Consider the following 114146-nt stretch of genomic DNA (forward strand, 5'->3'; position numbering starts at 1 on the left):
AACAAAGCTGAAAGCCGAGCGGCCGGTTGCGCTCGTCCTTGCCGGTCACCACCGCCTGCGTCGTATAAATATCCTCAAGCGGGATCGGCGGCGGGGGTTTGGTCTCGGCGGCGAAGGCGGTTGCGATGGCCGCCTCGATGGCGAGCGTCAACACGACAAAGAACAAGGGCTTGTTCATGGCCCTGCCTTTCCAGTCTTTGAGCACCCGAACTTTTGCCGTCTTGCGGTCGAAGTCAAATGCAGAGACTGCATACTGTTGCCCATAGCAGCGACGAAGCGGGCAGCAAAAAGCCCGGCATCGCTGCCGGGCTTTTCAATTTGTTTTTGCGCTCAGAGGTCCAGAGGCATTCCGCCTCAATCCTCATTCTTTCAGGCCGCTTCTTCCTCGGCCGCGTCGTCGGTGCCAGCCTCTTCGGCGGGCTTGGGACCGCGGCGCGGACCCTTGGCGAGCGCGCCTTCGATTTCCTTGACCGCTTCGGTCTCGGTCACCTTCTGCACGGCCGCGATTTCGCGCGACAGGCGGTCGAGCGCCGCTTCATAGAGTTGGCGTTCGGAGTAGGACTGCTCCGGCTGGGTGTCCGAGCGGAAGAGATCCCGAACCACCTCGGCGATGGCGACGATGTCGCCCGAGTTGATCTTGGCTTCGTATTCCTGGGCCCGGCGCGACCACATCGTGCGCTTGACGCGAGCGCGGCCCTTGAGGGTCTCGAGCGCCTTCTTCACCAGGGCCGGTTCGGCGAGCTTGCGCATGCCGACGGAGACGATCTTCGCGGTCGGCACGCGAAGGGTCATCTTGTCCTTGATGAAATTGATGACGAACAGTTCCAGCTTGGCACCGGCGATTTCCTGCTCCTCAATCGCCATGATCTGGCCCACGCCGTGGGCCGGATAGACGATGAATTCGCTGGTCTTGAAGCCTTGGCGCTGGGTGGTCTTCTTGTTGGGGGCAGTCGGCATTCCGGGCATTGCTCCTTCACCGGCGGCCTTACGGGCGCCGGCCACTTTGTCTGCGGGGGCCGCAGCGCGGGGCGTGACCCGGGCGGCATGCGATTTCCGCCGGGGTTCGGCGGATTTTTTCGGCTTCCGGCTCATACCGGAGGGCCCTTTCTTGGACTTTTGACGCGATTTACCAGCCACAGCTCACACGTGGATCGCACGCCCTCTATGGAACTTTGGGAAACCCGCGAAAAATAATGCTCCCGGACAGAGGGAGCTAATCCGTGTGCGGTGATTGTTCATATTCATTGGGATTTCGCTATATATAGCACATTTTTGGCCAAAATCAAAGCCTTATGACGTTACAAAACCGCAATAAGGCCGCCCCAGCGGCCGAAATCGCGGTTCGGTTAACGCCACAGGTAACGCGCCGGGGTAAATGTCCCGCGCTTGGGCAAGGTTCCCGATACGGGGATCGCGGCTGAAAAGCCGGCGATCGGCCGGCCGTCAGTCACCTTCGCCGGGCTTCGGCGAAAAGTGCTTCTCGAGCTTGTCGGCCACGCCGTCCCAGTCCTTGGCGTCGGCGGGCGGGTCGCGCTTCACCGTGATATTCGGCCAGGTCTTGGCGTACTCGGCATTGAGCTCCAGGAACTTCTCCAGCCCCGGCTCGGTATCCGGCTTGATCGCGTCGGCCGGGCATTCCGGCTCACAAACGCCGCAGTCGATACACTCGTCCGGATGAATGACGAGCATGTTGTCACCCTCGTAGAAGCAGTCCACGGGACATACTTCGACGCAGTCCATGTACTTACACTTGATGCAATTCTCAGTGACGACGTAGGTCATTCATCGACTCCGGGCGGAGGCTCGCGGGGCTTGCGTATCGCAAGCCTATATAGACTTCAAGCAGCCCCTTGGGAGCGGTATCCGCCGCTGTTTTCCAGCATCCGGTAGGTCGCTGCTGCATCGCGCGCCGCGCCGCGTCGATCGCTAAAGCGGAGCACCTCGACCACCCGCACCGACCGATCCAGCGCCAGCGTGATGACATCCCCGGCCCGCAACAGATGCGCCGGAGCCGTGACGCGCTGGCCATTCACCCGCGCATGGCCGGCATCGACCAGCCGGGCCGCGTCGCTGCGCGTGCGCACCATGCGCGCATGCCAGAGCCATTTGTCGATGCGCTGTTTCTCTGCTCCGCCGCCGGGCCCTTGCGAGGTTTGGCGAAGGTCGCTCATCAGTCCTTGCCCTCGAGCTGCTGCTTCAGCGCAGCGAGCTTGGCGAACGGCGAGTTCGGATCGGGCGCCTTGTCGCGGCCGCCGGAGCCACCCGGGCGCGCGAAATATTTGTCCCGATCGGCGCGCTCAACCTGATCGCGTTCGCGGCGGCGCGGCGGGCGCGACTTGTCGCCGCCGTCTCGCTTGTCAGGCCCTTTGTTATTGCCTTTGCCAAACCCCTGGGACTGCCGCTCCATGCGCTGGCGGCGTTCATTGCGGTCCGGACCCGGACGCGGCTCACGCTCGCGCCGTTGTTCGTTGTAACGCACGCCGCCTGCATCGGCCGGCGCGGTCGCAGCGGCGGCATCAGGCGCGGCTGCGCCTTCAGTCCCGGCAGCGGCCGCCTGCGGCGGACGCTGGCCACGGCGCGGACGCTGGTGCTGACGGCGTTCGCCGCCGCCATGACCACCCGGACGCCAGACTTCGACGGTTTCAGGTTCGGCTTTCGTCTCGGCAGCGGGCGCATCGCCTTCAGGCGCCGTCAAGCCATCACCCGCTACCGGCGGCGCGGCTTCGGCGGCTTCGACAATCGTCGTCGCCTCAACGCCAATTTCCGGCGCAGCGGCTGCAACCGGCTCACTGACCGGCTCCGGTTGCGGCGGCAGCAGTTCGGCCTCCGGCAGCAACGACAATGACGACACTTCGGCCGCAGGGGCGATTTCGGAAACGGTCTCCGCTGCCGCTTCTGCCACCGGTTCGGCGGGAGCTTCGCTCGCCCCTTCCGGCGCGATAGTTACAGCGTCGCTCGCAGCCTCCGCCGGTTTGGCTTCCGGCGGTTTCGGCTTGCGGTCCATGCGGTAGCCGAGCGAGCGCAATATCGAAGCGAAGTCCTCGCCCGACGCACCGGTGAGCGATGTCATCGCGCCGGTAATAACAAAACCGCGGCCATCGAAAGCGCCGTCAGGCTTCGGCGTCATGCCCTCACGCCAGGCCAGCGCGGGGCGGATCAGATCGGCCAGCCGCTCCAGGATATCGACGCGCACGGCGCGCTCGCCGCAGATGCGATAGCCGGAGGTCCGGTACAGGGCCTTCGGCGTGTCCTTGTCGAGCGGAATCGAGGTGCGGCCGGAGGCAGCCAGATGCAACAACTCGGTGACGCCCTTGGCGTCCGGCGCTTCATGCTTCAACGCCCAGAGCTGCGTCGCGAGCGAGCGCGGCGCGGGCTTCAGCAGCAGCGGCAGATAGATGTGGTAGGCGCCGAAGCGCACGCCGTATTTGCGCAAGGTGGCGCGCGAGGGCTGGTCGAGGCCCTTCACCTCCTCCGCAACCTTCTGCCGCTCGAGGACGCCGAGCGCCTCGACAAGCTGGAAGGCAATGCCACGCGCGACGCCGGTGACATCCTCCGCGGCCGAGAGCGAGAACAGCGGCGCGAGCAGCTTTTCGATGTGGTTGCGGATCCAGAGGTCGAGACGGTTCTGCACCAGTTCGCGGGCCGGGCCCGTCAGATGCTCATCGGCGATGATGCGCACGCGCGGGCGCAGCGTATCGTCGCCGGCCACGAGCTTGCCGACCAGTTCGCCGGTCCAGCGCAGTACGCCGTCATTGGCGAGCACGATCTGATCGCTGGATGCTTGCGACAGCTTGGTGGCGCGCGCTTCGATCTCGCCGGCGAGCACTTTCTGCGCAGCGGCATTGAGCGCCTTGGCTTCCGAGCCTGCGGCCGAAGCGTCGGGCGCAAACATGAACCCGTCGAGGCGACCAATGACATGGCCCTCCACGGTGACTTCGCCGGTTTTTCCGATTTGTGTTTCGAGCATCGCGTTCTCTCGCAGCCTCCGCATCAAGACGCTGGTGCGGCGGTCCACGAAGCGTTCCGCCAGACGCTCGTGCAAAGCGTCCGACAACTTGTCTTCGATCGCACGGGTGACACCCTGCCAATGTTCCGGGTCGGCAAGCCAATCCGGGCGATTGGCAACGTAAGTCCAGGTCCTGACATGCGCGATCCGGTTGGAGAGGGTGTCGATGTCGCCATCGGTCCGATCAGCCAGAGCGAGCTGACGGGCGAACCAATCTGTAGGGATGTTACCCTCTCGCATCAAGAAACCATAGAGGGTTACGGCCAATTCGGCGTGGGTCGCCGGCGCGATCTTGCGATAGTCCGGTACCTGACAGACGTCCCAGAGCCGTGCAACCGCCGGCGCACCGCGCGCCAGCGCCTTTACGTCGTCGTCACGACCGGCGTGATCCAGCACCAGAATATCTTCGCCCGTGGGCGCGCGCGTCAGGCCCTGTTCCTGCGGCGGCATCGACAGCGATGCCTGCAGCGCGCCGATCGAGGCGAAATCGAGCGCGGAATTCCGCCATTGCAGCATCCGCACCGGCTCGAAGGTGTGACTTTCCAGCGCATGCACCAGTTCCTGGTCGAACGGATCGCATCGGCCGGTCGTGCCGAAAGTGCCGTCGCGGGTGGCGCGGCCGGCCCGGCCGGCGATCTGGCCAAGTTCGGACGGGTTGAGTTTGCGGAACTGGTAACCGTCGAATTTACGGTCCGAAGCAAATGCGACGTGATCGACGTCGAGATTGAGACCCATGCCGATCGCATCGGTGGCGACCAGATAATCCACATCGCCCGATTGGTACATCGCCACTTGCGCGTTCCGCGTGCGTGGCGAAAGTGCGCCCAGAACGACAGCCGCGCCGCCCCGCTGGCGGCGGATCAGTTCGGCGATGGCGTAAACTTCCGCCGCGGAAAACGCGACGATGGCCGAGCGCGACGGCAGCCGGGTGATCTTTTTCTCCCCCGAATAAGTGAGCATCGACAGCCGTGGCCGCGACACAATGTTGGCGCCGGGCAGCAGCCTTTCCACGATGCCGCGCATGGTCGCCGCGCCGAGAATGAGTGTTTCTTCGCGCGCGCGCATGTTGAGGATGCGGTCGGTGAAGACATGGCCGCGCTCGAAATCGGCCCCGAGCTGGATTTCATCGACGGCAAGGAAGGCGACATCGAGATCGCGCGGCATGGCCTCGACGGTGGAGACCCAGTAGCGCGCCTTCGGCGGCTTGATCTTCTCCTCGCCAGTGATGAGCGCAACGGCGCCCTCACCGGCCCGGGCAACGACTTTGTTGTAAACCTCGCGGGCCAGAAGCCGCAGCGGCAAGCCGATCATGCCCGACGAATGCGCAAGCATCCGCTCGATGGCGAGATGGGTCTTGCCGGTATTGGTAGGGCCGAGAACCGCCGTCACGCCGGCGCCGCGCGCGCGCGGCTGGCGTTGGGCCTGCGGAGAAAAAGAGATCGTCATTACCTATCCAAACACGCCACCCCGATGGCCGGGGATGGCGTCAGGTTCGTCTAGCACATTGCATGCACCAGCAACGCTCGTGGCTGCGCAAAAGCCGCCGTCGTTAAGACTTGGAACAACCCCCGAACGAACCGCGCGCGAATCGCTGAAAACGGTCGAATGCGGGTTCGTTCACGGCAACATCTCGCACGCACAAGCCGGCGTCCTACTAGATAGGGTTCACGATCCATCTCGGCCAGAGCGATAAAACGGATCAAATCTTAACGACGCGAAGTGCCTGTCTCTATTTGCTGCAGATCCAAAGGGGATGCGACAGCGGCGCTGTGCCACTTTGCGACAGCCGAAAAGCCCATATCTTAAAGGCTGGAACGAGTCTGGAACGAAGCAGGGGCGAATCAGTGACTCGCTGCCACTTCGGATTCGTTCACGGCGATATGTGGGAAGAGATTCAGCACACGCCACCAGATGCTGTGGCGAGGAACAGATTCATTGGGCTTTTTGGCCTGGCAATCATTAACGCGCATGCGAGTCGGCATCGAGACCCAGAGTCAAGACGGATTCCGCATGACCGGAACGCGTCTCACGGCGTCGTCTTGGTCTCGGTCTGCGCGGCCTTGGTCGATTTGTCCTTCGGCCGCGCCGAAGCCCGCTCGGTTGGCGGCAGCGCGGTCACCACGAACTCATCGGCTTCCAGCACGGCGCGGCCGACCGGGGTTGGCCCCTCGATCCGGATCGGCACCAAAACCCGGGTGCCGCCAATCGGCGCCAGCCAGATCTCGATATTGCGCTGTTCCTGGAGATATTTGATCGCGGCGCGGGTCGGGATATAGCCGGCCACCGGGGTAAAATAGACGCTGCACACCACCACCGGCCCGGCATAGCCCTTGGCGGCCTTGACCTCACCCATGCGCTTGAAAGCCAGATTGAGATCATAGCGCAGGCGGCCATCGAACACCGGCAGTTTGCGCTGGCAGGCCTCCGCCGACATCAGCTCGCCGCTCGCCGGCATCCGCACCAGGGTCGCCGTCATCGGATCGAGCACGCCGCTCTTGCTGGCGTCGGTCACCGGAACGCGCTCCGGCTCGGTTTCCGCGGGGGGGTTGAGTTTCAGCTCCTTGACCGTGCCGGCATCCACTTTGAGGCGGATTTCATTGCCTTTTTTGTAGGACTGGATGCTGGCCACATAGCTGGCGACAGCCGGCTTGCCGGCCTGCAGGGTGCCCTGGGTCACGGTCTGACCGTGGCCGCCGGTAAAGGCCTTCATCAGGCCGGTCGTCGTGCCGGTCGCCGTCGCGGAATATTCGGTCTCGCCGATCACGATGGTCCAGCCGCCCTCGCCGATCGGCAGGCCGGCCAGCGAGGCCGTATAGCGGGCATCGAGCCGCGCCTGCGCGCCGGCCTGGCCGGACACCAGCACTGCACACAACGCCGCCACAGGCGCCGCCAGCACCATCCATTGCCGTATTTGCCCGACGTCCAGCACCAGATACTTCCTCCTGATCGGGCTATTGGTCGGCGCGCATTGCGACGAATGTTTGGTACGGGTCGTGCCGCCGGGAATTTACGCCAGTCGGCCGCCAAAAGGCCCGGAAAGTGTCGTAAACCGTGGCCAAATCCCCAACTTGACGCCCAAGCCGCACGTCTTTATACGTCCTGCCGTCCAAGCCCACATTGACGGAACGGACCGGCGCGAGCCATCAAGCACGTGCAGGCCGGCGTTTTGCAGGGCGACCACAATTCCGCGGCGCTTTTTTTCAAGCGACGCATCATTTGCGAAGGATGCTGCCATGTCCTGGCGTTGCGATCTGACCGGCAAGAAGCCGCTCGTCGGCCACAAAGTGAGCCACTCGAATATCAAGACCAAGCGGCGCTTCATGCCGAACCTCCAGAGCGTCTCGCTGACCTCGGAGATTCTCGGCCGCACCGTGCGCGCCCGCATCTCGACCAACGCGCTGCGCACCGTCGATCATCGCGGTGGCTTCGACGCCTTCTTGCTCAAGGCCAAGGACGCCGACCTGGCGCCGAAGATGCTCGTGCTCAAGCGCCAGATCGTGAAGAAAAGCGAAGCCGCCGCCAAAGCCAGCTGAGCTGACGCGCTGCGTTCTACTGAAATCCCGTTTTGAAACGCCGCCCCTTTCGGGCGGCGTTTTTGTTTTCGGTTCGCGGCGCCGCTTTCCGAGCGACGCGGAACTTTACGGCTTCGGCTGGCGTTGTGGAAATTCAAGCCATCCAGCCCAGAACCTCATGGCCACAACCGCGGACAGCCTCGCCGAGATTTTCCCGGGCGACAGCGAGATGGCCGGTCTCATGCGCCAGCGGGACTGGAAGAGCACGCCGTTGGGCGACCCGGCCGGCTGGCCCGACGCCCTGAAAATCCCGCTCAAGATGCTGCTGACGTCCCGCTTCGAGATGTGGCTCGGATGGGGGCCCGATCTCTCGTTCTTTTATAACGACGCCTACATCCCGACGCTCGGGCTCAAGCATCCCTCAATGCTGGGCAAGCCGTTCAAGCAGGTGTGGGCGGAGGTCTATGACGACGTCGCCGATCAGGTCGCACGGGTGCGCGACGGCGAAGCGACCTGGAACAAGGCGCTGCTGTTGCTGCTCGAACGCAGCGGCTATCCGGAAGAGACCTATCACAGCTTCTCCTACAGTCCGCTCTATGGCACCGGCGGCGCGGTTGAAGGCCTGCTGTGCGTCGTCAGCGAAGACACCGAACGCGTCATCAGCGAACGGCGCATCGACATGCTGCGACAGCTCGGCATGAGAATGGTCGGTAATATCGATCAGCAGTCGGTGATCGAGGCGGCCTTCTCGGTTCTCAATTTCAATCGCCGCGATTTTCCGTTCGCGCTGCTTTACCTGGAGAACGAAGCGCGCGCCTGGAGCGCGGATGCCGGCCGGCTGATCGATCACCCGTGGCCGCTTGAGCAAGCCGCGTCGTCCGATATACGCAAGCTGCCTTTGTCCGCCGCGATGGACTGGCCAACCGGCGCATGGAAACGGCCGCCGGCGGAGGCGCTCGTCGTCCCCATTCCGGGCGCAGGCGGCCGGCGGGTTTTCGGCTCGCTGGTGCTCGGCCTCAATCCGCATCGCCCCGACGATCCGCACATCATGGACATCGCACGGCTGGTGGCAGGCCAGATCGGCGGCGCGCTGGCCAATATCGACGTGCTGCAATCGGAGCGGCGGCGTGCCGACCGCATCTGGTCTTATTCGCGCGACCTACTGGTGGTCATCGGGGCCGACGGGATTCTCAGATCGGTCAGCCCGGCCTGGACGCGTATTCTCGGCCATGCGGCTGACATCGTCGTCGGCCGCCATTTGCGCGACTTCGTATTTGCGGACGATTTAACCTCAACGACCGAGGCTTTCGAGCGCGCCACCCGTAACGCCGACCTCACGGCCTTTGAGAACCGGCTTGTCGGTTCTGACGGCAAGACGCGCTGGTTCTCCTGGCATACGTCGACCGAGCAAGACCTGGTTTACAGCTATGGCCGTGACATCACCGAGCAGAAGGATAACGCCGCAGCGCTTGCGGCCACGGAAGCAGCCTTGCGACAGGCGCAAAAGATGGAAGCCGTCGGCCAACTGACCGGCGGCATTGCGCACGATTTCAACAACCTGCTGACCGGCATCATCGGCTCGCTCGAGATGATGAAGCGACGCGCAGGCGAAGGCCGCACCGTGGATGCCGACCGCTATGTCACCGCAGCATCGGCGGCGGCGCATCGAGCGGCAGCGCTGACGCAACGGCTGCTCGCTTTCTCCCGGCGGCAACCGCTCGATTCGAAAACCATCGATGTCAACGGCCTCGTCGACGACATGGCCGAGCTCATTCGCCGCTCGATCGGCGAGTCGATCGAACTCGATTTTGAAGTCGGACCCAATCTCTGGTTCGCCAAATGCGACGCCAACCAACTGGAAAGCGCCGTGCTCAATCTGGCCATCAACGCGCGCGATGCGATGCCGCAGGGTGGTCGACTGACGATCAGGACGGCCAACATCCATGTGGATGCCGAAGACGCCGCACGTTCGCGCATTCCTGCGGCCGGCGACTTCGTGATGATCTCGGTTGCCGACACCGGTCACGGCATGACGGCGGATGTCAGAGAAAAGGCGTTCGAGCCGTTCTTCACGACCAAGCCAATGGGCCAGGGTACCGGCCTTGGCCTGTCGATGATCTATGGATTTGTCCGGCAATCCGGCGGATTCATCGATCTCAACAGCGAAGAAGGCAAAGGCACGACCGTTCGCCTTTATCTCCCGAGAAGTGAAGCGGCCCAACGGAAAAACGACCGCGCCGATATCGAGAACCCGGTCAACCGTACCGATCGAAACGGGACCATCCTCGTCGTCGAGGACGAGGCCGCCGTGCGGGCGATCGTGGTCGATGCCTTGCGCGATGCCGGCTACAGAATTCTCGAGGCCGGCGACGGCGCGACCGGCCTGAAATTCCTGCAGGGTTCTGCGCGCATCGATCTGCTGGTGTCGGATGTCGGATTGCCGGGCGGGCTCAACGGCCGGCAACTGGCCGATGCGGCTCGCGTATTACGCCCGAACCTGCGTGTGCTGTTCATGACCGCCTATGCCCACAATGCCAAGGTCGGCGCCGGTTCGCTCGAAGCCGGCATGGAACTGATCGCCAAGCCGTTCGAGATCGATACGCTGATCGATCGCGTCTGCCGGATGATCGACGAAGCGCCCTGACGCGCGGGCAATCGCCGCCGTTACTCGATCAGTGCGAATTGCAGGATGAGATTACGCTGGACCGGCGAAAAATTGTCGTCGGAAACGATCGTGACAATGGTCTCGCCGGCGGTGTTCTTCGTGACGGCAAGGCCTTCCATATTGTCGATCTGATATCCGAGATCGGCCTCGATCAGCACCGGCCCGTCGACCAGCGCGCCATCCTTGATGGCCGCGAGAGACACCCGGCGCATGCGCATCGCCACGCCGCGCAATGGCGAAAAGCGCCGCTCCAGGAGCAAAACATCCCCGGGCGGCAGGATCGTGCAGTCCGTGACATCGAAATCATCGCTGCGGGCAACGGTGAAGCGCAGCACGCCGGCATCGCCATCTTTCGCGGCAGGGTCGAGAACGAAGGCGCGATGATTGCCGGCGGCATCGAGGCTGCGCTCGGTGACCACGACGAGCTTGCCGGCATGCGGTTGGCCGGGCGGCGGCGCGGTCAGACATTCAAGGCTGGCATTTTTGGCGAAGCTGTTGAAGTCGTTCGGCACGCGGATGTCCTCGCCGCGCGCCGCGAAGCCGTGACTATTGTAAGCGAATTGCACGATCCGATCGACACGTTCGATACCGACGTAAACACTATCGCCAAGGCGCGCGATCGATTCCGCATCGTAGGCGCGCCGACCGGCAAGCGGCTTGCCGTCGGCGCCGAGTAGCGGCGCCATTTCGGCATCGGCGAGATTGACGAGGCGGCCATCATTGTAAACAAGACGAGCTTTCAGCCACGAGCCGTTGTCGGTAATCGCGAGCAAGTGGTCATGGTCCGGCATCAGCAAACCGGAAATGCCGCCAAAAGCAGAGAAACTCGACGTCAATTCAAGGCCGCCGCGAAACTCAAGCGCGCCGAAGCGAACGCGCGCCGGATCGCGATTGTCAAATGAAGTGATCGGAAGCGCGCGGACCTCGATCGTCTCCGGCGACGGCGCGAAACGCAAATTCTGCGCCACCGCGAACGTGCCGACGGCGGCGGCGAGTGCGATCAGAACCGCCGAGACGACAACGGTGCGACGGCTAACATATCGCATTTGCGCCGATCCACTCTGCGTTCGTTCCCGCTTGCACGGGGACGAACGGAATTATGCCGATACGTTACGAACTGGAAACTTCAAGCCACCCGCTTGCGCGGGCGGCGGACGCGCGGCTCCGGCGCCGCCGTGTTGCCTTCGGCAAACAGCTCGGCCAGCTTCTCGGTCATCGCGCCGCCGAGCTCTTCCGCATCAACAATGGTGACGGCGCGGCGATAATAGCGCGTGACGTCATGGCCGATGCCGATGGCAATCAGTTCAACCGGCGAGCGGGTCTCGATCTCTTCGATGATCCAGCGCAGATGACGTTCGAGATAATTGCCGGGATTGACTGACAGAGTTGAATCATCGACCGGCGCGCCGTCCGAGATCATCATCAGGATCTTGCGCTGCTCGGGCCGTGCCAAGAGGCGTTTGTGCGCCCAATCGAGCGCCTCGCCGTCGATGTTTTCCTTGAGCAGGCCTTCGCGCATCATCAGGCCGAGATTTTTGCGCGCGCGCCGCCACGGCGCGTCGGCCGATTTGTAAATGATGTGGCGCAGATCGTTGAGACGGCCGGGATTGGCCGGCTTGCCGGCACCGAGCCAATGCTCGCGCGACTGCCCGCCCTTCCAGGCGCGCGTCGTAAAGCCGAGAATCTCGACCTTGACGCCGCAGCGCTCCAAGGTGCGCGCGAGAATGTCGGCACAGGTGGCGGCCACCGTGATCGGACGGCCGCGCATCGAACCCGAATTGTCGAGCAGCAGCGTCACCACGGTGTCGCGGAATTCGGTGTCCTTCTCCCATTTGAAGGACAGCGCATGCATCGGGTCGATGATGACGCGCGTCAGGCGCGCCGGATCGAGGATGCCTTCCTCGAGGTCGAAATCCCAGGAACGGTTCTGCTGCGCCATCAAACGGCGCTGCAGCCGGTTGGCCAGCCGCGCCACGACGCCCTGCAGCGCCGAGAGCTGCTTGTCGAGATAGCCCCGGAGACGATCGAGCTCCTCCGGCTCGCAGAGATCTTCTGCGGCGATGGTTTCGTCGAATTTCATGGTGAAGGCGCGATAGTCCGGCCCGCGCGGCTCGTTCTGGCCGTGCTGGCGCGGCCGTTGCGGCTCGCCCGGCGTTTCGGTGTCGCCGAGTTCGCTGTCGTCGGCCATGTCGGCGGTCGGCGACTCGGCCGCCTCCGCGGCGTCGTCCGGCATGTCCTCGGTCGACATCTGCGTGTCATCCGACGACATGCTCTGCTGGTCGTCGGAATCGGCCGCGTCGCCGTCGTCGCCGGATTCCTGATTCTTCTGCTCTTCCTCGCCTTCGTCGTCGTCTTCCTCGTTGTCGGAGGAACGGTCCTCGCCCATTTCGAGCGCGTCGAGCAGGTCGTGGACGACATCGGAGAACTGACGCTGGTCCTCGATGATGTCTTCGAGACGGTCGAGGTCTTCGCCGGCACGCTCCTCGATCAGCGGCCGCCACAGCTCGACGAGATTTTTGGCCGCGGCGGGCGGCGCAAGGCCGGTGAGGCGCTCGCGCACCATCAGCGCAAGGGCTTCTTCGATCGGCGCATCGGCACGCTGGGACACCTGCTCGAACTTGCCGCGGGTGTAGCGGTCGTCGAGCATGGCGGTGATGTTCTGCGCCACGCCGGTCATGCGCCGGGCGCCGATCGATTCGACGCGGGCCTGCTCGACCGCCTCGAACACGGCGCGCGCCTGCTGGCCTTCGGGCAGGCCGCGGCGATGGATGGCCGCGTCATGACAGGCAAGTTTGAGCGCGATGGAATCGGCATTGCCGCGCACGATCGCGGCCTCGGCGCGCGTCAGCTTGCGCGCCGGCTCGGGCAGTCGCGCCTTGCCACCGAGGAGACCGGGGCGTTCGGCGGCGTAGGTAATTTCCAGGTCCGGCTTGCGCGCGATGGCACGCAGCGCACTCGCCACCGAGCGCTTGAACGGCTCGGTGGGCGATTCCTTGGCGGGCGGTTTGGACTTGATGTTGGAGGCCATGTTCACTTTCGTCATTCCGGGGCGCGCTGAAAGCGCGAACCCGGAATCCAGAAACTTGCTCCTGAGTATCGATCTGGATTCCGGGCTCGCGAGCTTCGCTCGCGCCCCGGAATGACAGATTACGACAACGCCACGTTGACCGAGCTTTCGGGCAACTCGATGCCGAAGCAGCGCTGATAGAACTCGGCAACGATCGGACGCTCGAGTTCGTCGCACTTGTTGAGGAAGGTGAGCCGGAATGCGAAGCCGACGTCCTTGAAGATGTCGGCGTTTTCCGCCCAGGTGATCACCGTGCGCGGGCTCATGACGGTGGATAGATCGCCGTTCATGAAGGCGTTGCGCGTCAGGTCGGCGACGCGCACCATCTTGCTGACGATGTCGCGGCCCTTCTCGTTCTGATAGTGCTTGGCCTTGGCCAGCACGATCTCGACTTCGTTGTCATGCGGCAGATAGTTCAGCGTCGTCACCAGATTCCAGCGGTCCATCTGCGCCTGGTTGATCTGCTGCGTGCCGTGATAGAGGCCCGACGTATCGCCAAGTCCGATGGTGTTCGCGGTGGCGAACAACCTGAACGCCGGATGCGGCTTGATCACGCGGCTCTGGTCGAGCAGCGTCAGGCGGCCGGAGGATTCCAGCACGCGCTGAATGACGAACATCACGTCCGGACGGCCGGCGTCATATTCGTCAAAGCACAGCGCCACGTTGTTCTGGTAGGCCCAGGGAAGAATGCCATCGCGGAATTCGGTGACCTGCTGGCCGTCCTTGAGGACGATGGCATCCTTGCCGATCAGATCGATACGGCTGATGTGGCTGTCGAGGTTGACGCGCACCATCGGCCAGTTCAGTCGCGCCGCGACCTGCTCGATATGGGTCGATTTGCCGGTGCCGTGATAGCCGGTGACGATGACGCGGCGGTTCCTGGAAAAACCGGCGAGAATGGCAAGCGTGGTCGGACGGTCGAAACGGTAGTCCGGGTCGACATCGGGGACGTGGTCGTCCGTCTCGGAATAGGCCGGGACCTCCATGTCGCTGTCGATGCCGAAGAGCTGCCGCACCGAGACCTTCAGGTCGGGCAGCTTGGGGGATTCTTGAACTGCGGTAGCCATTGCTTCTCCGTGGCCCCGGAACGGCGCGGGGCCGCACTATCTCGCCGGGATGAGGCTATTTCGGGATTGTGACGGCTCACGCTACCAGAAAGCCGCCCGGTAGCGAAAGCGCTCCCCGGGCATAGCGCAAATGCCAAATGATTTCAGCTCTTTAGACGGGAAATCCGGACGGGCCTCAGCCCATACCGACCGACTTGAGATATTTGTAGGCCTGAATGATTTCAATCAGGCGATCCTCGGTCGAACGGTCGCCGCCATTGGCGTCGGGATGGTGGCGCTTCACCAGGTCCTTGTAGCGGGCCGACACCTGGGCCGGTGTGGCGCTGACTTCGAGACTCAACGCCTCGAAAGCCTTGCGCTCGGCATTGCGGATGACGCGAGTCTCGACCTTGGCTTTCTGTTCCGCGCGCGCGCCGTCGCCAAACAGGCCAAAGGGATCGCCCTCGCCGCCGAGCGCGCCGAGACCGGGCTTGGCGCGGGTTTTCTTGCCGGTGCCCATTTTCCAGGTCGGACGATGGCCGGTAAGCGCGTCCTTCTGATAGGCGAGCACGGCATCGTCGGCCATGCCGGCGAAGAAATTGTAGTTCTGGTTATAATCGCGGGCGTGCTTGAGGCAGTACTGCCAATAGCCGGACGAGTTCGGTCCTTTCGGCGCCTTGTTGGTCGCCTTTTCCTTGCAACCGGGCCACTGACAAGCAGGACCGTCGTTCTTGAGACGACGATCCTTGTCCGGCTTGACGCGAATGCTGTCAAAAATCGAAGACGGGTTTTTCATGACCGGACGTTATGCGCTTATTCCAACAATGCCCGCAAGTCTTGACAGGGACATGGCACGGTCGATTCGACGGCATTGACCGAGGCCACGCAGTTTCCTAACTGCGTCATATGAACACTGCAGACCTGATTGCGAAAAAGCTGACCGAAGCCCTGGTTCCGGACAGCCTGAAAGTGGTGGATGAATCTCACCAGCACGAAGGCCATGCCGGCCATCGCCCGGGCGGCGAGACGCATTTCAGGGTGTATATCGTGGCTCCGGCCTTCGCCGGCAAGACCCGTGTCGACCGGCACCGCCTGATCAATTCCATCCTTTCGGATGAGTTAAAAGGCGGCGTCCACGCGCTCGCCATTCACGCCCAGGCGCCGGGGGAAGCGCAGTAGAGCGCGCGGCCGCTATTTCTCTTTTGCGCCGGCAGACGCCCTTGGCAGCGGCTGGATGCGCAGCGCCGTGATGCGGTTACGCGCGCGGCGCAGCACCCTGAAGCGGAAGCCGTGGAAGGTGAAGGTCTGCCCGACCTCCGGGATCGCTCGCGCTTCATGGATGACGAGACCGGCGATGGTGGTCGCCTCCTCGTCCGGCAGGTCCCAGCCCATGAAACGATTGAGATCGCGGATCGGCACGGCGCCATCGACATTGACCGAACCGTCAGGCTGACGGCGCACACCGGGTATGGCAACGTCGTGCTCGTCGGTGATGTCGCCGACGATTTCTTCCAGAATATCCTCGAGCGTGACGAGGCCTTCGACCTCGCCATATTCATCGACCACCAGCGCGAACGGCGTCTTGCGCCGGCGGAACGCCTTGAGCTGTTCCGCCACCGGTCGCGTCTCCGGCACGAACCACGGCTGCGTCAGCAGCGCCGGAATATCGACCTTGGCGGCATCGCCTTCGAGGGCATGCAGCGCGCGCAACAGATCCTTCACATGCAGAATACCGATAATGTTCTCCGGATTGCCGCGCCATAGCGGCAGGCGCGTGACCGGCGAAGCGATCACCGTGTTGACGATATCTTCCGGCTTCTGGTCGGCATCCACCGTGATCATGTTGGTGCGATGAACCATGACATCGGACACTTCGAGCTCACCGACGCGAAACACATTCTGGATGTACTCGGCCTGGCCCTCTTCGAGCTTGCCGTACTCGGCCGAGGTGGCCACCAGACCTTCGAGCTCGACGTCGCTGAGGACTTCATGCGGCAAGGCTTCCTTGACGCCAAGCAGGCGCAGGATCCAGGCCGACACCGAATTCAGCATCCAGTTCAACGGATAGAATGCGATGAAGGAAATGTAGAGTGGATAGGCGACCCACAGCGACACCGGCTCCGGCTCGCGGATCGCCAAGGTCTTCGGCACCTGCTCGCCGATGACGATGTGCAGCGATGAGAACAACAGAAAGCCGACGATAAAGGCCGTGAAATGCACGGCTTTGTCGGGCATCCCCAGCGGCTCGAGCACCGGCGTGAGCAGAGCCGCAACGGTCGGCTCGCCGACCCAGCCGAGGCCGAGCGAGGCCATGGTAATGCCGAGCTGACAGCAGGCGAGATAGGCTTCGATATGGCCGAGGATGTGCTTGACCAGCCGCGCGCCGAAAAGGTTTTCAGCGACCATGGCGTCGATGCGGAAGCCGCGGCTCTTCACCAGCGCGAATTCGGCGGCGACATAAAAGGCGTTGGCAGCGAGCAGCAGAAACGCCAGCAGCAGATTGAGGGTCGCGCTCATGAACCGCGCTTCTCGGCGAGGAAGGCCCGAATGGCGGCGGGATCGACGTCATTGGCAACGAAAGCCTGACCGACGCCGCGCACCAGAATGAAGGTGAGCTTGCCGCGCTTCACTTTCTTGTCTTGCGCGATCAGCTCCATGAGCCTGTCAACGTCCGGTACGCCGCCCTGTACGTCGTTTATTTTGGTCGGCAGGCCGGCCTCGGCAAGGTGTGCGCGCACCCGCGACACGCTGTTGCCGCCGAGCAGACCCTGTCGCTCCGAGAATTCAAAGGCCAGCACGCAGCCGAGCGCCACCGCCTCGCCGTGCAGCAGGCGCTGGGAGTAGCCGGCGCCGGCCTCGAAGGCATGACCGAAGGTGTGGCCGAGATTGAGCAGCGCGCGGTCGCCGGTCTCGCGCTCGTCGCGCGCGACGATGGCCGCCTTGGCGCGGCACGACACGGCAATGGCGTGCTCGCGCGCCGCCCCGCCAGCATAAACATCACGCCAGTTGGTCTCCAGCCAGGTGAAGAAGTCGGCATCGCCGAGCAGACCGTATTTGGCGACCTCGGCATAGCCGGCGCGGAACTCGCGCTCCGGCAGCGTGTCGAGCACCGCCGTATCGGCGATGACGAGAATGGGCTGGTGAAACGCGCCGATCAGATTCTTGCCGTGGCGCGAATTGATGCCGGTTTTGCCGCCGACCGATGAGTCGACCATCGCCAGCAGCGAGGTCGGCACCTGCACGAAATCGAGGCCGCGCCGCACGCTGGCCGCCGCAAAGCCCGCAAGATCGCCGATGACGCCGCCGCCCAGCGCAACGACGAGATCGTTACGCTCGATGCGCGCAGCGATGATCGCCTCGCAGACCGTCTCGAAATTCTTGTAGCTCTTGGAGCCCTCACCCGGGGCGACCACGATCGGCGTCGCTTCGATGCCGCTGGCCGTCAGAATGGCGGTGACATTGTCGAGATGCGCGCGCGCCACATTCTCGTCCGTGAGAATGGCAACGCGCGCGCCCGGCCGCAGCGCCTTGATGCGCGCACCGAGCGTCTCGATTGTATCGCGGCCGATGACGATGTCATAGGCGCGCTCGCCGAGCGCGACCGGCACGATGGTTTCCGTTGCAGGCTGACGCTGCGGCGCGATCATTGCGTCGGCTCCGGGAGTTCGAGGTGCTTCGGCAGCGCGGCGATGATGTCGTCGACGATCACGTCATGCGGCTCGTCGCGCGACTGCACGGTTATGTCGGACATGGCATAGATCGGTTCGCGCAGCGGCAACAGCTCCTTGAGGCGGTCGGCCAGCGGGCGGTCGCCGGTGCCGCGCTTCTTGGTGCGCTTGGTGAGAATGTCGAGATCGGCCTTGAGCCAGATCGAAATGCCCTTGATGTGAATGAGATCGCGCGTACGCGGATCCATCACCGCGCCGCCGCCGGTCGCCAGCACCTGCGGACCCTGATCGAGCAGGCGGGCGATGACGCGGGCCTCGCCGGCGCGGAAATAGGGTTCGCCATGAAGAGCGAAGATTTCCGGAATGGTCATGCCGGCCGCCGTTTCGATTTCGGTATCGGCATCGATAAAGTTCAGCCCCAGCCGGGTCGCCAGCCGGCGGCCGACCGAGGATTTGCCGGCCCCCATCATGCCGACCAGCACCAGCGAGCGCACGCCCAGCGCAGCCACGATCGCCGCCCGGAGAGCGGGATCGAGCACGCCTTCGGCGGCTTTCTGGACGGTGGTATTAACCATGATAGGGTTTCCGGACCGGCGTAACGGTTCCATATAACAATTATTGCTCAACTGCGACTGTCTCGGTGGCGGGAGGGCTGCCGGGTTTATGGTTGCCTTGGGCCGGGAACCGTGGTCGTAGGGCGTTAAGACAGAACCTTGATTCGAGCCGGGTAGCGCAATGCCGAGCCTGTTCCGATTCCTTGTCATCGTCGGGATGATCGCCGCCCTGGGCTATGTCGGCGTGTTCGCGCTCGCCAATTTCGTCAAGCTGCAGCCACGCGAAATGGTCGTCACCGTGCCGCAGGACAAGTTCTTCAAGCAGCCGAAGTGAGCCTGGGCCCGAGGGCCAAGGCCGGACATTGACATGGCCAAAGCGCGCCAGACCGACGACACCCTGATCGAGTTGTTTCTCGACATGCAGGCGGCCGAACGCGGCGCCGGCGAGAATACGCTGTCGGCCTATCGCAACGACCTTGCCGATCTGTCGTCTTATTTGCGCGCCTCCGGTTCCTCGGTGGCCAATGCGGACACCGACGCGCTGCGCGGGTTCCTCAAGAGCCTCGACGACCGCGGCTTTGCTGCATCCTCGCTGGCACGGCGGCTGTCGGCAACGCGGCAGCTCTATCGTTTCCTTTATGCCGAAGGAAAACGCGGCGACGATCCGGCCGCGGTGCTGGAAGGTCCCAAGCGCGGCAAGACGCTGCCGAAGGTCCTCTCCATCGCCGACGTCGATACAATGCTAACGCAGGCGCGCGCCAATGCCGAGAATGCCGAGCAACCGAAGCCGGCCCGGCTGCGCGCGGCGCGGCTGTTGTGTCTGCTCGAAGTCGTCTACGCGACCGGCCTGCGCGTTTCCGAACTCGTCGCCCTGCCCGCCTCCGCCGCGCGGCCGCAACAACAGATGCTGGTCGTACGCGGCAAGGGCAACAAGGAGCGACTGGTGCCGCTGAACGCCGCGGCCAAGCGCGCCATGGCGGAGTATCTCGCGCTGCGCAGCGAGGCCGGCAAGGAAGCAAGCTCGAAGTGGCTGTTTCCGTCGTTCGGCGAACAGGGCCACATCACGCGGCAGCATTTCGCGCGCGAGCTGAAAGCGCTGGGCGCGGCCTGCGGCATCTCGCCGGCGCAGCTATCGCCGCATGTGCTGCGTCATGCCTTCGCCAGCCATCTGCTGCACAATGGCGCCGACCTGCGCATCGTGCAGACCCTGCTCGGCCATGCCGACATCTCGACGACGCAGATCTATACGCATGTACTGGAAGAGCGGCTGAAGTCGCTGGTGCGCGACCTGCATCCGCTGGGCGACGACTCCTGACCTTCATCACCCGCTAAAGCGGATAGTGAAGGTCATCGCAGAGATCCGATGTCTGCGCAGGGATTGCTGGCTCGTCCGCTTGCACGGCTTGCTTGTCTCGTGAAGCCGCTTACGCGGCTTGCTTGGCCTTCATGTAGTAATTGGCGTCGCGGCCGAGCACGAGCTTGCGGATCAGCGCACGCATGGCGAGGCTCTTGCGCAGCGGATCGACCACCGCCTTGACCGAGCGGAAGAGCGCCAGCTTCACAGTGTCGAGCGCCGGATTGCGGCCGGGCGCGGCCTGCGGGAAACCGAAACGGCGCAGCAGCGAGTTGACGACGAAGATGTCGTTCTTGCGCATTACCGCCTTGGTCTTCCAGGTCACCGCCATCGAGATCGAATATTGCGACCCGGTGCGCACCCAGTGCGGCCACAGATACGGCACGAACACGCCGTCCCCGGCATTCAGCGAATAGCATTTCGACTTCTGCTCGAAATCGGCGCTGTAAGTGACGTTGCGGTGCTTGGTGAGCGAATGCTCGATGGCATCGTCGCTGACCACCGAACCGTCGCGGTTGTCGCAGATGGTGAAGAATTTTTCGCCATGGATGTGAACAAAGATGTTGTCCTCGGCATCGACATGGAACGGCGTCGTGGCATTCGGCGACGACACGAACATGAAGCCGCGGAGATCCTCGAAGCCGGCCTCTTCAAGATCGGCGTGACCATGCGCGCGGGCGAGCGCATTGAGGCAATCCTCGATCACCGCACGATAGGCCGGATGCTGCTCGACGCGCTTGAGCACCATCCAGGCGCCGGCGGTCTCGATGCTGCGCACCACCTGTTCCGGATCGAGATCGATGAACTTGGTCTGGCTGGCGTCCTGGCCGATGGCGGCATCGCCGGAATTGTACTCGATGGAGTCGGCCGGCAGATGGCGCACCAGATCGATGATGTTCGGCAGCGTGAACAGCGGATTGCCGGCAAGATGGTGACGCAGCGAGAACGGCTGCATCGGGAAGTTGGCGGCGAAGGCGGACTGGTCGACCGGTTCGATGGCGGCGACGGCACTCATCGGGTTCATCCTTTCAGCTTACGAAGACGGTGATAGAGCGAGCGAGCGGCGGCCCGCAGCACGCGGCGCGCATCGATGGCGCCGGCAAGAACCTTGAACGCGAAGGCGTTGCCGCCGACCGGCAGCAGCAAATCGGCGATCGGCTGGCGGTCGCGCCAGATGTGGTCGATCATCGGATGATTGGCGACGGCGGTTGAATCGACGCTGTCGACTGCTTCGTCGACGCACATGGCGCGCGTGATATCGAGCGTGAGCTGCACGCCGGGCGACATCTTGGCGAAGGTCTCGTCATAGGCGATCTTGAAGAAGTAGGCGCGCCGCGCGTTGCGCAGCAGCACACCCGCGGCGACCACCTTGTCGCCGGCCACCAGCGTCACGATCTGCGCGGCGCCGTCGCGCACCATCGCCGGCAAAGCTTCTTTCATGAAAGCGATGTCGCCTTCCTTCGCGGCCAGTGCGGTGCCGGCCGCGCCTTTCCAGCCGGCGGCCTCAAGCACCAGAAATTGCTCCAGCGCGGCCTCGGCTTCCGCGCCGGGCGCCGCTATGCGGAAGGCCACGTCGCCGAGATCGGCCAGACGATTGCGCTGGCGGCGCAACTCCTTGAGCTTCTTCGCGCCGAGCGCGGCAACTGCATCGTCATCGCTTTGCGTGGCGTCGAGACGGGCGCGCTCATGCGCGTTGAAGACGCGCGGTGCGACAACGAATGGTTCGACCGCACGGCGCAGGGCCGCCGCCACCGGGCCGTCCTGCGCCATCGCCGGCAGCAGCACGGCATGGGAGCCGGCCTTGCGCGCGGCCGCGACTAGCGTTCGTGCGGCGACATCCGGCTGGTCGCGATCGAGGAGCGGAGTCGTCAGCGGCGCATAAGCGTACCAGCCGACGAAAACGGGAATGGGCAAGCGCAGGCAATTCCAGGCCGGCGCTACCAGCATCACCCCGATCAGGCGACGCTTGGCCGGACTGTCCCAGGCCAGCAGCGCGCGCATGCCGATCTGGCCTTTGACATGGCGCGCCACAGCGCGTGCCCAGGCCGGATGATAGAAAGCATTGGATTCGATTGCGCGGGCGGCAAGCCCGGCCCATGCGGCTTGCGGCACGGCCAGAACATCGACGACTTCGGAAATGGCTTGCTCGCCGCGCGCCAGATCACCGTACGTGCCGCGCTCACGCGCCACGGCCGCACGCGCACCGGCGATCCAGCCCTGCACATTCTGACGAGTATCGACGACCGACATCACGCTCCCCGCGTCCCTGTGCCGGGACCGTGCGCGGAACGCCGTTAAAGCCGTGGTAAAGCAACCGCAGAAAGTCGGGGATTGGGCGATCTGGGTTAAGGCCCGGTGATCCGGACCCATGGTATTCGCGGCGAAACATTAAGGATTCAGAGGGCATTATCCCTGTCGCTTGACTAACGCCCCACTATGGGTCAGTTGGCCCCGGCGACCGGCCCACCGGTATTCCCGATTTTTAGCAATTGCCCGAGCCTCATGCGTAGTTATCTCGACTTCGAAAAACCGGTGGCCGAACTGGAGGCCAAGGTCGAGGAATTGCGCGCCATGGCGGCCACCGACAACGCCGTCTCGGTGACGGAGGAGATCGGCCGCCTTGAGAGCAAAGCCGCGCAAGCGCTCAAAGAGCTCTATGGCGAGCTGACGCCGTGGCAGAAGACGCAGGTTGCGCGCCACCCGCAGCGGCCGCATTGCCTCGACTATGTCAGAGGCCTCATCACCGACTTTGTGCCGCTCGCCGGCGACCGCAAATTCGGCGATGACGCCGCGATCATTGCCGGCTTCGGCCGCTTCCGCGGCGACAGCATTTGCATTCTCGGCCACGAGAAGGGCAGCGACACCGAAAGTCGCCTCAAGCACAACTTCGGCATGGCGCGTCCCGAAGGCTACCGCAAGGCCGTGCGGCTGATGGAAATGGCCGACCGCTTCGGCATTCCTGTGTTGTCGCTGGTCGATACGGCCGGCGCCTATCCCGGCATCGGCGCGGAAGAGCGCGGCCAGGCCGAAGCGATCGCGCGCTCAACCGATGTGTGTCTCGGTCTTGGCGTGCCGAATGTTGCGGTCATTCTCGGCGAAGGCGGCTCGGGCGGCGCCATCGCGCTGGCCACCGCCAACAAAGTGCTGATGCTCGAGCACGCCATCTACAGTGTCATCTCGCCGGAAGGCGCCGCCTCGATCCTGTGGCGCGATTCCACCAAGGCGCAGGACGCCGCCACCAACATGAAGATCACCGCCCAGGATATGATTCGCTTCGGCGTCATCGATCAGATCATCACCGAGCCGACCGGCGGTGCCCACCGGGACCCGGGCGAGACCATCGCCAGCGCGGGCGACGCCATTGCGGCCGCCTTTGCCGACCTCAAGGGGCTCGGCCGCGACGCTGTTCGCAAGGCCCGCCGCGACAAATTCCTGGCCATCGGCCGCCTGCCGGCCAAAACCGCCGGCTAAAGGGTTAACGGGCCGCCTCACCCCCGCAGCCCGCGGTCGCAGACCCGGTTTGCCCCGTTTTAGGCAAGATTTACCATAGGGTTAGCCGGGAGCGCTGCCGCAGGGGATTGCCTTGCGGATGCCATATCTTATGGATAACGATAGCGTCACAGGGGCTCTTCCTCCCGGGGAGTATCGCGTTTTGAGAGCACGCACCGTCCGCGCCGTGTTGGCGTCCGCTGCAGTTGTGGCGGCGATCGCGCTTGCCGGTTGCAATGCCGATATGGTGCCGAATGGCCGCGCCCAGGCGCCGCTGTCGGAAAAGATGCTGTCCGAAATCACCGCCAAGAACATGGACAAGGAATCGCCGATCCTCGTCCGCATCTTCAAGGAAGAATCCGAACTCGAGGTCTGGAAGCAGACCCGCGACGGCGAATACGCGCTGCTCAAGAGCTATCCGGTTTGCCGCTGGTCAGGCGATCTCGGCCCGAAGAAGAAGGAAGGCGACCGCCAGGCGCCGGAAGGCTTCTATACGATCACGCCGGGTCAGATGAACCCGAACTCCAGCTACTACCTCGCCTTCAACACCGGCTTCCCGAACGCCTATGACCGGTCGCACGGTTACACGGGCTCGGAGTTGATGGTGCATGGCGATTGCTCGTCGCGCGGCTGCTACGCGATGACCGATGAGCAGATCCAGGAAATCTACGCGCTGGCCCGCGAGTCGTTCTTCGGCGGCCAGAAGGCGTTTCAGCTGCAGGCCTTCCCGTTCCGCATGACGGCGCTGAACATGGCCAAGCATCGCAACAGCCCGCACTTTGCGTTCTGGAAGATGCTCAAGGAAGGCTACGACAATTTCGAAGCAAGCAAGCAGGAGCCCAAGGTCGCGGTCTGCGAGAAGAAATACGTCTTCGATCCCGCCGCGACGGACGACAAGCCGCTCAAGTTCAACGCCGCCGGCAAATGCCCGGTCTATCAGCTCGACCAGAACATCGCCGACGCCGTGCTTGATCACCGCCGCAAGGAACAGGTCCAGATGGCGCAGTACATTGCGCAGGGCGTCGCCACGGCAACGCCGCGTCATGGCATTGATGGCGGCATGAACCCCGTGTTCGCCGAGAAGCTGGGCGCGCAGGATGGCTACGACAGCAAGGGCCGCCCGATCCAGGTCGCCGCTGCGCCGGGCTCGCTGCCCCGCGGCGACGATAAGCCGGCCCCTGCGACCATCGTGTCCGTGCCTCGCGCGCCGCAGACCCAGCCTGAACCCGCGCAAGTTCAGCTTGCCAGCGTACCGGTGCCGCAGCCGGCGCCCCTGCCAAAGGCCGGCGAAGCGCCGGTGCAATCCGCCTCGATCGGTGGCCTGATCGGAAATCTGTTTGGCAATTCCGGTACCGCCGATACGTCGGCGCAGGTTCAGGTCCCGCCGCCGGCCCCGAGCAATGCCGCACCTGCGGCCCGCACAACGGCTCGGCCGTTGACCCGCACCGCCAATGTCGCTCCCGTTAGCCCGCCGGCGAAGCCGAAGGCCGTCGCCGCTGCACCGGCAGCCGCCTCGCCGCGTGTGGCTCAGGCAGAGCCCAGCGCTGCAGCGGCCGAACCGGCGCCCCAGCTCCGCACCGCCTTCTCGGCGCAACCGGCAAACAGCGGCGGCGTACTGACCGGCGCTCAGCCGGTCATGCCCGTGGGGTCATTCGATCAGCGCTGGTCCGGCGGCGTTCGCTGATCGATCTCTCGCCTTGTGGACTCCTCGCGCGCCCGGCTTGAACGCCGGGCCCGGGCTGCGAGATTGCTATTCATGGATTGCTTCGTCTACGTCCTCGGGTGTCGCAGCGGCGGCCGCGCGCTGACTTATGTCGGCTGGACGCATGACATCGAACGACGGCTCGCCCAGCACAACACCGGCAAGGGCGCGCGCTCGACCCGCGGCCGCACCTGGCAATTACTGCATTCGGAATGTTTCGCCACCAAGACGGAAGCCATGAGCCGGGAGTGGCATCTCAAGCGCGAACGCGCCTTCCGCAAGGAACTGGCGCAGCGGATCCTTGGCTAATCGCCGCGGCTAGTTGGGACGGCCTTCGTCGGCAGCCGCTGCCATCGCGCGCGTGAGGTCGACGAGATCGCCTTCAACTTCGCTCAGCCGCTCGGTCAGCGTGAGGTAGCGCTGGGTCGAAGCGCCGTCGGCCGCCCACGCGCCGACACGACGCGCCGCCTCGGGCTGCTCGGCCATGTCGGCGATGAGGCCATCGATCGCGGCCTCAAGCTCGTCGCGTTCCTTCACCAGCGTGTTGAAACGGGCGACGCGGTCTTCGGATTTCTTGCTCATCGCTTTGCTATCGCAATCGTGTCGTCATTAGCCGCCTTATCTAGGCGGGAAACGGCCGCAATCCAAGTCACGCCGGAACGATGACCTTGCCGATCGGCCACAAGGCCAGGCCCGCCAGTTTCAGGTGAGCCCAGGCAAAGGGGATTCCGATGATGGTGACAGCAAGCAGAAGCGCCGTCAGCAGATGTCCGAGAGCCAGCCACCAGCCGGCCAGCACGAACCAGATGATGTTGCCAAGAAAGCCGAGGGTCCCGGTGCCGATGTCGTCCCGGCCGAAATATTCATCGCGCGGCACCGCGCGCTGTCCGAACGGCAGCAGCGTGTAGGCGGCGATGGTGAAAGCCGCCCTGGCCCATGGCAGGCCAATGATGGTGATCGCCATAATCACGGCGGCAATCGCCCAGCCGACGGCCATCCAGAAGCCGCCGAACACGATCCAGAGCAGATTGAACAGCAGCGAAAACGGTCCCAAGGCAAGTCTCCCGCGCGGGCATGACGCCAAGTCCATGTAGCGACAGGCGCGCGGGATTTAAAGAGGCCCCGGCCTCACTTCATCAGAAGCTGTGGCAGGAACAGCGACAGGCTGGGAATGCTGGCAAGCAGCAGAAGCCGGACGCAGTCCGCGGCGAGGAACGGGAGCACACCGCGCGCCGCGACCTCGAATTTCAGCTTCTCGGTGACCGAGGCGATGATGAAGAGGTTCATACCGACCGGCGGCGTGATCAGGCCGATTTCGACGACGGACGTCACCAGCACGCCGAACCAGATCGGGTCGTAGCCGAGCTTGATGATCAGCGGAAAGAAGATCGGCAGCGTGATCAGCATCATCGACAGGCTATCGAGGAAGCAGCCGAGGATGATGTAGATCACCAGGATGATCAGGATGACGCCGAAGGGTGGCAGATTGAAGCGGTTGATCAGCTCCAGCAGCAATGTCGGCAGCGTCGAGGTCTCGATGAAGAACTGCAGCACCGAGGTGCCGACAAGGATGAGGAAGATGACGGCTGTGGTCTGCGCCGTTTCGACCAGCGACTCGCGCACCACATCCCACGTCAGCTTGCCCCTTGCGGCGGCGAGCACCATCGCGCCGAAGGCGCCGACCGCAGCCGCTTCCGTCGGCGACGCGATGTTCAGATAGATGCTGCCCATCACAGCGCCAAACAGAAGGGCGACCGGCGCGAGCTGGCCGAAGGCCGCGCGCTTCGCTGCAGCATTGGAGCGCGGGGCGCGGGGTGCCATCGCCGGCCGCAGCGTGACGACGATAAAGACCGCGACGACATAGAGAACCGCGGCCAGGATGCCGGGAATCATGCCGGCGAGGAACATGCGGCCGATCGATTGCTCGGTCATGATCGCGTAGATGACCATGATGATGCTCGGCGGGATCAGGATGCCGAGCGTGCCACCGGCCGCGACGACGCCCGCCGACAGACGGTCGTCATAGCCCAGCGCCCGCATCTCGGGGATCGCCACGCGGGCCATGGTGGCGGCCGTCGCCAGACTCGAACCGCACACCGCGCCGAACAGCGCGCAGGCGCCGACCGTCGCCGACGCCAGACCGCCACGCCAGTGGCCGATCAAGGCGTGCAGCGCCTGATAGAGCGATGCCGACAATCCGGCACGGGCGGCGAAGGCGCCCATCATCACGAACAGCGGAATCACCGATAACGAGTACGGGACCACTGTGACGAAAGGCTGCGAACCGAGCACGAAGCCGAGACTCGTCCAGCCGTTGATGGCGACGCCGCCGACGATACCGACGATGCCCATGGCGATCGCGACAGGAACGCGCAGACCGATGAGGACTAGAAGTGAGAGGACGCCGATGGCGCCAATAATGGGAGGAGACATTACTCGACAGCCTTTGCCGGCAGGCCGTGGCGCCACAGCTGCACCATCAGCACGATATTGGCGAATACGGATAGCGCGATGCCGACAAGGAACGGCGTCCAGTACCAGGACATGGGAATGCCGATGGTCTGGCTGCGGTCATGCGCCTCGTTGAGCGCCTGCTGATAGGAGAACCACAGCACGCCGCACAGAAAGGCGATCGCCAGCATCGCGGCGATGATGCGCAATGCGAGCTGCACCCGATTCGGCGCCCGTTCCACGAACAGATCGATGGCGACATGCTGATCGGACAAGAACGCGTGCGGGATGGCCAGCATGGCGCCGGTCAGCACGCAGAGCTGCATCATGTCGACCATGCCTGCGACCGTGAAGGTCGAGACGCTGCGCAGGAAGATATCGGCCATGGTGAGCAGCACGCCGATGACGAACATGAAGGTCGCGGCAAAGGAGACGAAGCGGAGACCCCGTTCGCTCGCTGATTCGAAAGTCATCTCAGCCCCCGGGCTGTTGAAGATCGGCGCCGGGAAGGTACGGCCCTCCCGGCGCGCAGTCGCATAACTTATTCGTATTTCTTGAGCGTCGTGACCATCGCGTCGTAGATCTCACGCGAATTGGGGACGGTCTTGGCCTGCTCGTCGATGTACTGATCGACCACCGGCTTCATCTTGGCGCGCCATTCGTCGCGCCGCGCATCCGGCATGTCGACGATCTTGTTGCCCGCCTTGCGCGCCGTCTCCATCGCAGCGTCGTCGGTTTCCTTCCACAGCTTGGTCCAGATTTCGACCAGGAAGGGCCGGCTGTCGTCGATCACCTTGCGGATATCCGGCGGCAGCGAATTGTAGCGGTTCTCGTTCATCAGCGTGTACATGGCGACCGCGTCGATGCGGGCGTTGAGATGGTTCTTGAAGATCTCGTAGACCTTGAAGGCGCCGACCGGGCCCCACGGCATGACGTTCCCGTCGATGACGCCGCGTTCCGCGCTTTCATAGATCTGCGTCGGCGGCATGCCGACCGGCGTTGCACCAATGGCGGTCAGCATCGCCGTGACGCTCGGTGTCGGCGCGCGGGTGCGCACGCCCTTGAGCTGATCGAGATCGGTAATCGGCGCGCGCGTATGCACCGCGCTCGGTTCGGTGATGGTCATGTTGAGCATCACGGTGCCTGGATAGTCCGCCTTGAGGTACTTGTCGTAGAGCTCCATCAGCGCCTTGGTGCCGCCGGCGGCGGTCTTGATGGTGAATGGCAGTTCCATCAAGGTCGTGCGCGGATGGCGGCCACGCGGGATCGCCGGAATGCTGACCGCGACATCGACCACGCCGGTGCGGACCTGGTCGAACTGCTTGGTCGCGTCGCCAAGCGCCGAGCCGGCCGAGAAGATGGTGAACTTCACCCGGCCGTTGGTCTTCTCCTCGATCATTTTCGCCCAGGGCTCCATCGCGCGCGTCTGGATGAAATGAGTCGGCGGGAACATCAGAGACATCTTGAGCTCGTACTCGGCGGCAACGGCTGCGTTGCCGGCCACGAGGGCGACGGCCGCCCCGAGCAGTATCGATTTCATTCGCATGCTTACCTCCCTGGCTTTTTTCATTGTCATGGTCATGCACCGCTTGGCGCGGCTTCGGAAAAGTCCACGATTTTGGACTTGTAGTCGCTTCGCGGCAGCGAGCCGAAAGGCACAAGTTCAACGGCTGCCGAGAACACAAGTTTGGCGCGGATGTCGCTTTCGATGCGTTTGGCGAGGCCGTCCGCGCCGCCAACCTTTTCCGCCATTTCGACGACCACCTTGAGCGGCGGGTTCTGCTTGACGCCCTTCACCCCTGGCCGGATCGAGATCACGCCGCTGACATCCGGCTGAAAACGGTGCACGACCTCGCGGACGGCGGACGGAAACACATTGACGCCGCGCACGATGAGCATGTCGTCGGTGCGGCCGATGCAGCGCACGCGCGGCGAGGTGCGGCCGCAGGCGCAAGGCTCGGTCCAGATCACGACATGATCGCGGGTGCGGAAGCGCAGCAGCGGTGCGGCCTGCTGGCGCAGATGCGTCAGCACCAGTTCGCCGCGCGCGCCATTGGTGAGCGGCACCGCGTCGCCGTTATCGGGATCGATCAGTTCGATGTGCACATACCCGCGGCCGCCAAGATGCATGCCGTGCTTGTGCGGGCATTCGCCCCAGAGCGACGGCGAGATATCGCCAATGCCCATGGCTTCGGTCACTTGCGCGCCCCACGCATCTTCGAGCTGGGCCCGCATCGCCGGCTCGCCGCCGCCGGGCTCGCCCGCGACCAGCAGGTTCTTCACGCTGCTGGCCCTGAGGTCGAACTTGCGGTCGCGCGCCCATTCGGCGAGATGCAGCGCGTAAGACGGCGTCAGCGCGATCGCTTCGGCCTTGAGCAGACGCACCGCCATCATCAGCCGCTCGGTGTTGCCGCTGCCGACGGGGATATGACACATGCCGAGCTTGGCGAAGGCATCAAGCGCCGCGCCGGCAACGAAGGGCCCGGCGCCATAGGTCGTGATGATGCGCGTGCCCGGACCAATGCCGGCCGCGGTGTAGCTGCGCGCGGAGGTCGTCACCCAATTGTTCACGTCGCCGGCGGTCAGCGGGATGTAGCTCGGCACGCCGGTGGTGCCGCTGGTCGAATAAATGCGCGCCACCTTGTCCATGGGCACCGCCAGATGGGTGCCGATCGGCTGGTCGTCGGTGCGCGTGGCGCGCAGCTCGTCTTTCTCGGTCGTCGGCAGCTTGGCGATGTCATCGAGACCGCCGACATCGGCCGGCGTTTCGAAGCCGGCCTTGCGCAGCTTTTGCTGATAGAAAGGCGAATTGGCGAACAGATACTTGATCTGCTCGCGATACAGCGCATCGTCCAGGCGGACCTGCTCGGGCCAGGGAAGCGTTTCGACGTTCGGTTCGAGAATCATGCGACTGTTATTTCTTCACGTATTTGATGGCTTCTTCGCCGTGGTGGGCCATGAGGAAGCCGATGGGAGTTTCTTGCTCTTCGGCGAGGTGACCGAGCAGCCCCGCGGTGCGCGCGAGCAGCGGAATGCCTTTGATGATGGCGGGTGGGAAATCGAGATCGAGCAGCACGGCCGCGATCGCCATCGACACGTTCATCGGGAGTGGCCGCTTCCACACTTCGGCAGCGGCGGCCGGGAACAGCCGCGCCAGCGCAATGTGAGCGCCGGCTGCGCCTTCACGGTCGGCGAGTTCGAGAATGCGCTCGGAGCGCGGGTCGACCGGATGATGAACCGGGTGACCGAAGCCCGGCAGCTTGCCGCCGCTGGCCCGCGTTTCCTGGGCGATGGCAAGAACGGCGTCGGCAGGTTTGGCGCCGGCTTTGACGCGCTCTTGCGCCGCCATCAGGACACGCCCGCACAGTTCGGATGTGCCCAGCACAACCGACCCACAGCCGAGAATGCCGGCGGCGACCGCGGCCTGCAGGCAGGCCGGATCGGCGGCATAGGTCATGCGCGAGGCCTGCGCGGTGGGCGTCAGGCCGTGCTCCGCAATCGCGATCAACAGGAGGTCGAGAAAGAACCGCTGCTTTTCCGTGGGCTCGCGGCCCGTGACCAACAGGAAAAAGTACTCGGTGAATGTCAGGCGGCCCATGAGGTCGCGGCACAGGTCCTTGCCGCGCACTTCAATGCTGGAGGCATCGGACGTGCAGATTGAGGTCGTCGCCGGCCCCGCTTTGCCGATCAGCATGGCGCGCGCCCCGAAACAAAATCCGTGACGATCGCGCTTTGCCCCGAAAAGGCGAAGCGATGCGTTGCCGCCGCTGCCATTGCGCCTACTCCCTGCCTGACTATTTTGTAGGACAATACTGCCCGGCAGAGAGTTGTCAACCGGTGCGAAGCACCGTATTGAAGGCGGGTGCTCGATCATCCCGACCCAGACCTGACTGACGACAGCGCCAGCGGCAAAGGCCGCGGCACCACGGTCGAGCGGCTGGTCGAAAATCTGCGCGAAGGCATTCTCTATGGCCGCTATGCCGCCGGTCAGCGGCTGATCGAGGCCGACCTGACGCGTGCGTTCGGCGTCAGCCGCGGCCCGTTGCGCGAAGCATTTCGCCGGCTGTCCGCCGAGGGACTGATCGAAAGCGTGCCAAACCGCGGCGCGGTGGTGCGAAGGCTGACGCTCAAGGAAACCCGCGAGCTGTTCCAGATCCGCACCGCGCTGGAAATGCTGGCGGCGCAACTCGCCGCCGCCAACATTTCATCCCCGGGCGTGCGCGAAAAATTCGAAGCCGCGATCGCGCCGATCTGGAACGACTCGCCGCGCAACATGCCGCTGGCCTATCTCGACGAGAACAAGCTGTTCCATCAAGCCGTTGTCGATGCGAGCGGCAATGAACAACTGGCCTCGGTCGGCCGGCAGATGCAACTGCCGCTAATCATGTTTCAATTGAGCGGCGCTTTGACGGTGGACATTCTGGCGCAATCGAACGCCGAACATCGCGCGGTGGCCAAGGCCATCCTCGCCGGCGACGGCGCCGCGGCGGCCGAACAGATGCGCAAGCATCTGGACCGCGCCAACCGCTTTTCCGAGCAGCTGCCGCCGCAGGTTTTCAGGCAATAAAACAACCGCCGGTCGGCATCACGCGTGCTGAATCATCGCGGCTTTCACAACGGGCGCTGCGGCGAGTGCGAAGGCCGGAACGGCCGACGGGCTCCCATTGCCGTAAATGGCCGTCAACTCTTCCTTGCCGAGACCGGCCACGGGTGCATCGAGCACAACGCAGCCGTTCTTCATCGCCACCACGCGATCGGCGAAGCGGCGGGCCAGGTCGGTCTGGTGCAGGCTGCACAGCACGGCAATGCCCTGCTCATGGGCGATCGAACGCAGCAGCCCGAGGACATTCTCCGCCGCCGCGGGGTCCAGGCTGGCGACCGGCTCGTCGGCCAGAATGATCCGGCTTTGCTGCGCGACGACGCGGGCAATGGCAACGCGCTGCTGCTGGCCACCGGACAGGCTGTCGGCGCGTTGATAGGCCTTGTCGAGAAGACCGACGCGATCGAGCGCCGCCAAGGCCAACTGGCGATCCTCGCGGCTGAAGGCGCGCAGCACGGCGCGTAAAGTGCCGATGCTGCCGAGGCGCCCGGCCAGCACATTGTCGATCGCGGACAGCCGGCCGATCAGGTTGAATTGCTGAAAGATAAGCCCCATGACGCGGCGTTGCCGGCGCAGACGGCGGCCCTCGAGCGTGTCGACGCGCTGGCCATCGACATAGACGCAGCCGGCGTCCGGTCGCACCAGGCGGCTGACGCAGCGGAAGACGGTGGACTTGCCGGAGCCTGACGGCCCGAGCAGCGCAACGAATTCGCCCGGCCCAACCGACAGCGACACGCCGCCCACCGCGCGCATGGTGCCGAAGGATTTGGCAAGATCGTCGATACGAAGCACCTGCGGGGAAACGCTCATTATACCAGCCTCCGCCGCAGCCAGGCGCTAAGCTGGTCGATGATCGTCACCATCACCAGCACGATGGCGGTCAGCGTCAACAACCGCTGGAAGTCGAGAAGGTCGATGGCGGCCTTGATCTCAATGCCAATGCCGCCGGCGCCGACGATGCCGAGGATCGTCGAGGTGCGCACATTCGCTTCCCAGACATAAAGCGACACCGAAGCGAGATTGGGCAGCGCCGAAGGCAAGAGCGCGTAGGTGACGATACTGGTGCGGCCAGCGCCGGTCATGGCCGCCGCTTCGAGCGGCGCGAGCGGCACTGTCTCGATGGCCTCGCTGTAGAGCTTGGCGATGACGCCGATGGAATGGACGATCATGCCGAGCACGCCGGCGAATGGGCCGAGGCCGACGGCCGCGACGAACAGAATGGCGAACACCACCGTGTCGATGCCGCGAAAGGCATTGATCAGCCAGCGCATCGGCACGCCGAACCACGGCCACGGCATGACGTTTCGCGAGATCAGGACGCTGAGCGGAAAAGCGAGGATCGTCGCGACCGTCGTCGCCACGGTCGCAATAGCGACCGTCTCCAACGCGCGCAGCGACATGACGTCGAGTTCATTGAGCTGCGGCGGCCAGCCCCGCGCAGCCCAGGCCGCAAGGCGCGGCAGACCGGATGCGAGTTTGCCGAGATCGACTTCGCTCAACCGGACGCAAAGCACGAAGAAGGCGATCAAGGCGATGGCGAGCACCACGCGGCCGGCGATCTTCGCAGACAGCCACACGATGGGCGGCTCGCGATAACTGCCGTCGTCCAGACGCACCGGGGCTTGTTGCTGCATGAATGCCTCGAAATAGCGAAAGTGCGCCGCGACGCGGCGCACTTTCCTGATCTACGGAAAAGCTCAGACCTGCTTCTTCAGCGCGCCGAGGTCGTAGCCCATCTGCTCGAGCATCTTGTACGGCTCGTCGGTGCCGACAACGTAGCCCGTGTAGGGATAAGGCATCTGTTTGGCGATTTCCTCGCCGGTGATCGAGGCGAAAGCGGCCTGAAGCTGCTTGGCGACATCGGCCGGCATGCCTTTGCGTACGGCGACGACTTCATTCGGCAGCGGCGCCGATTCCCACACCACGGTGTTGGAGTCGGCCTTGATGGTGCCGTTGCGGATCATGATGTTGCGATGGGTGTCCCAGCCGGTCGCGAGATCGACCTGACCGTTGATGGTCGCCATCTGCGCGGCCGCGGCGGACGCGCCTTCGGCATATTTGCTGAAGAAGGTCTTGGGGTCGATGCCCTTGCTCTTGAGGAAATGCGTCGGCACCAGCCAGCCGGAGGTCGAGCCGACATCCAGCATCTGCATCGACAGGCCCTTGGCGTCGTCCGGAAATTTCGCCAGCGTCAGGCCCGGACGGCCGACGATGATCGCCTTGTAGGTCGGCTGACCATTGACCAGCATCGTATTGATGATGCGCGCACCGCCGTTGATCTTGGCGAGCACATAGCCCCACGGACCCATCTGGGCGACGTCGATCTGCTCGTTGGCGAGGGCGGTGGCGATGCCGGCCCAGTCATTGGCCACCTGCAATTCGAGCGTGGCGCCCATCTTGTCGGTGACAGCCTTGTAGACCGGCTCCCAGACGCGGCGGGTGTCCGCCTGCGTCGGCTGTTGCGGCCCGAGGCCGACCTTGATCACGGGCTTCGTTTGAGCGCGCAGCACGGTCGGAGCGGCAAGAACGGCCGCAGTGCCTGCTGCCAGGCGGATAAAGTCACGACGATACATTTGAATTCTCCTCTGCCGACGACGGATGACCCGGTCTCGGTGGTGCAGAGGACGTACAAATACTCAGTAACAAGCGTATGACAATTGAGGAAAACTCAGTCAACGATCCTCAGAGCCGGACTTGAGACGCTTTTCGGAAAGGATGGCGTAGGAGCGCTCGATCGCCGCCAGAGACGGCTCCCAGCGCTCCAGAGCCAGCCTTGCATACAGCGTGTCGATGACAACCAGTTGGGCCACGCGGCTGGCCATCGCTTCCATGCGGTAACGTGTTTCGACCGCGGCCGTGAACAGGGCCACCTCGCAATATTTCAGCAAAGGCGGCTTGCCGAAATTGGTAATGCAGATCGTGCGCGCACCGGCTTCCTGGGCAATGCGCGTCGCGGCCAGGGTCTCGCGTGTACGGCCCGAGTGCGAGATCGTGATCGTGGCGACATGCGACCCGGTAAAGGCAGCGCTCACCGCCTGCGAATGCGGGTCGGTCATGGCGCGCGCATCGAGCCCCAGCCGCAGGAAACGATAGGCCGCGTCCTCGGCAATAGGCGCGGCCGTACCGACGCCATAAAGCTCGATACGGCGGGCATTTTTCAGAATTGTCACGGCCTTGTCGACGACCGCGGGATCGAGCACTTTGACCGTATCGTCAATCGCTGTGCGATGACTGGCGGCAATCTTGGCGATCACGCTGACGCTGTCGTCGGCGCGCACGATATCCTCGTGCAGCAATTCGCGGCTGCTGCCGAGTTCGCGTGCGATCGCGATCTTTAGTTCGGGGAAGCCCTTGGCACCGAGTTGCTGACAAAGCCCGATCACGCTGCCTTCGCTGACTTGTGCTGTTTTTGCCAAGTCGGCAATCGACATCTCGACGACGGCTTCAGGCCGATCGAGAATGACCGTGGCGAGGCGCTTGGCCGCAGGCGGCATGTTCGGCACCGCCGACTTCAAACGCGCAATAGGCGAATTCATGATCGTGTCTCACGTGCCAGGGTCGGGTCATGATGGCCCGAGACCAAATGCTGAGTATTCCTCAATTGTCACGACACAATCACTGAGGTCAATGAGAGCCATCGACTCATCACGGGTTTTATAGGAGCCGCAAAAGAAAACGCCGCGCTGAAAGCGCGGCGTTTTCATCGCAACCGGTTACAGCCGGATTACGCGTACTGACCGTGACAGTGCTTGTACTTCTTGCCGGAGCCGCACGGGCATAACTCGTTGCGGCCGACCTTGCCCCAGGTGGCCGGATTTTTCGGATCGCGGGCCGCGGCTTCAACGACGGCGGTATTTCCCGAAGCCAGAGTCGCGGTCGCTGACAGCGACTGGGACGCCAGCTCGTCTTCGCCGGTCGTCGGATCGACGTGGTGCGCTTCCATATAGGGAAGCTGCGATTCCTCGGCCGACGGCGGCACGATTTCGACGCGCATCAGCTGCGCCGTCACCGCTTCGCGCAAACTCGCCACCATGCCCTCGAACAGCGCAAAGCCTTCCGCCTTGTACTCGTTGAGCGGATCGCGCTGCGCGTAACCACGCAGGCCGACGACCTGACGCAGGTGCTCGAGCATGACGAGGTGCTCGCGCCACAGGTGATCGAGCGACTGCAGCAGGACCGACTTCTCGACGTAACGCATCACGTCGGGGCCCCACTTGGCGACCTTGGCCGCCATCCACTCATCGGCGGCGCGCTTGATGCGTTCCTTGACCTCTTCGTCGGCGATGCCTTCTTCCTTGGCCCAGTCCCTGACCGGCAGATCGAGTGTGAGGACGTGATTCACGGCCTCATGCAGGCCGTCGACGTCCCACTGCTCGGGATAGGCGTTTTCAGGAATGTGCTTGCCGACCAGGTCGTCGATGACCTGATGACGCATGTCGCCAACCGTGTCCTCGACGTGTTCGTCGCGCATGAGATCGAGCCGCTGCTCGAAGATCACCTTGCGCTGGTCGTTCATCACGTCGTCGTACTTCAACAAGTTCTTGCGGATGTCGAAGTTGCGCGCCTCGACCTTCTGCTGCGCCTTCTCCAGCGCCTTGTTGATCCACGGGTGCACAATGGCCTCGTTCTCCTTGAGGCCGAGCTTGGTCAGCATGCCCTCGAGACGATCCGAGCCGAAGATGCGCATCAGGTCGTCTTCGAGCGACAGGAAGAACTTGGAGTGACCCGGGTCGCCCTGACGGCCGGAACGGCCGCGCAGCTGATTGTCGATGCGGCGGCTCTCGTGGCGTTCGGTCCCGAGCACGAACAGTCCGCCGGCGGCCAGCGCCTTGTCCTTGAGCCGGCTCACCTGCTCGCGGATCTGCGCGGCCTGCGGGCTCTTGTCACGCTCGTCGCCATCGAGATCGGCGATTTCCTGGCGGATGCGCATGTCGGCATTGCCGCCGAGCTGAATATCGGTGCCGCGACCGGCCATGTTGGTGGCAATGGTCACCGCGCCCGGCACGCCCGCCTGGCTGACGATGAAGGCTTCCTGCTCGTGATAGCGGGCATTGAGGATGGCGAAGACCTTTTTCTTGGTCGCGCCGTCGTCACCGGAATAGAGCGCGGCAAAGGCATTCGGATCGGAGAAGTCGTGCGCTTCCCAACCGGCCTCGCGCAGCATGTCGGCGAGCTGCTCGGACTTCTCGATCGACGTCGTGCCGACCAGCACCGGCTGGCCGCGTTTCTTGCAGTCTTCGATCAAGGTGATGATGGCGCGGTATTTCTCGACCTGCGAGCGATAGACTTCGTCATGGTCGTCGATGCGCGCCAGCGGCTTGTTGGTCGGCACTTCGAGCACTTCAAGGCCGTAAATGTCCATGAACTCGTCGGCTTCCGTGAGCGCCGTACCGGTCATGCCGGCAAGCTTGTCGTACATTCGGAAGTAGTTCTGGAACGTGATCGAGGCCAGCGTCTGGTTCTCCGGCTGGATCGCGACGTGTTCCTTGGCTTCGAGCGCCTGATGCAGGCCTTCCGAATAACGGCGTCCCGGCATCATGCGGCCGGTGAATTCGTCGATGATGACGACTTCACCGTTGCGGACGATGTAGTCCTTGTCGCGCTGGAACAGCTTGTGGGCGCGCAGCGCCTGATTGACGTGATGCACGACGGAGACGTTCTCGACGTCGTAGAGAGACTCGCCCTTGAGCTCGCCGGCCGTGCGCAGACGCTGCTCGAGCTTTTCCATGCCGGCTTCCGTCAGCGTCACAGTGCGCTGCTTCTCGTCGACTTCGTAATCGGACTTGTCGAGCGCCGGAATGTAGCTGTCGATGGTGTTGTAGAATTCGGAACGGTCGTCGAGCGGGCCGGAGATGATGAGCGGCGTACGGGCTTCGTCAACCAGGATGGAGTCGACTTCGTCGACGATGGCGAAGACGTGGTCGCGCTGCACCATGTCCTCGGGACGATACTTCATGTTGTCGCGCAGATAGTCGAAGCCGAGCTCGTTATTGGTCGCGTAGGTGACGTCGCATTCGTAAGCCGCCTTGCGCTCGGCATCGTCGAGGCCGTGAACGATGATGCCGGTGCTGAGGCCGAGGAAGCCGTAGACCTTGCCCATCCATTCGGCGTCGCGCTTGGCGAGATAGTCGTTCACGGTGACGACGTGGACGCCACGCCCGGCAAGCGCGTTGAGATAGACCGGCGCCGTCGCGACCAGGGTCTTGCCTTCGCCGGTTTTCATCTCGGCGATCTTGCCTTCGTGCAGGATCATGCCGCCGATCAACTGGACGTCGAAATGGCGCTGGCCGAGCACGCGCTTGGCCGCCTCGCGCACGGTGGCAAAGGCGGGCTCCAGAATGTCGTCGAGCGTCTTGCCTTCGGCGAGCTGTTTCTTGAAGTCGGCGGTGCGGGCCTTCAGCGCTTCGTCCGACAACGCGGCGACTTCCGGCTCCAGCGCGTTGATGGCCTTGACCCGCGGCTGATAGCTGCGGATCCGCCTTTCATTGGCTGAGCCGAACAGCTTGCGGGCAACGGCGCCTAACATCGGTGGAGCTCCTGAGTGCTGGCCGGGGCGCTTCTTAACACGCCACTACGACCGGTATTTGGGACCGGTGGGGCCGGATTTCACGTCCGGTACGCCGGGAAACAGGCTCTTTTTCGGGCAAAAACGACGTCAAAATCGGGGTTTGGACGCCACCAGCCAAGGTCAACGGAGAGATAGGAGGGGGTGGAATCAATGTCAATTGGCGGCGAAACACGGGCTTAACGGGGGTCGCCGCAGCCGACAATGATGACGACAAGTTTAGGTTCCGATGCCCGGCCGCGCCATTGCAAAGCCATGGTTGTTGGGTGACAAGGGCGCGTTCGCCCGACAGGGGCGGCCTCTTTTCCAAGGACCCTTGAGATGACCATCCCGACCCTCGCCGGCGTGCCGGCCTTCGCTCCGACTGTGCCGCGCTTTGCCCGCCTGTTCGTTGGTGCGCTGGCCCTGACGCTCGCGACGACCGCGCCGCTCGCCGCTCAGGACAAGGACCCCGTCGTGGCGACAGTCAACGGCACCGCGATCCGTCAGAGCGATCTGGCTGCCGCCGAAGAGGAAGCCGGTCAGTTGCCGCCGATGTCGGAAAACGCCAAGAAGGATTATCTCGTCCAGTTCCTGGCCGACGCCATCCTGATTACCAAGGCCGCCGAGGACAAGAAGCTCGCCGACGACGCGGCCTTCAAGCGCAAGCTGGAATTCGCCCGCCAGAAGCTCCTGATGGAGTCGCTGCTGAGCCAGGTCGCCAAGGACGCCTCCACCGACGCCGCCATGCGCGCGGTTTATGACGACGCCGTCACCAAGATTCCGGCCGAGGAAGAGGTCAAGGCCGCTCACATCCTGATCCGCGCCGCCGCCGGCGACGAGAAGGCCAGCAAGGCCGCCGAAGACAAGATCAAGGCGGTGATCGCGCGCCTCAACAAGGGCGAGGATTTCGCCAAGGTCGCGGGCGAAGTTACCGAGGACCCGTCGGGCAAGGCCAATGGTGGCGATCTCGGCTACTTCACCAAGGAGCAGATGGTGCCGGAATTCGCCACCGTCGCCTTCTCGCTCGACAAGGGCAAGATTTCCGCGCCGGTGAAGACCCAGTTTGGCTGGCATGTCATCAAGGTTGAGGACAAGCGCACCAAGCCGAAGCCGAGCTTCGAGGACGTCAAGCCGCAGGTCGAGCAGTTCGTCGCCCGCAAGGCGCAGGCCGAGTTCGTCACCAAGCTGCGCGCCGACGCCAAGATCGAAAAGAACTACAAGGTCGAGGAGCCGAAGGCGGATGCGCCCGCGGCCCCGGCCGCACCGAAGCAATAACGGCCGTCACCGACCGGTCTGACATCAATGCCCGGCGAAAGCCGGGCATTTTTGTTTATGACGACGCTTTACGCGGCCGCCCATTGCCGATTCTCGCGCGCCGCGATATTGCCCTCAGGCTGTAGCCCGCATGAAACGATGCGCAATGCGGGGGCGGCCAATCCCGGATTTCGCTTCGCGTTATCCGGGCTTCGATGCAACCACCGGATCAAACCATGTCCACCACCGTCTCCCCTCTCGCCCCGACCAACGTTCCCGACATGCCGGCGATCGCCGGTGTGCGCATGGCGACCGCCGAGGCCGGCATCCGCTACAAGAACCGCACCGATGTGCTGCTGGCGCTGTTCGATCCCGGCACCACGGTCGCCGGCGTGTTCACGACCTCGAAGTGCCCGTCGGCGCCGGTGGAATGGTGCCGCGCCAATCTCAAGTCAGGGAAAGCCCGCGCGCTGGTGGTCAATTCCGGCAACGCCAATGCCTTCACCGGCAAGACCGGGCGGCAGGCAACGAAGCTGACGGCCGACACCGCGGCGAAAGTGATCGGCTGCAAGCCGAACGAGATCTTCCTCGCCTCGACCGGCGTGATCGGCGAGCCGCTCGACGCCACCAAATTCGCGCCGGTCATGCAGAGCCTGACCAACAGCGTCTCGGGTGCGTTCTATCATGAGGCCGCCAAGGCCATCATGACCACCGACACCTTTCCGAAAGTTGCCACCGCCACCGCGAAGATCGGCAAGACGAAAGTGACAATTTGCGGAATCGCCAAGGGCGCCGGCATGATCGCGCCGGACATGGCGACGATGCTGTCTTTCGTCTTTACCGATGCGGCGATCTCGGCTCCGGCGCTGCAAGGCTTGCTGAAGGAAGGGGTCAGCTCGACCTTCAACGCCGTCACCATCGACGGCGACACCTCGACCTCCGACACGCTGATGATGTTCGCGACCGGTCAGGCGAAAGACTGCCCGAAGATTTCGCGCGCCGCCGACCCGAAGCTCAAGGCCTTCAAGAAAGCCCTGCATGATGTGCTTGCCGATCTCGCCGAGCAAGTAGCACGCGACGGCGAAGGCGCGCGCAAGCTCGTCGAGATCGTGGTCGAGGGTGCGGTGTCCGACAAGTCGGCGCGCAAGATCGCGATGTCGATCGCCAATTCGCCGCTCGTCAAAACCGCGATCGCCGGCGAAGACGCCAACTGGGGCCGCGTCGTGATGGCCGTCGGCAAGGCCGGTGAGCCGGCCGACCGCGACAAGCTTTCGATCTGGTTTGCCGGCGTACGCGTCGCGCACAAGGGCGCGCGCGATCCGTCTTATGACGAGGCGAAGGTCTCGGCCGAGATGAAGAAGCCGGAGATTTTCCTTAAAGTGGCGCTCGGCATGGGCAAGGGCCGCGACCGCGTGCTGACTTGCGATCTCACCAAGGAATACGTCGCCATCAACGGCGACTACCGCTCTTAACGATTCCGTAATCATGCCGGAAAGCCATCCGGCGCCGGACGGCCCGTTGAGCGGAACTTAACCGCCGTTCCCCTAGCGTCCTGGACAAGAGGCCATGAGCGTCAAAATCGTCCTTGTCGCCGCCTGCGCCCTTATCGATGCCGACGGCCGCGTGCTCATCGCACAACGGCCGCCCGGCAAACCGATGGCGGGACTATGGGAGTTTCCCGGTGGCAAGGTCGAAAGCGGCGAGCGGCCTGAAGTAACGCTGATCCGCGAACTGAAGGAAGAACTGGATATCTCGGTCAAGGAAGACTGTCTCGCGCCGCTGACTTTCGCGAGCCACGCCTATCCGGACTTTCACCTGCTGATGCCGCTCTATGTCTGCCGGCGTTGGGAGGGAACGGTCACGGCACTCGAGGGGCAGAATCTCACCTGGGTGCGACCGAACAAACTGCGCGACTTCGACATGCCGCCGGCGGATGTGCCGCTGATCGCACATTTGATGGCGCTGATTTAGCAACCGACCAAGGGCCGAGAACCGGCCAAAGGGGTTAGTGCGATGCGTACGGCACAAGAGCATAGAACATTGCTCGGCTTCATTCGCGACGAGAACGGCGCCACCGCGATCGAATATTCGCTGATCGCCGCCGGTATCGCCAGCGCCATCGTCGCAGCCGTGAGTGGCCTCGGCACGTCCGTGAACGGCGTCTGGGAAAAAGTCGGCAACGCGTTCAACTAGCCGCGTTGGCCGCGGCGATTACGACTCACCGGGCTTCTCGCCGGCCGGAATTTCCTGCGTTCCCAATGCGTCCGCCAGACGCCGCCGTGCCGAACCCGGTTTCAGCGGCTTCTGCTGACTTTCATGTGGCGTCCAGCCGGACAGCCACACGATCTCGAATGTCGCACGCAAGCGTCCATCGCCGTCGGCAAAGCGTTCCGCATAAATTTCCATCATTCGCCGCAACGTCGCGCGCCTGAGCGGCGCGCGACGCCGCTCCACCAGAATATTGGTTGCGCCCATGGCGCGCAGATCGCGCATCAGCGCGATCGGCGACTCGTAGCGAACGGTGACCCGGTCGGAATCGATCACCGGAAGCGCAAAGCCGGCGCGCTGCATGAGCGAGCCGAGATCGCGGATATCGGCGAAGGGCGCGACGCGCGGCGACAGCCCGCCTTCCACCTCGCTTTCGGCCTGCGCGAATGCGGCGCGCAATTCATTCAGAGTGTCGCCGCCGATCATCGCGGCGAGCAGCAAACCGTCGGGCTTGAGCGCGCGGCGAACCTGGACCAGCGCGCCCGGCAGGTCGTTGACGAATTGCAGCGCCAATCCCGAGACGACAAGATCGAGCGCAGCCGCGTCGAACGGTTTCGCCTGCTCGTCCGTCAGCACCTCCAGATCACCCGCACTGATGATCGAGGCCCGCTCCAGAGACTTGACCTTGCCGCTTTCGGCGAACGCGGCGCGCAGCGCATCGGTCGGTGTATCGAGGTCGGCGGCGCGCTCGAAGCTGCGCAACACCACCGAAAGCCGCTCTGCCAATTCTTCGGCAACGCGGTCGAGCAGGAAGGTCGCCGGACCCAGCGCCATGGCGCGCGCGCGGCGGCGGCTCAACAAATCCCGATCAAATATCGTCGGTCCAGACATCGGTGCTCATGTTGAACGTCCCCTGCCCCGCTTGCAGGGGAGGGACAGGGAGGGGCTATCACACCAATGCCACCACCCCAACCCTCCCCCAAAAGCGGGGGAGGGAGTAGGCTGAGCGCGCGGATCGTCTGTCCCGCGCTCGCTCCTTTGGCGCCGACATGGAAACTGAAACGACTGCAGCCCCGTTGCTCGCCCGTGTCGGCGGTACATTCCGCGGCCTGTTCCGCTTTGCGCTCGACGCCGCCCTGCCCCAGCTCTGCCCGTCCTGCCGCGAGCCGCTGGGCGATGGCGCCGGGCTTTGTGCCTCGTGCTGGTCGAAACTGTCGCCCATCGAGAAGCCCTATTGCGCGCGGCTCGGCATCCCATTCGTCTACGATCCCGGTCCCGGCCTCCTGTCCATGGAGGCGATGGCCAATCCGCCGGCCTACGACCGCGCCCGCGCCGCCGTGCGCTATGACGAGATCGCCCGGGCGCTGGTGCTGGCGTTCAAATTCGGCGACCGCATGGACCTCGCGCCGATGATGGGGCGCTGGATGGCGCGCGCCGGCCACGAACTGCTGCCCGAGGCCGATGCGCTCATTCCGGTGCCCTTGCACTGGCGCCGATTATGGTCCCGCCGTTTCAACCAGGCGGCCGCGTTGTCGAAGGCCATTTCGGAAACCTCCGGGGTGCCGGTGCTGTTCGACACGCTGCGCCGCGTACGGGCAACGCCGCAGCAGATCGGCCTGTCGAAAACACAGCGTGCCGACAACGTTCAGGGGGCATTCCGGGTGCCGTGGGAGCGCAAGGCCACCATCGCCGGCCGCCGCGTCATCCTAATCGACGACGTGTTGACCTCCGGGGCGACCGTCGATACTTGCGCCCGGGCGTTGCTCAAGGCCGGTGCGAAACAGGTGGATGTGCTTGTTTTCGCACGGGTTGTCGCCGCCGGGCGCGTCCCCATATAAAAGGGACAAGAACCTGGACGCGACCGATGCAACCTGTCGACATCTACACCACCGGCTGGTGCCCCTACTGCCATGCGGCCAAGGCGCTGTTGAAGCGCAAAGGCGTTGCCTATAACGAGATCGACGCCTCGGCGCGCGGCGTGCGCGAGGCCATGATCCAGCGCGCCAATGGACGAATGACCGTGCCTCAGATCTTCATCGGCCAGACCCATGTCGGCGGCAGCGACGACCTGCACGCGCTGGAATATGCCGGCAAGCTCGACGCCCTGCTCGCCGGTGAAGGAAGCGCGGCATGACGTCCGCTCCGTCGACATTCAAAGCCGGCCTCATCCAGATGCGCACGGGCATAACGCCCGCGGCCAATATCGAGACCGCAGCGCGGCTCATTGCCGAAGCGAAGGCGGCCGGCGCCGACTACGTGCAGACCCCCGAGATGACGAACGTGATGGACGTCAATCGCGAGCGGCTGTTCCAGAATATCCGCGAGGAAGACAGCGATCCGTCGCTCGCCGCCTTCCGCGAACTGGCGAAGAAACATGGCATCTACGTTCATGTCGGCTCGCTGGCGATCAAGCTGCTGCCGGACCGCGCCGCCAATCGCGGCTTCCTCATCGATCCGCAGGGCGAGATCGTCGCGCGCTACGACAAGATCCACATGTTCGACGTCGATCTGGCCAACGGCGAAAGCTATCGCGAGTCGCACACCTATCGCCCCGGCGATATCGCCATCACCGCCGACCTGCCCTGGGGCCACCTCGGACTGACTATTTGCTACGACCTGCGTTTTCCGGCGCTCTATCGCGCGCTGGCAGAGGCCGGCGCGACGATGCTCGCCATTCCCTCGGCCTTCACCCGGCAGACCGGCGAGGCGCACTGGAATGTGCTGATGCGCGCCCGCGCCATCGAGACCGGCTGCTTCGTGCTGGCGGCGGCGCAGGGCGGCAAACACGAGAACGGCCGCGAGACCTTTGGCCATTCGATCGTTGTCGATCCGTGGGGCCGCGTTCTCGCCGAAGGCGGCACCGAGCCCGGCGTCATCATGGCCGAGATTGAGCCGGCGCTGGTGAGCGACGCGCGTTCGCGCGTGCCGTCGCTCGACCATGGCCGGCGCTTCGAAGTCGCCGAGCCGCTCGCAGAGCCGGCGCACTTGCACTTGGTTCGGGGCAAGGAATGATCAAGTACGCGCTGGCCTGCGATAAGGGCCACACCTTCGAAAGCTGGTTCGCCGACAGCGCCGCCTATGACAAGCAGGCCAAGCGCGGTCTTGTCACGTGCCCGGTTTGCAACTCGGCCAAGGTCGAGAAAGCGATCATGGCGCCGCGCCTGTCCGGCACGCGCAAGCGCGCCAAGACGCACGATATCGAGACACCAGCGCCGGACAAGGCTCCGGTGGCGATGATGTCGCCGATTGAGATGGAGCTGCGCACAAAACTCAAGGAATTGCGCGAGCACATCACGAAGAATGCCGACAATGTCGGCGAGAAATTCCCGGAAGAAGCCCGCAAGATGCATTACGGCGAGACCGAGCACCGCTCGATCTACGGCGTGGCCTCGTTCGACGACGCCAAGGAACTCGCCGAAGAAGGCATCGACGTGCATCCGATCCCGGCGCTGCCGGACGAGCGAAATTAGCACCTCGCCCTTTCCGCAATATGTGGCTCGCACGCTCGGATCAGGGGCGCGGGCAAGGCGCAACCTGGACCGCAATTTATGATTGATTATTTAAATTAAGCAATCCAAGATTGTCATCGCGTCCCGGGGGAATGTTCAACATTGTCCCGGAGTGAAGTCATGACCGACATCCAAAAGGTTTTCGAGAAGCACAAAGAGCACCTGCTATCCCTGCAAGGCTGCACCGCAGTTGCCATTGCTCTCAAAAAGTCCGGCAGTCAGAAATCAAAGACACCGGCCATTGTCGTCTTCGTCGCGCAGAAACGTCGCGATCTCCCGGCCGATCAACGCGTGCCGGCGACCCTCGACGGCATTCCGACCGATGTCGTCGAGCGGAAATTCGGCATTGCGCTGACCGCCACCGACCCGTTTGCCCGCCATCCGCGCCTGTTCAGCGGCATCTCGGTCACGCCGCGCAGCGCGGCGGAGGTCTGGGGAACGATCGGTTGCATCATTCAGACCAACGGCAACGGTGCCAACATCGCGCCAGGCAACTATCTGCTCACGAACCAGCACGTGCTGAAATGGGCAGATCCCACTCATCCTGACTTCGACAATGCCCGCATCATCCAGCCTGGCAACGCCGACTCTCCGGCGCCGATCAATTACGACTGCGGTGACTTTGTCGCCGGCATACGCGATGCCAGTAACGACTGCGCCATTGCAACAATCGACCCGATACGTGGGTGGCGCAATGAAGTGCCCAACCATCCGCGACATCCGGGGCGGCGCGACCTACAGGGCGTTGCGGTCGCGCGGCTGGAGGACGAGGTTTATAAATTCGGCGCATCGACGCTGAACACGCGCGGGCGCATCATTGCGACCCACTTCCATTCCGACAATAGGCTCATCCGCAATGCGCTCTATATCGAGCACGAAGAGCACAAGCCTTGGGTCGCGGAAGGCGATTCGGGATCGGTCGCAATTCTGTACGAACGCGATCTGGTGGTCGGCTTGAACTTCGCCGGAGACGAAAAAACCGCCCTTCCTGATGGCGGCTACCGGGCGGGCTTTGCCTACGACATTCAGGGCCAGATGAACAACTTCGGCAACAATGTCATGCTGGCGCCGAATCCATAACGCCTTCGACGCGGCGTCGCGACGATCAATGTGCCCAGATCAGCAGCGCGACGCCGCCAATGATCATGGCGATACCGATGACTTCGCGCAGAGACGTCTTCTGCTTGAAGGCGAACTTCGAAACGCCCTGCGCGAACAGCACTTCGATCAGTGCCAACGTGCGCACGCTGGCGGCCGCGGCGATCGAGAAGCCGAGGAACCAGAACTGCGAGGCGAAGGCGCCCATGAATCCGGCAAACATCGACGGCCGCCAGGCCCGGAAAATGGCCCGCAACACGGCGGGCTCACGCAACAGCAAATAGCCCGACAGCAGCGCCGCCTGAATGACGAGGCTGACCGCCAGCGTGAATGTCGATGCCAGCACGAACTGGTCGGGAATGTTCAGCGACAAAATGGCGCCGCGAAAGCCGATGGCCGACAGGCCGAACAGGCCGCCGGCGACGATGCCTTTTACCGCAGGCCTCAGGCCATTGGCTTTGGCTGCGCCGGGCTTCATCGCCACGATGACGACGCCGGCCGTGGCGACGACAATGGCCAGCGCCAGCATCGGCGTCAGCCTGTCGCCGAGCAGAACGAGGCCGAACACCGCGGTCTGCACCGGCTCGGTCTTGATGTAGGCGGTCGTGACGACGAATGAGGAATCGCTCATCGCCGCCAGCATCAGCGCCGTCGCCACGATCTGGCCGACAATGCCGATCGCAATCCAGGGCCAGTACTCCAGCGACGGCGTCGGCAGGCCGCTAGCGGTGACGATGCACACGCCGGCGAGAAAGATCAGCGCGAAGGGAAAGCCGAACAGGAAGCGCACATGCGTCGCGCCGACGGTGCCGAGCGTCACGGTCAATTCGCGCTGCATGGCATTGCGCGCGGTTTGCGCCGCCGCGGCGATGATGGTGAAGACGGCCCAGAGCATGCGTATTACCCGCTGTCATCCGCGGGCTTGACCCGCGCCTCCAAAACGAACCGGACTAAGACGCCGCCGGCTCGAACGGGTTGTCTGCAAACTCGGTAACTTTGCCGGCCTCGTTGTCGACCAGAGCCAGAAGGTCGAAGTAACGAATCCGCGCCGCGCCACCGGTGCGCTGGATCACCGACTGCTGCCATTCCGCATTGTGCGCGCGTTTGGCCGCCTCGACCGATGGCCAGATATAGACGCCGGCGGTTGTCTTGCCGGTCTCGTCGATGAGGAAGTGCTTGCGGCGCAGCTCGGCATTGGCCTGCCATTTGGCGAAGACCTTGCGAGCGTCGTCCATCACCTGCTCGCGCCCCCATCCCGCCGGCGTATCGAACTCGACCAGTTCGAGAATCATGCATCCGCTCCTGACGAAACCCGCTTCGTGCCCACCAGCATGTAATTGACGTCCATGTCGGACGACAACTGCCAGCGATCGGCGAGCGGGTTGAAGATCACACCACGCTCGGCAATGACATCGAGACCGGCGCCTTCGATGGCGCGCTCGAACTCGGCCGGCGTGACGAATTTGTCCCACTGGTGCGTGCCGCGCGGCACCCAGCGCAGCACGTATTCGGCGCCGACAATGGCCAGCGCGAAACTCTTGAGCGTGCGGTTGAGCGTCGCCGCGATCATCAGCCCGCCCGGCTTCACCATGCCCGCGCAGGTCGCGACGAATTCCGGCACATCGACGACATGCTCGACCACCTCCATCGCCAGCACCACGTCGAAGCGCTCGCCGGCCTCGGCCAGCACCTCGGCGGTCTCGGCGCGGTAGTCGATCTCGAGCGCCTCATCCTCGGCATGGGCGCGCGCGACCGCGATATTCTCCTCGGCCGGGTCGACACCGACCATCCCGGCGCCAAGACGGGTCAGAGGCTCGGACAGAATGCCGGCGCCACAGCCGATATCGAGAATGCGCAAGCCGGCGAGGCAATCGAGCTTCGATGGATCGCGCCCGAAATGCGCGGCCACTTGGTCGCGGATATAGCCGATCCGCACCGGATTGAGCTTGTGCAGCGGCGCCATCGGGCCGCGCGGGTCCCACCAGCGGGCCGCCAGCCGGCCGAAGCGCTCGACCTCGGCCTCGTCGATCGATGAGCCGCGGCTCTTTGTGTTCACCATCCGGTCCTTCTTTCGCTCGCCGGTAGCCCGGTCGGATGGCCCGGTCGGTTGCAGGCCGCCCACCCCTTCTGTATACGCGCCTTCCGAAACGAAAGGCAGGCACTGCCGCTTGTTAGCCCATTTTGGCGCCTGCCGCGAATGTCGGATTATTAGGTCTCGGGTTCCTGAACGTCATGCCTCGCCTCGTCATGAAATTCGGCGGCACCTCCGTCGCCGATCTCGACCGCATCCGTAACGTCGCCCGCCACGTCAAACGCGAGGTGGACGCCGGCTATGACGTCGCGGTCATCGTCTCGGCGATGTCGGGCGTGACCAATCAGCTGGTCGCCTGGTGCAGGGACGCCGCGCCGCTGCACGACACCCGCGAATACGACGCCGTGGTGGCGACCGGCGAACAGGTCACCGCCGGCCTCCTCGCCATCGTGCTCGAAGGCATGGGCGTCAATGCCCGCTCGTGGCAGGGCTGGCAGTTGCCGATCCTGACCTCGAATGTCCACGGCTCGGCCCGTATCGAAAGCGTCAATGGTGACGAACTGATCAAGCGCTTCGGCGAGATGAAGCAGGTTGCCGTCATCGCCGGCTTCCAGGGCATGCACGAGGGCACCCGGCGCATCACCACGCTCGGCCGCGGCGGCTCGGACACATCGGCCGTGGCGGTTGCCGCCGCAATCGGCGCTGAACGCTGTGACATCTACACCGACGTCGACGGCGTCTACACGACCGACCCGCGCGTCGATCCCAGCGCGCGCCGGCTCGACAAGATCGCGTTCGAGGAAATGCTGGAAATGGCCTCCCTCGGCGCCAAGGTCATGCAGGTGCGCTCGATCGAGCTCGGCATGCTGCATAAGGTGCGCATCTTCGTGCGCTCGAGCTTCGTCAAGCCGGAAGACATCGACCCCAAGGCCAAGTTCGTTGGCACGCTTATCTGCGACGAGAGTGAGATCATGGAACAGCAAACCGTCACCGGCATCGCGTTCTCCAAGGACGAGGCGCAAATCTCGATCCGCCGCGTGCAGGACAAACCCGGCATCGCCGCCGCGATCTTCGGCCCGCTGGCCGACGCCAGCATCAATGTCGACATGATCGTGCAGAACATCTCGCCGGACGGCTCGACCACGGACCTCACCTTCACCGTGCCGTCATCCGACTACGAGCGCGCCCGCGTCACCATCGAGAAGGCCAAGACCCAGATCGGCTATGAGCGCCTCGACGGCGCCACCGACGTCGCCAAGGTCTCGGTCATCGGCATCGGCATGCGCAGCCATGCCGGCGTCGCGGCCTCGGCCTTCAAGGCGCTGGCGCAGGAGAAGATCAACATCCTCGCCATCACCACCTCGGAGATCAAATTCTCCGTCCTGATCAACGCCAGCCAGACCGACCAGGCCGTCCGCACCCTGCACAAGCTGTTCGGGCTGGATAAGGGCTAATTCTTCCCTTCACCCTCCCTTTATCTTCCATGCCCTCCCCTTGCGGGGAGGGTGAAGAAGCGGCTGGGCACTTTCCGGCCCTTTTCCTTGCCCCCCTCCACCCCCAGCGGCTATAGCCCTCCCCATATGTGAACTGAGGGCGGGCCGGGGCCGTCAGGCCGCGATTCGTGCATAATCGAGCCGCAATCGAGGTCCAGACCTCGGTTTCAGGGCTGAAAAGGGCTTCTTCAATGCGTGGCGCGCTGGGCGGCCCACGCGTGCTGTTGCGTCGGCTCCGCGAAGTCATGGCGGAACCGGTCAGCGCGCAGGACCGACTCGACAAAGTGGTGGTTCTGATCGCCGCGAACATGGTGGCGGAGGTGTGCTCCGTCTACGTGTTGCGCGTCGACGGCACGCTTGAGCTGTACGCCACCGAAGGCCTCAAGCGCGAAGCCGTCCACAACACCGTGATGAAGGCCGAGGAAGGCCTGGTCGGTCTGGTCGCCAGCGAAGCCACCAAGATCAACCTGTCCGACGCCCAGAACCACCCGGCCTATTCGTTCCGGCCGGAGACCGGCGAAGAAATCTATCACTCGTTCCTTGGCGTGCCGATCCTGCGCGCCGGCAATACGCTCGGCGTGCTCGTGGTGCAGAACCGCGCGCGGCGGACCTATACCGAGGAAGAGGAAGAGGCGCTGCAGACCACGGCGATGGTGCTCGCCGAAATGATCGCCTCGGGTGAGCTGTCGTCGCTCGCCCGTCCCGGCGCCGAACCGGTCGCCCGCCACGCCATCCATATCGAAGGCTCATCGCTGTCCGACGGCATCGCGCTCGGCCATGTCGTGCTGCACGAGCCGCGCGTCGTCATCACTAACGTGATCGCCGACGACGTGCCGCGCGAACTCAAGCGCCTCGAGGCGGCGCTCGCCACCTTGCGCGCCGACCTCGACCGCATGGTCGAGCACCGCGATGTCGTCGATGGCGGCGAACACCGCGATGTACTCGAAGCCTATCGCATGTTCTCCTACGACCAGGGCTGGGCGCACAAATTGCGCGAGGCGGTCTCGACCGGCCTGACCGCCGAAGCCGCGGTCGAGCGCGTGCAGTCCGATACCCGCGCGCGCATGCTGCGCGCTTCCGATCCCTATTTGCGCGACCGGTTGCATGATCTCGACGATCTCGCCAACCGGCTGATGCGCATTCTGATGGGTCAGGACCATGCGCCGCGGCGCGACCAGTTGCCCGACAACGCCATTCTCGTCGCGCGCTCGATGGGCCCGGCGGCACTGCTCGACTACGACCGAAAGAAAGTGCGCGGCCTCGTGCTCGAGGAAGGCGGCCCTACATCGCATGTGTCGATCGTGGCGCGCGCGCTCGGCATTCCCGCCGTCGGCGACATCGCCAACGCCACTGGCCTCGTCGAACAAGGCGACGCCATCATCGTCGATGGCGCCACCGGCCATGTCCATATGCGGCCGCCGCAGGACATCCAGGCGGCCTACAGCGAGCGCGTCAAGTTGCGCGCGCGGCGTCAGGCGCAATATCGCGCCCTGCGCGACAAACCCTGCGTCACCAAAGACGGCTGCAACATCCAGCTTATGATGAATGCCGGCCTCACCATCGACCTGCCGCATATGGTCGAAACCGGTGCCACCGGCATCGGCCTGTTCCGTACCGAAATGCAGTTCATGGTGGCGCCGACCATGCCACGCGTCTCGGACCAACTGGCGCTCTACCGAACCGTCCTCAACAGCGCCGACAAGCGGCCGGTGACCTTCCGCACGCTCGATATCGGCGGCGACAAGGTGCTGCCCTACATGCGCAATGTCGAGGAGGAGAACCCCGCCCTCGGCTGGCGCGCCATCCGTCTCGGCCTCGACCGTCCCGGCCTGTTGCGCAGCCAGGTGCGCGCGCTGCTGCGCGCCGCCGGCGGCCGCGAACTGCGCGTGATGTTCCCGATGATCGCCACGGTCGAGGAGTTCGACCAGGCCAAGAAGCTCGTCGATCTGGAGCTGACACATCTGCGCCGTCATGGGCACGCTTTGCCGGAGCGCGTTCATATCGGCGCCATGCTGGAAGTACCATCGCTGTTGTTCCAGCTCGATGAACTGCTCGAGCGTGTCGATTTTCTCTCGGTCGGCTCCAATGACCTCATGCAGTTCCTGTACGCCGCCGACCGGGGCAACACCCGCGTTGCATCGCGCTTCGACCCTCTGTCGGCGCCGGTCTTGCGCGCGCTTAAGGACATCGCCGACAAGGCGCAGAAACACGGCAAGCCGGTTGCCTTGTGCGGCGAGATGGCATCGCAGCCTTTGGGCGCCATGGCACTGGCGATTCTTGGCTACCGGACGATGTCGCTGACGCCGTCCGCCGTCGGTCCCGTCAAGGCGCTGCTGCTCGCGCTGGATTGCAAGAAGGGCTCCGAGATGCTGTTGCCCATTCTGGCGCAGCCGGTCGGCAGCGTGCCGATCCGCGCTAGGCTCGAAGAATTTGCCCAAGCTGAAGGCCTGCCGCTTTGATCGCAATTCCTGAACACCGTCTCGACGCCCTATTGCACCGCCATGCCCTGGTGGAGCGCGAACTGGCGACCGACCTAAAGCCTGACGAATACGTCAAACTGTCGCGCGAATTCTCCGACCTGACGCCGGTCATCGACACCATCAAGGACTACCGCGCCATCGTCGGCGAGATTGCCGATCTCGACGCCATGATCGCGGATTCCGGCACCGATGCCGAAATGCGCCGCATGGCGGAAGCCGAAAAGCCGGCGCTGAATGAAAAGCGCGAAACGCTTGAACGGAAAATTCGCCTCGCGCTCATTCCCAAGGATGCGATGGATGATCATGACGCCATCCTCGAAATCCGCGCCGGCACCGGCGGCGACGAGGCGGCTCTGTTCGCCGGCGATCTGTTCCGCATGTACGAGCGCTACGCCGCGCGGCAAGGCTGGACCGTCGAAGTGATTTCGATCAGCGAAGGCGGCCATGGCGGCTACAAGGAAGTCATCGCCGAAGTGCATGGCCGCGGCGTGTTCGCCAAGATGAAATACGAGTCCGGCGTTCACCGGGTGCAGCGCGTGCCCGACACCGAAGCCTCCGGGCGCATCCATACCTCAGCGGCAACCGTTGCGGTGCTGCCCGAAGTCGAGGACGTCGATATCCAGATCCGCGACGAGGATTTGAAGATCGACACCATGCGCGCGCAAGGCGCCGGCGGCCAGCACGTCAACAAGACCGAATCGGCGATCCGCATCACGCATATGCCGTCCGGCATCGTCGTCGCGGTGCAGGAAGAGCGCTCGCAACACAAGAATCGCGCCAAGGCGATGAAGATGCTGCGCGCCAAGCTCTATGACGAGCAGCGCTCCAAGCTCGACCGCGAACGGTCCGCCGACCGCAAAAGCCAGGTCGGCTCCGGCGATCGCTCCGAGCGCATCCGCACCTACAATTTTCCGCAAGGGCGCGTCACCGATCACCGCATCAATCTGACGCTCTATAAATTGCCGGAAGTGATGCAGGGCGATATCGGCGATCTGATCGATGCGCTGATCACCGAACACCAGGCGGAATTGCTGGCGGCCGAAGCCGCCGCATGATGCCTTTGCCGCAGGCGGCACGATCATGTTGCGCGTCATATCTGGACTGAAAGCCGACGCCTCGGTCGCCGAGGCGCAGCGCCTTATGGTGCAAACCTTTCGGCTCGGCGGCATCGAGTCGCCGGACGCCGATGCGCGTTTGTTGCTCGGCCACGCCTTGAGACTCGATCGCGCCCAGTTGCTCGCCCAGTCCGACCGCCTGCTCGAGGCGCGCGAAGTCGCATGCGTCCAGGCGCTGGCGGCACGCCGCATCAACCGCGAGCCGGTGTCGCGCATTCTCGGCCGCAAGGAATTCTGGAGCCTGACGCTTCATGTCAGCGACGCGGTGCTGGTGCCGCGGCCCGAGACCGAAACGATCGTCGAACAGACACTCGATCGTATGGCGCGCGACAGCCGGCAGGGCGACCCCCTGCGCATCCTCGATATCGGCACCGGCTCGGGCGCGCTGCTGCTGGCCTTGCTGAGCGAATTCAAGAACGCCACCGGCGTCGGCACCGATATCAGCATGGCGGCGATCGAAGTCGCGCGCGGCAATGCCGAAAGAAACAAGCTCGACGGTCGCGCCCGGTTTGTTTGTTGCAGTCTGGCCGACGGCCTCAGCGGCCCGTTCGATCTCGTCGTGTCGAATCCGCCTTACATCGCGCGGGCCGAGATCGCGACGCTTGACCCCGAGGTTCGCGATTACGATCCGGTATTGGCGCTCGACGGTGGGGCCGACGGCCTCGACTTTTATCGCGCGATTGCCCGCGAGGCGGATCGCCTGCTGGTGCCGGGCGGCCATTTGGTTGTGGAACTGGGCGCCGGTCAGGAAGCGGCGGTTTCGTCCCTGTTTGAAACAGTGGGATTGAAGGTCGCTCCGGCACAGCCGGATCTGGCCGGTATTCCACGCGCTCTTGGCGCCCAAAAGGGGTAAAAAGCCGCCATGACTGAGGTGCAATACCCCCTTCCGAAAATGCCGAACGGTAAAAAACCGCTTGGAAAGGGGGCCGGAAACGACTAGCTTCCAGTTACGGAATCGACCCGCGACGGTCGCGCAGCTCCCTAAGGCCCTGGGCTAATGGCTCGGCCAAGCAGCGCTGAAAAAACCGACGTAAAAAAACGAAGTCGATTGAGCCGGTTGGAAGAACTCGGCAAACCGAACAGATCGTATTCGACGGTAAACCGAGACCGGCAGTTGATCGAATTCAACAGTGCATCGAAACCGACGATGACGGGTCCCACGACTTCACCAGTTGGCGCGTCGCTATTTGAACGATGAACAAACAGCGCGGCAGAAGGTTGATGGCGCCGCGACGGTAGAGCGCGGCTGAGGGGCTCGAGCCGTAGCGAAAGCGGGCACACGACAGTGAGACGATCGCGGACCTTCCCGGGGGCTGGTCCGCTCCGCACGAAGAGATCGTGCGATTGTCAGCAGCGGGAGTTGGGCTGGTCCGTCCGACGTCGGTTGGCGTCGAACGGGTGACGTGGAATTGGCTGGCGGAGAACGCCGCAGCCTGGAAGTGCATTTTGGATAGCCAATAGGATGAGCATGAGAAACGGTCAGAAGCGTATGCGCGGTCGCGGTGGTGGCGGCGGTGGCGGCGGCGGCAACAACAACAATCACCGCAAGGGCCAGAACCCCCTGACGCGCGTTTACGAGTCGAACGGGCCGGACGTGAAAATCCGCGGCACCGCGTCTCATATCGCCGAGAAGTACATGCAGTTGGCGCGCGACGCGCAGAGCTCGGGCGACCCGGTGGCGGCGGAAAATTATTTCCAGCACGCCGAGCACTATTTCCGGCTGATCGCCGCGGCGCAGGAACAGCTTCGCCAGCAGAACCCCTACTACAATCAGCAGCCGCCGCAGCAGGGCGTGCCGCAGGGCGCCGCTGACGAGAACTTCGACGACGACGAGCAGGAAGGGCAGCCTTTCTCCGCTCAGGACCCTGGCTTCGCGCCGCAGCCCCAGCAGGGCCAGCCTTATCTGCCGCGCGACACGCAGTTTCCGCAACGGGCGCAGCAACAGCCTCAGCAGCAACCGCAGCCGGACGTTCCGGGTGGTCTGCCGGCCTTCATCACCGGCGGCCAGCCCGCCAGTGGCGGCGACTTTGCCCAGCAGAATGGCGGCAACGGTAATGAACAGGGCGGCGATCGTCCCGATCGTTTCGGCCGCCGCCGCCGCCGGCATCGTGGCGGTTTCCGCGGCGATCGCCCGGACTACAATGCGGGCAACAATGCCGAAGGCGGCGCTCCGGCCGCGCAGCCGGCCAGCGATGAGCCGCCGGCGGAGTAATTAAACGCCCGGCGTCGGCGACAGCGCCGGCTCCAGCGCGGGCACCAGGACGCGCCGCTCGCGGCGGCGCGTCGGGATGGCGCGGTAAACCTGCTTGGTCGCCTCCACGAGATGCACACCGGCAAACGGCGCCGACAAGGTCGCGCCGGTGCGCTCCCAGGCCACCGCTGAGCGCAGAAACCAGCTGCGCGAAACCGGCGGCACGTAGAGCGCCTCGCTCCAGCCCGTCGGCGAAAACCAGGTCTCTCGCAGCAACTGATTGATCTGGCTGCGCGAATAGGGCCGGCCATGACCGAAGGGTGTATTGTCGGTGCGCGCCCAGACGCCGCGCCGGTTCGGCACCACAGCAAGCAATCGTCCGCCGCTCGCCAGCACGCGCCACACTTCACGCAACATGCCGGCCGGGTCGTGCGTCATCTCGATCGCGTGAACCATCAGCACGCGGTCGACCGCGCCATCGGTGAGCGGCAATTCGTTCTCGTCGACCAGCGCCGCCAGCGACGGCCGCGCCGTCGGCCATTTCACCACGCCTTGCGCCGCCGGCATGAAGGCCAGGCAGCGCTCGGCCTCCTCGCGGAACAAGCCGAGATAGGGCGGCGTATAACCGATACCGAGCACACGCTCGCCGCCAGTGTCGCGCCAATGCGCGCGCACACCGCGGCCGATAATACGCCGCGCCACCTTGCCGAGCGGCTGGCCGTAGAAATTGCGCAGATCGACGACGTCAATGGACATGGATCAGAAGTACCACGGATTTGCGTCCAGGACGGAACACCGGACCAAATTACAGGCTTTCACGACGGGGCGCGATTGTGCCAAACCTCGGCTGGCTGCGGACCCCGTCGTCCCGCCGCAAGGTTAACGCTTATTCCGCCGACCCGTTTGCCGGAGATCATCATGCCCGCAGAAATTCGCCTGTTTCGTTGCTTGTCCGACAATTACGGCGTGCTGATGCATGACCCCGACACCGGCGCCACCGCCGCGATCGATGCCCCCGAAGCGGCGCCAATCGAGGCGATGCTGAAGCAGACCGGCTGGAAACTGACCGACATCCTGGTCACACACCATCATGCCGACCATACCGACGGCATCTTGGCGCTGAAGGACAAGTACAAGTGCCGCGTGGTCGCGCCCGCCGCCGAGGCCGGGAAGATTCCGGGCGTCGATGAGACCGTCAAAGAAGGCGACCGTGTCAAGGTTGGCAATCTCAGCGGCAATGTTCTTGAAACGCCCGGCCATACGCTCGGCCACATCGCCTACTGGTTCCATGGCGACAAGGTCGCCTTCGTCGGTGACACCTTGTTCTCGATCGGCTGTGGCCGTGTCGTCGAAGGCACAATGGACCAGATGTGGGACTCGCTGAAGAAGCTGCGCGACCTGCCGGACGACACGCGCGTCTATCTCGGCCACGAATATACTTTGTCGAATATCAAGTTTGCGCTCACCATCGAGCCGACCAACGCGGCGCTGAAGTCGCGCGCGGCCGAAGCCGAGAAACAGATCGCCGGCGGTCACTTCACCATTCCGGTCACCATCGGCGCGGAGAAGAAGGAAAATCCGTTCCTGCGCGCCGACGTCGCAGAAGTCGCGGCCGGCATCGGCATGGCCGGCAAGCCGGCCAACGAGGTGTTTGCGGAGATCCGGGTGAGGAAGAACAAGTTCTAACCCCTATCATTCCGGGGCGTTCGCGAAGCGAGCGAACCCCGGAATGACGGAGACAGTGCATGCCCACCGCCGCCGACATCATCAAAAAACTCGACCTCAAGCCGCATCCCGAAGGCGGACATTATCGCGAAACGTTCCGCGACACGCATCTGATCAACGGCCGCGCTGCCTCGACAGCAATCTTGTTCCTGCTGGCCGAAGGCGAGCGCTCGCACTGGCATCGCGTCGATGCGGTGGAGATCTGGCACTGGCATGCCGGCGCGCCGCTCAAGCTCGAAATCGTCGACGGCGCGAAGGAAGAAATCGTCCGTCTGGGCGGCGATATCCATAACGACGAGGTGCCGCAGGTCACGGTACCGGCGCGCGCCTGGCAGGCGGCCGAGTCGCTCGGCGCATGGACCCTCGTCGGCTGCACCGTGGCGCCGGGTTTTCAATTCGAAGGCTTCGAACTCGCGCCGGTGGATTTCACGCCGAGCAAATAGGGCTTACTTTCTACGCAGCATGTCCTGTGCCGCCAGCAGGCCACCGCCGGCGATCAGCAGCGCAGAGAGCAGCAAGGTCATGCGCGCCTCGGCAAAACCGGCGAGAACCAGAAACAATGTCGACAGCACCGGCGCCGCGTAAGAGGCGACCCCGAGCAGGCGGATATCACCGCGTTTGACGCCGATGTCCCAGGCGTAGAACGCGGCACCAACCGGGCCGACACCGAGCGCGACCACTGCTTCCCATTCCTCGAGGCCCTGCGGCCACACCGTCGTTTCAAACACGAGATGGCACATCGCGGCGAGCGCCGCGGTCACCAGACAAAAGCCCGCGACGGCCGCGGTCGGCACGCCGGCCAGACGGCGCGACAGCACCGAATAGCCGGCCCAGACGAAGGCCGCCATGAAAGCGGCGATATAGCCAGTGCTCGCGCCGGCTGTTGGCGCCAATCCCACTCCCTTGCCGACGAACAGAATCGCCGTGCCAGCGAAGCCGATGAGTGCGCCGGCGACCGAATACCAGCGCAGCCGCTCACCCGGCAGCAGGCCGGAGAACAGGACGATCAAAAGCGGCCAGAGATAATTGACGAGCCCGGCCTCTGCCGGCGGCGCTAGTCGCAGCGAGATAAAATAGAGCGCGTGATAACCGAACAGGCCACCGACGCCGAGCGCCCAGGCGCGCGGGCCTTGCCGCAGCGCGCTCCACGATCCGCTCCATGTCACCCAGACCGCACCGATCGCGCCGCCAATGGCAAAAGTCATCGCCGCGAGTTGAAATGGCGGCACGGCGCCCGACGCCACCGTGAGCAGCGCCAGCAGCGACCACATCAGGATCGCGGAAAAGCCGATGAGCGTGGCGTTGAGGGAGGACATGAAATCAATTCGCTTTTTGAAGCCTCTATCGGCCTCATGGTGAGGAGCCCGCGCAGCGGGCGTCTCGAACCACCGAGGCCGCCCCATCCTTCGAGATGCGGCTTGCGCCGCTCCTCAGGATGAGGGCGGATCATCTCTACCCCAATGCCGCCGCAACCGCCTTGCCGCATTCGCTCGTACTGGCCGGGCCCTTGAGGTCACGCGTGCGCAGCTTGTCCTGCGACAACACTGTCTCGATCGCCTTGACGATCGCGGCCGCCGCATCATGCTCGCCGACATGCTCGAGCATCATGGCGCCGGACCAGATCTGTCCGATCGGGTTGGCAATGCCCTGTCCAAAAATATCCGGCGCCGAGCCATGGACAGGCTCAAACACCGACGGGAAATTGCGCTCGGGATTGATGTTGCCGGACGGCGCAATGCCGATCGTGCCGGTGCAGGCCGGGCCGAGGTCCGAGAGAATGTCGCCGAACAGGTTGGAGGCAACCACGACATTGAACCGGTCCGGGTTCATGACGAAGTGCGCGGTGAGAATGTCGATGTGAAATTGATTCCATTTCACGTCGGTATAGTTCTTCGCCATTTCCTTCACCCGCTCGTCCCAATACGGCATGGTGATGGCGATGCCATTCGACTTGGTCGCCGAGGTCAGATGCTTCTTCGGCGTCGAGCGGGCGAGTTCGAAGGCGAATTTCAGCACGCGGTCGACGCCGACGCGGCTCATCACCGTTTCTTGGACCACCACTTCGCGGTCGGTGCCGGGAAACATCTTGCCGCCAATGGCCGAATATTCGCCTTCGGTGTTTTCGCGCACCACCCAGAAATCGATGTCGCCCGGCTTGCGGTTTGCGAGCGGCGACGGCACGCCCGGCATCAGCCGAACAGGGCGCAAATTGATGTACTGGTCGAACTCGCGGCGGAACAGGATGAGCGAGCCCCACAGCGATATATGGTCGGGCACTCGGTCCGGCATGCCGACGGCGCCGAAGTAGATCGCATCATGCGTGCCGATCTTCTCCTTCCAGTCCTCCGGCATCATGCGGCCGTGCTTTTCGTAATAATCGCAGGAAGCGAAATCGAAATCGTCGAACGCCAGTTTGAAGCCGAACTTCTTGGCCGCGGCTTCGAGCACGCGCACGCCCTCAGGCATGACCTCCTTGCCGATGCCGTCTCCCGGAATGACAGCGATGCGGTGGACGCGATTGGTGCTCATGAACGGCTCCCTGACATGCAAACGGCCCGCCCTTGTGGCCGGGCGGGCCGCCTGATCTAGCCAAACGGATCGCGCTGCGAAAGCGCCTTACGCGAAATATTGCCCGCCATTCGCCGTCAGGGTTGCGCCGGTGATGAGCCCGGCATCGTCGGCGGCGAGGAAGACCACGCAGCGAGCGATTTCTTCCGGTTCGCCGAGACGGCCGATCGGAATCTGCGGCAGGATCGACTTTTCCAGCACATCCTTCGGCACCGCCTGCACCATTTCGGTGTTTATATAGCCCGGGCAGATGGCATTGACGGTAATGCCGGCCTTGGCGCCTTCCTGCGCCAGGGCCTTGGTGAAGCCGAGTTCGCCCGCCTTGGCCGCCGAGTAATTGACCTGTCCCATCTGGCCTTTCTGGCCATTGATCGAAGAGATGTTGACGACGCGGCCGAACTTGCGCGCGCGCATGCCCTCCCAGACCTGACGGGTCATGTTGAACAGCGAACCGAGATTGGTGCCGATCACCGCATTCCACTGCTCTGGCGTCATGCGGTGGAACATGCCGTCCTTCGTAATGCCGGCATTGTTGACCAGCACCTCGATCGGTCCGACCTCGGCCTCGACCTTCTTGATGCCTTCGCCGCAGGCCTCGAAGGAGGACACGTCCCATTTGAAGACAGGGATGCCGGTCTCGGCCTTGAATTTTTGCGCGGCTTCATCGTTGCCGGCGTAGCTCGCTGCAACCTTGTAGCCCTTGTCCTTGAGCGCTTTCGAAATTGCGGCCCCGATACCGCGGGTACCGCCAGTCACCAATGCAACGCGAGCCATTGTCCCTCTCCCAGAACTTTCTCGTCACTTTTCTTGCCGTTCCCCGACAAGCGAGCTCCTTGATGGAGCAATTCTTATGCCGACCATCGCGACTTGTTGATGGCAGCTTAAAGCTCTGCCCGGCGTTCGCAACAAGCCACAAGCGCACATGGTCAAAAGACTAAGGCCGCACCCCGGATACCCCCGAAATGCGGCCTACACTCTGATTCAGATCAAACCAGCGGTTGTGCGCTGCAAAGCCGGCGCTCAACGTATTTTGTCGGGCGTGTCGAATAGCGTTCGACACACCGTTAGATGCGTGTCGCTAGCGCTCCACGCACATGGCGATACCCATGCCGCCGCCGATGCAGAGGGTGGCAAGACCCTTTTTGGCATTGCGCTTCTGCATCTCGAACAGCAGGGTCGTCAGCACGCGGGCGCCCGATGCGCCGATCGGATGGCCGATGGCTATGGCGCCGCCATTGACGTTGACCTTGGACGTATCCCAGCCGAGGTCCTTGTTCACGGCGCAGGCCTGCGCGGCGAAGGCTTCGTTGGCCTCGATCAAGTCGAGGTCCTGGTGATTCCAGCCGGCCTTCTTCAGAGCCGCGCGCGAGGCCGGGATCGGCCCCGAGCCCATGATCTTCGGATCGACGCCGGCCTGTGCCCAGGACACGATGCGGGCGAGCGGAGTCTTGCCGAGTTTGGCGGCCTCCGAAGCCTTCATCAGCACCACTGCGGCTGCGCCGTCATTGATGCCCGAGGCGCTGGCGGCGGTGACGGTGCCTTCCTTGTCGAAGGCCGGGCGCAATTTGGCGATGCCTTCGAGGGTGACGCCGGCTTTCGGATACTCATCCGTGTCGACCACGATGTCGCCTTTGCGCGACTTGATCGTGACCGGCACGATTTCGTCCTTGAACTTGCCGGCCTTCATCGCGGCCTCGGCCTTGTTCTGCGAAGCGACGGCGAACTCGTCCTGCTGCTGGCGCGTGATCTGCCACTGCCGGGCGACGTTCTCCGCGGTGTTGCCCATGTGATAGCCGTTGAAGGCATCCCAGAGACCGTCCTTGATCATGGTGTCGATCAGTTCGAGCGAACCCATCTTGACGCCCGCGCGCAGGTGCTGCGCATGCGGCGCCATGCTCATCGATTCCTGACCGCCGGCGACCACGATGTCGCTGTCGCCGTTGAGGATGGCCTGATAGCCGAGGGCAACGGAACGCAGACCGGAGCCGCAGAGCTGGTTCACGCCCCAGGCAGGGCTCTCGACGGGAATGCCGGCAGCGATGGAGGCCTGGCGCGCGGGGTTCTGGCCCTGACCGGCGGTGAGGATCTGCCCCATGATGACCTCACTGACGCGGTCGCCTTCGACGCCAGCTCGCGCGAGTGCGGCCGAAATCGCAGCTTTTCCGAGTTCGTGGGCCGGCAAATTGGCAAAAGCGCCGTTAAAGGCGCCAACCGGCGTGCGGGCAGCGCTGACAATGACGACATCGTCTGGCATCGGGAACTCTCCTTAAGCGGGGCTTGTGAGGCTCTGAAAACGGCCTTTTGGCGGTGCCGCATCCTCGACAGGGGACCCCACCCTGTCAACAACGGCCGCCAGCCAAGTTATGGCCGAAAACTGGTCACTTCCTTGCGTTAACGCAAGTATGCTGCGGTGCCTCTTTCGCATCCCGCGCCGCCATAAAACAACTGGCCCATGCCGCAAGAATACGGTTATGCTTGAGGTCGGGCGGAGGAAACGTGAACCAATGGCAGACAATAAAGAGCCGGTCACCATCAAGAAATACGCTAACCGGCGGCTCTATAATACCGGCACTAGCACCTATGTGACCTTGGAAGACCTCGCCGTCATGGTCAAGAACGGCGAAGACTTTGTCGTTTTCGACGCCAAGAGCGGCGAAGACATCACCCGTTCGGTCCTGGCGCAGATCATTTTCGAGCAGGAAAACAAGGAAGGCCAAAGCCTCCTGCCAATCGCCTTCCTGCGACAGCTGATCCGCTTTTACGGCGACTCCATGCAGATGATGGTGCCGCACTTCCTCGAACAGTCGATGTCGACGCTGACCAGCCAGCAGGGCAAATTCCGCGAGCAGATGGAAAAAGCCTTCGGCGGCGTCGGCGGCTTCGGTCCGATGGAAGATCAGGTTCGCCGCAACATGGAGATGTTCGAAAAGACCTTCGCCATGTTCACGCCGCCCTTCGCCCGCAACAAGGCGAACGAGGCCGCTGCGTCCGAGAAGCCGTCATCGAGCCCCGGCACCGATATGGACGAACTCCGTCGCCAGCTCGAAGAGATGCAGAAGCGCATCGACAAGCTCGGCGGCAAGGAATAATTCCGCCGCTGGGTTCCTACCCTCCAGCCTGTCAATCTGAGATGCGGTGCGTCCGTGCCGCGTTTTTGGCGCGCATCTGATAGCCCTTGGGCAGACCGCTATTTAGTAGCTGTCGCCGCCTGGCCGGCGCCGCCCGTCCACGGCTTCTCGGCCGAAGCGAGGCCGATCAAGGCGCCCTGCATGTAGTCGCAGCCCCAGTCCCGCAGCATGGCTGCCGCGGCATCATCCTGCACCCATTCCGCCACGGCCTTGATGCGCAAACGATGCGCCAGGTCGATCATGGTCTGCACGAAGGCGCGGTCGTCGTCGGAGCGCGTAATGTTCTGCACGAAGGCGCCATCGATCTTCACGATATCGACGCCGAGACCGCGCAAATTGCGGAACGAGGTATGGCCAGCACCGAAGTCGTCGATGGCGATGCGGCAGCCGAAATCCTTGACGCGGGTGACGAAGCCGCGGGCATCGTCAACATCCTGAATGTCGGTGGTTTCCGTGATCTCGACGATCAGCCGCTCGCCGACCCCGGGATTGGCGCGCAGCATGGCGCCAAGTCCGTTCCACCACGCCGGATCAATCGCAGAGGCCGGCGAAACATTGACGCTGGTCGAAAGCTGCGGCGCAGCGATGAGCTCGGCCACCACCAGTTCGAGCACGCGATGGTCGAGCATCCGCACCAGACCCAGCCGCTCGGCCGCCGGAATGATGTCGCCGGCGTTAAGCGCGGTACCGTCTTCGCGGTGGGCGCGGATCAGGCACTCGTAAAAGGCAACGTCGCGTGAACGCGCATCGACGACCGGCTCGAAAGCCAGCGAGATGCGGCGGCCGTTGAGCGCGGCGATGATCTCGTCGGTGGCGCGCAGACTTTCCTTGCGCAGCGCATCGCGCTCGACGCTCGGACGGTAAGCGGCGAAGGAGCCACGCCGTTTGTCGCGCGCGGCGGTCAGCGCGTCTTGCGAACGGCTCAGGACTTCATCGAGGGTCGAGGCATGACGCGGCGCGTTGACGCCGCCGATGGTAATGGTGACGGCGACCGAGCCGGCCGATGTCGAGATCGGCTCCTCGCGCACACCGGCCAGCAGACGCTCGGCGGCGACGGACAATTCGTCGGGCGTGCAGCTCGTCAGCACCACAGCGAATTTGTTGCCGGAGATACGGCCGAAAAAATCCTTGCCGCGGACACGGGCGCGGATGCGCTTGCCGACCTCGGCAATCACATTCTCCGTCACCTCGAAGCCGTAGGCATCGTTGAGATTGCCGAGATGATCGATGGCGGCGAGCAGAAAGCCACAGGAACCGCGGAAGCGGATAGTGTCATCCAGCGTCTTCGACAGAATCTCGATGATCGAGGCGCGGTTCAATTCGCCGGTCAGCGGATCGAACTTGGCCAGATGCTCCAGCTCCAGTTCGCGCTTGTGCCGTTCGTCGATCGAACGAACGACGCCGCAGGCGCGTGCCGGTTTGCCGTCGGCGCCAGCGAACCAGCGGCCGGTGTCTTCAATCCAGGTCGTGGTGCCGTCGGCGCGCTTGAACGCATATTGCGCTTCGTAGGCGACGCCGTCGCCCGCATCGCGCTGCGGGCTTTTCGTCACAGCATCGAGACGACTGATGCCTGCTGCGGCGTCAACGCAACGCGCGAAACCGGAGCCTGTCTCCAGCGCCGCAACATCGGCAACACCAAGCACCGCCGCCGCGTGGGAGCTCCACGACAAGCGATCGGTGTCGAGCCGCCATTCATAGGTGGCTTCGCCAACCAGGCGCAGAATGTCGGCAGCGCCGAAAGCGGTTTCACCAGCCTTGATCACGCGAATTCCTTTTGTCCCGTTCTGGGAACGCCGCGGGCCGCGGCGGGTTGTCCAGGTGAACGCGGCACGAAGGCTACGCGGCAACACTTAAATAAATGCGTGGAAACCGCGCGTTGTCGCGCTTTAACCACGACGAAATGTTAACGGCACAGGGCTTGCCAATGAGAGGAAGAGCGTAAGCGCCCTGTCTCTCTTTGAAACAGAATTGACCCGATGCAGATCGATGCGCCCAGATTGGTTAGCAGCCAGCGTCCCGATATGACGCCACCGGATGAGTCGCGGCAAGATCCTGTAAACCAGGAATCCGGCGATACGGCGGAGCAAGGCCGGGCGCTGGTAACCGTCGCGCCACAACAGGCGCCGCTTGGGACATCCCCTTACCGTCAGGCGCCATTTCTGGCGCAGTTGATCGCCACGCGCGATCAGGCGCCACAGACCAGAGAGCGCCGCCGCGCCGAACCGGGCTACGCCGTCGCCGCGTACCGCGCCACTGCAGCGCTGGTCTGAGACCCTTCCAGTCCGAAAATCAGTAGCCGAGCGCCAGGCCGTCTTTGCGCGGCTCGGAGCCGGCGATCAGCACGCCGCGCTGCCAGTCGATCTGAACCGTCTGCGCGCCGCCCCAGGGCAGCGTGGCGTCGGCGACGAGGTGACCGCGCGCCTTGAGACCGTCGATGGTCTTCTGCGGCGCGCCATGCTCGATGAGGACCTGACCGTCCTCGAACATGAAACGCGGACAGTCGATCGCCTCCTGCACGTCCATGCCGTAGTCGAGCATGTTGAGCACGATCTGGGCGTGGCCCATCGGTTGATAGCTGCCGCCCATGACGCCGAAGCTCATATCGCAGCGGCCGTCCTTCATGGTCATGCCGGGGATGATGGTATGCATCGGCCGCTTGTTGGGACCGAAGGTATTGGCGTGATCGGGCTCGAGCGTGAAGCAGGCGCCGCGATTGGTCAGCATGATGCCCGACTTCTCGGTGCAGACACCGAGACCGAAGGCCGAATACAGCGAGTTGATAAACGAGACCGCGGTGCGATCCTTGTCGACGACAGTGAGATAGATGGTGTCGCCGCCCGGCGTCGGTGCGTCGGCAAACTCGGCACGCTTGTTGATGTCGATTTGCGCGGCGAGCTTTTTGGCAAAGCCCTTGTCGATGAGGTCGCCGACCTTGATGCGCATGTGCTCGATATCGGCGAGATGGGAATCGCGGATGGCATAACCGAGCCGCGCGGCTTCGATCTGTAGATGGAAGCGTTCGGGCCCCAGCGGATCGAACGACTTGAGATCGAAGTTCTCAAGAATGTTGAGCATGATCAGGGCAACGATGCCCTGACCGTTCGGCGGAATCTCGACGAGATCGAGACCACGATAGTTCGTCGAAACCGGCGTGACGTCGTTGCCGCGGTGCGCGCTGAAGTCTTCCGCAGTGAGGAATGAGCCCTTGGCGGCGAGCGTCTGCGCCATGTCGTCGGCAAGTTCGCCTTCATAGAACGCGCGCGCGCCTTTCTGGCCGAGCGTGCGCAAGGTCTGGCCGAGCGCCGGCGATTTGACGATGTCGCCTTCCTTCGGCGGCTGGCCGTCGAACAGATAGTGTTTGCTGGCACCGGCATCATTGCCGAGCTTGCCGACGTAACGCCGCCAGTCCCAGGCAACGCGTGCCGCGACCGGCCATCCGTTTTCGGCGTAATGGATCGCGCGCTGCAGCAAGCGATCGAGGCCGAAGCGGCCATGGGCTTTCAGAAGGGCATCCCAGGCATCGAGCGCGCCCGGCACGGTGACGGCGTGGATCGAGTCGCCGATCTCCTTGAGACCTTGCGAACGCAAAGCTTCGGCGGAAGCCTTGGCGCCGGCACGGCCGGAGCCGTTATAGCCCCACACCGGCTTGCCGGGCTTCGACACCAGCGCGTAGCAGTCACCGCCGATGCCGGTCATGTGCGGCTCGACCACGCACAAGGTGGCACAGGCCGCGACCGCGGCGTCGGCGGCGGTGCCGCCATCGCGCAGAATATCGACAGCAACCAGCGTCGCCAGCGGGTGAGAGGTGGCCGCCATGCCGTCGCAGGCGATCACCGGCGAACGGCCGGGCAACTGAAAATCACGAGACATCGGCAACTCAGGAGGTGGGAGATGAGGTCGGGAAACCGTCGACCGAGAGGTCGCGCTGCGCGGTGCGCAAGGTCACTGCGAAACCGGCGAGTACATCGACCAAGCTGATCGCCATCAAAAGGAAGAAGGTCGCGGTGGCGGCCTGCGGCACCAGCAGAAATTCGATCATCATGGCGAGAAACAGCAAAAGCGACAGCGCATGATCGACCACCGCCCGGGTGCCGATGCGCGTCGCCTTGACGATTTCGCCAAACAGGAAAACGAGCGACACGGCGATCAGAATATCGCCGGCGGACATCGTCCACTCGCCACCGGACACCAAGTGTACGCGCGTGGCGGCATCGGACCAGCTCACGCCGGCCCAGAGAAAGGCAACGATGTTGTAGATCGCGAACGGGACCAGCAGCAGGGGAAAGCCAAGCAGGTACATGAGCCAGCTTCCCTCCCGCCGATCAGAGGCGACTTAGGCCTCGGTCTTCACCTTCAGAACCTGACGGCCCCGGTACATGCCGGTCTTCAGGTCGATGTGGTGCGGACGGCGCAGCTCGCCGGAATCCTTGTCTTCGACGTAGGTCGGCTGCTTCAAAGCATCGGCCGAACGACGCATGCCGCGGCGCGACGGCGACGTTTTTCTTTTCGGCACAGCCATGGGGTTGAACTCCTGATAGGCGCAAAATGTCGGTTTGGAGCCGGGCTTATAGAGGATGAAACGGCCCAAGACCAGCCCCAAAAGGCCGGAATGAGCGTCCAGAACCTAGCGCTTTTGCCGGACGCAGGCGGCCGCTTCCGGCGCGCCCGCCGCGCGGCGCTGGTAAAGGCCCGCCAGACGCCGCAAACCCGGCCCGGGACGTTTGGCGTCACGGGTCACCGGATTGGGTAGAGACGCCGCCAGAATGGCCGCCTGATAGGCGCTGAGGTTGCCGGCCGATCGGCCGAAAGCCCGTTTGGCCCCCTCTTCGGCCCCGAATTCGCCGCCTGGACCGAGCTCGGCGATGTTGAGGTAAATTTCGAGGACCCGCCGTTTGGACAGGACGAGGTCGATCCACAGTGCCAGCGGCAGTTCCAGCGCCTTGCGGACGTAGCTGCGGCCCTGCCAGAGAAACAGGTTCTTGGCGACCTGCTGGGTGATGGTGGAGCCGCCGCGGACGTCGTCGAGGCCCTCGGCATCGACGATGGCATTCTGGATTTCGGTCAGATCGACGCCGAAATGGTCACAGAAGCGCCCGTCCTCGGCGACAATGACCGAAAGCGCCAGACTCGAATCGATCTGCGACAGCGGCACCCAGGTCCGCGCGACCCGCTGGCCGGTCGCGTATCGCCACAGCATCAAAGTCGACGGCGGATTAACCACGGCATAAAGCAGGGTCAAACCATACGGCAGCAGCAGCACAGCCAGCACGAGGTACAGCACCGTGCGCCACGCCGGGCGCTTTCGGCGGGAAAATCCGGGCCGCAATGAGGGCAGGAAATCCGAGCGACTGATCACGGCCGTCAGTGTAACCGATTGCCGCGACGATTGCGGCCCCGGCTTGCGAGCCGGACGACCTCAAGGCTAACAAGGGCCATGGGTTCCTTCGCAGACCGTCTCAACGCCGTTGCCACCGAAAGCGAAGCGCTGCTGGCGCGATTGCTCGGCGATACGCCGCTGGCCGGCGAGACGGCGCGACCGGAGCGGCTCGTTGCGGCGATGCGTCACGCCGTGCTCGGCGGCGGCAAGAGGCTGCGGCCGTTCCTCGTCGTCGAGAGCGCGGCCTTGTTCGGCGCCGGCCGCGAGGGCGCGCTGCTCGCCGGCTGCGCACTCGAACTGCTGCATTGCTATTCACTGGTCCATGACGACCTGCCGGCCATGGACAATGACGACCTGCGCCGCGGCCAGCCAACCGTTCACAAGGCTTACGACGAAGCCACCGCCATTCTCGCCGGCGATGCACTGCTGACTTTGGCGTTCGACATTCTCTCCCGTGAGGATGTTCATGCCGATGCGGGCGTTCGCATTGCGCTGGTGCGTGAGCTTGCGCGCGCATCAGGCCTTGGCGGCATGGCTGGCGGGCAGATGCTCGATCTTTCCGCCGAAGGCCGCTTTGCGCCGAAGCGCAGCTTGAGCGAAAACGAGATCATCACCTTGCAGGCGATGAAGACCGGCGCGCTGCTACGTTTTGCCTGCCGCGCCGGCGCCATTCTCGGCCAGGCGAACGCCGAGCAAATCATGGCGGTGGAACATTACGGAGCCGCGATCGGCGAAGCCTTCCAGATCGCTGACGATCTGCTCGATGTCGAGAGCGACGCCGCTACGCTGGGCAAGGCGGCCGGCAAGGACGCCGAGGCCGGCAAGGCAACCTTGGTCGCCGCGCTCGGCATCGACGGCGCCCGCGCCAGGCTCAATCATTTGATCGACAGCGCCGACAGCGCGCTGGCGCCCTTCGGCGCAAAGGCCGATACTCTGCGCGCCGCGGCCCGCTTCGTCGCCGCGCGGCGGAACTGAAAGCCAGCCCCAAAGTTCGCCTTCATGGCCAAAGCCAGATCCAATCCGATACCACCAAAGCCGGTGCGCATTGCGCAGGCACATTTCAAACTCGTCATCGCCATCGTGGCCGGCATGGCCTTCGGACTGGCGCTGCTCGCATTTCAAATCGACGTGACAGCGCGGCTGCTGGCCGGATGGGATGTCGGTCTTGTGGTCTATCTGGCGCTCGCTGCGCGCTTCAGGCGCCAACACGGCATCAAGGATATCCGCAAACGCGCGGCCGAGCAGGACGAAGGCGGCTTCGCCATTCTGCTGCTGTCGATTGTCGCCACCTTCGCCAGCCTCGTCGCCGTCGTCTTCGCGCTGGTCGGCGCCAAACATGGCAACGCGCCGCTCGCGATCGCGTTGACCATTGTCACCATCGTCCTGTCATGGACCTTCGTCCACACGATCTTCGCCTTCCACTACGCGCACGAGTATTACGGCAAGGGCCGCGACGACATCATTGGCGGGCTGGATTTTCCCGGTGACAAAGCGCCGGACTATAGCGACTTCCTGTATTTCTCGCTGGTCATCGGCATGACATCGCAGGTCTCCGATGTGCAGATCACCTCGAAAGTAATCCGGCGCATGGCGTCGATGCACGGCGTGTTGTCGTTCTTCTTCAATCTCGTGGTGCTGGCGCTGACCGTGAACGTGGTCGCCAATCTGATTTGATGCGACCTTCGCGGCCGAAGGCTTCAGCCAACGCTTCGCCGGCCCTGTTGTTTGTAAAGGCCCGGGCGAGCCTGTCCCCTTTTTCCGTTCCCCGAAGGGATGGAGCGCCGGGAGGCGCCAGAGGGCTTGCGAGGCCCCCTTGTGGACGTCCCTTGCGATCGGGACGCCCGCACGCCGATGGAAGCCGGTTTGCGAGACCTGCTCCCGAGGCGCGCGCGCCGGAATACGTCAGGTTTGCGAGGCCTGACGCACGGGCGCTGCGCCTCCCGGCGCTCCACCGGCCTTGTCCCGCGCAGCCTGCGCGGGGCTTGGCCGCGGCGCCATTGTCGGGCGCCGCGTCCGGCCCGGCCATCCGGCGCCTCATGAAGCGCCTTCGGCCGGAACGGACGACCTAGGATTAAATACTAATAGGATTACTGTCAAGGCCTGCAGAGGCCCGATCCGGCGCGCCGCGGACGAACCAGCCGGCCGCGTCAGTTCGCCTTCACCCACGCGATGTCGACAAACAGCGAGGCGTCCTTGTCGCGCTTGCGCGGCGGCTTGTCGCCGGCGGTCGCATAGGTGATGCGGACCGACTTGTTGCTGGTCCATTCGATTTTCGGCAGCGCGGCGCGCTTGTCGGGAGCGGCACAGGGCGCGCCATAGACCTCGTAAGCGCGCTTGGACGAGACGAAACTCTCGGGATAGAGCGCCAGATAGATCGCGATGGTGTCGACGCAGAACGGTTCCGGCTTGTCGCCATAGACGCGCATGTGTACGGCCTTGTAGCGGCCGTCCGGCGCCACAACGGTGTCGATATCCCGCTGCGCGCGGTCGATGGTCGCGGCGTAATAGATCGTGATGCCGATCATCAGCACACCGAGGGCAAAGAAGGTCAGCAGAACGAATTTGGGTTTCACGCGCGTTCTTTCGAATAAAGCGGGACGACTTTTGCTCTACTCGGCCGCGGTGCGCGAGCCGGTGCCCCACCGTCGCTCGATATAGTCGATCACCATCTGCTTGAAGTCTGCCGTCAGTGTCGCACCGCGCAAGGTGGCGGCTTTCTTGCCATCGATGAAGACCGGCGCGGTCGGCTGCTCGCCAGTGCCGGGCAGCGAGATGCCGATATCGGCGTGTTTGGATTCGCCGGGACCATTGACGATGCAACCCATCACCGCGACGTTGAGCGTCTCGACGCCGGGATAACGTGTCTTCCACTCCGGCATCGAGTCGCGGATGAAGCTCTGGATGTCGGAGGCGAGTTCCTGGAACGTGGTCGACGTGGTGCGACCGCAACCCGGACACGCAGCAACCAGCGGCACGAACGTACGCAGGCCCATGGTCTGCAACAATTCCTGCGCCACCTGAACTTCGCGCGTTCGGTCGCCGCCCGGCTCGGGCGTCAGGGAAATGCGAATGGTGTCGCCGATGCCCTGCTGCAGCAGCACACCCATCGAGGCCGCCGAAGCGACAATGCCCTTGGTACCCATGCCGGCTTCGGTAAGACCGAGATGCAACGCGTAGTCGGAACGGCGCGCGAGTTCGGTATAGACGGCGATGAGGTCCTGCACCGCCGAAACCTTGGCCGACAGGATGATGCAGTTCTTCGGCAGGCCGATCTCTTCGGCGCGCGCCGCAGACAGAAGCGCCGACTGCACCATGGCCTCATGCGTGACGGCGCGGGCGTCGATCGGATTGGGCGAACGCGAATTCTCGTCCATCAACTTGGTCAGCAGTTCCTGATCGAGCGAGCCCCAGTTGACGCCGATGCGCACCGGCTTGCCGTGCCTGATCGCCATCTCGACGATCTGGGTGAATTGCGGATCGCGCTTGTTCTTGAAGCCGACATTGCCGGGATTGATGCGGTACTTGTCGAGCGCCTCGGCGCAGCCGGGATAGTCGCTGAGCAGCGTGTGGCCGTTGTAATGAAAGTCGCCGACGATCGGCACGCGCACATTCATCTGCGCCAGCCGGTCCCTGATCTTCGGCACCGCGGCTGCGGCCTCGTCACGATCGACGGTGATACGCACCAGTTCGGAACCGGCCCTCGCCAGCGCCGCGATCTGGCGCGCGGTGCCTTCGACGTCCGCCGTGTCGGTGTTGGTCATCGACTGCACGACGATCGGCGCGCCACCGCCGACGGTGACGCCGGCGACATCGACTGCAACGGTTCTGTGACGGGCGGCGGGGCTCATCGGCACGTTCGTTCGGGTTGTCCTGACGGCAGGGGAGTGCCAGACAAATATGGCAGGGTCAACGCAAGCGCAAAGGCTCTTGTTACGGCCCCGGCCGACACGCAAAATGCCTACTTTCGCAGGTTGGCCGGCAGCAGGGACGCAATGGATCAGGCAAAAGACATGAAAGTCACGTTCCGCTGCCTGCCGGAACTGGAGGCCATCCTGCCGCGCCCGATACCCGCGGTGCAGGGCCTGCCGCCCTGGTTCAAGACCATGGCCCAGAAGGCATTCAGTGAGACCGCCGACACGGAAGTCATGACCATCAAGAAATGCCCGCCGGTGGTCGATGCGATGGTCTACGGCTTCTTCATTCCGCTGGTCGCCGATCTCAGGGTGGAGAACGGCGAGTTTTCGTGGGAGCGCGAGGTGCCGGCGACTGCCGTCTCGAAATTCTCGGGCTCGCCGATCGATTTTCACGATGGCGCGCAGGTCGAAGGCTCGCCTTTCTTTGAAGACGACCGCTTCGTCATCAAGTTCAACAATTTCTGGACGATCGAGACGCCACCTGGCTACTCGCTCCTGTTCACCCATCCGCTCAACCGAGTCGATCTGCCGTTCACCACGATCAGCGGCCTGGTGGACACCGATCTGTTTCCCGACAATCTCGTGAACTTCCCGGCGCGCTGGCACGACGAGAGTTTCAATGGCGTACTGCCGAAGGGCACGCCCGTCGCGCAATGCATCCCGGTGAAACGGGAGCTGTGGAGCAGCCACATCGAGCCGATGACGCCGGACCAGGCGCGCAAGCTCAGCGACACCACGACCGCGTTGGCGCAGCAGACCGGAGTCTACCGGCGGAACTTCCGCGCCCAGAAGCGTTAGCGCTTTTTGTTTGACGCGTTTTCTTCACGCGAACCGGTATCCACTTCGCTCGAAAACACTATCGCCTATTTTTGATTGCCTTCTCCGCATCGCTCGGGCGCAGCCAGAAGCGGCCGCGCTGTGCGGTGACGGCCAGGCGGAGCGCCTGACCGTAGAACTTTGGACCGCGTTCGGCAGCCGCGCGCATATTCTCATAGGCCGCATCGTCCTTGCCGAGATGCAGCATGCAATTGGCGAGGCCGAGCCGGGCTTGCGCATTGTCGGGATTGGCCGTGACCATGGCGCGAAACAATACCGCGGCTTGCGCATAGTCGCGGTCGTCCATGAGCACCATGGCGAGCGCCTCGGCGGTGGCATAGTGGCCCGGCGCAAGCCCCAGCACGCGCTCGAAACACCGGCGCGCATTCTTTCGGTCGCCGGCGGCGAGATGACATTTGCCGAGCCGCGCCATCATATCGATCATGGTCGGCGCAACGGCGATGCCCCGGCTGAACACGGCGATCGCTTCATCGATCCGGCCTCGTTCCGCGAACGTCTTCCCCAGTTCATAGAACGCCATCGGGTATTTCGCATCGCGCTTGATGGCGCGATTGAACGCGGTGACGGCTTCGTCGCCACGCCCGGCCTGCCGCAAGGCAATCCCGAATGCGGTGTCGGCTTCGGCATCGCGGTTGCCGCGCGACGCCTTTTCGAGAACGGCGACGGCCTCGGCATTCCGGCCCAGCATCATCAGCGCATAGCCGAGCACCTTTGCCGCTTCGCGGTCGCCAGCATTGGCCTGCAGGATTTCGGCGGCGATGCGTTCGGCATCTGCGGGCCGGCCCGTTTCGAGAGCATGACGCGCGTTGTGCAGGGCCTCCGACAGGGCGGCCGGCCGCGTTCTTCCGTCGGACGAGTTCGAGCGCATGGCGCGAAAAACTATCAGCTCTGCGGCTTGTTCACCAGCACAAGGCCGATGGCGACGAAGGCCACCGCCACCAGGAATGCCGGCGTTATCGGATCGCCCATAACGAAATGACCGGCGGCGACACCGAACAGCGGCGTCAGCACCGAAAACGCCGAGACGCGGCTTGCCGAGTATTTCTTGATGAGGGCAAACCACACGACAAAAGTCACGCTCACCACCCAGACCGACTGATAAGCCATCATGGCCAGCGCCTGATGGTCGGGCCAGTGCGTGATGCGCTCGCCCGCGAACCAGGACGCCAGGGCGATGATCGGCGTCGACATCAGGAGCTGATAGAGCAGTACTTTTTCGGGCGACGTGGCATTGAGCGCGCGGCTCGACTTGATCAGCAGCGTGGTGCAGGCCCACAGGACCGCCGCGATGAGGGTGAGGATATCGCCCAGCGTCTGTCGCGGATCGAGCGCCGGCGTCGGAACCCCGAAGGCCATGATCATGCCGGCAAAGGACAGCAACAGCCCGGCCCATTGCGACATGCGAAAGCGGTCGCCCGGCAACAGAATGCGTCCGCCCAGCACGACCAGAAACGGCGCCATATAGAGAAACACGGATGCACGCGTCGCCGTGGTGTAAGCGAGCCCCTGATAGATCATCGCAAACTCGACGCCAAACAGTGTGCCGGCGAGCAGGCCGACCCACAACGTGCCGTCACGCCGGAACAGCGGAATGCCGCGCAGCCAGCACCAGAGGGTGACGATCGTCATCCCGATCGCCGAGCGGATGGCGCCCTGCATCATGGCGGGAATGTCGTGGATCGCCAGTTTCACCGCGGCCTGATTGAAGCCCCAGGACAGGCACACCACCACGGTGACGGCGATAGCCACCGCATCGAGCGGGCGCGTTGTGTGGTGATGAGGCGGCGGAGCACTCGACTCTGAAGAAGCAGGCGACGACATGGACAAGCATTTCCCGGCGGCAGTGTCAGCCCCGGAAGAGTCGGGGCGTTCCGTAATCCCGATTGTTTATGATTACGGGATCGTTCGCTTGGTTGAACGATGACATTCTTTAGCCGGTGGAACGCAAGCCGCCAACCGGCCGCTCAAGCAGACCTGCAATGAGCGCAGGTGCCGGAAATTTCGATGACCGGAGTCTTGGGCGTGAAGCCGGCAGCGCGTGTGGCCGCCTTGATGGCGTCGGCGATGCCGGCGCCTGTCGCTTCGCCGACCGCGCCGCAACTGTCGCAGATGAGGAACACCACCGGATCGGCCCCGGCGTGATTGTGAACGCAGGCGATGAAGGCGTTGCGGCTTTCGATGCGATGGACAAGGCCCTGCTCGCGCAGAAAATCGAGGGCGCGGTAGATCGTGATTGGCGCCGGACGGCCGCCCTCGCCGGCTTCGGCGAGACGGTCAATCAGTTCATAGGCGCCGAGCGGGGCGTGGCTCGCCAGCAGCGCTTCGAGCACGCGGCGGCGGATCGGCGTCAGCCGCTCCTTGTTGGCGGCACAGACTGCCTCGGCATGCGCGATCGCATCCGCGGCGCAGCGGCCGTGGTCGTGATCCGGTGTCGGAAAGACCTCGCGACCTTTCTCCTGAGCTTGCGCTTTCTTCGCCACGATTCTGCTCACTTGCTAAGTCGGCCTGTCACATTGAAGTGTAGCCGAAGACGGCTCGAAGGTCGCCGTCACGACCATATATATGTTGCGACGCAATAGAAATAGGGGCAGGTTCCCGGACACCATCCGACCCGTTCGTTTACCGCCCGCCCGTTTCCGGCCTCAACGACCTCGAGGATTTCCATGCTTAAAGGCAAAACCGCACTCGTCACCGGCTCGACCTCCGGCATCGGGCTCGCCACCGCGCGGGCCTTCGCCGCCGAAGGCGCCAACATCATGCTCAACGGTTTCGGCGACAAGGGCGCCATCGAGACGATCCGTTCCGGCCTGGAAAAGGAGTTCGGCATCAAGGCGAAATATTCGCCGGCCGATATGTCGAAACCGACGGAAATCGCCGAGATGGTCGCAACGACCGAAAAGGAATTCGGTTCGCTCGATGTGCTGGTCAACAATGCCGGCATCCAGTTCGTCGCCAACATCGAGGACTTCCCGGTCGAGCGCTGGGACGCGATCATCGCCATCAATCTGTCGTCAGCCTTTCATTCGATCCGTGCGGCGATGCCGGGCATGAAGAAGCGGCAATGGGGCCGCATTATCAACATCGCTTCGGCACACGGCCTTGTCGCTAGCGCACAGAAGGTCGCCTATGTCGCGGCAAAGCATGGCATTGTCGGTCTCACCAAGGTGGTGGCGGTCGAGGCCGCCAACAATGGCGTCACCTGCAACGCCATCTGCCCCGGCTGGGTGCTGACGCCCTTGGTGCAGAAGCAGATCGACGACCGCGCCAAGGCATCGGGCAAGCCGGCGCGTGACGAAGAAATCAAACTCTTGTCCGAGAAGCAGCCAATGCATCAGTTCACCAAGCCGGAGAATATCGGCGCGCTTGCCGTGTTCCTGTCGAGCGATGCGGCGGCCTCGATTACCGGATCGGCTTATTCCATCGACGGCGGCTGGGTCGCGCAGTGAAGGCGCGCCGCGCATGAACGACTTTCTCTCCCGGCTGTTCTGGGGTGACCAGACCGGCGATACGCCCAAGCCGAAGGGAAAGAAGAAGCGCATCAATCTGGCGCTGCAAGGAGGCGGCGCGCATGGCGCTTTCACCTGGGGCGTGCTGGATCATCTGTTGGAGGACGGCCGCCTCGCTGTCGAGGGCATTTCCGGCACGTCGGCCGGTGCCGTGAATGCGGTGATGCTGGCCGACGGCCTCAACCGCGGCGGCCCCGATGAAGCGCGCAAGCGACTCGCCGAGTTCTGGCGCGCAGCCAGTCTCGGCGGCGATCTGCCCGCGGTGCAGCGGGTGGTCACCGACAGGCTGTTCGCGCTGATGCCCGGAGAAGGTTCGCCAACCTTCAACTGGCTGTCGGCGTGGTCACAATATCTGTCGCCTTACGACCTCAACCCGCTCAACATCAATCCGCTGAAAGATCTCATCGAGCGCTTCGTCGATTTCGACGGTCTGCGCAAAGACGGCCGGCAGATATTCATCGCCGCGACCAATGTGCAAACCGGGCGATTGCATATTTTTCCGAAGGACAAGATTTCCGCTGAGGCCGTGATGGCCTCAGCTTGCCTGCCTGCCGTATTTCAGGCGGTCGAAATCGACGGCGTGCCCTACTGGGATGGCGGTTATCTCGGCAATCCGGTGATCTTTCCGTTCTTCCGCTCGACACAGACGGAAGATGTTCTGATCGTCCAGATCAATCCCGTGATGCGCAAAAAAATCCCGCAGACGACGCGCGAGATCATGGGCCGCGTCAACGAGATCACCTTCAACTCGGCGCTAATGGCTGAGCTGCGCGCCATCGAATTCGTCAACCGGCTGATCGACCAGCGCCGCCTGCCGCACGGCACCGGCACGAACGAGTATCGTCACATCAACGTGCATCGCATCGTCATGGACGGCCTCGGAGAACGCTTTTCGGCGTCAACCAAGCTGCGCAACGACTTCGAATCGCTCGACCTCTTGCGCAAGCTCGGCCAGCGCGCCGCCCGGCGCTTCCTCGACAATCACTTCGCCGATATCGGCGTGCGTTCCAGCGTCGACCTGAAGGCCGATGTCTTGTCCGAACGCGGATAGGTCTGCGCCCGCCTGCCATGCATCTCCCGGAGATCTGCTCTGCCGATATTTCGGAAGTCGAAGGCCTCCATCCATATTATAAGGATGCTTATAATATGTAGGCATAGAGCTTGGAGCGATTACCGCCGTGCCGACGACCCGAAAAGAAATTGCCTTTGCTATCAATGATGTAGCTCGCCTGCTCAAGACCTATGCAGACCAGAGCGCGCGGCGTTATGGCAGCACCCGGGCCCAATGGGCGGTGCTGTCGCGGCTGAACCGCTGCGAGGGTCTCAAACAGTCGGAGCTGGCCGAGCTGCTCGACCTGCAACCGATTTCGCTGACGCGCCTGCTCGACCGCCTGGCCGACAATGGTCTGATCGAGCGCCGGCCCGATCCCAACGACCGCCGCGTCAACCGCCTGTACCTGACGCCCGCCGCACGTCCGGTGCTCGATCACCTGACCGCGCTCGGCGAGGAGCTCATGGGCCAGGTGCTCGACGGGCTCGACGATAAAGCTGTCAACCGCCTACGCGCCGATCTCGGCGTCATGCGCGACAATCTGCGTGCCGCGATCGGCCGCAACTCTCCCACTAACGAATCCCCATCCAGCAAAGTCGCAGCATCATGAGTGACAAAGTTCTGAAGGTCGTTCCAGCCCCCGAAGCCAAGAGCACTGCGGAGGGCGCGGCCGCAACCGCCGACACGCCGGCGCAGCCTGCCAAGAAGCGCAATCTGCGCCGCACGCTGCTGATCGTGCTGCCGCTCGCAGCGGCACTGATCGGCGGCGTGATCTACCTCATGGGCGGCCGCTATATCTCGACCGACAACGCCTATGTCGGCGCGCAGAAGGTGCTGATCACACCGGACGTCTCCGGCAAGGTGATGAAGGTTGCCGTGCACGAAGGCCAGCATGTGAATGCAGGCGACGAACTGCTGATGCTCGATCGCGTGCCTTTCGAACTGGCGCTGGCGCAGGCCAAAGCCAAGCTCGCCATCGCCCGCAGCGACTACGACAAGGCCAAGGCCAATCTCGCCTCGCTGATTAAGCTGTCCGATCTGGCGGAGCGGAATGTCGAACTCAAGCAGCGCGATCTCGAGCGCAAGCAGAAACTGGTCGCCTCGCAGGCCGGCTCCGCCGCCGACGTCGATACGTCGGCAGCCGCCGTGGTGGCAGCGCAGTTGCAGGCGCAATATGCCGAGCAGCAGCGCGACACGACGCTGGCTTCGCTGCTGGGCGATGCGAACCTGCCGCTGGAGAAATTCCCGGCCTACACCGAGGCCAAGGCCGTGGCGGACAACGCCGAGCGCGATCTCGCGCACACCACCTTGCGCGCGCCGATCGACGGCACCGCGACGCAGGTCGACAACATCCAGCTCGGCCGTTTCGTCGCCGCCGGCGCGCCGATCTTCAGCGTTATCGACGACGCCAATCCGTGGGTCGATGCCAATCCCAAGGAAACCGACATCACTTATCTGCGGCTTGGCCAGAAGGCGACGCTCGATATCGATTCATTCCCCGATCGCGCCTTCACCGGCACCGTGATCGCGGTGAGCCCCGGCACCGGTTCCCAGTTCTCGATCCTGCCGGCGCAGAACGCCACCGGCAACTGGGTCAAGGTCGTTCAGCGTGTGCCCGTGCGCATCGCCTTCGACAAGGGGCAGGATCTCAGCCGCCTGCGCACCGGCATGAGCGCGAACATCGCCATCGATACGCATTACAGCCGCATCCCGTTCATGTCGCACGCGGAAAAGTAACAAAGCGGCAGAGGCGGAAGTCATGAGCGCCCACACAGCACCACTACCGAGCGGCGCGCGACGTCTGCTGATCACGATCTGCGCCATGACCGCGACCATCATGCAGGCGCTCGACACCACGATCGCCAATGTCGCGCTGCCTTACATGCAGGGCTCGTTGTCGGCGTCGCTCGACCAGGTGAACTGGATCCTCACCTCCTACATCGTCGCCGCTGCGATCATGACGGCGCCGGTCGGCTGGTTGGCCGATCGCTTCGGCCGCAAACGCGTATTCATCATCTGCGTTGCCGGTTTCACTCTCGCCTCGCTGTTGTGTGCGCTGGCGCAGAACATCGAACAGATGGTGCTGTTCCGACTGCTGCAAGGCATGGCCGGCGCGGCATTGGTGCCGCTGTCGCAGGCCGTGATGTTGGATTCCTATTCGGTGCAGGAGCGCAGCCAAGCCATGGCGATGTGGGGCATCGGCGTCATGCTCGGCCCCATCATGGGCCCGACCTTGGGTGCGTGGCTCACCGACAATTATTCCTGGCACTGGGTGTTCCTGATCAACCTGCCGATCGGCGTGCTGACCGTGATCGGCATGATCGTGTTCATGGACGACACCCACAAGCAACATCACCTGCGCTTCGACTGGCTAGGCTTCGCCGCGCTGGCCATCGGCATCGGCTCACTGCAACTGCTGCTCGATCGCGGCGAGCAGGTCGGCTGGTTCGAGGCGCGCGAGATCTGGGTTGAGACCATCATCTCGGCGGCGGGCTTCTACTACTTCTTCGCCCATTCGCTGACGACGGACCAGCCGTTCGTGAACTTCGAGATGTTCAAGGACCGCAATTTCCTGTCCGGCGTCATGTTCATGGTCGTGATCGGCGTCGTGCTGTTCGGCACCATGGCGCTGGTGACGCCGTTTATGCAGAACCTGCTCGGCTACCCGATCCAGACCGCCGGCTTCCTGCTCGGCTCACGCGGGGTCGGCACGCTGCTCACAATGATGGTGGCGCCGCGCCTGATGCGGCTGACCGAAACGCGCAATTTGATATTCCTCGGCCTCTTCATCACCGCCGGCACGCTCTACGAGATGACGGGCTGGTCGCTCGATACGCAGCAGCACACCATCGTCATCACCAGCATCATCCAGGGCGTCGGTCTCGGCCTGCTGTTCGTGCCGATCACGTCCGTCGCGTTCCTGACACTGCCGGGACAGATGCGCAACGGCGCCGCAGCCATCACGACGCTGGTGCGCAACATCGGCTCGTCGATCGGCATCTCGATGGTGATCGCAAACCTGACCAGCAAAACGACCTACATGCATGAGCGGCTCGGCTCGAACATCACGCCGTTCAACAGTAATCTGCAATTTCCGGATATTGCCGGCGCCATCAACCTCGGCAGCGACACCGGCAAGGCCCTGCTCGACGGCCTCGTCACGCAGCAGGCGAATATGATCGCCTATCTGAACGACTTCAAATTGCTGATGTTCCTGACCATCGCCGCCATGCCGCTGGTGTTGATGATCGGCTCGACGCGAAAGAGCGGCCCGGCGGCGAAGGACGAAGAGGAAGTCATCCACGCCCTGGATTGACGGCACCACCACAAGCGGAGCGGTGGCCAACCTATTTCCCGGAAAATTCCTTGCGGATCTGTGCGCTGTGTTCGCCGAGCGCGGGAATCGGACCGTACTGGCGTGGCTCTTCAGGCCGAACCGGCGCGGGGGCCGGCGTCGACACCGGACCGGTCGGGGAGCCGATCGTAATGCGCCGCAGATGCGGATGCTGTGATAACAACCCGGTGTCGCTCACGCGGGCAAAGGCGATGTCGGCCGCGGACAGCTTTTCCTCCAGTGTCGCCACATCCATCGCGCCGAACGCAGCCTGCACGCGCGCATCGGTCTCGCCGCGCCGCCGGACCCGTTCGACATTGGTGCCGAACTGCGGATCGGCGGCAAGCGTCGCATCGTCCATGACCGTACTCGCGAGAATGCGCCACTCGCGGTCGTTCTGGATCGAAATGAGGATGTCGGCACCGTCGCGACTTTTGAACACGCCGTAAGGCGCGATCGATGGATGCGCGAGGCCAATGCGCTTCGGAGACTTGCCGCCCTCATGCTGCAGCAGCGGCACCGTCATCCATTCGGCCATCGAATCGAACAGCGACACGCTGATTGCTGCGCCTTCGCCGGTGCGACCGCGCTTGATCAGCGCTTCCAGGATCGCCTGATAGGCGTTCATGCCGGTGGCGATGTCGACCACCGACACGCCGACCCGTGAAGCCGCTTCCGGCCCGCCGGTGATCGACGACAGGCCGCTGTCGGCCTGAATCAGCAGATCGTAAGCCTTGCGCTGCGCGTATGGCCCGGCTTCGCCATAGCCTGAGATCGAGGCGCAGATCAGCTTCGGATAATCCTTGCGCAGGCGCTCGATGGCGAAACCGAGCTTGGCCAGTGCGCCGGGCTTGAGGTTCTGTACGAACACATCCGCCTTCGCCAGCATCGCTTCGAGCAGCGCCTTGTCCTCGGCCTTGGTCAGATCGAGGACCACAGACTCCTTGCCGCGGTTGAGCCACACGAAGTAAGCGCTCTCGCCATGGACGAGGTCATCGTAGCCGCGGGCGAAATCGCCCTCCGGCCGTTCGATCTTGATGACACGCGCGCCAGCATCGGCAAGCTGGCACGTGCACCGCGGCGCGGCCACCGCCTGTTCGACCGAAATGACGAGGATGCCTTCGAGAGGGAGAGACATATGCTTCTCAGCTTTCCAGGACGCGCGCGTTTTCGTGATGCCCTGCCTCCGCGACGAGAGCGTCAGTATGACCGCGGCAGACCCAGCACGTGTTCGGCCAGATACGACAGAATGAGATTGGTCGAGATCGGCGCCACCTGATAGAGCCGCGTTTCACGGAACTTGCGTTCGACATCGTATTCCTCGGCGAAGCCGAAGCCGCCGTGCGTCTGCACGCACATATCGGCGGCGGCCCATGACGCATCCGCGGCGAGGAGCTTTGCCATATTGGCCTCGGCGCCGAGATCCTCGCCCGCTTCGTATTTGCGGCAGGCCTCGTGGACCATGAGTTCGGCGGCGCGCATTTGAGCGTAAGCGCGCGCTATAGGAAATTGAACACCTTGATTCTGGCCGATCGGCCGGCCGAACAGCACGCGCTCCTTGGCGTAATCGCTGGCCTTCTTGATGAACCACTTGGCATCGCCAATGCATTCCGACGCGATCAGAATGCGCTCGGTATTCATGCCCGAGAGGATATAGCGGAAGCCCTTGCCCTCCTCGCCGATGAGATTCTCCGCCGGCACCCGAAGGTCGTCAAAGAAGACCTCGGTGGTGGCGTGGTTCATCATGGTGCGGATCGGCTTGATGGTGATGCTGGCGCCGCGCGCCAGTTTCATGTCCACCAGAAACACCGAAAGGCCCTCGGTGCGCTTCTTTACTTCTTCCTTCGGCGTGGTGCGGGCGAGCAGCAGCATCAGGTCGGAGTGCTCGGCCCGCGAGGTCCAGATCTTCTGGCCGTTGATGACATAGTGATCGCCCTCGCGCCGCGCCGTGGTGCGCAACGACAAAGTATCGGTGCCCGAGGTCGGTTCGGTCACGCCGAACGCCTGCAGTCGCAAATCGCCGCTGGCGATGCCGGGCAAATAGGCTTGCTTCTGCGCCGGCGAGCCGTGCCGCAAGATCGTGCCCATCGTGTACATCTGCGCATGACAGGCGCCGCCGTTGGCGCCGGCAGCATGCACCTCTTCCATGATCGCGGCAGCCGCCGACACCGGCAGGCCACTACCGCCATATTCTTCGGGAATCAGCGCGGCGAGATAACCGGCTTCAGTCAGCGCATTGACGAAGGCGGTCGGATAGGCGCGTTCGCGGTCGAGGTCCCGCCAGTATTCGTTGGGGAACTTGGCGCACAGGGCGCGCACGGATTCGCGGATGTCGGCGTATTTATCCTGCTGCCCGGTCATACGCTTCCTCTACTCTTTTATTTCGGCTCGCCCGTTATTGATGGCGATGACGTCCCGTTCCTTAACACGGGCACGGAAGGCGACAACAGAGCCGTCGCGCCAGATCTCGGTCCGGATGGTTTCGCCAGGAAAGACTGGCGCCGAAAACCGCACCGCCATGGTGGAGAGCCGGGCCGGGTCATAATCGCCCACAGTCTTCAGAAGCGCATGGCCGACGACGCCCATGGTGGCAAGGCCGTGCAGGATCGGCCGCGGAAACCCGGCCTCGCGCGCGAAGGTCGGCTCGGCATGCAACGGATTGCTGTCGCCGGACAAACGGTAAAGCAGCGCCATTTCCGGCCGCGTTGGCAAATCGCAAACGAGATCGGGGGCGCGATCGGGAATGGGATGCGGGGCCGGCGTGTCGCGGCGCACGCTGCCGGAATTGTCGCTGAAGCCGCCGTCGGCGCGGCAGAACGTGGTCTGCTTCAGCGTGGCGAGCAACGTGCCGGTCGCTTTATCGACGACGGTGCGGTCGTGATAGAGCAGCGCGCCCTTGCCCTCGCCTTTGTCGATTACGTCGACGACGCGTTCCTGCCCGATCACCGTTCCATGCGACGGGATCGGCGCGTGCAGGACGATCGTCTCCTCGCCATGGACGATATGGCTCCAGGTCAGACCAAACTCCGGCCGCAGCATCCACGAATAATCAAGACCGAGGACGACAGGGAAAGTCGGCAGAACCTTGAGGTTCTTTTCATAGACGAAGGCGAGCTCATCCTCGCTGGTCGGGTCGTAGCCCAGACCGACCCCCAGCGCGTATAGAATGCAATCCTTCGGGCCGTAGGCATGTTCGACCGCGGGAAGTTGCGCGGCGAGGAGTTTTTCGGCGTTGAGGGGCATGGAAATGCACTCTGCTGTCATACCCGCGAAAGCGGGCATCCAGTAATCGCAAGCGGCGCGATTTATCGCAACACCGGGGTTACTGGATCACCTGCTTCCACGGGTGATGACAGGATGAGTACTAATTGTCCGTGGCTTACTGGCCCCAGACTTCCTTCGACAGATCGACGATCATCTTGAGCTTGGCCCACTGCTCATCCTCGGCCAGCACATTGCCTTCCTCGGTCGAGGCAAAGCCGCACTGCGGCGACAGGGCGAGCTGGTCGAGCGCGACGAACTTGGTCGCCTCGTCGATGCGCTTCTTGATGTCTTCTTTCTTCTCGAGCGTGCCGGACTTCGACGTTACGAGGCCGAGCACCACGATCTTGTTGCCCTTGGGCAGGAAGCGTAGCGGATCGAAGCCGCCGGCGCGGTCAGTGTCGTATTCCAGGAAGTAGCCGTCGTAATTACACTTCTCGAGCAGGCTCTGCGCCACCGGCTCGTAGCCGCCCGACGAGATGAAGGTAGAGCGAAAGTTGCCGCGGCAGACATGGGTGGTGATCACCATGTCGGCGGGTTTGGCTTCCAGCGCCTTGTTGATGCACTTCGTATAGGTGTCCTGCAGGTGATCGACGTCGAGGCCGCGGTCACGCGCCTTCTTGAGTTCGTCCTGCGAGCACAGATAGGCCCAGGCCGTGTCGTCGAACTGCAGATAGCGGCAGCCGGCGGCGTAGAACGCCTTGATCGCCTTCTGATAGGCAACCGCGAGATCGTCGAAAATCGCATCGCGATTCGGATAGGCCGAGGCGGCAACCGAGCCCGGCTCGAGGCGGAAATGCATCACCGTTGGCGACGGGATGGTCATCTTCGGCGTGCGGCTGGTGTTCGCTTTGAGGAACTTGAAATGCTCCAGCATCGGGTGGTTCGGCGCGAAGTCGATCTTCCCGGTGATGCGCAGCACCTTCATCTTGGTCTGCATGCCCTGGAACTGGATGCCGTGATCGGAATCCACGACGTCGACGCCTTCCAGCATGCCGAAGAAATCGTAGTGCCACCACGAGCGGCGGAATTCACCGTCGGTAATGGCGTGAAGGCCGATCTCTTCCTGCTTCTTGATGATCTTGACGATCTCGGCGTCCTCGACCGCCTTGAGCTGAGCGTCGGTGATCTCGCGCTTCTCATGCTTCGCGCGCGCTTCCTTGATCGGCTGGGTGCGCAGGATGGAGCCGACCTGATCGGCCCGGAACGGCGGTTTGGTTCTTTGGGACATACGTTTCCTCCAACAATCGTCGTGGGATTTAGCCCCGCCCACGGCGTCAATTCGGGTGTGCCTTAGCACGGTGAGTGGGCGGCGTCAGCGGTTACGGAACTCGTCTTTGGTCATACGACGGCGCCGCGACGGATCAGGACGACGCCCGGTACCAGATTGCGGGTGCCCTGATTGCCGAGCGCCAATTGCAGATTTCGTTGCGCCAGCCGCGCGTGCTCGCGCATCAGCGCCTCGGCGCGCATGCCTTCGCGATCTTCGATGGCACGCACCACGCAATGGTGATGGTCCTGCGCAATAGTCAGGATGTGGCGCGCCTCGGGAAGCTTGGCCTGAACCATGACAAAGCCCGAGGGCGAGGCGAACGGCAGGTTCGAGACCCGTTCGATCTGGCGCCTGACGACTGGACTGTCGGCGGCCTCCGCCAGCAGCGCATGAAAACGGCCGTTGAGATCGACATATTCGGAGAAGTGATCGACGCTCAGGTCCGGCAATGCGGCGATGTCATCAATCTGCCGCAACACATTCTTCATGTCGCGGATGAGGCCACCGGGCACGCCGCGTTCGGCCGCGATGCGCGCGGCAAAACCCTCGACCATGCCGCGGAGATCGATGGCATCGTAAACGTCGCGCTCGGTAAAGGCCTTGATGGCGAAGCCGCCGGACGGGATCGCTTCGAGAAAACCCTCGTCCTCCAGGCGGACCAGCGCCATGCGGATCGGCGTCCGTGACATACCGAGACGATCGACCAGCGACAGCTCCGATACCCGATCGCCCGGCTTGAGCCCGCCGGACAGGATCAGGTCCCGCAGGGCGAGCTGGGCTTTGACGGTCTGGGACGAGGCGCGGTCGGGCTCGACAATGGGGGTGGGCACAGGTGGGCTCCTTTTTTTCTGCCCAATCCTTGAGGACACTGAAGAGCTTGTTGTATACGAGGCTCGGACCAAATGACAAATCCGGCCTCATTCCGGGACGGATTTTGCAAATTTATATGGTTTTAAGCAAGCGAGATCGAGCGGCTGTATACCGGCGGACTTTTTCGGCCCTGTACTGAGACCGTAGAAGGCCTCGCCCGACTGCTCGCAATCAAACGAAACACAAGCCCGCGGGAGTGAGACGATATGGCGAAAAATCTGGAAGAGAAGATCAAGGAGAGCGGCGAGATCGTGTCGATGATGCGGAATTCGCAGATCGGCGCCTATGTCTACCCGGTCGTCGCTCCCGAATTCACCAACTGGCGTGACGAGCAGGGCGCCTGGCGCGACACCTGCGTTTTGTTCGACCAGTCGCACCACATGGTCAATCTGTTCGTCGAAGGACCGGATACCGTCAAGCTGCTGTCCTACCTGTCGACCAACTCGTTCAAGAATTTCAACGTCGATCAGGCCAAGCAGTTTGCGCCCGTAACGCCCTACGGTCATGTCATCGGCGACGGCATCCTGTTCTATCTCGCCGAAAACAGCATGGTCTATGTCGGCCGCAACCCGGCCGCCAACTGGATCGAATTTCACGCCAAGACCGGCGGCTACAACGTCAAGACCACTTATGACGACCGCTCGCCGTCGCGCCCGATGGGCAAGCCGGTGACCCGCAGCTTCTATCGCTATCAGATCCAGGGCCCGAAAGCCCAGGACGTGATCAAGAAGCTCAACGGCGGCACGATGCCGGACATCAAGTTCTTCCGCATGGGCTACATCACCATTGCCGGCCGCAAGGTTCGCGCCCTGCGTCATGGCATGGCCGGCGCGCCGGGCCTTGAAGTCTGGGGCCCTTACGCCGAGGGCGACGACATCCGCAACGCCATCCTCGAAGCCGGCAAGGAATTCGGCATTGTGCCGGTCGGCTCGCGTGCCTACGCCACCAACACGCTGGAGTCTGGCTGGATCCCCTCGCCCGTGCCGGCGATCTACACCGGCGACAAGCTCAAGGCCTATCGCGAGTGGCTGCCGCTTTCGAGCTACGAAGCCAACGCCGCGCTCGGCGGCAGCTTCGTCTCGAAAAATATCGAGGACTATTACACGACGCCGTACGAGCTCGGTTACAACACCTTCACCAAATTCGACCACGACTTCATCGGCTCGGACGCGCTCAAGGCGATGGAAGGCAAAAACAAGCGCAAGAAGGTAACCTTTGCCTGGGAGAACAAGGACGTCGAGCGCATCTGGGCTTCGCAGCTCGCGCCCGCCGGCGAGAACTACAAGTTCATCGACCTGCCGCTGTCAAACTATGCCTCGTCGTCCTACGACGCAGTAATGAACGGCGGCAAGGTGGCCGGCGCCTCGATGTTCTCGGGCTATTCCTACAACGAGCGCAAGATGCTGTCGCTCGGCTGGGTCGAGGAAGAGTTCTCCAAGCCCGGCACCGAGCTAACGTTGGTGTGGGGCGAAGAGAACGGCGGCACCAAGAAGACCACCGTGGAGCGCCACAAGCAGACCGAGGTCAAGGTGATCGTTTCGCCGACGCCGTATTCGGCCGTGGTGCGCGAGGGCTACGAAGGCAAGTGGCGCCACCAGGCGGCGGAATAAGCACCGCTACGCGATCGCCGGACAAAAATGGCGCGGCACTCGAAAGGTGCCGCGCCGTTTGCTTGTGGCGAATTTGTTTCTCGTTATTTCGGATCCGCGGGCTGAAGGCCCGCAGCCCCGGCAGGACAGCCTGGCTTACGCCGCCGCGATTTCCTTCCCAGCCATCGCCGAACCGTACTCGGCCGTGGCGACAAGGTTGCCGAAGGTGAAATAGTGCGGCTGCACGTCGCCGACGGTCGCCTGCTCGGCGTTGAGCGCCTCGATGATGCGATCCGGGCCGACATTGCCGATCAACGCGCTGGCCGCGCCAGACATCAGGCCCTTCAACGAGGTGCCGACGCCACATCGCTTGGCGAAACGGAGCAGTGCCGGCACGCTGGTCGGGCCGACCATGCCGACGCTGACGGGTTGGGTAATGCCGGTGGCGCGCAGCTTCTTCAGCCAGGCGACAATGTCATCCGGCGAAAACGAGAACTGGCTGACGAGGCGCACCTCGAGCCCTTGCGCGACCGCCGCAGCGATCTTCTCGTCGAGCGAGGCGGCCAGGCGATCCGCGGGAATGGCCGGATGGCCTTCCGGATAAGCGGCGATGCCGATCTTCTCGATGCCGGCGTCGCGCAGCTTGCCCTTCTGGATCACCGCCAGTGCATCGGCGAACGGACCGACCGGATCGATGTCCCCGCCGATCACCAGCAGGCGGCGCACATCCGCTTCGGCATGCAGGCGTGCGAGGCGTTCCTGAAGCATCGCGACGCTCGGCAGCCGTCGCGCCGCGACATGGACGACCGGCTCAAGCCCTTTGCTGCGCGCATGAGCGGCGGCGGCGACCAGCTCATCCTCGGTCTGAGTCGGCACCGCGGTAATGTAGAACTCGGTGCCCTTCGGCACCGCCGCGGCGACGGCATCAATTTCGGCGGGCTTCGGCCGGGTCGTTTCGATCGAGAACCGGCGCGCGACGGTGGCGGACGCCGCTTTCATGTGCATGTTCACGTTCAATCCGTTTCGGTTGCGCGCCGCGATTACTGGCGGCGGCGCGAGATGACAAAGGATTCGTCGTAGAACCACAGGCCGCCGCGCTGCTGCAGCACCTCGCGCGTGGCGTCGACATAGCGTCGGTCGGAATTGATGTCCGACAGGCGATCGTCCTCCACTTGCGCGACATAGACCGCAGCATTCCAGGCCGCGAGCAAGGTCGAGGTGCCGATCGATGACGACACTTCCGACGGCAGCGTGTGCATGTCGTAGCGGAACAGCGAGCGCTGGTCTGAGTAGACATTGAAATTGAGATCGCGACCGGCCGAGCCGAGCTCCAGCTTGGTCTCCTTCAGGAGATCGTGGCGGCTGTGCATGAACGGGTTATCGTCAGGCCAGACCTTGTGAATAATCTCCATGCCGGGATCATTGCCATAAGACTGGATGGTGATCATGCGGCCGCCAGGACCGAGCGCGCGGGCGAGCGGGGCAAGAACGCGCTTGGCCTTGAACTCCAGCGAAGCACGGGCACGATAAGGCTGCGAGGCTATGACGAGATCGTAATCGGCATGCGAGCCGCCCGGCTTCGGGATCACCTGATCCAGCATGAAGCGGTGGTCGTTGCGATACAGTACCAGCACGACCGGCCGCTCGTAGACGGGATTGCCGCTGGTCGGCGATACCTTGGCCTTCCATGACTCGGCGAGGAACGGCTCGAGCGCGGTGATCTGCTCCTCGAAGGAATGCGCCGTGTTGCCGTCGAGCGCCACTTCCTTCCACACCATCGATGTCGCGGCCGACAGCGACTTGGCTGCAAGCCACGGCGCATCGGCGTAAGCAAGGTTGGTCAGGACGACGACCGTGGAGGGATGCTCCATGAAGCGGTCGGGCATCTTCTGCAAAGCGAGGCGCACGTCCTCGAGGCTGATTTCCTTGCCGACAATCTGGAACGGCATGGTCGGAAACTTGTGGTGCATCGAACGCATCACGCGCGTCAGCACCGTGCCATCGCCGACGCCGGCGTCGAACACCCGCACCGCCGGCGGGCGCGGATGGATGTTGTCAAGCTCCAGCGAGACGCGCTGCGCTACTTCCCATTTTTCGCTGCAGGTGTTCACGAACAGCAGATATTTCTGGCGATTATCGAAGAAGCGGAAGTTGCGCTGCGGATCGTCATTGTTGACTTGCGCGGAGGCCATTGGCGGCGCCTGCATTCTGATAACGGGAAGCGATTGAGCCGACGGCGCGTCGATGAGCAGGCGGCGCCGCGCCGTGTTGCCATCGCTGCCATGCGCCATGAAGGAGCGGATGCGGTCGAGCGTGTCGGTGGTGATACGGCCGCCATTGCGCAGGCGGCTGGCGAGCTTGCCGTCGTTGACGGCGCGGCGTCCGAATGTGGATTCGGCCAGACCGCGCTGACGGCAGAACTCAGCGATCTCCTGGAGGATGACCTCGTTCATCGGCGTTTCCCTTCAAGCGGCGGCCCTTGCCGGGCGCGCATGGCCGCTCATTTCTTGTCGTTTCCGGTGCGGCTCGATCGGCCGCTTGAGCGCCAGCCAAACAAACCGGGACGCACAACGTCAACGAAAAAATCGATAGAAAAAAGTTGGGCAAACATAGTGGGCGAAGCAACGCGCCGTAAATATATGTTTTATATCAGATAGATGATGAAATTACGTGCAACGGTAACTTTTTATCTCGACTGACAGTGGGCAGATTGCCCGTTTTCTCTAGCCAAAAATGGGCAAAGGTGGGCGCCACAATCGCGGCCACCAAAAAGGCGGGCACATGAAGTGCCCGCCCGATACAACACGGCAATAAGCGCCGCGTGGCGCTCTCAGACTTCGAAGAACACCGTTTCGTTGTCGCCCTGCATGTGGACGTTGAAACGGTAGACCGGGGGATCCCCCGCCTCTTTATGGGCAATCAAGGTGCCGCGGCGCTCCGCCGGCACCAGATTGAGTACCGGGTCGGCGGCATTGACGGTCTCGTCCGAGAAGTACAGCCGCGTGTAAACCTGCCGCAGCATGCCTCGCGAGAAGATGGCGACCACGATGTGCGGCGCCTGGTCCTTGCCGCCGGGGCCCGGCACCGCGCCCGGCTTGATGGTGTCAAACACGAACAAACCGGCCTTGTCGGTCGCCGAACGGCCGAAGCCCTTGAACTGGCTGTTGGGCAACGCGCGGGTGTCGCGCGCCGCAGCGTAACGCCCCTGCGCGTCGGCCTGCCAGATTTCGATCATGCAATCGTTGATCGGCGCGTTGTCGGCGTCGAACACGGTGCCGACGATACGGATGCGCGTGCCGGAGGCGTCAGGCGTGACAAGATTCGACTCGACGGAGTTCTTCCAACTGTAGTGGCCGTTCGGATCCCAGTTGCAGCGGCCCACCGGGGTGAGGCCATAAGCGAAGAACGGACCGACGGTCTGCGACGGCGTGATTTCGGACATGGGTGCGCGCTCTTCTTAATGGTGATCGTCGTTGTCGAGCGGGGTGGCCTCGCGGCCGCGCAGCACGATGTCGAATTTGAACGCCAATGCCCAGTCCGGCACGGTATTTTCCAGGTCGAAGGACGCCACCATGCGGTTGCGCGCCTTTTCATCCGTCACCGAATTGAAGATCGGGTCGTAGGGGAACAGATAGTCGCCCGGGAAATACATCTGGGTGACAAGGCGCGACACGAAAGAGTGGCCGAACACCGAGAAGTGGATGTGGTTCGGGCGCCAGGCGTTGTGGTGATTGCCCCACGGATAGGCGCCAGGCTTCACGGTGATGAACTTGTAGTAGCCGTTGTCGTCGGTAATCGTGCGGCCCGCACCGGTGAAGTTCGGGTCGAGCGGCGCCGGATGCTGATCGACATTGTGAACGTAACGGCCGCAGGCATTGGCCTGCCACAGCTCGACCAGCGCGCTCTTTACCGGCCGCTTGTCCTCGTCGAGCACCTGACCGTGAACAATGATGCGCTCGCCAAGCGGTTCGCCGGCGTGCTGCTTGGTCAGATCGTTATCGCCTTCCTGCACCGCATTGTGGCCATAGACGGGGCCGGTCAATTCGGACAGCGTATGCGGAATGATCATTAGCGGCTTGGTCGGCGAACGCTTGAGCGTGCTCTTGTAATTCGGCGTGAGATGTTTCGGGAAGCTCTCGAGACTCTTGGTCGGATAAATCAGCGCCACCTTGGTGATCCCCTCTCGATTAAACGCGCTCGATCGCCAGAGACACACCCTGACCGACACCGACACACATGGTGGCGAGCGCGAGCTTTCCAGCCTTTTCCTCCAGAGCATGCGCCGCCGTCAATGCCAGGCGCGCGCCGGACATGCCGAGCGGATGGCCAAGCGCAATGGCACCGCCATGCGGATTGACATGTTCGGCATCGTCGGGAAGTCCCAATTGACGCATGCAGGCAAGCGATTGCGAGGCAAAAGCTTCGTTGAGTTCGATGATATCGTAATCGCTAATCTTATGGCCGAGCCGCGCCATCAACTTCTGCGTCGACGGCACGGGGCCGATGCCCATCACGCGCGGTGGGACGGCAGCCGACGCCATGCCCAGAATGCGCGCACGCGGGGTGAGGCCATGTGCCTTCACCGCGGCGGCCGATGCAAGGATCAGCGCTGCCGCACCGTCATTGACGCCGGAGGCATTGCCAGCCGTCACAGTGCCGGGATTGCGAAATGGCGTCTTGAGTTTGGCCAGTTGTTCGAGCGTGGTTTCGGGGCGCGGATGCTCGTCCTTGTCGAACTTCACGATGTCACCCTTGCGGCCCGCGATCTCGACCGCAACGATCTCCTTGTCGAAATAACCCGACGCCATCGCCTTGCCGGCCTTCTGCTGTGAGCGCCAGGCGAAAGCGTCCTGGTCGGCGCGCGACACTTGATAGTCGGTAGCGACGTTCTCGCCGGTCTCCGGCATGGAATCGACGCCGTATTGCGCCTTCATCAGTGGGTTGATGAAACGCCAGCCGATGGTGGTGTCGTAAATCTCCGCCGCACGGGAGAATGCTTCCGTCGCCTTGCCCTGCACGAAGGGCGCGCGGGTCATCGACTCGACGCCGCCGGCAATAGCGAACTCCATCTCGCCGGCGCGGATGGCACGGGCGACATCGCCCACCGCGTTGAGGCCCGAGGCGCAAAGGCGGTTCACGGTCGCGCCCGGCACGGAGACCGGTAGCCCCGCGAGCAGCGCCGCCATGCGCGCGACGTTGCGGTTGTCCTCGCCGGCCTGATTGGCGCAGCCCAGCACGACTTCTTCGAGCTTTTCCCAATCCGCCTTCGCATTGCGGGCCATCAGCGCCTTGATCGGAATGGCGGCGAGATCGTCGGTGCGCACCTTGGCGAGCGAGCCGGCGTAACGGCCGATCGGTGTGCGAACCGCGTCGCAGATGAAGACGTCTTGCATGGTCAATTCCCTCATATGTCGTGCCTTGCAAAGGCGGCCGCGGTTTTAGGCTTCACCTCCGGCACGGTCAAACACCGGTCGGGCGATCCCGCCATGCCGCTCCGCACACCGGCGCGTGGGCAGACATCCCGTTTCGGCCCCATCGTGCGGGCTAAACGCCTTGTTCGGCCGATCTCGCAGTTGCGAAAGAGCCGGAAGATATAATTGTTGTCCTGGACAACAATATTGACCGGAGGCCGGTCCCCTGCCAGCATCCGGTTGCGGCGACCCAAACAACAATTTCGCCGTCTTACCCCTCGGGAGGGACCCCATGCTGAAAGCGATCAAGATCGCCACCGTATTCGGCGTTCTGGCTGCGGCGCCCGCGCTGGCTGAACAGAACGGCACCCTGCGCATCGGCGTCATGAATGACATGTCGAGCGTTTATTCCGACTTCCAGGGCCCGGGCTCAGTGCTCGCGGCGCAAATGGCGGTCGAAGACTTCAACAAGACATCGAAGCGGAAGGTCGAAGTGATCTCCGCCGATCACCAGAACAAGCCGGACATCGGCGCCGGCATCGCGCGCCGCTGGTTCGACACCGAGGGCGTCGACATGGTCGTCGACCTGCCAAACTCGGCCGTCGCACTCGCGGTCTCCGATATCGGCCGTGAGAAGAACAAGGTTGTGATCGGCTCCGGCGCCGGCACCGCGCTGCTCACCGGCGCGAAATGTTCGCCAAACTTCGTCCATTGGACCTACGACACCTGGGCATTCGGCCACGGCACCGCGAAGGGCGTGCTATCGCAAGGCGCCAAGACGTTCTTCTTTATCACCGCCGACTACGCCTTTGGTCATGACCTCGAGAAGCAGGCCTCTGATGAGATCAACGCTTCGGGTGGCAAGATCGTCGGTGCCATCCGCCTGCCGCTCGGCACCAACGACTTCTCGTCAGCCCTGCTGCAGGCCCAGGCCTCCAAGGCCGACGTGATCCTGCTCGCTAATGCCGGCGGCGACACCGTCAACACCATCAAGCAAGCCGCCGACTTCAAGATCGGCGAGAAACAGAAAGTCGTCGCGCTGATCTTCGACCTGCAGAGCGTGCCGGCGATCGGCCTTGCGACCGCCCAGGGCCTGCAGGCCATCAACGCCTGGTACTGGGACCAGAGCGACGGCGCGCGCGATTTCGCCAAGCGCTACGCCGCGCGCCACAACAAGAAAATGTATCCGAACCACATGCAGGCCGGTGTCTATTCGGCGACGCTCGCCTACCTCAAGGCTGTCGATAAGGCGGGTTCGCCGGCCGACGGCAAGGCTGTGGTCGATGCCATGAAGGCAACGCCGGCCGACGAGCCGGTCTACGGCAAGGTCGAAATCCGGCCCGACGGCCGCGCCATCCACCCGCTCGTATTGCTGCAGGTGAAGGCGCCCGCCGACTCGAAGAGCGAGTGGGATGTGTTCAAGATCGTCGGCACTATCCCGACCGACAAGGCGTTCCGCCCGCTCAATGAAGGCGGCTGCCCGCTGGTCAAGGCCAATTGATCCAAGAACTGCGGACGCACAGGTCCATCGCAACCGATACGCCGCTGCCGCACCCCGGCAGCGGCGGTATTCGCAATCAAGGAGCGAGCGCGTGAATTCGAACCGAGTGCCCTTCGCCAGCCTGCCGCCGTCGCTCACCGCCGAGCGGCAAGGTCCGGTTGCGATTCTCAAGCTCAACCGCCCGCAGAAGCGCAACGCGCTCGACGACGGCACCGTGATCGGCATCGACGCGTTCTTCGCGGCGTTGCCGGACGACATCCGCGCCGTCGTAATCGCCGGCGAGGGCGAGCATTTCTGCGCCGGTCTCGATTTGTCGGAGTTGCAGGAGCGCAATATCCACGAGGGCATTACCCATTCCGCTCTCTGGCACCGCGCCTTCGAGAAGATCCAGTTCGGCAAGGTGCCGGTAATCGCCGTTCTGCATGGCGCCGTTGTCGGCGGCGGACTCGAACTCGCCTCCTCCGCGCATATTCGCGTCGCCGACCGCTCCACCTATTACGGCCTGCCCGAAGGCAGCCGCGGCATCTATGTCGGCGGTGGCGGCTCGGTGCGCATACCCCGCCTGATCGGCGTCGCGCGCATGATGGACATGATGCTGACCGGCCGCACTTATTCCGCGGAGGACGGCCAGATCATGGGGCTCTCCACCTACCTGACAGAATCCGGGGAAGGTCTCGCCAAGGGCATTGAACTCGCGCAACGCATCGCCACCAACACACCGATGACGAATTTCGCCATTACCCATGCGCTGCCGCGCATCGCCGAGGCCGCGCCCGCGACCGGCTTCGCCATGGAGTCGCTGATCTCATCCATCGCGCAGGCCGATCCGGAAGCAAAGAACCGCCTGACGGCCTTTCTCGAAGGCCGTGCCGGCAAAGTGAAGCGCCCCGACTAGAGGACAGGCCGTGCCGGTGACAAAGCCTCTTACGTCTCCGCCTGCTCCATTGCGCGCCGTGCAGCTCGGCGCGCTGGATGCTGTCGTCGATCGTCGGCCCGATGGCACCATCTACCTCCGCAGCCGGCAGGCGCTAGAGAATTTTCACGACACCATCGGGCAGTCGCTCGAACACTGGGCCAGAGTCGCGCCCGATCGCGTCTATCTGGCGCAGCGCGGCACCGACGGAAACTGGCGCAAGCTCACTTACGCCGAGACGCTCGACCAAGTTAAGCGCATCGGCGCGGCGCTGCTGCGCCGCGGACTGTCGACGGACAGACCGATCGTCATTCTTTCAGGAAACGACATCGAGCATGCGCTGCTTGGCCTTGCCGCGATGATGGTCGGCATCCCCTACGCGCCGATTTCGCCGGCCTATTCGCTGATGTCGAGCGACTTCGGCAAACTGCGCATGATCATCGAGCTGTTGACGCCCGGCATGGTGTTCGCTGCCGACGGCATGGCGTTCGGCCGCGCGCTCTACGCCACCGTGCCGGACAACATCGAACTCGTCGTGACGAAAAATCCGTTGGGAGACCGGCCGACGACCTTGTTCGCCGATCTCATGGGTGCCGATGACGCGGGCGGCATCGCGGCGGCCCGCGCGCAAGTCGGGCCCGACACCATCGCCAAATTCCTGTTCACCTCGGGCTCGACCGGCACGCCGAAGGCGGTGATCAACACCCACCGCATGCTCAGCTCCAATCAGGCGATGCTGCGCGGCAACCTGCCTTTCGTGAAAGACGAGCCGCCGGTCATCGTCGACTGGCTGCCGTGGAGCCACACCTTCGGCTCCAACCACAATTTCAATCTGGTGCTGGTGAACGGCGGCTCGTTCTACATCGACGACGGCAATCCGACGCCGCCCGGCGTGCCGAAGACAGCACGCAATCTGCGCGACATCGCCCCGACCATCTATTTCAACGTGCCCAAGGGCTTTGAGGCGCTGATTCCGCATTTCCGCGCCGACGAGGCGCTGCGCCGCAACTTCTTCAGCCGGCTGAACGTCTTGTTCTATGCCGGCGCCGGTCTCAATCAGGCCACCTATGACGAGATGAACGACATCGCAGTGGACACGACCGGCGAGCGCGTCATCTTCATTTCCTCGCTCGGCTCCACCGAAACCGCCCCGGCAGCTTTGGCTTGCACCTGGGATTTCGGGCGCCCCGGCAATATCGGCCTGCCGTGCCGCGGCGTCGAACTCAAACTGGTGCCGAACGAGGGCAAGCTGGAGGCGCGGCTGCGTGGTCCGCACATCACGCCCGGCTACTGGCGGCACCGCGAACACACCGAAGGCGCGTTCGACGAAGAAGGCTTCTACAAGCTCGGCGACGCGCTCAAGTTCGCCGACCCGAACGATCCCGATAAAGGCCTGCTGTTCGACGGCCGCATCGCTGAAGACTACAAGCTCTCGACCGGCACTTGGGTCAGCGTCGGGCCGCTGCGCGGCCGTTTCGTCGATCACTTTGCGCCCTATGTGCGCGATGTGGTGCTGGCCGGCGCCGACCGCGACTATATCGCAGCGCTGGTATTTCCTGACGTCGAGGCCTGCCGCAAGCTCGCCGGCCTCGGACCCGACGCGACGCCGGCCGAGATCGTCGCCGCACCGACCGTGCGCCTGTTGTTCGCCGAGCAGCTTTTTGCGCTGGCGGCAGACAGCAAAGGCTCGTCGACACGCGTCGAGCGCATCATTCTGATGGCGGAGCCGCCGTCGATGGACAAAGGCGAAGCCACCGACAAAGGCTCGATCAACCAGCGCGCGGTGCTCGGTACCCGCGCCGCGCTGGTCGAGGAGCTTTATGCCGAAACGGCATCGCCGAACGTGATCCGGAGCGATAGTTGACCATGAACATCTCCGCACCCCTGCAAACGGCGAAGACCCGCGCCGTGAGGCTCGGGCCGCAGGCGGTCGATATCGAACGCCGCGTCGATGGCTCAATGATTCTGCGCTCGCCGGACCAACTCGGGCCTTATCCAACCGAGATGACCGAGCGTCTGGAATACTGGGCGAGACATACGCCCGATCGCGTCTTCATGGCGCAGCGGGCCGGCAAAGGCGACGACGGCTGGCGCACCATCACCTATGCGCAGGCGCTCGATCACGCCCGCCGCATCGGCACGGCGCTGCTCAAATACAATCTCTCCGCCGAGCGGCCGATCGTCATCCTGTCCGGCAACGACCTCGAACATGCAATGCTAGGCCTGGCCGCGATCTATGTCGGCGTCGCTTATGCGCCGATCTCGCCGGCCTATTCGCTGGTCAGCCAAGATTTCGCGCGGCTGAAATCGATTTTCGAGTTGATCACGCCCGGCCTCGTTTTCGCCGCCGACGGCAAAGCCTTCGCCCGCGCCATCGACACCATCGTGCCAAAGGATGTGCCGGTGGTGGTGACGCGCAACCCGATCGAAGGCCGCACGACCTTGTTCTCGGCGCTGAGCGCCGAACCTACCGCTGCAGTCGATGCCGCGCACGACAAGGTCGGGCCGGACACCATCGCCAAGTTCCTGTTCACCTCGGGTTCCACCGGCACTCCGAAATGCGTGATCAATACGCAGCGCATGTTGTGCGCCAACCAGGTGATGCTGCGGCAGAGTCTTGCTTACTTTCAGGACGAGCCGCCGATCATTCTGGATTGGGCGCCATGGCATCACACGGCCGGCGGCAATCACGATGTCGGCCTGGTGCTTTATAACGGCGGTACATTCTATATCGACGAGGGCAAGCCGCTACCCGGCGCCATCGACGAGACCGTGCGCAACCTGCGCGAGATCGCTTCGACCTGGTACTTCACGGTGCCGAAGGGTTACGAGGCGCTGCTGCCTCATCTGCGCGCCGATGCCGAACTGCGCCGCATGTTCTTCAGCAAGGTGAAGGTGTTGTGGTTCGCCGGCGCGGGTCTGGCACAACATGTGTTTGACGAGATCAATGCGCTGGCGGTCGAGACTTGCGGCGAGCGCGTACAGTTCCTCACCGGCTTTGGCTCGACCGAAACCGCGCCCTGCGCACTGGCGCGCACATTCTATCACCCGAACTCGACCAATATGGGCCTGCCCGTGGCCGGGCTCGAACTCAAGCTGGTGCCCACCGAAGGCAAACTGGAAGCACGCGTGCGTGGGCCCAACATCACACCGGGCTACTGGCGCCAGCCGGAATACACGAAGAACGCCTTCGACGACGAAGGCTTCTACAAGCTCGGCGACACCTTCAAATTCGCCGACCCGGACGATCCGACGCAAGGCCTGTTGTTCGACGGCCGCATCGCCGAGGATTTCAAGCTGTCGTCCGGCACCTGGGTCAATGTCGGACCACTGCGAGCGCAGTTCATCGACGCCTTCAAGCCCTTCGTGCGCGATGTGGTGTTTGCCGGTCTCGACCGCGATTATCTCGCGGCACTTGTGTTTCCCGACGTCGACGCCTGCCGCAAGATCCTGCATCGCGCGCCAGACACGCCGGCCGATCAGATCGTGCAGCATTACGACGTGCAGCAACATTTTGCCGCGATGCTGGCCAAGATGGTCGCCGCCTCGACCGGCTCGTCGAACCGCGTCCAGCGCATCATGCTGATGACCGAGCCGCCGTCGATGGATACCGGCGAGATGACCGACAAGGGCTCGATCAACCAGCGTGCCGTGCTGAAGAATCGCGCCGATCTCGTTGAAGAGCTTTATGCCGACGCGGTATCTCCGCGCGTGATCCGCTTTTAAGGGAGTGAGCCAGTGACCAACAAACCCGCCGGTATCGGCGCGACCTACGACGACGCCTGGCTGATCGACGGCGCGCGCACACCCTTCGTCGATTACAACGGCGCACTGGCGCCAATTTCGCCGATTGACCTCGGCATCAAGGCCGCGCGCGAGGCGCTGAAAAAATCCGGTGTGTCGCCCAAGGACGTCGGCACAGTGATTGCCGGCTCGATGGCGCAGGCTTCGTTCGACGCCTACATGCTGCCGCGCCATGTCGGGCTTTACGCCGGTGTGCCGCAGGAGACGCCGGCCCATCTGGTGCAGCGCGTTTGCGGCACTGGCATCGAAGTGATCGCGCAAGCATCAGACACGACTTCGCTCAAGCGCGCCGATCTGGCTTTGTGCGTCGGCGCCGAGAGCATGAGCCGCAACCCGGTCGCGTCCTATACCGGCCGCGGCGGCTTTCGCCTGGGTCAGGTCGATTTCAAGGATTTCCTGTGGGAGGCGCTGCTCGATCCCGGCGTCAACTGCACCATGGGCGACACCGCCGAGAACCTGGCCAAGCAGTACCAGATCACGCGCCCCGAGGTGGACGCTTATGCCGCGCGGTCCTTCGAGCGCGCCGTCAAGGCCGCCGAATTCCGCGCTGGCGAAATCGCACCGGTGACGACGGAGAAATTCGAGATCGATGGCATGAATGCGCGCGGCATTCGTGTGAAGGAAGACGTAACCAGCGACACGCATGTGCGTCCCTCGACCATCGAGCAACTCGCCAAGATCAAGCCGGCCTTCGGCGGCGTGCAGACCGGCGGCAATTCGTCGGCCATCGTCGATGGCGCCGCCGCGGTGCTGGTGTCGTCGAAAGCCTACGCCGACAAGAACGGCAAGAAGCCGCTCGCGCGCATCATTGCCAGCGCCGCTGTCGGCGTGCCGCCGGAGATCATGGGCATCGGACCGGTACCGGCGATCAAGGCCGTGATCGAGCGCGCCGGGCTTAAGTTGGAAGATATCGGCCGCTTTGAGATCAACGAGGCCTTCGGCGCGCAGGTGATGGCCTGCGCTCGCGCCCTCGGCCTCGACGAGAACAAGCTCAACGTCAATGGCGGCGCCATCGCCATCGGCCACCCGCTGGGCGCCACGGGTATCCGCCTGACCCTGACGCTGGCCCGCGAACTCAAGCGTTCCGGCCTGCGTTATGGTATCTCGTCGGCCTGCATCGGCGGCGGTCAGGGCATTGCGCTGCTGATTGAGAATACCGAGGCGGTATAAGACATCACAGCGGAGTAGGCGAAGATGGACATCAAGGGACAGGCCGCAATCGTGACCGGCGGCGCTTCGGGGCTGGGCGCCGCGACAGCGCGCGTGCTGGCCAAAGCCGGCGCCAAAGTCGCCGTGTTCGATCTCAACGAGAAAGCCGCCAACGACATCGCCAACGAAATCGGCGGCATCGCCTTTGCCTGCGACGTGACCCTCGATAAAGGCGCCAGCGCCGCGATCAACGCCGCCGCCACGGTGCATGGTCCGGCGCGCGTGCTGGTCAACTGCGCGGGTATCGGTCCGGCCAAGCGGATCGTCGGTAAAGACGGCCCGATGCCTCTCGAGGATTTCGAACGCGTTATCAAGGTCAATCTGATCGGCAGCTTTAACATGATGCGGCTGGTCGCGGCCGGCATGCAGGCGGCCGAACCGCTGCCCGGCGGTGAACGCGGCGTCATTATCTCCACTGCTTCGGTCGCCGCCTTCGAGGGCCAGATCGGCCAGTCGGCCTATGCGTCGTCCAAGGGTGCGGTCGCGGCGCTGACGCTGCCGGCTGCGCGCGAGTTCGCGCAATTCGGCATTCGCGTCTGCGCCATCGCGCCGGGCATTTTCTCCACACCGATGCTCAAGGGTCTGCCGCAGGAAACCCAGGATTCACTCGGCGCTTCGGTGCCGTTCCCGAAACGGCTCGGCGAACCGGCGGAATATGCCAAACTGGCGCTGCACATCGTCGAAAACGGCTATCTCAACGGCGAAGTGATCCGGATCGACGGCGCGCTGCGCATGGCGCCGCGCTAAGCGCCGCCAGCGCATGAGTGACGCCGCCCACATTGTCGATCTCTACGAGCGCAAGGCGCATGATTGGGCCGCCGACCGGCGGCGGTCAGGCCGCTTCTTCGAGCAAAGCTGGCTTGATCGTTTCCTGAGTCTCGCTCCAAAGGACGGCGCCATTCTCGATATCGGCTGCGGCTTCGGCCGGCCGATTGCGGCCTATCTGATCGCGCAGGGCTTCGCGGTGAGCGGTATCGATTCATCGATGACCATGATCGATCTCTGCCGGCGTGACTTCCCCGATCAGGACTGGCGCGTCGCCGACATGCGGACCCTCGATCTCGGCCGCCGTTTCGCTGGTATCCTCGCCTGGGACTCGTTCTTCCATCTCACCTATGACGATCAGCGCCGCATGTTCCCGCTCTTCGCCGCCCATGCGCTGCCGGGAGCGCCTTTGATGTTCACCAGCGGACCTGAGCACGGCGAAGCCATCGGCAATCTGCATGGCGAGCGGCTCTATCACGCCAGCCTCGCCCCGGACGAGTATCGCGCGCTGCTCGCCGCCAACGGATTTGCCGTGATCGAAGCCCGCATGAACGACCCCGATTGCGGCGGGCACAGCGTTTGGCTGGCGCGGCACACAGAAGGTCGCTAAGAAACAAGAACCATGGCCTATACCAACACGCGAAACCTGCGCATCGAATGGGGCGACTGCGACCCTGCAGGAATCATCTTCTATCCCAACTATTTTCGCATTTTTGACCACTCGACCGCCATGCTGTTCGAGGCTGCGCTCGGCATGACAAAGCACGAGATGTTCAAGAAGCTGGAATTCGAGGGCTGGCCGCTGATCAAGACTCAGGCCCGCTTCCTCAAGCCGACCCGCTTCGGCGACGACTGCGTCGTGGAAAGCACCGTAAATTTCGGACGCTCGTCCTTCGAAGTGGCCCACCGGCTGAGCTGCAATGGCGCGGTGTGCGCGGAGGCGAACGAGAAGCGGGTATGGACGGTGCGGGATGCGAGTGGGCAGCTCAAATCCCATCCCATTCCCGACGCGGTGCTGGCGAAGTTCGCATAGGCCTTGGTGTGACGCGTTTCATTGACGCGAACCGGCCCCCGCCCGCTCGACATCGCTCCGACCCCTATACCGCCGCGCGATGATACGCATAGGCCGCAACCGCTGGCGTGCGTTGTCAGCATTGCGCCGCTCGCGTAGAACGCCAGCCAACCGCTAAACAATATTCCGCAGTCCGAAAGTCCGGATTTGCACGTCACGGAAGGAAGCCCATGCGTATCGACGCCTATACCCATTTCCTGCCGAGCCGGATGTTTCAGGCGCTGATCGACAGCGGCTACCCCGATATCGGCAAGCGCATGCGCGAGGTGCCGTGCATTCATGACCTCGATATCCGCAAGAAGGTGGTCGACACTTTTCCGGACTATGCGCAGATCCTGTCGCACGGCATGCCGCCGCTCGAAGTGTTCTGCAAGGGTGACGGCGCCAAGGTCGAGGAATATGCGCGGCTGATCAACGATGAGTTCGTCGAGATCATCGACAAGAACCGCGATCACTTTCCCGGCTGGGTGGCGCAGAGCGCGCTTGGTGCGCCGGACGCCGGCGTTGCCGAAGCGCGGCGCGCCATCAAGAACGGCGCCCTCGGCGTGCAGATCTATACCAACGTCGCCGGCGTGCCGCTCGACGATCCGAAGTTCGAGCCGTTCTTTGCCGAGATGGAAAAGCTCGACAAGCCGATCTGGCTGCATCCGGCGCGCGGCGCCAACGTGCCCGACTATCCGACCGAGAAGACCTCGAAGTTCGAAATCTGGTGGGCCTTTGGCTGGTCCTACGAGACCGGCGCGGCCATGGCGCGGCTCGTGTTCTCCAAGCTGATGGACAAGTATCCGAAGCTCAAGATCATCACGCACCATTTCGGCGGCATCGTTCCGATGCTGGAAGGCCGTATCGGCCCGGGCTGGGATCAGCTTGGCTCGCGCACTTCCGGTGAGGATCTCGGCAAGCTGCTCGGCGAATTGAAACACCGCCCGCTCGATTATTTCAAACACAGGTTCTATGCCGACACCGCGACCTTCTCCTCGCGCGCCGGTGTCGATATCGGCCTCAAGTTCTTCGACCACGACAAGATCGTGTTCGCGTCCGACTGCCCGTTCGATCCGGAGAAAGGCACGATGTACACGCGGGATGCCATCAAGTTCATGGACGAGGTCGATTTGCCGAAGGCGACCCGCGAAGCAATCTGGCACGGCAATCTCGAGCGCATCACCGGCACCAAGCTGGTGAAGTAGGCGTTTCGCAGGGCAGGTGCCGATCATGGCTGAACGTAAACCCGTCGTCATTGCCGGCGCCGGCCCCACCGGGCTGATGTGCGCGCTCGCTTTGCGCCAGCAAGGCATTCCCGTCGTGTTGCTGGAAGCCGAGGAAACGCTGACGCACGACCTGCGCGCCGGCTCGTTCCACCCGCCGACGCTGGAGATGATGGCGCCCTACGGCATCACCGAGAAGATGCACGAAACCGGCATCAAGGTGCGCCACTGGCAGATCCGCAACCGGCCGGGCGATCTGGTTGCCGAGTTCGATCTCAACCTGCTCGCCGATGTCACGCTCTATCCCTACCGCCTGCATCTTGAGCAGCACCGGCTGACGCCGATCCAGCTCGATCTTCTGCGTCAGGAAGGCGGCGCCGAGATTCACTTCGGTCATGCCGTCACCGGTTATACGCAGAGCGACGATGGCGTGACGGTGACGACCAGCGGCCCGTCGGGCGACCGCCGCTTCGAGGGCTCATGGCTGATCGGCGCCGATGGCGGCCGCAGCGTCGTGCGCAAGGGCCTCGCCATCGATTTCGAGGGCTTCACCTGGCCAGAGCTGTTCGTGGTGGTGTCGACGCCCTACGACTTCGGCCAGCACGGTTTTGCCTTCAACTGCTACATTGCCGATCCGGTGGAATGGGGTGCGCTGTTCAAGGTGCCGGATGCCGGCCCGCCGGGCCTGTGGCGCCTCGCTTATCCGGTCAATCCCGAGGAGAGCGACGAGGTGCTGCTGTCGCCCGAGCGCGTCGAAGCCGCCTTGCAGAACCTGATGCCGAAACAGGGCGCCTACGACATCCTCTATAAAAGCACCTATCGGGTGCACCAGCGCGTTGCCTCATCGTTCCGCGTCGGTCGCGTGCTGCTGGCCGGCGACGCCGCACATCTCAACAACCCGCTCGGCGGCTTCGGCCTCAACAGCGGCATCCACGACGCCATCAACCTCTGCGACAAGCTCAGCGCCCACTGGCACGGCGACGGTGGCGAGGACCTGCTCGACCTCTATTCGCGGCAGCGACGCTTCGCCACAATCGAGCAGGTGCAGTCGATGTCGATCCGCAACAAGCGGATGATGGAAGAGCGCGACCCGGCGATCCAGCGCCAGCACCTTGAGGAAATGGTCGCGGTCGCCAGCGACCCGGAAAAGGCCCGAGCCCATGTGCTCAATACCTCGATGATCCTCGGCCTCCAGCGCGCGAATGAGATGATTTAGCGGGGAAATAAGACCCCGCAGGGCTTAAATGACCCGCTCAACTGGGCTATTTTGCCCAGATGTCTCAGCCTCAGACCATCGGACTTTCGGAACCGGAAACGCCGCCCGACGCGACGCCGCCGGAAAAACTGTCGCCGATGCTGGAGCAATATATCGAGATCAAGACCGCCAACCCGGGCTCGCTGCTGTTCTACCGGATGGGCGATTTCTACGAGCTGTTCTTCGAGGATGCCGAAGTGGCGAGCCGCGCGCTCGGCATCGTGCTGACCAAGCGCGGCAAGCATCAGGGCCAGGACATCCCGATGTGCGGGGTGCCGATCCACCGCTCGGATGAATACCTGCACCGGCTCATCGCGCTCGGCCATCGCGTCGCGGTGTGCGAACAGCTCGAGGACCCGTCCGAGGCCAAAAAGCGCGGCTCCAAAAGCGTCGTGAAGCGCGACGTCGTCCGCCTCGTCACACCCGGCACGCTGACCGAAGACACCTTGCTCGATGCGCGGCGCAATAATTATCTGCTCGCCATCGCGCGGGCGCGGCTGTCGTCGGTCGGCACCGAGACACGCTTCGGCCTCGCCTGGATCGACATGTCGACCGGCGAATTCCGCATCACCGAATGCGACCGCATCATGCTCTCGGCGGAAATCGCGCGGCTGGAGCCGGGCGAAATTCTCATTTCGGATTCGCTCAATACCGATATCGAGCTTATTCCGCTGTGGCGCGAACTGCCGGCGGTAACGCCGCTCGGCCGCGACGTGTTCGACAGCGCGACCGCGGAGCGTCGTCTCACCTCATTCTTCGCGGTCGCGACCAGCGACGGTTTCGGCGCGCTGACCCGGCTCGAAATCACCGCCGCGGCCGCCGCCGTGACCTACATCGAGCGCACCCAGATCGGTCAACGGCCGCCCTTGTCGCCGCCCCTGCGCGAAGCCGTCGCCTCGACCATGGCGATCGACCAGGCGACGCGCGGCAATCTCGAACTGATGCGGACCTTGTCGGGAGAACGCCGCGGCTCGCTGCTCGATTGCATCGACCGCACCGTTACCTCGGCCGGCTCTCGCCTGCTGGCACAACGCCTATCGGCGCCGCTCACCGACGTGAATGCGATTGCCCGGCGGCTCGACGCGGTGGCCTGCTTCGTTGACGACGTTGCGGCGCGCGCCGATACCCGCTCGCGTCTGGCGGCCGCGCCCGATCTGGCTCGCGCGCTGACCCGCATCGCGCTGCAGCGTGGCGGTCCGCGCGATCTGGCCGCCGTCCGCGACGGCATCGCCGCCGCCCATGAACTGGCCCGCGCACTCGCCGCCATCAAGGACGCGCCGGACGAGATCGCCGATGCCCTCGGCCATTGCCGCAAGGTCGATTTTGCGCTCGCCGACGAGCTTGGCCGCGCACTCGGCGACGAACTGCCACTCATCAAGCGAGACGGCAGCTTCGTCCGCGAAGGTTACGACGCCGCGCTCGACGACAACCGCGCGCTGCGTGACGAGTCGCGCCGTGTCATCGCGGCATTGCAGGCGCGCTATGCCGACGAGACCGGGGTCAAGGCGCTCAAGATCAAGCACAACAACGTGCTCGGCTATTTCGTCGAGGTGACGGCGCTCAACGCCGACAAGATGCTGCAGCCGCCGCTGAACGCCACCTTCATTCATCGCCAGACCCTGGCGGGACAGGTGCGTTTCACATCCACGGAGCTGGGCGAACTGGAGGCCAAGATTGCCAGCGCCGCCGACCGCGCGCTTGGCCTCGAACTCGACATTTTCGAACGGCTCTGCGCCGCGGTGATCGCGCAAGGCAATGCCATCAAGCAATGCGCCGAAGCGCTGGCGCGCCTCGACGTCGCTTCAAGCCTGGCGGCGCTCGCCGCCGAGCGCGGCTTCGCGCGGCCGCTGGTCGATGACAGCCTCACTTTCGCGATCGAGGCCGGACGCCATCCGGTGGTCGAGCAGGCTCTGTCGCGGGACGGCACGCCCTTCGTCGCCAATGACAGCGATCTCTCGCCACCCACTGAGGCGCAAGCCGGCCGCATCTGGCTCATCACCGGCCCGAACATGGCCGGCAAATCGACCTTCCTGCGCCAGAACGCGCTGATCGCCATTCTGGCGCAAATGGGTTCGTTCGTGCCGGCGAAAGCCGCGCATATCGGCGTCATCGACCGGCTGTTCTCGCGCGTCGGCGCCGCCGACGATCTGGCGCGCGGCCGCTCGACCTTCATGGTCGAAATGGTCGAGACCGCCGCCATTCTCAATCAGGCCGGCAATCGCGCGCTGGTCATCCTCGACGAGATCGGCCGCGGCACCGCGACTTTCGACGGCCTCTCGATTGCCTGGGCCACTGTCGAACATCTGCATGACATCAACACCTGCCGTGCGCTGTTCGCGACGCATTATCACGAGCTGACCGCACTGTCGGCGCGCCTGCCCCGCCTGCACAACGTCACCATGAAGGTGAAGGAATGGAAGGGCGACGTCGTGTTTCTGCACGAAGTCGTCGCCGGGGCTGCCGACCGCTCATACGGCATTCAGGTGGCCAAGCTTGCCGGACTGCCGCCCAGCGTGATCGAGCGCGCCAAAGTGGTGTTGGCCAAGCTCGAACAGGAAGACCGCGCTGCGCCGAAAGGCTTCGAAGACCTGCCGCTGTTCGCGGCGAACTATCAGCCTCCGGCCCCGTCATCTGAACCAACGCATGAACGCCTGATCGCCGCCGTCGCTGCAATCAATCCCGATGAGATGTCGCCGCGCGAGGCGATGGAGGCTTTGTACAATCTGAAAGCCAGGCTGCGCGAGACGGATAAGCAATAACTGTCATGCCCCCGCGAAAGCGGGGGCATGACAGTTAACGCTTCCTGTTCTTCCATAGCCACAACAGTCCGTTCCACGCGATGCCGATGGCGAGGCCGATCAGATAGGCCCACCACACGCCGATGACTTCGGCGAGCAGGTGTACCGCCAGCAGGCTGAACGTCAGGCCGATCAGCGGCGCCTGCAGATGCGCCGCCACACTCGCCGCCGCAGCGCCCCCCGCGCGCGTGTAAAGAATGATGAAGAACGAACTCATCGCCACCGGGAAGAAGGCGAAAACGCCGGAGAAGTACGAACCGATCGACGAACTCAGGGCTGTGACGAGGACAACAGCAAGCGTCGCCACCCCGGCCCGCCAGGCCAGATCGCGTCCGGACACGGCAACGCGCGCCCTCGCCTTGACCTCGCCGACAAGGCGCAAACCGATATAGATGGCCACCGGATAGACGATCGCGTTGGCCAGCAAGGCCGTCGACACCGTCCACGGCACGAGCCGTGAAAGGAATACACCGGCAAGCCACACCGCCAGCGCGCCGCCGAGGCTGGGCAGCAGCCGGTAACGCGGCGCCAGCACGGCGAAGGTCAGCGCGAAGATCGGACAGACCGCGTTGGCCACCATACTTCCGATCGTGCTCTGGGCGATGAAATGGGCATCGTGCTCGATGGCAAGGAGGATCATCGCCGCGCCGCCCGCGGTCGGCAGTGCGGCGATCAGCGCGCCAATGAACGGTCCGGAGCGTTCGACGATCACCGAAGCGACGACGACAATGCTCGCCGTCATGACGATCTTGAGGGCGAGACCGAGCCAGAACAGCGGCGAGACCAGAACCGCGCTCATGCCGTTTTCATCCGTCGCTGTGCGTAAAAGATCAGAAGATTGAAGCCGACCGAGATGGCCAGCGTCAGAAGTAACGACCATACCGAGCCGAGCGCATCCGCTACCAGATGCAGCACCAACATGGCGACGGCGAAACCACCCAGGCCGACGACGGCATTCGACATCACCGCCGCAGTTGCCGGCCCGCCGACGCGCGGATGCAGGATGATGATGATGCTGGTCAGCACAATGGGAAACACCGCGAGATTGCCGCTCGCGGTCGCGCCGATGTGATGGCTCAGCGTCACAACAATGCCGACCAGCACCGCCACCATCGTGGCGCGCAGCACATAGTCGTACCAATAGGTACGCATGCGCGGGAATTGAACGTGACGCAGCGACGATACCAGCCACAACCCGCCCGCCAGCGCGACGACATTGATCGCGATGGCGCCCCACAGACCGGGATGGACCTGATTAACGATCCAGGTCAACACGGCCCATAGCGCGAAAGCGCCGACAAGGCTGACGACCAGCGACCGCTTCTGCGCCAGCAGGCAATAGACTACAGCGAAGGCGATGTTGAAGGCGTTGGTGATCATGCTGCCGAGCGCGCTCTGGCCGACAAAATGCGCGCCGTGATCGATGGCCAGGAAAATATAGATCGGCCCCGCGCTGATCGGCAGTGTCGCCACCAGGCCGCCAATCAGCGGCCCTGCCCGCTCCGCCGTAACGGTCGCCGCGATCAGGAACGCGGCGGTCACAGCCATGCGCACGAACAAAGTCAGCGCAAAATAGAAGTCGGGGGACATTTATCCGGTGGCCTCGTGTCCCGGGCGCGGCGCAGCGTGAAACGGTACGCCGCAGAACCGGGACCTAGCTTCTGCTCCAGAGATCAAAGTCCCGGGTCTGCGATGCAACACTGCGCATTGCATCGCGCGCCCGGGGGCGCGAATTCTACGCTCGCGCCATCTTCACATCCACCGACGGGCCGCTCTTGATGGTCTGATAGACCACGCAATAGCGTTCGGTGAGCTTGAGAAGCTGGTCGAGTTTTTCCTGCGGCGCGTCGGTGTCGAGATCGAAGCGCAGCCGGATCTGGGCAAAGCCGACCGGCGCATCCTTGGCGACGCCGAGCGTGCCGCGGAAATCGAGATCACCTTCGGCCGAAACCTTGCCCGACTTCAGCGCAATTTCGAGCGCGGTTGCCACCGCCTTCACGGTCACGCCGGCGCAGGCGACCAGCGCTTCCAGCAACATGTCGCCCGAGCACAATTCCATGCCCGAGCCACCGGTTGCCGGATGCAGACCGGCGACCGCCAGCGCACGGCCGGTCTCCACCTTGCAGGCGATGCTGGTGTCGTCGAGCGTGCCCTTGGCTTTCAGCGTGATCATCGCCGAAGCGGCATCGCTCTTGTACTTGTCTTTGATCGGCGCCTGCATGGCGCGCAGTTCATTGGCGTCCATAGTTCTTCCTTGCTTAGGCCTTCCCGTATCGAAGAAGGATTAGTGAGTGGTCAGCACGACGCGGCCGATGACCTTGCCCGCCTTGAGATCGTCGAGCGCTTGCTGAACTTCATCGAGCGGGCGCTCGCGGATCGGAACCGGCGGCGCGCCGGTACGGCTGACGAGTTCGAGCAATTCCTTCATGTCCGGCAGGGAGCCGACATAGGAGCCCTGAATGGTCATGGCGCGCATCGGGAAGAACGGCGTCGAGATCGTAATGTCGCCGCCGAACAGGCCGACGATGACGATCTTGCCGCCTTTGGTGACGAGCCCGTCGATCGAGAGCTTCACGGTGTCGGACGAACCGACGAAGTCGATGACCGCCCAGGCGCCGCCGTTGGTGGCGTCGATGATCTGCTTCGCGGCGTCCGGGGCGCGGCCGTCAATCGCCGCCACCGCGCCGGCCTTGAGCGCGGCTTCGCGCTTGACCGGATCGATATCGACCATGACGACGCTCTTGCCGCCCATCGCCTTGTGCAGGGCAATCGCCATCAGGCCGAGGCCGCCGGCGCCCATGATGACCACCGGCTCGTCCTTGAGCGTGTCACTCACCTTCTTCAACGCGCTGAAGGCAGTGACGCCCGAGCAAGCAAGCGGAGCGGCCTGCACCGGGGTGAGATTGCCGATGTCGAACAGATGGCGCGGATGCGGCACGATCAGATGGCTGGCATAGCCGCCGTCGGAGAACACGCCGAGATTCTTCGGGGTGCGGCACAGGTTTTCCTCGCCGCGCCGGCAGACGACGCATTCGCCGCAACCAATCCAGGGATTGGCAAGCTTGACCGCGCCGACCTTGACGCCTTTGGCGTCGGGACCGACGGCGACCACCTCGCCGACATTCTCGTGCCCCATCGTGAGCGGCAGCTTGATGCCGCGCTCGAGAAGCTGCATGCGCTTGCCGCCGCCGAGTTCGTAGTAGCCGTCCCAGATATGGAGATCGCTATGGCAAACGCCGGACGCCTTGATCTTCAGAAGGACCTCGGTGCCCTTGGGCTCCGGCGTCGGCTTCTCATTGAGTTGGAGGGGCTGCCCGCAGGTGCAGACCTGGAACATACGCATGTCGTTTATCTCCCGGATCGAATTTCAGCCCGGGACCATAGCCGACGATTTCGCTCACCACCATAGACCGGCGCCGGCGGGCGCCTCTTCCTCTTTTTCACGGCTGTTCCGCGCCAGCGAACGATCCAGCGCCGCCAGGACCTGTTTTTTCACGCTCTCGAAGCGGACCGACTGGCGATCGCGCGGCCGCGGCAGACCGGTAACGATCTCCTCGAACAGCCGCCCCGGGCGCGGCTTCATTACATAGATGCGGTCGGCCAGCACGACGGCTTCCTCGACGTCATGCGTGACCAGGATCAGCGTCGGCTTCAGGTCGGCCCAGAGGTCAAGCAGATGTTCCTGCAGATCGGCGCGGGTGAAGGCATCGAGCGCCGAGAACGGCTCATCGAGCAGCAGCACTTCGGGACGCGGCACCAGGGCCCGAGCGATGGCGACGCGCTGCGCCTGGCCGCCGGAGAGTTCGCGCGGCCACGCCCGCGCCTTCTCGGCCAGGCCGACGCGCCGCAGCGCCTCGCCGATGCGCGCGACACGCTCGGCCTTCGGCAGGTGTTCAAGGCCGAAGCCGATATTGTCGGCGACGCTGAGCCACGGCAGCAGCCGCGGCTCCTGGAAAACGATGCCGATCTTTTCGTGCGGCGCGGTGACGGTGGCGCCGTCGAGCACGACGCGGCCGCGGCTCGGCGTATCGAGGCCGGCAATGGCGCGCAGCATGGTCGACTTGCCGCAACCGGAGCCCCCGACAATGGCGACGATCTCGCCGGGCGAGACGGCGAAGCTGACGCCTTCAAGCGCATGCGCGCCGTTCGGATAGGTTTTGCCGACGCCTTCGAGCTGCAACATCGCGTCAAGCCTCCGTGTGCCGGGCGCGGTCTTCCCAGCGCAGCAGCGGCGCGGTGGCGCCGACGATCAGCCAGTCGGTTATCTTGCCGAGCACGGCGAAGGCGACAATGGCAGCAACGATCTGCGCCGGCTTGCCGAGCTGCTGGCCATCGACCAGCAGGAAGCCGAGGCCTTCCGACGCGCCCATGAATTCGGCGGCGACGACGAACATCCAGCCGAGGCCGAGGCCCGAGCGCAACGCCACCACATAAGACGGCAGCACCGCGGGCAGCAGAATGCGGCGGACCATCTGGAAGCCGTTGAGGCGGAAGGCACGGCCGACCTCGACCACCTTGCGGTCGACCGAGATCACCGCGCCCATGACGCCGAGATAAACCGGGAAGAACACGCCGACCGCGATCAGCGTGATCTTGGAAGCCTCGAAAATGCCGAGCCACAGAATGAACAGCGGCACCCAGGCGATCGAGGGAATGGCGCGCAGCGCCTGCAGCGTGGGGTCGAGAAGCCGCCGCGTCAGCGACGAATAACCGGTGATGGCGCCGAGCACGGTGCCGGCGGCGACGCCGAGGCCGAAGCCGGCAGCGACGCGGGCCATCGTGGCCGCGGCATGGCGCTGCAATTCGCCGGTTTTGGCGAGCTCCATGAAGGTCGCATAGATGACCGACGGCGGCGGCACCAGGCGGCCATTGGACAGGCCGAAGCGCACCGCCAGTTCCCAGCCGACCGCCAGCACGACCGGGACGAACAGCCCCAGGACCGGCTTGCCATAACGGGTCCACGACGCGCGTGGCGCCGGGGCCGTCTCGATGTCATCGGCTGCGATACTCATGCTCCCAACAGACATAGGACCACCGCAAAAGGCAAGGAGCCAATAAACGTATCCCGGACGCGGTGCCGCACACGCCATGCGACACATCGCGTCCGGGACGTCTGGATGATAGGCGCTTAGTTCGTACCGGACGCGAGATACTGGCCGTCGATTAGATCATCGACGGTCTTCTTGACGTCCACGTCGGCCTTGATGACGCCGGCCTTTTGCAATGCCAGGCCCGCCTCGAGAATCGACTCGCGCTGCGGCGCGCCGATCTTCGAATGAGTAAGCTCGGTGCGCTCCTTGAGCTGCTTGTCGACGACCGCGCCGGGCAGTTTGGTGACGGCGATGAAATCGGCCTTCACTTCGTCGTAGTGCGACAGCGCATATTTGCGCGCTTCCTCGTAGACCGCGAGCACGCGCTTGACGAGATCTGGGTGATCCTTGGCGAAGTCCTCACGAACATTGAGGATGCCCCAGGTGTTGGCGGCAGCGTTGCGGTAGAACAGCTTGGCGCCGTCCTCGACTTCGGCCTGCGCCATCATCGGATCGAGACCGGCCCAGGCATCGACGTCGCCGCGGATCAGCGCAGTCTTGCCGTCGGCGTGCTGCAACAGTACCGGCGTGATGTCCTTGTCGGTCAAACCCGCGCCCAGCAGCGCGCGGACAAGGAAGATATGCGGATCGGTGCCGCGCGTCACCGCGACGCGCTTGCCCTTGAGGTCTTCGATCTTCGCGATCTTGC

The 114146-nt window shown here is 63.7% G+C and carries 110 protein-coding genes (2 of these 110 only partly in view); 47 read left to right on the plus strand and 63 right to left on the minus strand.

Features of this window, described 5'->3' with window-relative positions; all coding sequences use genetic code 11:
• The 6 genes from DXH78_RS03815 to DXH78_RS03840 form a co-directional block, all read right to left on the minus strand.
• Nucleotides 1-178: the 5' portion of a DUF2066 domain-containing protein gene (locus DXH78_RS03815; RefSeq protein ID WP_115515812.1), read on the minus strand. The gene continues 683 nt to the left of window position 1, outside the view; only the first 178 of its 861 coding nucleotides appear in the window; the start codon lies at nt 176-178; the stop codon falls past the left edge of the window.
• Nucleotides 179-369: 191 nt separating this feature from the next.
• Nucleotides 370-1137, minus strand: a complete 768-nt coding sequence (locus DXH78_RS03820) for a CarD family transcriptional regulator (RefSeq protein WP_430727466.1) — start codon at nt 1135-1137, stop codon at nt 370-372.
• 306 nt (nt 1138-1443) lie between these two features.
• Entirely contained in the window at nt 1444-1782 is a 339-nt protein-coding gene (fdxA, locus tag DXH78_RS03825) for a ferredoxin FdxA (protein WP_115515813.1), read from the minus strand.
• Nucleotides 1783-1838: 56 nt separating this feature from the next.
• On the minus strand, nt 1839-2171 hold the full coding sequence (locus DXH78_RS03830) for an RNA-binding S4 domain-containing protein (protein WP_115515814.1): 333 nt from the start codon (nt 2169-2171) through the stop codon (nt 1839-1841).
• Nucleotides 2171-5452 carry a helicase-related protein gene (locus DXH78_RS03835; RefSeq protein WP_115515815.1) on the minus strand — a complete coding sequence of 1094 codons (3282 nt, stop codon included), beginning with the start codon at nt 5450-5452 and terminating at the stop codon, nt 2171-2173. The genes DXH78_RS03830 and DXH78_RS03835 overlap by 1 nt, the downstream gene beginning before the upstream one ends.
• Nucleotides 5453-6032: 580 nt before the next feature.
• Entirely contained in the window at nt 6033-6935 is a 903-nt protein-coding gene (locus DXH78_RS03840; protein WP_245416723.1) for a DUF3108 domain-containing protein, read from the minus strand.
• A 304-nt stretch (nt 6936-7239) separates the two neighbouring features.
• Between DXH78_RS03840 and rpmB the strand changes: the two genes are divergently transcribed.
• Complete coding sequence (gene rpmB / locus DXH78_RS03845; protein ID WP_115515817.1) at nt 7240-7539, plus strand: 50S ribosomal protein L28; 300 nt, start codon at nt 7240-7242, stop codon at nt 7537-7539.
• A gap of 157 nt (nt 7540-7696) precedes the next feature.
• Entirely contained in the window at nt 7697-10162 is a 2466-nt protein-coding gene (locus DXH78_RS03850) for an ATP-binding protein (protein WP_168192695.1), read from the plus strand.
• Nucleotides 10163-10182: 20 nt separating this feature from the next.
• Here the strand turns inward: DXH78_RS03850 and DXH78_RS03855 are convergent, their stop codons facing one another.
• From DXH78_RS03855 to DXH78_RS03870, 4 genes are all read right to left on the minus strand, one after another.
• The gene (locus tag DXH78_RS03855; RefSeq protein ID WP_115515818.1) at nt 10183-11229 is read right to left on the minus strand and encodes an esterase-like activity of phytase family protein; all 1047 of its coding nucleotides are present in this window, start codon (nt 11227-11229) and stop codon (nt 10183-10185) included.
• Between the two features lie 80 nt (nt 11230-11309).
• Nucleotides 11310-13226 (minus strand): cobaltochelatase subunit CobT, encoded by a 1917-nt coding sequence (gene cobT, locus DXH78_RS03860; protein ID WP_245416724.1) that lies wholly within the window; start codon nt 13224-13226, stop codon nt 11310-11312.
• A 104-nt stretch (nt 13227-13330) separates the two neighbouring features.
• Nucleotides 13331-14317 (minus strand): cobaltochelatase subunit CobS, encoded by a 987-nt coding sequence (gene cobS, locus DXH78_RS03865; RefSeq protein ID WP_115515819.1) that lies wholly within the window; start codon nt 14315-14317, stop codon nt 13331-13333.
• Nucleotides 14318-14492: 175 nt separating this feature from the next.
• Nucleotides 14493-15092, minus strand: a complete 600-nt coding sequence (locus DXH78_RS03870; protein ID WP_115515820.1) for a J domain-containing protein — start codon at nt 15090-15092, stop codon at nt 14493-14495.
• Nucleotides 15093-15202: 110 nt separating this feature from the next.
• Between DXH78_RS03870 and DXH78_RS03875 the strand changes: the two genes are divergently transcribed.
• On the plus strand, nt 15203-15475 hold the full coding sequence (locus DXH78_RS03875; protein ID WP_115515821.1) for a BolA family protein: 273 nt from the start codon (nt 15203-15205) through the stop codon (nt 15473-15475).
• 12 nt (nt 15476-15487) lie between these two features.
• Here DXH78_RS03875 and DXH78_RS03880 read toward each other — a convergent pair whose 3' ends face one another.
• Genes DXH78_RS03880 through DXH78_RS03890 form a run of 3 tightly spaced genes read right to left on the minus strand, consistent with a single transcriptional unit; the run spans nt 15488 to nt 18539 of the window.
• The gene (locus DXH78_RS03880; RefSeq protein WP_115515822.1) at nt 15488-16813 is read right to left on the minus strand and encodes a hemolysin family protein; all 1326 of its coding nucleotides are present in this window, start codon (nt 16811-16813) and stop codon (nt 15488-15490) included.
• Nucleotides 16810-17943: a 3-dehydroquinate synthase gene (aroB, locus tag DXH78_RS03885; protein ID WP_115515823.1), complete on the minus strand. Its 1134-nt coding sequence runs from the start codon at nt 17941-17943 to the stop codon at nt 16810-16812. The genes DXH78_RS03880 and aroB overlap by 4 nt, the downstream gene beginning before the upstream one ends.
• Nucleotides 17940-18539, minus strand: coding sequence for a shikimate kinase (locus DXH78_RS03890; protein ID WP_115515824.1), 600 nt, complete (start codon nt 18537-18539; stop codon nt 17940-17942). The genes aroB and DXH78_RS03890 overlap by 4 nt, the downstream gene beginning before the upstream one ends.
• Nucleotides 18540-18699: 160 nt before the next feature.
• Between DXH78_RS03890 and DXH78_RS03895 the strand changes: the two genes are divergently transcribed.
• Together DXH78_RS03895 and DXH78_RS03900 are read left to right on the plus strand one after the other, a co-directional pair.
• Entirely contained in the window at nt 18700-18852 is a 153-nt protein-coding gene (locus DXH78_RS03895) for a histidine kinase (protein ID WP_115515825.1), read from the plus strand.
• A 33-nt stretch (nt 18853-18885) separates the two neighbouring features.
• Complete coding sequence (locus DXH78_RS03900) at nt 18886-19833, plus strand: site-specific tyrosine recombinase XerD (protein ID WP_115515826.1); 948 nt, start codon at nt 18886-18888, stop codon at nt 19831-19833.
• Nucleotides 19834-19942: 109 nt separating this feature from the next.
• Here DXH78_RS03900 and DXH78_RS03905 read toward each other — a convergent pair whose 3' ends face one another.
• Nucleotides 19943-20896: a cupin-like domain-containing protein gene (locus DXH78_RS03905; protein ID WP_115515827.1), complete on the minus strand. Its 954-nt coding sequence runs from the start codon at nt 20894-20896 to the stop codon at nt 19943-19945.
• A complete protein-coding gene (locus tag DXH78_RS03910; protein ID WP_168192696.1) occupies nt 20893-22122 on the minus strand; it encodes a GNAT family N-acetyltransferase in 1230 nt (409 codons plus the stop codon). Before DXH78_RS03910 ends, DXH78_RS03905 begins: the two co-directional genes overlap by 4 nt.
• Before the next feature lie 252 nt (nt 22123-22374).
• On the opposite strand from DXH78_RS03910, the gene DXH78_RS03915 reads away from it, so the two are divergent.
• The 3 genes from DXH78_RS03915 to DXH78_RS03925 all read left to right on the plus strand — a co-directional run bounded on the left by DXH78_RS03915 (nt 22375) and on the right by DXH78_RS03925 (nt 25372).
• Entirely contained in the window at nt 22375-23343 is a 969-nt protein-coding gene (locus tag DXH78_RS03915) for an acetyl-CoA carboxylase carboxyltransferase subunit alpha (protein ID WP_115515829.1), read from the plus strand.
• Between the two features lie 181 nt (nt 23344-23524).
• Nucleotides 23525-25045 carry a L,D-transpeptidase family protein gene (locus tag DXH78_RS03920; protein WP_245416725.1) on the plus strand — a complete coding sequence of 507 codons (1521 nt, stop codon included), beginning with the start codon at nt 23525-23527 and terminating at the stop codon, nt 25043-25045.
• Nucleotides 25046-25117: 72 nt separating this feature from the next.
• A complete protein-coding gene (locus tag DXH78_RS03925; RefSeq protein ID WP_115515831.1) occupies nt 25118-25372 on the plus strand; it encodes a GIY-YIG nuclease family protein in 255 nt (84 codons plus the stop codon).
• Nucleotides 25373-25381: 9 nt separating this feature from the next.
• Here DXH78_RS03925 and DXH78_RS03930 read toward each other — a convergent pair whose 3' ends face one another.
• The 7 genes from DXH78_RS03930 to DXH78_RS03960 form a co-directional block, all read right to left on the minus strand.
• Nucleotides 25382-25645 carry a hypothetical protein gene (locus DXH78_RS03930; RefSeq protein WP_115515832.1) on the minus strand — a complete coding sequence of 88 codons (264 nt, stop codon included), beginning with the start codon at nt 25643-25645 and terminating at the stop codon, nt 25382-25384.
• A gap of 67 nt (nt 25646-25712) precedes the next feature.
• Complete coding sequence (locus tag DXH78_RS03935; protein ID WP_115515833.1) at nt 25713-26117, minus strand: YccF domain-containing protein; 405 nt, start codon at nt 26115-26117, stop codon at nt 25713-25715.
• A gap of 74 nt (nt 26118-26191) precedes the next feature.
• Nucleotides 26192-27496 (minus strand): TRAP transporter large permease, encoded by a 1305-nt coding sequence (locus tag DXH78_RS03940; RefSeq protein WP_115515834.1) that lies wholly within the window; start codon nt 27494-27496, stop codon nt 26192-26194.
• Nucleotides 27496-27987 (minus strand): TRAP transporter small permease, encoded by a 492-nt coding sequence (locus DXH78_RS03945; RefSeq protein ID WP_115515835.1) that lies wholly within the window; start codon nt 27985-27987, stop codon nt 27496-27498. The genes DXH78_RS03940 and DXH78_RS03945 overlap by 1 nt, the downstream gene beginning before the upstream one ends.
• Before the next feature lie 68 nt (nt 27988-28055).
• On the minus strand, nt 28056-29060 hold the full coding sequence (locus DXH78_RS03950) for a TRAP transporter substrate-binding protein (protein WP_168192697.1): 1005 nt from the start codon (nt 29058-29060) through the stop codon (nt 28056-28058).
• Between the two features lie 32 nt (nt 29061-29092).
• A complete protein-coding gene (locus tag DXH78_RS03955; RefSeq protein ID WP_115515837.1) occupies nt 29093-30421 on the minus strand; it encodes a phenylacetate--CoA ligase family protein in 1329 nt (442 codons plus the stop codon).
• A 7-nt stretch (nt 30422-30428) separates the two neighbouring features.
• Nucleotides 30429-31388, minus strand: coding sequence for a citryl-CoA lyase (locus tag DXH78_RS03960; RefSeq protein WP_347337756.1), 960 nt, complete (start codon nt 31386-31388; stop codon nt 30429-30431).
• Here DXH78_RS03960 and DXH78_RS03965 point away from each other — a divergent pair.
• Entirely contained in the window at nt 31377-32081 is a 705-nt protein-coding gene (locus DXH78_RS03965; protein WP_210209505.1) for a GntR family transcriptional regulator, read from the plus strand. The genes DXH78_RS03960 and DXH78_RS03965 overlap by 12 nt on opposite strands.
• Nucleotides 32082-32099: 18 nt before the next feature.
• Here DXH78_RS03965 and phnC read toward each other — a convergent pair whose 3' ends face one another.
• From phnC to secA, 5 genes are all read right to left on the minus strand, one after another.
• Nucleotides 32100-32924, minus strand: a complete 825-nt coding sequence (gene phnC, locus DXH78_RS03970; protein WP_115515839.1) for a phosphonate ABC transporter ATP-binding protein — start codon at nt 32922-32924, stop codon at nt 32100-32102.
• On the minus strand, nt 32924-33748 hold the full coding sequence (gene phnE, locus DXH78_RS03975; protein WP_147292566.1) for a phosphonate ABC transporter, permease protein PhnE: 825 nt from the start codon (nt 33746-33748) through the stop codon (nt 32924-32926). The genes phnC and phnE overlap by 1 nt, the downstream gene beginning before the upstream one ends.
• 63 nt (nt 33749-33811) lie before the next feature.
• Nucleotides 33812-34687: a phosphate/phosphite/phosphonate ABC transporter substrate-binding protein gene (locus tag DXH78_RS03980; protein WP_115515841.1), complete on the minus strand. Its 876-nt coding sequence runs from the start codon at nt 34685-34687 to the stop codon at nt 33812-33814.
• Nucleotides 34688-34786: 99 nt separating this feature from the next.
• A complete protein-coding gene (locus DXH78_RS03985; protein WP_115515842.1) occupies nt 34787-35650 on the minus strand; it encodes a MurR/RpiR family transcriptional regulator in 864 nt (287 codons plus the stop codon).
• Between the two features lie 188 nt (nt 35651-35838).
• Nucleotides 35839-38640, minus strand: a complete 2802-nt coding sequence (gene secA, locus DXH78_RS03990; RefSeq protein ID WP_115515843.1) for a preprotein translocase subunit SecA — start codon at nt 38638-38640, stop codon at nt 35839-35841.
• 360 nt (nt 38641-39000) lie between these two features.
• On the opposite strand from secA, the gene DXH78_RS03995 reads away from it, so the two are divergent.
• The 4 genes from DXH78_RS03995 (at nt 39001) to DXH78_RS04010 (ending at nt 42108) form a co-directional block, all read left to right on the plus strand.
• Nucleotides 39001-39936: a peptidylprolyl isomerase gene (locus DXH78_RS03995; RefSeq protein ID WP_115515844.1), complete on the plus strand. Its 936-nt coding sequence runs from the start codon at nt 39001-39003 to the stop codon at nt 39934-39936.
• A 215-nt stretch (nt 39937-40151) separates the two neighbouring features.
• Entirely contained in the window at nt 40152-41387 is a 1236-nt protein-coding gene (gene argJ / locus DXH78_RS04000) for a bifunctional glutamate N-acetyltransferase/amino-acid acetyltransferase ArgJ (RefSeq protein ID WP_115517710.1), read from the plus strand.
• Between the two features lie 94 nt (nt 41388-41481).
• A complete protein-coding gene (locus DXH78_RS04005) occupies nt 41482-41886 on the plus strand; it encodes a (deoxy)nucleoside triphosphate pyrophosphohydrolase (RefSeq protein ID WP_115515845.1) in 405 nt (134 codons plus the stop codon).
• 42 nt (nt 41887-41928) lie between these two features.
• Nucleotides 41929-42108 carry a Flp family type IVb pilin gene (locus DXH78_RS04010; protein ID WP_115515846.1) on the plus strand — a complete coding sequence of 60 codons (180 nt, stop codon included), beginning with the start codon at nt 41929-41931 and terminating at the stop codon, nt 42106-42108.
• Between the two features lie 18 nt (nt 42109-42126).
• On the opposite strand, the gene DXH78_RS04015 is transcribed toward DXH78_RS04010, so the two are convergent.
• The gene (locus DXH78_RS04015; protein ID WP_115515847.1) at nt 42127-43014 is read right to left on the minus strand and encodes a methyltransferase domain-containing protein; all 888 of its coding nucleotides are present in this window, start codon (nt 43012-43014) and stop codon (nt 42127-42129) included.
• A 158-nt stretch (nt 43015-43172) separates the two neighbouring features.
• Here DXH78_RS04015 and DXH78_RS04020 point away from each other — a divergent pair, with 158 nt between their 5' ends.
• The 5 genes from DXH78_RS04020 (at nt 43173) to DXH78_RS04040 (ending at nt 46712) form a co-directional block, all read left to right on the plus strand.
• Entirely contained in the window at nt 43173-43961 is a 789-nt protein-coding gene (locus DXH78_RS04020) for a ComF family protein (protein WP_115515848.1), read from the plus strand.
• Between the two features lie 26 nt (nt 43962-43987).
• Entirely contained in the window at nt 43988-44257 is a 270-nt protein-coding gene (gene grxC, locus DXH78_RS04025) for a glutaredoxin 3 (RefSeq protein WP_115515849.1), read from the plus strand.
• Complete coding sequence (locus DXH78_RS04030) at nt 44254-45135, plus strand: carbon-nitrogen hydrolase family protein (protein WP_115515850.1); 882 nt, start codon at nt 44254-44256, stop codon at nt 45133-45135. Before grxC ends, DXH78_RS04030 begins: the two co-directional genes overlap by 4 nt.
• Nucleotides 45132-45593, plus strand: coding sequence for a DUF1178 family protein (locus DXH78_RS04035; protein WP_115515851.1), 462 nt, complete (start codon nt 45132-45134; stop codon nt 45591-45593). The genes DXH78_RS04030 and DXH78_RS04035 overlap by 4 nt, the downstream gene beginning before the upstream one ends.
• Nucleotides 45594-45752: 159 nt before the next feature.
• Complete coding sequence (locus DXH78_RS04040) at nt 45753-46712, plus strand: hypothetical protein (protein WP_115515852.1); 960 nt, start codon at nt 45753-45755, stop codon at nt 46710-46712.
• Nucleotides 46713-46737: 25 nt separating this feature from the next.
• On the opposite strand, the gene DXH78_RS04045 is transcribed toward DXH78_RS04040, so the two are convergent.
• Genes DXH78_RS04045 through ubiG form a run of 3 tightly spaced genes read right to left on the minus strand, consistent with a single transcriptional unit; the run spans nt 46738 to nt 48789 of the window.
• On the minus strand, nt 46738-47625 hold the full coding sequence (locus DXH78_RS04045) for a DMT family transporter (protein ID WP_115515853.1): 888 nt from the start codon (nt 47623-47625) through the stop codon (nt 46738-46740).
• Nucleotides 47626-47680: 55 nt separating this feature from the next.
• Complete coding sequence (locus tag DXH78_RS04050; RefSeq protein WP_115515854.1) at nt 47681-48022, minus strand: hypothetical protein; 342 nt, start codon at nt 48020-48022, stop codon at nt 47681-47683.
• Entirely contained in the window at nt 48019-48789 is a 771-nt protein-coding gene (gene ubiG, locus DXH78_RS04055) for a bifunctional 2-polyprenyl-6-hydroxyphenol methylase/3-demethylubiquinol 3-O-methyltransferase UbiG (protein ID WP_115515855.1), read from the minus strand. Before ubiG ends, DXH78_RS04050 begins: the two co-directional genes overlap by 4 nt.
• 173 nt (nt 48790-48962) lie before the next feature.
• Here ubiG and DXH78_RS04060 point away from each other — a divergent pair, with 173 nt between their 5' ends.
• From DXH78_RS04060 to DXH78_RS04080, 5 genes are all read left to right on the plus strand, one after another.
• A complete protein-coding gene (locus DXH78_RS04060) occupies nt 48963-50216 on the plus strand; it encodes an aspartate kinase (protein WP_115515856.1) in 1254 nt (417 codons plus the stop codon).
• A 230-nt stretch (nt 50217-50446) separates the two neighbouring features.
• Nucleotides 50447-52714 (plus strand): phosphoenolpyruvate--protein phosphotransferase, encoded by a 2268-nt coding sequence (ptsP, locus tag DXH78_RS04065; protein WP_115515857.1) that lies wholly within the window; start codon nt 50447-50449, stop codon nt 52712-52714.
• The gene (gene prfA, locus DXH78_RS04070; protein ID WP_115515858.1) at nt 52711-53790 is read left to right on the plus strand and encodes a peptide chain release factor 1; all 1080 of its coding nucleotides are present in this window, start codon (nt 52711-52713) and stop codon (nt 53788-53790) included. The genes ptsP and prfA overlap by 4 nt, the downstream gene beginning before the upstream one ends.
• Nucleotides 53791-53815: 25 nt before the next feature.
• Nucleotides 53816-54703, plus strand: coding sequence for a peptide chain release factor N(5)-glutamine methyltransferase (prmC, locus tag DXH78_RS04075; RefSeq protein WP_115515859.1), 888 nt, complete (start codon nt 53816-53818; stop codon nt 54701-54703).
• A gap of 615 nt (nt 54704-55318) precedes the next feature.
• On the plus strand, nt 55319-56062 hold the full coding sequence (locus DXH78_RS04080) for a DUF4167 domain-containing protein (RefSeq protein ID WP_115517711.1): 744 nt from the start codon (nt 55319-55321) through the stop codon (nt 56060-56062).
• Here the strand turns inward: DXH78_RS04080 and DXH78_RS04085 are convergent, their stop codons facing one another.
• On the minus strand, nt 56063-56797 hold the full coding sequence (locus tag DXH78_RS04085; RefSeq protein WP_115515860.1) for a class I SAM-dependent methyltransferase: 735 nt from the start codon (nt 56795-56797) through the stop codon (nt 56063-56065). It lies immediately after the preceding gene.
• Nucleotides 56798-56959: 162 nt separating this feature from the next.
• Here DXH78_RS04085 and gloB point away from each other — a divergent pair, with 162 nt between their 5' ends.
• Together gloB and DXH78_RS04095 are read left to right on the plus strand one after the other, a co-directional pair.
• On the plus strand, nt 56960-57727 hold the full coding sequence (gene gloB / locus DXH78_RS04090) for a hydroxyacylglutathione hydrolase (RefSeq protein ID WP_115517712.1): 768 nt from the start codon (nt 56960-56962) through the stop codon (nt 57725-57727).
• A gap of 59 nt (nt 57728-57786) precedes the next feature.
• Nucleotides 57787-58209 carry a cupin domain-containing protein gene (locus DXH78_RS04095; protein ID WP_115515861.1) on the plus strand — a complete coding sequence of 141 codons (423 nt, stop codon included), beginning with the start codon at nt 57787-57789 and terminating at the stop codon, nt 58207-58209.
• Between the two features lie 3 nt (nt 58210-58212).
• Here DXH78_RS04095 and yddG read toward each other — a convergent pair whose 3' ends face one another.
• The 4 genes from yddG to DXH78_RS04115 form a co-directional block, all read right to left on the minus strand.
• Nucleotides 58213-59082 (minus strand): aromatic amino acid exporter YddG, encoded by an 870-nt coding sequence (yddG, locus tag DXH78_RS04100; protein WP_115515862.1) that lies wholly within the window; start codon nt 59080-59082, stop codon nt 58213-58215.
• 136 nt (nt 59083-59218) lie between these two features.
• Entirely contained in the window at nt 59219-60295 is a 1077-nt protein-coding gene (locus DXH78_RS04105) for a tartrate dehydrogenase (protein WP_115515863.1), read from the minus strand.
• 87 nt (nt 60296-60382) lie between these two features.
• Nucleotides 60383-61108 (minus strand): acetoacetyl-CoA reductase, encoded by a 726-nt coding sequence (gene phbB / locus DXH78_RS04110; RefSeq protein WP_115515864.1) that lies wholly within the window; start codon nt 61106-61108, stop codon nt 60383-60385.
• Nucleotides 61109-61412: 304 nt separating this feature from the next.
• The gene (locus tag DXH78_RS04115; RefSeq protein ID WP_115515865.1) at nt 61413-62588 is read right to left on the minus strand and encodes an acetyl-CoA C-acetyltransferase; all 1176 of its coding nucleotides are present in this window, start codon (nt 62586-62588) and stop codon (nt 61413-61415) included.
• Nucleotides 62589-62838: 250 nt separating this feature from the next.
• On the opposite strand from DXH78_RS04115, the gene phaR reads away from it, so the two are divergent.
• Nucleotides 62839-63423 carry a polyhydroxyalkanoate synthesis repressor PhaR gene (gene phaR / locus DXH78_RS04120; protein ID WP_115515866.1) on the plus strand — a complete coding sequence of 195 codons (585 nt, stop codon included), beginning with the start codon at nt 62839-62841 and terminating at the stop codon, nt 63421-63423.
• A gap of 98 nt (nt 63424-63521) precedes the next feature.
• Here the strand turns inward: phaR and DXH78_RS04125 are convergent, their stop codons facing one another.
• The gene (locus DXH78_RS04125; RefSeq protein WP_245416726.1) at nt 63522-65225 is read right to left on the minus strand and encodes a bifunctional diguanylate cyclase/phosphodiesterase; all 1704 of its coding nucleotides are present in this window, start codon (nt 65223-65225) and stop codon (nt 63522-63524) included.
• A 213-nt stretch (nt 65226-65438) separates the two neighbouring features.
• Between DXH78_RS04125 and DXH78_RS04130 the strand changes: the two genes are divergently transcribed.
• Nucleotides 65439-65732: a hypothetical protein gene (locus tag DXH78_RS04130; RefSeq protein WP_115515867.1), complete on the plus strand. Its 294-nt coding sequence runs from the start codon at nt 65439-65441 to the stop codon at nt 65730-65732.
• Between the two features lie 19 nt (nt 65733-65751).
• Here the strand turns inward: DXH78_RS04130 and ggt are convergent, their stop codons facing one another.
• From ggt to mtgA, 4 genes are all read right to left on the minus strand, one after another.
• Nucleotides 65752-67332 carry a gamma-glutamyltransferase gene (gene ggt, locus DXH78_RS04135; RefSeq protein WP_115515868.1) on the minus strand — a complete coding sequence of 527 codons (1581 nt, stop codon included), beginning with the start codon at nt 67330-67332 and terminating at the stop codon, nt 65752-65754.
• A gap of 7 nt (nt 67333-67339) precedes the next feature.
• Nucleotides 67340-67762 carry a hypothetical protein gene (locus tag DXH78_RS04140; RefSeq protein ID WP_115515869.1) on the minus strand — a complete coding sequence of 141 codons (423 nt, stop codon included), beginning with the start codon at nt 67760-67762 and terminating at the stop codon, nt 67340-67342.
• 33 nt (nt 67763-67795) lie between these two features.
• A complete protein-coding gene (gene rpmF / locus DXH78_RS04145) occupies nt 67796-67981 on the minus strand; it encodes a 50S ribosomal protein L32 (protein ID WP_115517714.1) in 186 nt (61 codons plus the stop codon).
• 105 nt (nt 67982-68086) lie between these two features.
• The gene (mtgA, locus tag DXH78_RS04150) at nt 68087-68788 is read right to left on the minus strand and encodes a monofunctional biosynthetic peptidoglycan transglycosylase (protein WP_115515870.1); all 702 of its coding nucleotides are present in this window, start codon (nt 68786-68788) and stop codon (nt 68087-68089) included.
• Between the two features lie 108 nt (nt 68789-68896).
• Here mtgA and DXH78_RS04155 point away from each other — a divergent pair, with 108 nt between their 5' ends.
• Both DXH78_RS04155 and DXH78_RS04160 read left to right on the plus strand, forming a co-directional pair.
• Entirely contained in the window at nt 68897-69814 is a 918-nt protein-coding gene (locus DXH78_RS04155; RefSeq protein ID WP_115515871.1) for a polyprenyl synthetase family protein, read from the plus strand.
• Between the two features lie 24 nt (nt 69815-69838).
• Nucleotides 69839-70513, plus strand: coding sequence for a DUF1345 domain-containing protein (locus DXH78_RS04160; RefSeq protein WP_115515872.1), 675 nt, complete (start codon nt 69839-69841; stop codon nt 70511-70513).
• Nucleotides 70514-70986: 473 nt separating this feature from the next.
• On the opposite strand, the gene DXH78_RS04165 is transcribed toward DXH78_RS04160, so the two are convergent.
• Both DXH78_RS04165 and ispG read right to left on the minus strand, forming a co-directional pair.
• A complete protein-coding gene (locus tag DXH78_RS04165) occupies nt 70987-71412 on the minus strand; it encodes a hypothetical protein (RefSeq protein ID WP_115515873.1) in 426 nt (141 codons plus the stop codon).
• Nucleotides 71413-71448: 36 nt separating this feature from the next.
• Nucleotides 71449-72687, minus strand: a complete 1239-nt coding sequence (gene ispG, locus DXH78_RS04170) for a flavodoxin-dependent (E)-4-hydroxy-3-methylbut-2-enyl-diphosphate synthase (protein ID WP_115515874.1) — start codon at nt 72685-72687, stop codon at nt 71449-71451.
• Nucleotides 72688-72849: 162 nt separating this feature from the next.
• Here ispG and DXH78_RS04175 point away from each other — a divergent pair, with 162 nt between their 5' ends.
• Entirely contained in the window at nt 72850-73551 is a 702-nt protein-coding gene (locus DXH78_RS04175) for a hypothetical protein (protein WP_245416727.1), read from the plus strand.
• Between the two features lie 58 nt (nt 73552-73609).
• Here the strand turns inward: DXH78_RS04175 and DXH78_RS04180 are convergent, their stop codons facing one another.
• The 3 genes from DXH78_RS04180 to DXH78_RS04190 all read right to left on the minus strand — a co-directional run bounded on the left by DXH78_RS04180 (nt 73610) and on the right by DXH78_RS04190 (nt 76070).
• Nucleotides 73610-74458 carry a tetratricopeptide repeat protein gene (locus DXH78_RS04180; RefSeq protein WP_115515876.1) on the minus strand — a complete coding sequence of 283 codons (849 nt, stop codon included), beginning with the start codon at nt 74456-74458 and terminating at the stop codon, nt 73610-73612.
• A 14-nt stretch (nt 74459-74472) separates the two neighbouring features.
• Entirely contained in the window at nt 74473-75411 is a 939-nt protein-coding gene (locus tag DXH78_RS04185) for a DMT family transporter (protein ID WP_115515877.1), read from the minus strand.
• A gap of 143 nt (nt 75412-75554) precedes the next feature.
• Complete coding sequence (locus DXH78_RS04190) at nt 75555-76070, minus strand: Fur family transcriptional regulator (RefSeq protein WP_115515878.1); 516 nt, start codon at nt 76068-76070, stop codon at nt 75555-75557.
• A 177-nt stretch (nt 76071-76247) separates the two neighbouring features.
• On the opposite strand from DXH78_RS04190, the gene DXH78_RS04195 reads away from it, so the two are divergent.
• The 5 genes from DXH78_RS04195 to DXH78_RS04215 all read left to right on the plus strand — a co-directional run bounded on the left by DXH78_RS04195 (nt 76248) and on the right by DXH78_RS04215 (nt 81463).
• Nucleotides 76248-77036, plus strand: a complete 789-nt coding sequence (locus DXH78_RS04195; RefSeq protein ID WP_283805628.1) for a 3-hydroxybutyrate dehydrogenase — start codon at nt 76248-76250, stop codon at nt 77034-77036.
• A gap of 13 nt (nt 77037-77049) precedes the next feature.
• Complete coding sequence (locus DXH78_RS04200; protein WP_115515880.1) at nt 77050-78147, plus strand: patatin-like phospholipase family protein; 1098 nt, start codon at nt 77050-77052, stop codon at nt 78145-78147.
• Nucleotides 78148-78274: 127 nt separating this feature from the next.
• Entirely contained in the window at nt 78275-78757 is a 483-nt protein-coding gene (locus tag DXH78_RS04205) for a MarR family winged helix-turn-helix transcriptional regulator (RefSeq protein WP_115515881.1), read from the plus strand.
• Nucleotides 78754-79884, plus strand: a complete 1131-nt coding sequence (locus tag DXH78_RS04210; RefSeq protein ID WP_115515882.1) for an HlyD family secretion protein — start codon at nt 78754-78756, stop codon at nt 79882-79884. The genes DXH78_RS04205 and DXH78_RS04210 overlap by 4 nt, the downstream gene beginning before the upstream one ends.
• Nucleotides 79885-79906: 22 nt before the next feature.
• Complete coding sequence (locus DXH78_RS04215; protein ID WP_115515883.1) at nt 79907-81463, plus strand: DHA2 family efflux MFS transporter permease subunit; 1557 nt, start codon at nt 79907-79909, stop codon at nt 81461-81463.
• 31 nt (nt 81464-81494) lie between these two features.
• Here DXH78_RS04215 and DXH78_RS04220 read toward each other — a convergent pair whose 3' ends face one another.
• The 5 genes from DXH78_RS04220 to DXH78_RS04240 form a co-directional block, all read right to left on the minus strand.
• Nucleotides 81495-82619 carry a CaiB/BaiF CoA transferase family protein gene (locus DXH78_RS04220; RefSeq protein ID WP_115515884.1) on the minus strand — a complete coding sequence of 375 codons (1125 nt, stop codon included), beginning with the start codon at nt 82617-82619 and terminating at the stop codon, nt 81495-81497.
• A 62-nt stretch (nt 82620-82681) separates the two neighbouring features.
• Nucleotides 82682-83842 carry an acyl-CoA dehydrogenase family protein gene (locus DXH78_RS04225; protein ID WP_115515885.1) on the minus strand — a complete coding sequence of 387 codons (1161 nt, stop codon included), beginning with the start codon at nt 83840-83842 and terminating at the stop codon, nt 82682-82684.
• 9 nt (nt 83843-83851) lie between these two features.
• Nucleotides 83852-84724, minus strand: a complete 873-nt coding sequence (locus DXH78_RS04230) for a MaoC/PaaZ C-terminal domain-containing protein (protein WP_115515886.1) — start codon at nt 84722-84724, stop codon at nt 83852-83854.
• Between the two features lie 136 nt (nt 84725-84860).
• Entirely contained in the window at nt 84861-85973 is a 1113-nt protein-coding gene (locus DXH78_RS04235) for a 5-methyltetrahydropteroyltriglutamate--homocysteine S-methyltransferase (RefSeq protein WP_115515887.1), read from the minus strand.
• A gap of 110 nt (nt 85974-86083) precedes the next feature.
• Nucleotides 86084-86845, minus strand: a complete 762-nt coding sequence (locus DXH78_RS04240; RefSeq protein WP_245416728.1) for a GntR family transcriptional regulator — start codon at nt 86843-86845, stop codon at nt 86084-86086.
• Between the two features lie 246 nt (nt 86846-87091).
• On the opposite strand from DXH78_RS04240, the gene ligM reads away from it, so the two are divergent.
• Nucleotides 87092-88495 (plus strand): vanillate/3-O-methylgallate O-demethylase, encoded by a 1404-nt coding sequence (gene ligM, locus DXH78_RS04245; protein ID WP_115515888.1) that lies wholly within the window; start codon nt 87092-87094, stop codon nt 88493-88495.
• A gap of 135 nt (nt 88496-88630) precedes the next feature.
• Here ligM and DXH78_RS04250 read toward each other — a convergent pair whose 3' ends face one another.
• The 5 genes from DXH78_RS04250 to pcaF form a co-directional block, all read right to left on the minus strand.
• Nucleotides 88631-89473 (minus strand): methylenetetrahydrofolate reductase, encoded by an 843-nt coding sequence (locus tag DXH78_RS04250; RefSeq protein ID WP_168192698.1) that lies wholly within the window; start codon nt 89471-89473, stop codon nt 88631-88633.
• Nucleotides 89474-89514: 41 nt separating this feature from the next.
• Nucleotides 89515-90927, minus strand: coding sequence for a hypothetical protein (locus DXH78_RS04255; RefSeq protein ID WP_115515890.1), 1413 nt, complete (start codon nt 90925-90927; stop codon nt 89515-89517).
• A gap of 377 nt (nt 90928-91304) precedes the next feature.
• A complete protein-coding gene (pcaG, locus tag DXH78_RS04260; RefSeq protein WP_115515891.1) occupies nt 91305-91916 on the minus strand; it encodes a protocatechuate 3,4-dioxygenase subunit alpha in 612 nt (203 codons plus the stop codon).
• 15 nt (nt 91917-91931) lie between these two features.
• Nucleotides 91932-92642, minus strand: coding sequence for a protocatechuate 3,4-dioxygenase subunit beta (pcaH, locus tag DXH78_RS04265; protein ID WP_245416729.1), 711 nt, complete (start codon nt 92640-92642; stop codon nt 91932-91934).
• A 19-nt stretch (nt 92643-92661) separates the two neighbouring features.
• Nucleotides 92662-93867 carry a 3-oxoadipyl-CoA thiolase gene (gene pcaF, locus DXH78_RS04270; RefSeq protein ID WP_115515893.1) on the minus strand — a complete coding sequence of 402 codons (1206 nt, stop codon included), beginning with the start codon at nt 93865-93867 and terminating at the stop codon, nt 92662-92664.
• Between the two features lie 310 nt (nt 93868-94177).
• Here pcaF and DXH78_RS04280 point away from each other — a divergent pair, with 310 nt between their 5' ends.
• From DXH78_RS04280 to mutS, 11 genes are all read left to right on the plus strand, one after another.
• A complete protein-coding gene (locus DXH78_RS04280) occupies nt 94178-95386 on the plus strand; it encodes an ABC transporter substrate-binding protein (protein ID WP_115515895.1) in 1209 nt (402 codons plus the stop codon).
• Nucleotides 95387-95477: 91 nt separating this feature from the next.
• A complete protein-coding gene (locus DXH78_RS04285; RefSeq protein ID WP_430727467.1) occupies nt 95478-96281 on the plus strand; it encodes a crotonase/enoyl-CoA hydratase family protein in 804 nt (267 codons plus the stop codon).
• A 16-nt stretch (nt 96282-96297) separates the two neighbouring features.
• On the plus strand, nt 96298-98163 hold the full coding sequence (locus tag DXH78_RS04290; protein WP_210209506.1) for a feruloyl-CoA synthase: 1866 nt from the start codon (nt 96298-96300) through the stop codon (nt 98161-98163).
• A gap of 2 nt (nt 98164-98165) precedes the next feature.
• Entirely contained in the window at nt 98166-100025 is a 1860-nt protein-coding gene (locus DXH78_RS04295; protein ID WP_115515898.1) for a feruloyl-CoA synthase, read from the plus strand.
• Between the two features lie 12 nt (nt 100026-100037).
• On the plus strand, nt 100038-101273 hold the full coding sequence (locus DXH78_RS04300) for a thiolase family protein (protein WP_115515899.1): 1236 nt from the start codon (nt 100038-100040) through the stop codon (nt 101271-101273).
• Between the two features lie 24 nt (nt 101274-101297).
• Nucleotides 101298-102059, plus strand: coding sequence for an SDR family NAD(P)-dependent oxidoreductase (locus DXH78_RS04305; RefSeq protein ID WP_115515900.1), 762 nt, complete (start codon nt 101298-101300; stop codon nt 102057-102059).
• Nucleotides 102060-102072: 13 nt separating this feature from the next.
• A complete protein-coding gene (locus DXH78_RS04310) occupies nt 102073-102687 on the plus strand; it encodes a class I SAM-dependent DNA methyltransferase (RefSeq protein WP_115515901.1) in 615 nt (204 codons plus the stop codon).
• A 12-nt stretch (nt 102688-102699) separates the two neighbouring features.
• A complete protein-coding gene (locus tag DXH78_RS04315) occupies nt 102700-103110 on the plus strand; it encodes an acyl-CoA thioesterase (RefSeq protein ID WP_115515902.1) in 411 nt (136 codons plus the stop codon).
• A 209-nt stretch (nt 103111-103319) separates the two neighbouring features.
• The gene (locus DXH78_RS04320; protein ID WP_115515903.1) at nt 103320-104336 is read left to right on the plus strand and encodes an amidohydrolase family protein; all 1017 of its coding nucleotides are present in this window, start codon (nt 103320-103322) and stop codon (nt 104334-104336) included.
• A 25-nt stretch (nt 104337-104361) separates the two neighbouring features.
• Nucleotides 104362-105570 (plus strand): FAD-dependent oxidoreductase, encoded by a 1209-nt coding sequence (locus DXH78_RS04325; protein ID WP_147292568.1) that lies wholly within the window; start codon nt 104362-104364, stop codon nt 105568-105570.
• A 59-nt stretch (nt 105571-105629) separates the two neighbouring features.
• Nucleotides 105630-108368: a DNA mismatch repair protein MutS gene (mutS, locus tag DXH78_RS04330; RefSeq protein ID WP_115515905.1), complete on the plus strand. Its 2739-nt coding sequence runs from the start codon at nt 105630-105632 to the stop codon at nt 108366-108368.
• 34 nt (nt 108369-108402) lie between these two features.
• Here the strand turns inward: mutS and DXH78_RS04335 are convergent, their stop codons facing one another.
• From DXH78_RS04335 to DXH78_RS04365, 7 genes are all read right to left on the minus strand, one after another.
• Complete coding sequence (locus tag DXH78_RS04335) at nt 108403-109206, minus strand: hypothetical protein (RefSeq protein ID WP_115515906.1); 804 nt, start codon at nt 109204-109206, stop codon at nt 108403-108405.
• Nucleotides 109203-109997, minus strand: coding sequence for a hypothetical protein (locus tag DXH78_RS04340; RefSeq protein WP_115515907.1), 795 nt, complete (start codon nt 109995-109997; stop codon nt 109203-109205). The genes DXH78_RS04335 and DXH78_RS04340 overlap by 4 nt, the downstream gene beginning before the upstream one ends.
• A gap of 145 nt (nt 109998-110142) precedes the next feature.
• Complete coding sequence (locus DXH78_RS04345) at nt 110143-110652, minus strand: OsmC family protein (protein ID WP_115515908.1); 510 nt, start codon at nt 110650-110652, stop codon at nt 110143-110145.
• 39 nt (nt 110653-110691) lie between these two features.
• Complete coding sequence (locus DXH78_RS04350; RefSeq protein WP_115515909.1) at nt 110692-111750, minus strand: alcohol dehydrogenase; 1059 nt, start codon at nt 111748-111750, stop codon at nt 110692-110694.
• 54 nt (nt 111751-111804) lie between these two features.
• Complete coding sequence (locus DXH78_RS04355) at nt 111805-112590, minus strand: ABC transporter ATP-binding protein (protein ID WP_115515910.1); 786 nt, start codon at nt 112588-112590, stop codon at nt 111805-111807.
• Nucleotides 112591-112594: 4 nt separating this feature from the next.
• The gene (locus DXH78_RS04360; RefSeq protein ID WP_245416730.1) at nt 112595-113419 is read right to left on the minus strand and encodes an ABC transporter permease; all 825 of its coding nucleotides are present in this window, start codon (nt 113417-113419) and stop codon (nt 112595-112597) included.
• A gap of 116 nt (nt 113420-113535) precedes the next feature.
• Nucleotides 113536-114146, minus strand: the 3' portion of a protein-coding gene (locus DXH78_RS04365) for an aliphatic sulfonate ABC transporter substrate-binding protein (RefSeq protein ID WP_115515912.1). The gene runs 370 nt beyond the window's last position; 611 of the gene's 981 nt are visible here — the last part of the coding sequence; the start codon falls outside the window, past its right edge — the gene reads right to left on this strand; it ends in the stop codon at nt 113536-113538.

The sequence above is a fragment of the Undibacter mobilis genome, assembly GCF_003367195.1.
Classification (GTDB): Bacteria; Pseudomonadota; Alphaproteobacteria; order Rhizobiales; family Xanthobacteraceae; genus Pseudolabrys; species Pseudolabrys mobilis.

Bases quoted from the DNA above. Each gene is read 5' to 3' on its own strand.
- fdxA (WP_115515813.1), bottom strand. From the start codon at position 1,782: ATGACCTACGTCGTCACTGAGAATTGCATCAAGTGTAAGTACATGGAC.
- DXH78_RS03830 (WP_115515814.1), bottom strand. From the start codon at position 2,171: ATGAGCGACCTTCGCCAAACCTCGCAAGGGCCCGGCGGCGGAGCAGAG.
- DXH78_RS03835 (WP_115515815.1), bottom strand. From the start codon at position 5,452: ATGACGATCTCTTTTTCTCCGCAGGCCCAACGCCAGCCGCGCGCGCGC.
- rpmB (WP_115515817.1), top strand. From the start codon at position 7,240: ATGTCCTGGCGTTGCGATCTGACCGGCAAGAAGCCGCTCGTCGGCCAC.
- DXH78_RS03850 (WP_168192695.1), top strand. From the start codon at position 7,697: ATGGCCACAACCGCGGACAGCCTCGCCGAGATTTTCCCGGGCGACAGC.
- DXH78_RS03855 (WP_115515818.1), bottom strand. From the start codon at position 11,229: ATGCGATATGTTAGCCGTCGCACCGTTGTCGTCTCGGCGGTTCTGATC.
- cobT (WP_245416724.1), bottom strand. From the start codon at position 13,226: ATGACGAAAGTGAACATGGCCTCCAACATCAAGTCCAAACCGCCCGCC.
- cobS (WP_115515819.1), bottom strand. From the start codon at position 14,317: ATGGCTACCGCAGTTCAAGAATCCCCCAAGCTGCCCGACCTGAAGGTC.
- DXH78_RS03870 (WP_115515820.1), bottom strand. From the start codon at position 15,092: ATGAAAAACCCGTCTTCGATTTTTGACAGCATTCGCGTCAAGCCGGAC.
- DXH78_RS03875 (WP_115515821.1), top strand. From the start codon at position 15,203: ATGAACACTGCAGACCTGATTGCGAAAAAGCTGACCGAAGCCCTGGTT.
- DXH78_RS03880 (WP_115515822.1), bottom strand. From the start codon at position 16,813: ATGAGCGCGACCCTCAATCTGCTGCTGGCGTTTCTGCTGCTCGCTGCC.
- aroB (WP_115515823.1), bottom strand. From the start codon at position 17,943: ATGATCGCGCCGCAGCGTCAGCCTGCAACGGAAACCATCGTGCCGGTC.
- DXH78_RS03890 (WP_115515824.1), bottom strand. From the start codon at position 18,539: ATGGTTAATACCACCGTCCAGAAAGCCGCCGAAGGCGTGCTCGATCCC.
- DXH78_RS03895 (WP_115515825.1), top strand. From the start codon at position 18,700: ATGCCGAGCCTGTTCCGATTCCTTGTCATCGTCGGGATGATCGCCGCC.
- DXH78_RS03900 (WP_115515826.1), top strand. From the start codon at position 18,886: ATGGCCAAAGCGCGCCAGACCGACGACACCCTGATCGAGTTGTTTCTC.
- DXH78_RS03905 (WP_115515827.1), bottom strand. From the start codon at position 20,896: ATGAACCCGATGAGTGCCGTCGCCGCCATCGAACCGGTCGACCAGTCC.
- DXH78_RS03910 (WP_168192696.1), bottom strand. From the start codon at position 22,122: ATGTCGGTCGTCGATACTCGTCAGAATGTGCAGGGCTGGATCGCCGGT.
- DXH78_RS03915 (WP_115515829.1), top strand. From the start codon at position 22,375: ATGCGTAGTTATCTCGACTTCGAAAAACCGGTGGCCGAACTGGAGGCC.
- DXH78_RS03925 (WP_115515831.1), top strand. From the start codon at position 25,118: ATGGATTGCTTCGTCTACGTCCTCGGGTGTCGCAGCGGCGGCCGCGCG.
- DXH78_RS03930 (WP_115515832.1), bottom strand. From the start codon at position 25,645: ATGAGCAAGAAATCCGAAGACCGCGTCGCCCGTTTCAACACGCTGGTG.
- DXH78_RS03940 (WP_115515834.1), bottom strand. From the start codon at position 27,496: ATGTCTCCTCCCATTATTGGCGCCATCGGCGTCCTCTCACTTCTAGTC.
- DXH78_RS03945 (WP_115515835.1), bottom strand. From the start codon at position 27,987: ATGACTTTCGAATCAGCGAGCGAACGGGGTCTCCGCTTCGTCTCCTTT.
- DXH78_RS03950 (WP_168192697.1), bottom strand. From the start codon at position 29,060: ATGCGAATGAAATCGATACTGCTCGGGGCGGCCGTCGCCCTCGTGGCC.
- DXH78_RS03955 (WP_115515837.1), bottom strand. From the start codon at position 30,421: ATGATTCTCGAACCGAACGTCGAAACGCTTCCCTGGCCCGAGCAGGTC.
- DXH78_RS03960 (WP_347337756.1), bottom strand. From the start codon at position 31,388: ATGATCGAGCACCCGCCTTCAATACGGTGCTTCGCACCGGTTGACAAC.
- phnC (WP_115515839.1), bottom strand. From the start codon at position 32,924: ATGAGCGTTTCCCCGCAGGTGCTTCGTATCGACGATCTTGCCAAATCC.
- phnE (WP_147292566.1), bottom strand. From the start codon at position 33,748: ATGCAGCAACAAGCCCCGGTGCGTCTGGACGACGGCAGTTATCGCGAG.
- DXH78_RS03980 (WP_115515841.1), bottom strand. From the start codon at position 34,687: ATGTATCGTCGTGACTTTATCCGCCTGGCAGCAGGCACTGCGGCCGTT.
- DXH78_RS03985 (WP_115515842.1), bottom strand. From the start codon at position 35,650: ATGAATTCGCCTATTGCGCGTTTGAAGTCGGCGGTGCCGAACATGCCG.
- secA (WP_115515843.1), bottom strand. From the start codon at position 38,640: ATGTTAGGCGCCGTTGCCCGCAAGCTGTTCGGCTCAGCCAATGAAAGG.
- DXH78_RS03995 (WP_115515844.1), top strand. From the start codon at position 39,001: ATGACCATCCCGACCCTCGCCGGCGTGCCGGCCTTCGCTCCGACTGTG.
- argJ (WP_115517710.1), top strand. From the start codon at position 40,152: ATGTCCACCACCGTCTCCCCTCTCGCCCCGACCAACGTTCCCGACATG.
- DXH78_RS04005 (WP_115515845.1), top strand. From the start codon at position 41,482: ATGAGCGTCAAAATCGTCCTTGTCGCCGCCTGCGCCCTTATCGATGCC.
- DXH78_RS04010 (WP_115515846.1), top strand. From the start codon at position 41,929: ATGCGTACGGCACAAGAGCATAGAACATTGCTCGGCTTCATTCGCGAC.
- DXH78_RS04015 (WP_115515847.1), bottom strand. From the start codon at position 43,014: ATGTCTGGACCGACGATATTTGATCGGGATTTGTTGAGCCGCCGCCGC.
- DXH78_RS04020 (WP_115515848.1), top strand. From the start codon at position 43,173: ATGGAAACTGAAACGACTGCAGCCCCGTTGCTCGCCCGTGTCGGCGGT.
- grxC (WP_115515849.1), top strand. From the start codon at position 43,988: ATGCAACCTGTCGACATCTACACCACCGGCTGGTGCCCCTACTGCCAT.
- DXH78_RS04030 (WP_115515850.1), top strand. From the start codon at position 44,254: ATGACGTCCGCTCCGTCGACATTCAAAGCCGGCCTCATCCAGATGCGC.
- DXH78_RS04035 (WP_115515851.1), top strand. From the start codon at position 45,132: ATGATCAAGTACGCGCTGGCCTGCGATAAGGGCCACACCTTCGAAAGC.
- DXH78_RS04040 (WP_115515852.1), top strand. From the start codon at position 45,753: ATGACCGACATCCAAAAGGTTTTCGAGAAGCACAAAGAGCACCTGCTA.
- DXH78_RS04045 (WP_115515853.1), bottom strand. From the start codon at position 47,625: ATGCTCTGGGCCGTCTTCACCATCATCGCCGCGGCGGCGCAAACCGCG.
- DXH78_RS04050 (WP_115515854.1), bottom strand. From the start codon at position 48,022: ATGATTCTCGAACTGGTCGAGTTCGATACGCCGGCGGGATGGGGGCGC.
- ubiG (WP_115515855.1), bottom strand. From the start codon at position 48,789: ATGGTGAACACAAAGAGCCGCGGCTCATCGATCGACGAGGCCGAGGTC.
- DXH78_RS04060 (WP_115515856.1), top strand. From the start codon at position 48,963: ATGCCTCGCCTCGTCATGAAATTCGGCGGCACCTCCGTCGCCGATCTC.
- ptsP (WP_115515857.1), top strand. From the start codon at position 50,447: ATGCGTGGCGCGCTGGGCGGCCCACGCGTGCTGTTGCGTCGGCTCCGC.
- prmC (WP_115515859.1), top strand. From the start codon at position 53,816: ATGTTGCGCGTCATATCTGGACTGAAAGCCGACGCCTCGGTCGCCGAG.
- DXH78_RS04080 (WP_115517711.1), top strand. From the start codon at position 55,319: ATGAGAAACGGTCAGAAGCGTATGCGCGGTCGCGGTGGTGGCGGCGGT.
- DXH78_RS04085 (WP_115515860.1), bottom strand. From the start codon at position 56,797: ATGTCCATTGACGTCGTCGATCTGCGCAATTTCTACGGCCAGCCGCTC.
- gloB (WP_115517712.1), top strand. From the start codon at position 56,960: ATGCCCGCAGAAATTCGCCTGTTTCGTTGCTTGTCCGACAATTACGGC.
- DXH78_RS04095 (WP_115515861.1), top strand. From the start codon at position 57,787: ATGCCCACCGCCGCCGACATCATCAAAAAACTCGACCTCAAGCCGCAT.
- yddG (WP_115515862.1), bottom strand. From the start codon at position 59,082: ATGTCCTCCCTCAACGCCACGCTCATCGGCTTTTCCGCGATCCTGATG.
- DXH78_RS04105 (WP_115515863.1), bottom strand. From the start codon at position 60,295: ATGAGCACCAATCGCGTCCACCGCATCGCTGTCATTCCGGGAGACGGC.
- phbB (WP_115515864.1), bottom strand. From the start codon at position 61,108: ATGGCTCGCGTTGCATTGGTGACTGGCGGTACCCGCGGTATCGGGGCC.
- DXH78_RS04115 (WP_115515865.1), bottom strand. From the start codon at position 62,588: ATGCCAGACGATGTCGTCATTGTCAGCGCTGCCCGCACGCCGGTTGGC.
- phaR (WP_115515866.1), top strand. From the start codon at position 62,839: ATGGCAGACAATAAAGAGCCGGTCACCATCAAGAAATACGCTAACCGG.
- DXH78_RS04130 (WP_115515867.1), top strand. From the start codon at position 65,439: ATGCAGATCGATGCGCCCAGATTGGTTAGCAGCCAGCGTCCCGATATG.
- ggt (WP_115515868.1), bottom strand. From the start codon at position 67,332: ATGTCTCGTGATTTTCAGTTGCCCGGCCGTTCGCCGGTGATCGCCTGC.
- DXH78_RS04140 (WP_115515869.1), bottom strand. From the start codon at position 67,762: ATGTACCTGCTTGGCTTTCCCCTGCTGCTGGTCCCGTTCGCGATCTAC.
- rpmF (WP_115517714.1), bottom strand. From the start codon at position 67,981: ATGGCTGTGCCGAAAAGAAAAACGTCGCCGTCGCGCCGCGGCATGCGT.
- DXH78_RS04155 (WP_115515871.1), top strand. From the start codon at position 68,897: ATGGGTTCCTTCGCAGACCGTCTCAACGCCGTTGCCACCGAAAGCGAA.
- DXH78_RS04160 (WP_115515872.1), top strand. From the start codon at position 69,839: ATGGCCAAAGCCAGATCCAATCCGATACCACCAAAGCCGGTGCGCATT.
- ispG (WP_115515874.1), bottom strand. From the start codon at position 72,687: ATGAGCCCCGCCGCCCGTCACAGAACCGTTGCAGTCGATGTCGCCGGC.
- DXH78_RS04175 (WP_245416727.1), top strand. From the start codon at position 72,850: ATGAAAGTCACGTTCCGCTGCCTGCCGGAACTGGAGGCCATCCTGCCG.
- DXH78_RS04180 (WP_115515876.1), bottom strand. From the start codon at position 74,458: ATGCGCTCGAACTCGTCCGACGGAAGAACGCGGCCGGCCGCCCTGTCG.
- DXH78_RS04185 (WP_115515877.1), bottom strand. From the start codon at position 75,411: ATGTCGTCGCCTGCTTCTTCAGAGTCGAGTGCTCCGCCGCCTCATCAC.
- DXH78_RS04200 (WP_115515880.1), top strand. From the start codon at position 77,050: ATGAACGACTTTCTCTCCCGGCTGTTCTGGGGTGACCAGACCGGCGAT.
- DXH78_RS04210 (WP_115515882.1), top strand. From the start codon at position 78,754: ATGAGTGACAAAGTTCTGAAGGTCGTTCCAGCCCCCGAAGCCAAGAGC.
- DXH78_RS04215 (WP_115515883.1), top strand. From the start codon at position 79,907: ATGAGCGCCCACACAGCACCACTACCGAGCGGCGCGCGACGTCTGCTG.
- DXH78_RS04220 (WP_115515884.1), bottom strand. From the start codon at position 82,619: ATGTCTCTCCCTCTCGAAGGCATCCTCGTCATTTCGGTCGAACAGGCG.
- DXH78_RS04225 (WP_115515885.1), bottom strand. From the start codon at position 83,842: ATGACCGGGCAGCAGGATAAATACGCCGACATCCGCGAATCCGTGCGC.
- DXH78_RS04230 (WP_115515886.1), bottom strand. From the start codon at position 84,724: ATGCCCCTCAACGCCGAAAAACTCCTCGCCGCGCAACTTCCCGCGGTC.
- DXH78_RS04235 (WP_115515887.1), bottom strand. From the start codon at position 85,973: ATGTCCCAAAGAACCAAACCGCCGTTCCGGGCCGATCAGGTCGGCTCC.
- ligM (WP_115515888.1), top strand. From the start codon at position 87,092: ATGGCGAAAAATCTGGAAGAGAAGATCAAGGAGAGCGGCGAGATCGTG.
- DXH78_RS04250 (WP_168192698.1), bottom strand. From the start codon at position 89,473: ATGAAAGCGGCGTCCGCCACCGTCGCGCGCCGGTTCTCGATCGAAACG.
- DXH78_RS04255 (WP_115515890.1), bottom strand. From the start codon at position 90,927: ATGAACGAGGTCATCCTCCAGGAGATCGCTGAGTTCTGCCGTCAGCGC.
- pcaG (WP_115515891.1), bottom strand. From the start codon at position 91,916: ATGTCCGAAATCACGCCGTCGCAGACCGTCGGTCCGTTCTTCGCTTAT.
- pcaF (WP_115515893.1), bottom strand. From the start codon at position 93,867: ATGCAAGACGTCTTCATCTGCGACGCGGTTCGCACACCGATCGGCCGT.
- DXH78_RS04280 (WP_115515895.1), top strand. From the start codon at position 94,178: ATGCTGAAAGCGATCAAGATCGCCACCGTATTCGGCGTTCTGGCTGCG.
- DXH78_RS04295 (WP_115515898.1), top strand. From the start codon at position 98,166: ATGAACATCTCCGCACCCCTGCAAACGGCGAAGACCCGCGCCGTGAGG.
- DXH78_RS04305 (WP_115515900.1), top strand. From the start codon at position 101,298: ATGGACATCAAGGGACAGGCCGCAATCGTGACCGGCGGCGCTTCGGGG.
- DXH78_RS04310 (WP_115515901.1), top strand. From the start codon at position 102,073: ATGAGTGACGCCGCCCACATTGTCGATCTCTACGAGCGCAAGGCGCAT.
- DXH78_RS04315 (WP_115515902.1), top strand. From the start codon at position 102,700: ATGGCCTATACCAACACGCGAAACCTGCGCATCGAATGGGGCGACTGC.
- DXH78_RS04320 (WP_115515903.1), top strand. From the start codon at position 103,320: ATGCGTATCGACGCCTATACCCATTTCCTGCCGAGCCGGATGTTTCAG.
- DXH78_RS04325 (WP_147292568.1), top strand. From the start codon at position 104,362: ATGGCTGAACGTAAACCCGTCGTCATTGCCGGCGCCGGCCCCACCGGG.
- mutS (WP_115515905.1), top strand. From the start codon at position 105,630: ATGTCTCAGCCTCAGACCATCGGACTTTCGGAACCGGAAACGCCGCCC.
- DXH78_RS04335 (WP_115515906.1), bottom strand. From the start codon at position 109,206: ATGAGCGCGGTTCTGGTCTCGCCGCTGTTCTGGCTCGGTCTCGCCCTC.
- DXH78_RS04340 (WP_115515907.1), bottom strand. From the start codon at position 109,997: ATGTCCCCCGACTTCTATTTTGCGCTGACTTTGTTCGTGCGCATGGCT.
- DXH78_RS04345 (WP_115515908.1), bottom strand. From the start codon at position 110,652: ATGGACGCCAATGAACTGCGCGCCATGCAGGCGCCGATCAAAGACAAG.
- DXH78_RS04350 (WP_115515909.1), bottom strand. From the start codon at position 111,750: ATGCGTATGTTCCAGGTCTGCACCTGCGGGCAGCCCCTCCAACTCAAT.
- DXH78_RS04355 (WP_115515910.1), bottom strand. From the start codon at position 112,590: ATGTTGCAGCTCGAAGGCGTCGGCAAAACCTATCCGAACGGCGCGCAT.
- DXH78_RS04360 (WP_245416730.1), bottom strand. From the start codon at position 113,419: ATGAGTATCGCAGCCGATGACATCGAGACGGCCCCGGCGCCACGCGCG.